The sequence below is a fragment of the Lysinibacillus sp. NPDC094177 genome, assembly GCF_050279145.1.
Classification (GTDB): Bacteria; Bacillota; Bacilli; order Bacillales_A; family Planococcaceae; genus Lysinibacillus.
The window spans coordinates 275,648-390,990 of record NZ_JBNNTW010000001.1; the positions used below are offsets into that span (position 1 = coordinate 275,648).

The window sequence follows — 115,343 nt, forward strand, 5'->3', positions numbered from 1 at the left end:
AACACAAATTTTGTAAATGTTCTCCCATTGCCTCGACATCTTCTTTGTATAAAGCAAGAAGAAATGCAGCTCCCGAACGCTCCCATTGAGGTTTCTTTGTGCCAATAAATTTTTCGGCAGCAGAGAGCGCTTTTTGCAACAGTAATTCATCTCTATACCACATCGCCCTCAAGAGATTGCTTATCACAATATAAAACGGGTAACCATTTTTAGTTAAACCTAGTTCGGACGGAAGAATGCGCTCCATTGTTTCGTTATCCCCACAAGCGAATGCCTCTAAAATATGTAAAGTGTTTTGACAATGGTCATATCCTCCATCGCATCCCGGAAGTAATTGATAACGCATTTGCTGGAAAATTAAATTATTCCACTTTTGCCAGTCTTGATGTAAAAAGCACTCTTCTAACCATATATCGTAGTTGGTTTTTAACAGTCCAAATGACATTGATTTTGTAATTTGCGTTAATAATTCATTATCTTGTGCAGGTCCCTCTTTCGTATTATTTACAATCTTCTCATAATTTAATTTGAATTGCTCTATGTATTGACTTTTATCCTTATCCATTATGATTCACAACCCCATCTTTTTGTTTTTCCATTTCAAGAATCACAAATTTTTCTCTATTTTTACCATTTCAGCTTATTATCTACTTAAGATTTACCACATGTCAACATCATAACTTTCTCACCCAATCAACTATTCCCTCTATTAGGTAGAGCGCCTCACCTCTAACCCCTTATGCATTGACGTCAACTTTATATCCGTGACAGATTCTTCATACACCCCGATCATTTTCTGCGCTACTCGAATTGGCGTACTTAGTCAACTTGCGATTTAAAACCGTTTTTAGCCACGTTTATTAATGCGAACAAAAGGTAAGTATCTCTTTTCAAGAACACATCATACAATTAACAGAAATGAAAGTGTATTGAAGGGAGTCATACCGTAATGTGGCGGATAAAATTTATGATTCAACAATTCTTCAAAGAGCCTTTGTGGTTTAAAATACTAATTTCTTCAACTTTACTTATTTCAATTATTTTTAGCAGTTCATTTATTTCAAATAATGTTTATTATCAAAGCTGTTCCAAATTAGCCGCGGCAATCTTTTTTTGTGCATATGCTATTAAATTTAGGCGAAGTCTTGTAACCTCAATCATCTTATTCGCCTCAACAGTTATATGTATTTTTCTATCCATCCTTGCAATATATAAGTGATTGACCTTTTGCACAGAATTATTAAAAATAACGGTCCTCACGCTGCATTATGAAATCCGTTATATGTTGTTAAAATCGAATACTTAATAGGAAATACGAGGTAAAATCATTTAGGAAATTTTGCAGAAATGTGCGATATAAGACATGTAGCACTCCGCGAATTAAATAACGGCAAGAGTAGAAATATCAATTTCGTACACATCGAGAGGATCTCAGAGACTTAGGGGATTGGTTATATTACAGAATTAATCGATTTTGTAGAAATAGACGAAGAAAAAGCACTCTAGTATCAAAGCTAGGGCGTTGTCTTTTTTAAGTACATAAGGTTTCATACTCAGAGTGAATATGATTTCGGCTGTTTACTCAAATAAAGAAGATATTACGAATTAATTTGTACTTCGCACATTAAAGCATGTGTATTTCCTTCAGTATCTTTAAAGAAAGCCATCCACGTTTCTATGTTTTCCATTTTCGCAACGACATGTGGCTGGTCGATAAAGGAAACTCCTTTTTCAAGCAATTTTTCGAAGGTTTTTTTTATGTCTTCGACCTGAAAATAAATAACTGAACTTGAATTTGCAAATTCATTTTTTTCAGGAAGTGAAAGAAGAAGTCGTTGCCCATTACATTCAAAAAATGCCATACTCTCTGTACTAAAAAGAAGGGGTAACCCTAATACTTCTTTATAAAATTCAATTGCATTTTCTACATTTTTTATTGGCACTCCGATTTGTCCAATTCTTTGAATTTCATTAGTTTCCATTATTATTCCTCCATTCATTTCATCTTACTTTTGAACACCTGATTTTTAAGTCTGATAGAAAGAACCACTATTCTATCTATTCTATTTACTCAGAACATTCCCCTTCTTCTTCAAATAACTCTCTCCATCCACTCATCCTATTGTTAAGTTTTCTCAACCACTCCTACAGTACCACGCATGGCTCTATAGCAACTATTAGAATACCTTTGTAAATGATTTCCCCTGCTCCACTATCAACGCTCACAGGCTCGTTAAATACTTCTATGTGCTTGCTATTGTTGTTGTAATCTAACTCAAACTTAAAATGGTTTAGACCTAATCGTCTCGTCCTACTGTAACGAGCAATCTTATTCACTTCCATTCACCATTCCTCTACCACGCAACAATTTAGAACGAAGTTAATATTCTGTTTTTTCGGTAAATATAATAAATTAATGTAATTAGAGAGGGTGACACTATGAGAAGTAAGATAATTATAGGCATCTCTTTGCTATTTTTAATCACAATTGTTGGTTGTAAAAATGTAAATACTGATAAAACCTTAGAAGCCAGTCCATTATTTGCATTGCCTGTTACCTTCGGCAATGGAGTAGAAGGTGACTATTTATTGATTGGGAAAGAAGGTAAAGTTGGCTTTTTAGTTGGTTCGGGTAAGAGAGGAGAAGCAACAACCATGCCCATCATAGCCAATCAAGTAAATAAGTATATGTGGCATTTTTGGGGAAAAGAGAATGATATTAGTGGCAATTTCAAAGTAGTTGGGATTAACGAAGACGGTGAAGAGCATCCGATATTAGTAGTCGCCAACAACAAAGTATGGGAATATCCTAAACTGAATATTAGTCCAATCAATGGTGCTGATTCACACACACCATCGCAAATGGTCTTCCCAAATATATTTTAACGAAGTATTTTTTGATGAAATAGTTGTAAACGTTATAAATAATTAGGTAAATAATTTCTAAATTTTCATGGATTCATTTCCAAAACAATAACTAATTCTCAAAATAGCCTTCAAGATATGACTTGCTTGTATGATTGATTTCCATCATATATGCAAGTCCTTTTGTTATGCATCCAAAATCACTCTTACAGCTTCACACAAAGCTATGTAGCACCAATCAGACAACCATTGTAAGTGATTTCCCTGCTCCACTATCAATACTCACAGGTTCGTTAAACGGCTCTAGTTCAGCATATCGACTTTCAACGCTTTCTGATGGCACTTAGAAGTCATAAATCAAGTGACTGTTTTCTATATAAGCCTGCTCTCTCCTAAGCTCGCAAGCCAACCAAATATAGACTCCAATTTAATGTCATCTACGTATTCAATTTTCATTGCATCTACTAAACGTTTAAAAGTATAAATATATTCGCTGATTGTTGCCTTGCGAACGCCCGACAGACGCATTTGCTCTTTCACAATTAACAAAGCACTATTAATTTCTACACCTTTCTTACCCTCATGTAATTCAGCAACATCGATCATTAGCTTTGATGGAGTAATCAGTATTGTATCTTCCTCTTTAAACGTACCCTCAAAACTTGGTAGCTGTATAGCTTCTGTCACATCTTCTAAATCAAAAATCCCTGTACGCTGACCTTTTCTAGCCAAATAAAAAACCTCCTAACAATTGAATGTTAGAAGGTAATTTTATTGCGATATTTGGAATGCATTCTATTCCCTATTCTATTCCCTAAATCCACAAATCAATTACTTGCTTGTCCCTAAAACATCATTCTCTTCAAGGAACTTCGTATTGAATTGCGCTGATTTGAAAACGTCATTGTTCATCAATGCTTGGTGGAATGGAATTGTTGTATTGATACCAGGACCAGATACTTCAAATTCGCTAAGAGCACGATTCATTTTCGCAATCGCTTCTTCACGTGTATTTGCATGAACAATTAGTTTCGCAACCATTGAATCATAATATGGTGGGATTGTATAGCCCGCATACACAGCAGAGTCAATACGTACACCGTAGCCACCTGGAGTTACGTAAGTATCTACAGTACCAGCTGATGGCATAAAGTTTTTATAAGCATTTTCTGCGTTGATACGGCATTCAATTGCCCAACCATTTAATTTAATATCATCTTGAGTGAAAGGAAGTTTTTCACCAGATGCAATTTTTAATTGTTGTTGTACAAGATCTACACCAGAAATCATTTCAGTTACTGGGTGTTCTACTTGGATACGAGTATTCATTTCCATGAAGTAGAATTTATCTTCTCGATAGTCATAAATAAACTCGATTGTTCCAGCACCTTCATAGTTACAAGCTTGTGCAGCTTTAACGGCAGCTGCACCCATTTCAGCACGGCGCTCAGAAGATAGCGCTGGAGACGGAGCTTCCTCTACTAATTTCTGCATACGACGTTGAACTGTACAGTCACGTTCACCTAAATGTACTACGTTACCATAGCCATCCGCTAATACTTGGATTTCACAGTGACGGAAGTACTCGATGAATTTTTCTAAATATACGCCAGGGTTGCCGAATGCTGCAGCAGCCTCTTTTTGCGTAATTTCAATGCCTTTTACAAGGTCTTCTTCTGTACGCGCTACACGGATACCTTTACCGCCACCACCAGCAGTTGCTTTGATGATCACTGGGTAACCAATTTTAGCAGCCCATTCTTTACCTGTTTCGATATCTGGAACGATACCAGTACCTGGAACAAGTGGAACATCTGCTGCTTCCATTGTTGTACGTGCAACGTCTTTAATACCCATAATTTTAATAGAATCAGATGAAGGTCCAATGAACTTAATGCCTGCGTTTTCACAAGCTTCAGCGAAGTCAGCGTTTTCAGATACAAAGCCGTAACCAGGGTGGATACCGTCTGCACCAGTTTTTTCTGCTACGCTAAGTAAAGCCGGGAAGCTAAGATATGAATCTTTTGATAGCTTTGGCCCGATGCAATATGCTTCGTCTGCTAATTTCACATGTAATGCGTCTGCGTCTGCTTCAGAGAATACGGCAACAGATTGAATGCCTAACTCTTTACAAGCACGAATAATACGCACAGCGATTTCGCCGCGGTTTGCAATTAATACTTTTTTCATTGTTGTGCACTCCTTACTCAGCTTTTACAAGGAATAATGGTTGACCGTATTCTACTAATTCACCGTCTTTAACAAGTACTTCAACGATTTCCCCTTGAACTTCTGCTTCAATTTCGTTGAATAGTTTCATAGCTTCTACGATACATACGATTGTTTCATTACCAACTTTGTCCCCCATTTTAACATAAGCTGGTGATTCCGGGTTTGGAGATTGATAAAAAGTACCAACCATCGGAGATACAATTTTATGTAACGATGGGTCGTTATTTGCTGGTGCTGCAGCTGGTGCTTCTTCAGCTTTTGCTGGTGCTGGAGCTGCTGGTGCTACTGGAGCTGCTGCTGGTGCAGATTGTTGTACAACAGGTGCCACTACTTCTTTTTTAGGTGCTACAGTTTCAGTAACAACACCATTCTTTTTTAACTTAACTTTTGCGCCATCTACTTCATAAACGAACTCGTCGATTGAAGAAGAATCTACTAATTTAATAATTTCACGAATTTCTTGAATTTTGAACATTCCTAACTCTCCTTATGAAATGAAATAAAATCTACTACAAGCACTATTCTATATTTTTTTCGAACAATTTGAAATACTTTAATGAAAATTAAGTAAAAGTGAACAAAATAAAAGGCTTTCTTTTAATAAACGAAAGCCTTTTCATTATACTGATATATAACAATGATAATCAACTAAACAGAAAATTCTCTTTTTTCTCTCTATTTTTAATAATTATTTGCACTGAATTTTACTTGGACGTCATTCGCGCCTTCCATCTCTGTTTTTACCAAATAAATAATTTCATTTGCTTGAGCTTTTGATAGCTCCTCCGCCATAACAGTTACAGATACTTTATCACCATCTGCTTTTACAAACGCATCAGAGTAACCTAAAGATTTAATAAGCATTTCTAACATTGCTTCTGCGGATTCTTGTTTTATAAGGTTATCCATGTCATTATACGCCTTATTTTTTTCTTCTGCTGTGTAATCTTTTGAACCGATCTTCTGCGTTAATTGTTGACGAAGCTGGCTTCTTTCATCACTAACTTGCATGCGCATTTCTTCAAATAAGTGACTTGGAGAAGATACTTCCTTCGTCGCTCCCTCTTTCGCTGCTTCTTGATCAGTCACACCCGTTACCGCAGTTTGCTGTAATGCGTCATCTGTGAAAATAGTTAGTCCATTAAATTGTTTTGCTGGATCAACCAAATAATACACTGAAATAACCGCTACTAGACTTAATAATGTCATAAACCAAACTGTTCTTCTACGTACGCGCATTTACTTTTCCTCCTTATTTTCCATTGGAACGATAATAATTCGATGAATCGGCAATTGCATTACTTGACTAACGACAGCACGAATTTCATTTTTTACAAAGATATCTGATGCTCCCTCTGAAACAATTAGCATCCCTGTTACTTCTTTCGTGCCTTGTTCAGTTCCTCGAAAATATTGACTGAATAGTTTAGTGTCATCCTTCTCTTCTGTCATATCTCCGTAGTAAAAATAGACTTTAACCTCCCCAACACCTTTCATAGCCTTCAGTGTCTGCTCAAGTTTTTCTTCATTGGTCACCGATGTTACTTGCCCATTTGTTGTATTCGTTTGATACATTGGTAATATGATGAAAATTCCCACGGAGGCAGCAATAAGCATTAATACTATAAATGACGTTGTTTTTTTTTGTTTCTTTTCCACATCACTTGTACATTGCCTCCTTTCATCTTCTCTTTTTCAAGTGTATGTACGCTTGTTTCCTCCTATGAATTGATAAATGGAATCTTTAATAGCAATTGCAAAAATACTAACGTAATAACAAGCTTTGTAAGTGAAATTATTTCTTTATCTTCTGTTAGAAACACAAATATCTGACAGATAAAGAGCAATGCCAATAAAAGAATCAATCTATCTCCCCCCAGCCATAACTTGCACAAAAACAATGAGGAATAAACAAGAAAACATAAATGAAAAAGCAATTAGAAACGATACTGCACATAATGTAAATAGGGATTTACTAATATGATCTAGTAGTCTACAAATATCATCAAAGGCAATTGGCTCTAAAATAGCAGCTAACAGTTTCAACGAATAAGCACTGACAACAAGCTGAACGGTCGGAATGAACGACACGGTAATAACCGCTATAAACGCAGAAATACTACTAATAGAAGAAGAAAATTGTGTCATATGCTGGAACATTGAAAAACTATCTACTATAAAGGAGCCAACAACCGGAATATTTTCCTCTATTAATTTCTTCACAGGCTCTGAAACAGCTGCGCTAACAGTAAACACAGCAACACCACTCGCCGACATTAAAATGATGTAACAAATAACAGATGCCGAGACGATACTCATAATGGTAAAACGAATCATTTCAGCAATTCTCGTAAACGAAATTTCTTTAACAATGACACTGCTGACATCAAAAACAATGGAAAAAAGTACTCCAGGGATAAGCCATTTACTACTAATAATCGTTAATACTTGTACAAAAAAAAGTAAAAAAGGTTGCCAAGAAGCAATTGCTGTTATACTGCTTGATAAAAGAAAGCTTGAAGTAAGAATAGGATAAAAAGCAGTAAATAAATGAGCTAGTCCCTGTGCTATTTCGTCTATTAATTTAAATGAATTCACAACGACAGGTCCTATTGTTGCAAGTACAATAAGAAAAAAAAGTATCCTTGTCCCTTTTTCAAATTCTGGTAATATCATATTGACAATCAAAATTATAATGACGTAGCCACACAAAATAAGCGTCATCTTGAGCAACAGAAAGAATGGATCAGTTAAAAACGAAAATATTTGCTCTAGCAATGTCTTCGCCCCTTAGTTTAGCCGTTGTAAAATGGCAGACACCTCCTGTAAAACAGCCAAAAATTCCTTAAACCAGTACAACAAAATAACAATCTTGATTCCATCATAAACAATATGCCCGAGTACTTTATAATTTTGTTCTACAAGTAAAATAGACACCCATTGACCTACATAAAAAAGACTAGCGCTTACCACAATGGCTTTCGCATAGGGCAAAAAAGCTAACGTCTCAAGCAATTGCTTAATGAATGGCAAGAGGAGTGTCGAGAACAACATACCGAACAGCAAAAACGAAAACATTACACTAATTAGCGCATGGAGTGGCTGTATGACTTCTTTTATAAGCAATAATAGTAGCAGCATGACAACAGCTACGATGACAATTTCCATTTACACTACCCGGATGAGGTCAGCCATTGAAAGAATGTAAGGATTTCATTGAAAAATAGACGTAGAAATCGCAGTAATTCCGCTGTCATATATAAGTAGGCAATGAAAAATAGGAAAAATGAAAATTCTTTCTTTCCTGTTTGATCAAAGAAGACATGAAGAAGCGCAACTACTAGTCCCACTCCAGCGACTCTTAATACGTCCTGTAATTCCATTTCATACGCCCCCTCGTGTACAGCAATATATGTTGCTAGCCAAAAAAAAAGACCTCTATACATACGTATAGAGATCTAAGTTATTTATGAATTAAAGTAACTATTGTGATTAACCATTTTTATCCACCCTGGTTAATTTGAAGGCTCTGATTTCCACTTCGGGCTACTAGCTTTCCCGCGGGAGTCGAGTAGCTCTACGCTACAATCAGTTAAAATGGGAATGTACTAGCAAAATAGCAAAAATAAATCTTTTTATCACTCAATAATAAACCTATTTTTTCCTAATCAACACGCCTATTAAAATAATTTTTCCACGATGCTTTTCACGGAGCCTGTTTGTTTCACTAAATGGCTATTTTCACCCATCCACATCGATAAATATTCGGCATTGCCTTGTTTTGCACTTTCTTTACGAATCATTGTAGTTAGATCATTTTGCAAGGGATATGGTGCCACAGTAGCATCCTTCATACGTTCCGTAAAACCATTCGCTAGACCTCTTGCTGGTTTACCAGAAAAGGCACGAGTAATCGTCGTCTGCTGTGCTTTCGATTGAAGTACGGCATTTTTATAGAGAGGTGAAATTTCACACTCATCTGCTACTAATAAAGCTGTACCAATTTGAACTGCTTGTGCACCCATTGCTAGTGCTTTGTTTACATCTTCCTTTGTCACAATACCTCCAGCAGCAATTATTGGTATAGAAATTTGTCCTACTACTTGCTGAAGTAAATCATGCAAATCTATTAATTGCATAGGTTCAGTGAAGGAACCACGATGACCTCCAGCTTCCCCACCCTGAAGGACAACAGCTTGCAGCCCTGCTTGTTCTACACACTTTGCTTCTTCTAATGTAGTAGCTGTACCAATAACATAAACATTGTTGTCCTTTAAACGTTGAATGACATCTGCTGAAGGAATGCCAAATGTAAAGGAACAAATGGCTACGTCTTCATCAAGAACAGCTTGTACTTGTCCTTCAAATACTTCCTTGGACATGACGCTTTGTACAGGTGAAAGTCCGAGTTCTTCATAAAACGGTTGTAAAGCCATTCGAGCTTTTTGAAGAACATCGATATCAATACGTGCCTCTTCCTGTACAAATAAGTTAACTGCAAACGGCTTATTCGTTAGCTGTTTAACTTCCTGAATAAAACTTTTCGTTTGTTCCCCATCTAAATAGCCCGCTCCAATCGAGCCCAAGATACCTGCCTCTGCACAGGCAGCCACAAATTTCGGCGTAGTTACACCAGCCATTGGTGCTTGAATAATTGAGGTTGATATTTCAAAAGTTGCTTGTAGCATAGCATTCACTCCTTACTTTAATTGTAAGCAACTCTTCCAAAAATGACCATACCTCAAATGATAGAAACCACTTTTTATACTAGTAAAAAAACTGCTATTCCTCTATCTATTGTCACAAAATTCGATTGCTTTATATGTAAAAAACCTACCCTTTTGTTAGAAAAGAGTAGGTTGGATGTTTTTATTCATTACGCACGAGAAACGTAAGAACTTTCTGTTGTATTGATAACTAACATGTCACCTTGGTTAACAAAGAATGGCACTTGTACAATAAGACCTGTTTCAAGTGTTGCAGGTTTTGTACCACCAGAAGCTGTATCACCTTTAATACCTGGCTCTGTTTCTGTTACTTCTAGTTCAACAGTGTTTGGTAATTCAACACCTAACATTTCACCTTGGTATGATTGGATATGCACTTCCATGTTTTCTTTTAGGAATTTTAATTCATATTCAATTGCAGCTGAAGAAAGTTCAGTTTGCTCATATGATTCTAAGTCCATGAAAACATGCTCATCACCTTGTGCATAAAGGTATTGCATTTTACGGTTATCAATTTGTGCTTTTTCAACTTTCTCACCAGCACGGAAAGTTTTTTCATTTACTGAACCGTTACGTAGGTTACGTAGTTTAGAGCGTACAAACGCAGCACCTTTACCTGGTTTAACGTGTTGGAAATCTAACACGCGATATAATTGGCCATCTACAATAATTGTTAGACCTGTACGGAAATCATTTACTGAAATCATTTGTGTTCCTCCATAGTTTATAAAATAATAAGTTCTTTCGACGAATGAGTTAGCAGTTCATTACCGTTTTCTGTGATTAAAATATCGTCCTCGATACGTACACCACCGATTCCTGGTAAATAAACTCCTGGTTCAATCGTTACGGTCATACCTGGCTCTAGCACCGTTTCTGAACGCATCGATAAGCCAGGGCTTTCATGTACTTCAAGACCAATTCCGTGTCCTAACGAATGACCAAATGCCTCGCCATAGCCTTTTTCTGTTAAGTAGTTACGTGCAATCGCATCTGCTTGGATTCCCGTTAAACCAGGGCCAACTTTTTCAAGTGCTAAAAGCTGAGAACCAAGTACTGCGTTGTACATATCCACTAGTTTTTCAGATGGCTCGCCAACTGCCACAGTACGTGTAATATCCGAGATATAGCCATTGTACAGTGCTCCGTAGTCTAATGTGACAAAGTCGCCTTTTTCAATCACTTTATTCGTTGCAACGCCATGTGGTAAAGCTGAGCGGAGACCAGACGCAACAATTATATCAAACGAAGACTGAGTCGCTCCTTGTTTACGCATGAAAAATTCTAATTCATTCGAAACCTCAAGCTCTGTTTTACCAGGCTTGATGAAGTTTAAGATATGTGTAAATGCGTGATCAGCAATTTCACACGCAACCTTAATAATATTAATCTCTTGTTGCGTCTTAATCAAGCGAATTTTTTCAATTAGCCCAGAAATCGGTACTAAATCAGCTTGAATTTTACTTTTATACAGCTCATATGTGCCAAAGTTAACAGTATCTTTCTCAAAGCCCAATAATTTGATGCCCATGTTGTTTACTTGCGTCGCAATTTCTTCGATGATTGTGGTCTCATGCTTTACAATTCGGAAGTTCTGCACTTGCGCAGCCGCTTGCTCTGTATAACGAAAATCTGTGATAAACACAGCATCATTTTGAGACACAATCGCTACGCCTGCTGTCCCTGTAAAACCAGTCATATAACGACGATTGTACTCGTTCGTAATTAAAATGCCATCGATATTTTGTTCTTGAAGTGCCTTACGTAGCTTTTGTAATTTCAACATAATCCATTCTCCCTCTCGATAAATGTGCGTAGTGCCAGTTCATAGCCTTTCGTACCTAGTCCACAGATTTGACCAAGGCATGCCGGAGCAAGATAGGAATGATGACGGAAAGCCTCACGTTTATGGATATTTGAAATATGTACTTCTATAACCGGCACAGAGATTCCTGCAATTGCGTCATGTAACGCTATGCTTGTATGGGTATATGCACCAGGATTAAAAATAATACCATCATATTTTTCGTCTTCTGCTTCATGCACCCAATCAACGAGTATCCCCTCATGATTTGATTGACGAAACTCGACAGTGGCACCTAAAGACGCCGCAAGATTCTGAACATTTTTTTTCACATCTTCTAATGTCTCATAACCATAAATATGTGGCTCTCGTTTACCTAGTCGATTTAAGTTAGGTCCATTCAAACATAATAACTTCACGCATATTCGCCTCTTTCTATGTACTTGAAATTATTTTATCACAGAAGGCGCAGACAGCAACTAATTTCCTTTTTGTGCTGTGTGCTCCTTCTGATGAAAATTCGCAGTTTCAAGTAAGAAACGTAAAAGACAAATAACAATGACTATGAAAGGTATCGATAGTTTTTTAAAAGAAGAAGATTGCAAAGGTAAATCAAGAACAATCCATTCTAATGTGATTGAAAAAATAAGGCCGAGCAAAAAAGAAGATAGAATTGCCGGGATAATATAGACATATCTCAACGTAATAAATAAAAAAAATCCAATTAGAAATAAGACTAGGATGAGAAAGCTCCATTGGAATAGTTTTGAGCTACCTTCAAATAAATCCCACTTCTTATAAAAACCTATTGGATTCCATTTAATGAGTTGAAAATATTGAAGTCCCTTTAAACACAAAGTTAAAACAAGTGCACTGACGAGCGATGTTATACTAGCGACTTTCAAAAAAATCCTCCTAACTTTGTACCACGAATTTACTTTTCTAACGTTAATCATTTCCTAAATTGTACGATTAGTGTAGCCATATAGAAATTTTACTATGCGTAACTCTAGAGGTTTTTCACTAAATTTAGTACAATGGTACAGTTGAAATATATAAAGAGAGTGGTGTTAGCCTTGAGCAATTCACCTGTTTACGGGGGACAGGCACAATTAGAGGGTGTAATGTTCGGAGGAAAGGAACATACGATTACTGCCATTCGCCGTAACGATGATTCCATTGATTATTATCATTATAAAAAAGTTCAAAATCCAATTTTAAAAAAGCTTAAAAAAATCCCATTAGTACGAGGCGTTGTAGCACTGATTGAATCAGCTGGTTTAGGCTCTCGTCATATGCAATTTTCAGGGGACCGTTACGACGTTACACCCGGCGAGGAAGAAGAACATAAAGAGGAAGGCTCTAAACTACAAATGATTTTAGGTGTTGCCGTTGTAGGTATTCTTTCCTTTTTATTTGGCAAATTCGCCTTTACATTAATTCCAGTATTTATTGCAGACTTTTTCTCTAAATGGATAGAGGGCAAAACCGGCCAAATTTTACTTGAAAGTGGCATTAAGCTATTTTTACTACTTACCTATTTATATTTTATATCTTTAACACCTATTATTAAACGAGTCTTCCAATATCATGGTGCAGAACATAAAGTTATTAATTGCTATGAATCTGGTATGGACATAACAGTGGAAAATGTGCAAGCACAATCACGCTTACACTATCGTTGCGGTAGTAGTTTTATGCTGTTCACTGTGTTTGTGGGTATGTTTTTATATTTCTTCGTACCAACTGATCCACTTTGGTTACGCCTCTTGGACCGTATCCTATTAATTCCAGTTGTTCTTGGGATATCATTTGAAGTACTTCAAGCTACAAATGCATGCCGTAATATCCCAGTGTTACGCTTCCTTGGCTATCCAGGCTTATGGCTTCAATTACTGACTACACGTGAGCCTAAAGATGATCAAGTAGAAGTAGCCATCGCATCCTTCAATATGCTGCTTCAAGTTGAACAACAACCAGAAATCGCCGCTACATTGAATCATGATTAAAAAATCAATTATGCCTCGGCATAATTGCGTCCGGAATCGGAAAGAAGTTAAAAGGCAAGCCCAACTGCATTTGGTTGGACTTGCCCTTTTTTATAGTTTTTAAAATGACTGTACAGAATTTAGTTGTTGCTTTGCTTCCTCGTACTCTGCTCCCAACGTTATGAGTATTTCACGAACGGACTCTCGTTCGACAATATTAGTAATGCCATGTCCGGCTGACCAAATATCTCGCCATGCCTTGACATTCACGAGATGTGTTAAATCAACATCCTCTCTTGGCTTCAATATCGCTGGATCAATGCCCTCCTTCAATAAGGATGGAATTAATACATTAACATGGACACCACTAAATGCATCGGTATATAAAATATCAGAGGTATCACTTTCAATCACCATATTTTTGTACTCCTCAGGTGCATTTCCTTCATCACAAGCTAAAAAACGAGTACCCATATATGCATAGTCTGCTCCCATTATTTGAGCAGCTAATACGTCTGCACCGCTAGAGATGGAGCCTGATAAAACGATTGTACCCGTATAGAATTTCTTTACCGCAGATATAAAGCCAAATGGATTCAGTTGCCCACCATGCCCACCAGCTCCTGCACAAACAAGGATTAGTCCGTCTACACCTGTGGCAGCAGACTTTTTAGCATGCTTGACGTTCGCAACATCTGCATAGACCTTCCCTCCATACCCGTGCACAATGTCTATAACTCTCTTTGGATTACCTAATGAAGTAATGACAATTGGTGGCTGGAATTGTTCAATTAACTGTAAATCTTCCTCAAAACGTGTATTCGCTACAGGGTGACATATAAAGTTGACTGCCCATTGCTCAGTAGGTAGCGCCTTTTTTATTTCTTCAAGCCACTCAGCACATACTGAAGCGGGTCTTGCATTTAATAACGGAAAAGAACCGATAGCCCCTGCTCTACTAGCTTCAATAACCATCTTAGGGTTAGAAACTAAAAACATCGGAGCTACTATAATTGGTAAACTAGTCATACACTCTCCCCCTTTATACTTAAATATTTCGAGAGATTTCCTGAAAATCCTACTAGTTAATTTCAAATTTTAGTTCTGTCCTCGCATCTTACGTTGAAATAATAGGGTAGCGATAATAAAAATAAAGACCGTATAACCTAAAACGATAGCGAGTGGATGGAAAACATCCGAATATGCTCCACTTACTACTGCACGTGCTGCATTAACAGCATGGACAAATGGCAAAAATTGAGTGATAGAATGAAATGTACCACCAATCATGTCAGGATCAAACCATGTACCACTAAACCATGTAGATAAATTGACAAATATTGCAAAGATACCTCCTACCTGCTTGTCGGTAAAAATTGTTCCAAGTAATAAACCAAACCCTATATACAATAACGAAATTACAATAAGTACGCCTACCATTAATAGGACAGATATAGTTAAGGACAAGCCTAATAATACAGCAATGAGTAAACAGAAAATAATTTGCAAAAATGCAATTGGTAGTAGAGGCAGTACATAGCCCAATATATAATCGCTTGCCGACATAAGAGAAGCAAATATCCGCATTAAAAAGGATGAGCTTTTATCCTTGCCGAGTAACATGCCAGAAAAAAGAGTAAGAAATGAGAAACTGAAAACAATAACACCTGGTGTGAGATTACTAATTTCATATAATGCAAACGGCATATTTTTTTGCATGACAGAAAATATCCACATTAGAAGCATTGGTAAGGCCATGCCAAAAATGAGTGTTAATGGATCACGTACTATTTCCTTATGATTTCTTGATGCAAATACACTTGCCTTCAAAGTGACTCCTCCTCTGTAAGCTCTAAAAATACATCTTCCAAAGAACTCTTTTTTGTTTCATTCATTAATTGCTGGATTGTACCGAGAGCACGTAATCTCCCTCGATGCATAATTCCTACACGATCAGCCAGCATCTCGACCTCTTCTAAATAGTGAGTCGTTAAAATAATTGTTACCTGCCCTTTTAACTGATTTAGTATTTTCCATAAATCGCGGCGTGCACGTACATCCATACCTAATGTCGGTTCATCTAAAAAAAGTATTTTCGGGTTAGACATCATAGCCATCGCAACACTTAGTCGACGCATATAGCCACCCGATAGCGTTTTGGCTTTACTAGACTGACGAGGTGTCAAGCCAAATACATTCATTTGTGCGCTCGCTCGTTTTTGCGCTTCTGTTTTTGAGCAACCATAAATTCGGCCCATTAATAGCAAATTTTCTAATACCGTCAAATTCGGTGCAACCGCTGTTTCCTGAGGAGAAATATTTAATTTCTTTTTAGCAGCGACTTGTTGATGAACAATACTTTCACCATCCAAAAGGGCATCTCCAGCTGTTGGTGATAAAAGTCCACAAAGCATTTTAATCGTTGTCGTCTTCCCGGCTGCATTTTGACCAAGAAGAGCAAAGAATTCTCCCATTTTTATATTTAAAGATAACCGATCCACTACTACATGTTCCTTATACTGCTTTGTTAAATCCTTAATTTCAATTGTCATGTACCTCACCTCTCTCTATTAGCATTTCATTGATTTTTTCTATATCACGCTTTGAAAGCTTATATTGAGTTAGCCATGTCACGACATAAGTTCCTAAGAAACTTGCTAATAAGGAACAAACATTGGCCACCGTTTTCGGCATCCATAAAATCATCACAATGGGTATCCAAATAATTGCCGTTACAGAAAAATGCACAATATACTGCTTCAGCATCCCCCATCTAGCAATTTCAAAAAATAGTGCAGCTAAAGCGAAAGTTATCCCGATTAAACCAGTCAATAAAACTTGAGTAATAATTGCGATTATTTCATTTGTAAATAACACTCGAAATTCAGGAACTACCCAAGCGTAATTTCCTTGCGCTATCCCCATTGATACAAAGAATTGCACTACTTGCCCTAGTACAACACCAATGATAAATCCACCTATAATACGATTTAGTAAGTCTTTTCGCACACTTTTCACCTCATACCCCTAATTGTTTCTTAATTTTTGTTACATAGCGCCTTGAAGCGTATGTTTTTATTCCACCTTTTAGCTCAACCCCGATTGTTCCTGTTTTGCTAATGTCCATATGTATAATCTTATTTCGATTGACAATTTCAGCATTTGAAATACGTACAAACATTTGTGTATTTAGCTTTTCTTCAAGCTCGTACAAGCGAAAGCGTACATTGTAAATACCAACCATCGTTTGAACGAAAACTTTCTTGCGCTCCGTATAAATGCGTACAATGTCCCCACAGTTAATAAACTCAACACCTCTATGTGATAAGACCGATAATGTATTCACTTCAGCAGAAGCGATACACTGCATAAGATTCTCTATTTCATCGGTTATTTTATCTGTGTGAATAGTAACTTTCGGCTCTTTGCATGTCGGGTCAATCGACACTTCTACCTTCATATCATCACAGTCCTTTCATTGTTTTCACTATAAAATTTTCATCTATTTATGTAAATGGATTTTCGACGACTGGTCGTTTATATGGGATAAGTGGTTTAGACATCCTCCCTAAAGATAGGAAACTTCCGTAGCTGGTGTTTATCTAAATGAAGAAAAAAAGTGCCTGTCCTTCTTGTTGACGAGATAGAGTTACTTTGAAATAAAGTTTGATCAAAAATACCCCACAACCAGTATTTTACGATAATAAAAAAATCCATTTTGAAAGATTACTCAAAATGGATTCTTATCCAGACGATTTAAATATCGGTTATATAAAAAAGTTTGATTACTTTCTACCCGTGCCCTTTACAAGATTCTTGGACATTATCTTTGAAGGGAACTGTCTTGAGCAACGAAAGATTGACCGAAGTTGCAAAAAATGTTAGAAATCCTCCAACAAGTTGTTATCATTTTTGTTACGGACCTTACTCGTAGCACAAAAGATCAATTTGAATTAGTAGATTACATTAAACCAAAGAAGAAAAACTTAAAGTCCTTGAAAAACACATGGTTAGAATTATCAGAAAATAATCCATATAGCCAATTTTTAATGACGGTCATAGGTGGAGTAAATCCGTTAGAGCGTGATCTAATGCAAATGCGTCAACATGAAGGAATTGGTTTAGCGAAAAAGGAAGTGAAATACCACGGAAGAATTAAAAAGTATCATAAGCATGCCGAGATTAACTATGCAGCGAGGCTGCTTAAATCAGGGTTTTCGATATGATTAGCGGAAGAGGGAAATCAAGAAAAAACCTGGATATTATTACCGAGTTCATTAATGTTGCACAAAAACAGACACGAATATATAATTATATCACAATCGCTATTTCCGGAACTTGCACAACTATCCCATCTTATAATTTAATGTTATCACGCCGGTAAGCTCTTGTCAAATATTTTTTCTCAATAGAATGGTTAGGAGAGATGTAAAATGAGTTCTTTGGTTCTTGGATTTCAGGAAATGGATAAAACACAGCTTTTGCTCGTTGGTGGAAAAGGATCAAATTTAGGAGAATTATCAAAAATTGAAGGAATACAAGTACCAGAAGGATTTTGTATTACAACAGTGGGTTATCAAAAAGCCATTGAACAAAACGAAACGTTTCAAATATTGTTGGATCAACTATCAATGTTAAAAGTAGAGGATCGAGATCAGATTGGTGAACTCAGCAGGAAGATTCGACAAATCTTTATGGATGTAGAAATTCCTTCCGATGTTGCAAAAGCAGTTGCCCATACACTCTCTCAGCTTGGTGATGACCATGCTTATGCAGTGCGTTCTAGTGCGACAGCTGAAGATTTACCACAAGCCTCTTTTGCTGGTCAACAAGACACCTACTTAAATATCATCGGCAAAGAATCCATCTTGCAGCATATTCGCAAATGCTGGGCTTCCCTTTTTACGGATCGGGCGGTAATCTACCGTATGCAAAATGGATTTGACCACAGTCAAGTGTATTTATCCGTCATCATACAACGGATGGTTTTCCCACAGACATCAGGGATATTATTTACCGCTGATCCGATTACTTCTAACCGAAAGCAGCTATCAATCAATGCCAGTTTTGGACTCGGAGAAGCACTGGTCTCTGGTTTGGTCTCGGCTGATTGTTATAAAGTACAGGAAGATAAAATCGTCGATAAGATGATAGCGACCAAGAAATTGGCTATCTATTGCCTAAAAGGAGGAGGAACTGAGACACAACAGATCGATGCGGATCAGCAAAAGACACAAACACTTACTGATCAACAGATTTTACAACTAGCACGTATCGGAAGACAGATCGAAGCTTATTTTGGTTGCCCACAAGATATCGAATGGTGTTTGGTTGATGATACATTTTATATTGTTCAGAGTCGCCCAATCACGACTCTTTTCCCCATCCCTAAAGCGACTGATCAAGAAAACCACGTCTATATATCTGTCGGTCATCAACAAATGATGACCGATCCTATGAAACCATTGGGATTGTCTTTTTTCTTGTTAACGACTTCTGCGCCCATGCGTAAAGCAGGTGGAAGATTGTTTGTTGATGTCACGCATCAACTGGCTTCACCGGTCAGTAGAAACAATTTATTAAATACTATGGGACAACACGATCCGCTTATGAAAGATGCACTTATGAACATCATTGAGCGTGGAGATTTTATAGAATCGTTACCAAATAATAATAAAGCACCGAGTCCCAACAGAGGCACTACTAATACGCTAGCACAAATCGAAAACAATCCAGCAATCGTTTCTGAATTGATAAAGCGTAATCAAACATCCATAGCAGAGTTAAAACAAACTATCCAAACGAAATCAGGAATAGATTTATTTGATTTTATTCTAGAAGATATTCAGGAATTAAAGAAGATTTTATTTGACCCACAAAGTTCAGCTGTATTTATGTCTGCTATAAATGCTTCAATATGGATCAATGAAAAAATGAACGAGTGGTTAGGTGAAAAAAACGTAGCAGACACGCTTTCTCAATCTGTACCAAACAATATTACTTCGGAAATGGGTCTAGCACTTTTGGATGTCGCAGATGTGTTCCGTCCTTATCCAGAAGTAATTGCATATTTACAACACGCAAAAGATGATAACTTTTTGGATGAACTAGTTAAGTTTGATGGTGGACAGGAAACTAGAGACGCTTTCTATGTTTTTCTCAACAAATACGGAATGCGATGTGCTGGAGAAATCGATATTACGAAAACTCGTTGGAGTGAAAAACCAATTACACTTGTCCCCATGATTCTTAACAATATTAAAAACTTGCAGCCTAATGCCAGCAATCGGAAATTTGAGCAAGGGCAACAGGAAGCTTTGAAAAAAGAACAAGAATTATTAGAGCGATTGAAGCAATTACCAGATGGTGAACAAAAAGCCAAAGAAGCAAAACGAATGATTGACCTAATCCGGAATTTTATCGGCTATCGTGAATATCCAAAATACGGCATGATTAATCGCTACTTCGTTTATAAACAGGCTTTATTGAAAGAAGCCGAACAACTCGTATTAGCCAACGTTATTCTTGAAAAAGAAGATATATACTATCTCACTTTTGAAGAACTTCGCGAAATCGTACACACAAATAAACTAGATTACCAGATCATCAGCGAACGAAAAGACGAGTACAAATTATATGAAAAACTTACTCCCCCACGCGTTATCACGTCTGATGGTGAAATCATTGTAGGAGAATACAAACGAGAAAATTTCCCAGCCGAAGCTATTGTAGGGCTACCTGTTTCTTCCGGAGTTATAGAGGGACGGGCTCGTGTCATCTTAAACATGGAAGATGCTGATTTAGAAGATGGAGATATATTAGTCACCTCCTTTACTGACCCTAGCTGGACACCATTGTTTGTATCAATAAAAGGTCTAGTCACCGAAGTTGGTGGGCTGATGACCCATGGAGCAGTTATCGCGCGTGAATATGGCTTACCAGCAGTTGTCGGGGTGGAAAATGCCATCAATCTGATAAAAGATGGGCAACAAATTCGCGTACATGGAACAGAAGGGTATATTGAAATATTGTAATAACTGAATACGTCAAATACGGATTAAATGCAATCTGTCTTGTATAAAAGGACGATTAACCTATTCGTCCTTTTATCTACCATCTTTGTAATTGGTACGAAATCCATTGCAATAATAGGATTCTATATTTCTGTAACTAAAAGTCGATTCTTCCTTACTTTGCGTAAGGATAATCGGTTTCACACTCCCAAAATATATATTAGCGTACATTTTTCGCGTTTTGACGTCGATATTCCTTATAGAAAAACCCCCACAAAGGTGGGCCTCTTGTGATTTCATATATCCTCTTTCACCTGGTAGTAGCACTTGTGAGAACCCAGAGGCTATTAATTAGGGGGAGATGGATAGACAAAATATCTGCTTTAGATAAAATCTCTTCTAATTCCATCTTCTCGACAATTTATAATTAATTGATTCAATATCATGATAATCTAAAATTTTGTCAATCTATTTTCAGCACTTTTCTCATTATCTTTATACATACAAACACTGCCTATTTTTTTACGGCTCAAATCCAGCCTGGCTCACATAAACGTGATTTTCCGGAAAGATTTCAATAAATCGGTTATATACTTTTTCAATTACATGTGGTCCACACCAATCTTCTAAACCTAGTAGGGCATACTTTTTCTCAATACCAAGTTTTCTTGTGCGTTTTCCACCACTGCCATCGCCCATGAAGTAGTCATCGATACATATCCGATCGACGAATGGCTTCAATTTCTCGGGAAAATATTCCCCACTCGGTAAGACGGGGGCTATAGCAACTTGGGTCGGTATTCCCGCAGCAGCTAATTTTTCCAATGCCTTAAAGCGCGCCTGGATTGGGGGTGCCTTTGGAGTAAAATGTTTACGTATCGTTTCCGAATCTGTTTCAATAGTCATACTTACCCGAACTTTATCTTTAAAATGTTGCAGCAAATCGATATCTCGACTTACTAGTGGGCTTCTAGTCTGTACTAATAGGAAGTCAGGGGGATCTTCTACCATAACTTCTAGTAAAGATCGTGTCACTTTTTCCTTATGCTCTATTGGTTGATATGGGTCTGTACTTGATGACATAAAAATGGTTACATTCCCTTTGGCTTTGGCGCGATGAAGCTCCTTTTTTAATAAATTTGCAGCTCCATTTTTAACATCGATCCAATTCCCCCATTCCCCTTCTCGAAAAAGAGATACAGGCATTTGACGTACATAACAATAGGAACACCCAAATGAACAGCCTGTATAAGGATTTAGTGAATGAGTATATCCAGAAAGAAAGCCAGTCCCTTTATTCAGAATGGTTTTCGGATTTTTATAGAATAATTCACTTTTCATGACGGATCCTCCATTCATTGTACGGCAACAGTTACTCATTGCTAGATGAAGCTCGCTGTTCCAGATTTAGGAGCAGTGTCTTCATTTCTAATCCACCCCGATAGCCAGTTAATGAGCCATTCTTTCCTATTACACGATGGCACGGCACAGTAATTAAAACCGGATTAGCCCCAATAGCCGCTCCTACAGCACGAACCGCTGCAGGGTTATTTATATCATTAGCGATGTCGGAATAAGATTTCATCTGTCCATAAGGAATTTCACAAAGTGCATTCCAGACTGCTAGCTGAAATTGCGTACCTACGTACTCAAATGGAACAGTAAAGGTTTTCCGCTCTCCTTCTAAATACTGAGTGATTTCAGCGACATAGAGTTCAAGCTTTTCATCATTTTCAACAAGAGGACTTCCTGGAAAGCGTTTCTTAGCCCATTCGAACAACTCCTCGAATGGTTTGTTCTGTGAACCTACAAACACAAGCCCCTTTGAAGTTGAAGCGATATAAAAATTCCAATCCTTAAACTTTAGTAAAGACCAATAAAGGGTTGGTTTATTCTTTATTTCCATTGTACTTTTCCTCCATTTTACTCATTTGACGAAATTGTGCTGGTGTCTGTCCAGTTTTCTTTTTAAATAAAGTAATAAAATAAGGCGCGTTAGCCATACCCACACATATGGCGATATCTCCAATCGCTTTATTTGTCTGAATCAAATACTTTTTAGCCGCGTGTACTCTCACTTGTTGTATATACTCAACCGGTGTGATGCCTTTAATCTTTTTAAATGTTCGATGCATATGATACGGACTCCCATGACAAATATTTGCTAACGATTCTAGCGTTAATTTTTCTGTGAAATTTTTATCAATGTATTCAGTAATTACATCAACCCACTCGCTATCAGGCAGATTTTCATTAGTGGGCTTGCAACGTTTACAAGGACGAAAATTTGCTCGGAGGGCTTGTTCTGCGTTTGAAAAAATGCATACATTTTCTTTTTTAGGAACGCGAGATTTACAGGATGGTTTACAGAATATCCCTGTCGAATTTACAGCGTAGAAAAAATGATTATTGTACGCTGCATCATTATTTATAATTGCTTGCCACTTATCATCTGTTATCATTTCTACATCATTCAAAATTCTATGATCATGGCTCTCTTTATGTCCGTTATTGATATTATCCGGCATTTATCTCACCTCTTCTTACAATATACTCCCTATAAATTCAGAATGGACAATTCTAGGAATAGAATAGCAAGATATTGAAGTTTAATTTTTATCCCGCATTAACGGGCTGTAAGACTCCAACTTCAAAAACATAGAGGAATCGGAGATGTTTAGGCGGGAGCTGCACAGCCCGTAAAAGCCCGATTGGTTTAACTAATGATCAGTGGAGGAATAAGAAAACCCCCACTGATCAAAAATTCACTTTATTTTGAATCATGAAAAATGATTCCAAGACCGTATCGTTCGCCAGAAGTAACCGTACTTACTCCGTGACGAACCTTATGTTTGTAATATCCTCTTTTACCTAGAACAGGTCTATGGTTTGTAGGAAAGATCAGCGCACTGCCTTGTTCTAAAGTAATTACATGCCCCCTACTCTGAGCACGTGGAATTTGTTCCACTAATAGAGATTCTCCACCGCAAAAGTCTTTATCTCGTTGATTTAATACAAATACTACTTGAAACGGGAAAACTATTTCGCCATATAAATCTTCATGCAAACAATTAAACCCGCCTGTTTCATACTTTAATATTAAAGGTGTCGGTCTAGTTTGTTCATATTGTTCACAGGTGTTCAAAAAATCTTGAAGATGATCTGGAAACTGTTGTGTTTTCTTTAAAAAACCCAACCATCGATTGGCTGTTTTGGCCAATTCTAGATAAAAGGACTCTCTTAAACTTTGGATGATTTCAGGTAATGGATAGGAAAAATATTTGTACTCCCCATTCCCAAAGCGATACCTCGTCATATTGATTGTCGTTCTGTATGACTCTTCCTCACGATACAATTCAATAAAGAATTCACACTCCTCTTTTGTTAAAATTGCTGGAAGCTTTGCAAATCCTTGCTCATCCAATCCATTTTGAATTGAATCCCAATTTAATTTTTCGATACGTGTTTTTATATCTTGAAGCATTTTTATTCACCCCTATTTAGCATTCTTGATAACTAACACTATAACCTCATAAATAGAAAAAAATAAGGTGTTTAGAATGTAATAGCAAGATAACAAAATTAGTAAAGATTATTATGTGATAAAGTAAAATTGCAATAGAAAATCGTATTAAGATGAGGAGAATGAAAAAGTGACATGGCATGAAGTCAATGATGTTATTGTAATTACATTACCTGAAAATTTCGATATGACTGCAAACCTAGGCTATCTAACAAGGGAAAAAAATGAATGCATGTATGAAATAGAGAACGATCTCATTACAAAAGTTATAGCCATTGGGGAAAATCGGGCCTTAGTACAGATAAGCGTAATTAATAATAAACAAATGGTAGTTCAATTCCTAAATGATTCTAGACCTATTGAAAAGTGGAAACGGGAAGAGATTGTAAAATATATTTATGAATGGTTTGATCTTGATAACGATTTGAAACCATTTTATGAAATGGCAAAAGCAGACCCATTACTTAAAATGCCTGCTAGAGAATTCTATGGATTGCGAGTTATCGGCATTCCCGATTTATTTGAAGCTTTATGTTGGGGAGTTTTAGGGCAACAAATTAACTTAGCCTTCGCGTACGCCTTAAAGAAGCAATTTGTAGAAGGATTTGGTGATTCCATCGAATGGAATAGCAAAAAGTATTGGGTGTTCCCATCGTACGAACGAATTGCTCAGTTAACACCTACCGACCTAGCAGATATTAAAATGACGGTAAAAAAAAGTGAATATATCATTGGGATTGCCAAGTTAATGGCAAGTGGAGAATTATCGAGGGAAAAATTAATGAAAATGGACTTTAAGGATGCTGAAAAAAACTTAATTAAAATACGAGGAATCGGACCTTGGACAGCCAATTATGTTCTAATGCGCTGTCTCAGGTTCCAGACAGCTTTCCCCATCGATGATGTGGGTCTTATTAATTCGATAAAAATATTACGTAATATGGATCGAAAGCCTACGAAAGATGAAATCTTAGAAATATCGTTGCCGTGGAAAAACTGGGAATCATACGCTACCTTTTATTTATGGCGTGTCCTATACTGAATAATTACAACTTAAATCGGTATGTACTCAATAAAAAGAGAATGAACTTTAAAACCAATCTTGTTGACCGACCAATTGAGGGAACATCTTGAAATTTAAGCCAAGGCTGATAATTTTGTCCGACTGCCAGTTCCTCGACCCTCTTTAATCAACTTATCGATTTTAGATGTTCTTTTTCTTTTCGATACAAAAACACCCCTTTAGATAGTCATATCCAAAGGGGCAAAGCTTTGCGACTTTATTTTAAACATCGCAATTTTGTTTTAAATTCACAATTAACACTTTTTCATTATTTTATAGGCCACATTTTAATTGTGCAGCACAGTTTGTACATGTATTACAGCCACCGATTTCCTCAACAGTTCCTTTACGGCATACTGGGCAAGTATTCCCTACATCTGAACCAATTACTGTTGTCGATTCTAATGCTTGAATTGTATCTACTAACACAACAGGACGTTTTGTTGGCTCTTCTACTAATTCCTCTTCAAATGATAGTTGATCCATATCATTTTCTTCAGCTTTTAGTGTCAGTACTTGAGAGTCACGGCTACCATCTACATAGACCGTACCACCTTTAGCGCCACCTTTATATAAGCGCTCATATACTTTTTCAACTTGTTGTACTGTATAACCTTTTGGTGCGTTTACAGTTTTTGAAATAGATGAATCAATCCATTTTTGGATGATACATTGTACATCAGCATGCGCCTCTGGTTTTAACTCCATCGCCGTTACGAACCATTCAGGAAGGTCATTCTCATTTACTTCTGGATGACGTTCTAAATACTCTTGTACGATCTCTGCTTTTACCTCGATGAATTTACCTAGACGACCCGAGCGGTAATATGTGAACGAGAAGTATGGCTCAAGACCAGTTGCTACGCCAACCATCGTACCAGTAGAACCAGTTGGAGCTACTGTCAGTAAATGCGAGTTGCGAATACCTGTTGCTAAAATTTGCTCTTTAATGTGAGCAGGCATTTTTTGCATAAAGCCTGTTTCAGTAAATGCTTTACGCAAACGTGCAGTCTCTTCCTCTGTTGCTCCTACAAGGAATGGGAAGCTACCACGCTCTTTTGCAAGCTCTGTTGAAGCCTCATACGCAGTTTCAGCAATCGTTTTAAAGATTTCATCGACTAGCTCATTACCAGCTTCTGAGCCATATTCTTTCTCACAATAAATTAGTAAGTCCGCTAAGCCCATTACGCCCAAGCCAACACGACGCTCTCCAAGAGCTTGTACACGGTTTTCTTCTAAGAAGTATGGTGTAGCATCAATTACATTATCCTGCATACGAACACCAACACGAACTGTTTCACGTAGTGCTTCGAAATCAATTGTTTGATCTTCTTTATTCGCAAACTGTGCTAAGTTCACAGCTGCTAAGTTACACACAGAATATGGTGCAAGTGGTTGTTCCCCACACGGATTTGTCGCTACAACGCTTTGACCATAAGCTTTTGCGTTTGTCATGTCATTGGCGTTGTCGATGAAGAAAATACCTGGCTCTGCAGAGTATGTTGCACAAACGTTGATTAAATTCCATAATTCCTTCGCTTTAATCGTACGGTATGTGCGTACTTTATAGCCCATTTTCTCCCATTCGCGCACATCTCCAACTTTATGCCATTCAGTGTTGTAAACGTTCATTTCTTCTTTTGTATATTCTTCAACTGCTGGGAAGCGAAGCTCGAATTCGGCGTCATTTTCCACAGCTTGCATAAATTCTTTTGTTAATGTTACAGAAATATTTGCACCAGTTAAAAACTCTGGATTGTGAACAGTATAAGTACCACCGTCACGTAGTTTGTTTTCCGCTTCACGAATAATAGCCGTATCAAAACCGCCTAAGCCTTCGATACCTTTATAGTTTACAATACCTTGATACATAGCTTCCTCTTGGAATGAAAGAGGCTTGAAGTTTAATTTTTCTTTTGCTAGACGAATGATCGTTTCATCCGTTGTATTTTCGATTAGGTAACGCAGAATACGTGGATTTTGCATTTTTGAAATAATAAATTCCACGATATCAGGATGCCAATCTGCCAGCATAATCATTTGTGCCGATTCTCTTACGCGGGTTCGCTACACCCACTCTCTATGTCACCATAGAAGTTGAGACCATATCTTACATCTATTAGATGTCCTCGCACTTCGGAGTGGCTTCACTCCTACTCTACTCACTTCCGCTAACTTAGCGTGCTTTCGATGGTCGTTGAACCTTCCTCTTTGAAAGAGGCTTGGCTGCTGATTGTCTTTATCCCACTACTATTTTCAAGCATTCACGCTTACCGTTTCCAGTTACGTTGTAGCTAGTAGTGCATTTATTATGCGCTTTTTAACATTTTCAAAATCATTTTTTATCTCATCTTCCCAGAAACGGAGTAAAGTGTAACCGTGAGCTGCTGCAATTTGATTTTTTTCAATATCCCTAGCTTTTATCCTCTTTTGGACTTTATAAAAAGAGGAATAAAATTTCGGATTCCCATGCCAAAAATCGCCATCACATTCAATTAGAATTTTTGTCCCTAATAGTAAAAAATCAAATTGTGCACCTTCAAATATGAAGGAATATTTGTAGGGGATTGAATGTTCAAGTAAGAAATGCTCTAAAGCTCTTTCAATACTAGTTTTTCTAAATGTTTCTCTCTCTAATTGTTTTAATGCAGCTTGTCGAATTTTTCCGATTGTTTCTTTACTATAAACTCCTGTCTTACCGCTATTCCATGAAGGAGTTCCATTTATTTTTCTAGTTTTAGCTGTTTTTGAAATGATATTTTCAAAATGAACCTTTTTTTGTTCATCTGGCATTTCATTATGCCACTTTCCTGTATTTTGTGATCGAAGCCTACTTGCACACTCTTTACTACAAGTTTTAGTCTGCCGATGTTTTTCATCGAATAGTTTTCCACAAATTACACAAGTTAAAGGCTCACCTTTTCCTCGACAGCTTCTACTACAAAATTGATTGGGAATACCACGCCTTAATTTAACTTTTTTATTACATAAAATATATTGACAGGTCACCATTTCTATTGGATAAAAATAAGATATTAAATAATTTTCTAATGTTAAGTTATGCTCATTTTTCAAATGAGACGTAAACCTTCCTTGTTTATTATGATTTATTGTAAAACCACATACTAAACAAGTTTGTGGCTGTTTCGCATCATAAACATCCATAATTCCCACCTCGATTAAAGTGACAATATTTCCGTTAAAGAGTTTCCAGCAATTCACGAGGTTTGTTTACGCAGAAGCACCTAGATTATGCTTACCTCTGCGGCTACCACCTTGTTCGACAAGATGAGTCAGTTTCGCAATATCATCTAACCATGACACAGATCCAGATGATTTACCATTTACACCACGTGCCAAAGTGTTTCGTGGACGCAATGTAGAACCATTTGTCCCTACACCACCACCGCGGCTCATAATTTCCATCACTTGCTTACGGTGATCACTTATTCCTTCACGTGAATCTGCTACAAATGGCATTACGTAACAGTTGAAGAAAGTTACATCTGTTTCAGATCCAGCTCCGTAAATAACTCGTCCAGCTGGAATGAATTTCAATGATACTAACTGCTCATAAAACTTCTCAAACCATTCTTGGCGTTTCTCTGGAGTTTTTTCAACAGCAGCAAGCCCTGTTGCATTTCGTTTTGCGATTTGTTCATAAAATATTTCAAGAGGCTTTTCTAGCACGTCAATTGAACGCGTGATGACACCTGTTTCTTGCTCTTTTGGATCATCTAAAGCACTACGGTAATCTTCCTCAATCATAATCTCTGCTGTTTTTGTAGACATATCAAGCTTTTGGATTGTCCCTAAGCCACGTGCAGGGAATTTTGGATCTGCCTTCACTGTTAATACGACGAAATCACCGGCTTTTAACGTTTTCTTCTCCGTATCCTTAAACGAGTAGCGATCGATCATCACAAGTCTTGATACACCTTTATGCGTAATGTGCATATCTGGTGTTACAGGATGAACCTGTGAAAATTGTTCAATATCTTTGTTTAACTGTTCAAATTTGTTTACTTCGGGTTGATGATTTGTGAGTACCATCGTTTTGCCTCCCTTTTTTCTGCCTTACATAATAAATACACAATATCATGTGTCGTTAAACACTACATATTGTGTATGTTTCTTTACAAAAGATACTATATATAGATTTTTAATGCAACTCTTGCAATTTCGAATAGATTCCGAACTGCTTGTTATCACTAGGGATAAACGATAAAAAAATATTTTTCTTATACCATTTTTTATTTTTTGAAGTTCCAATCATCACATGCATATTTTTTTTCTTCTAGTGCATGTACATACTCTAATTGCTCCTCAGAAAGTGTAAATGGTTTTAAATCAATTTGCAATGATTTTGCAAAACCATCACGGAAAGCTGTCACACATTGTTCAATAGTCACTGGTTCTTTAACAAGGTTATTGATAGCAACCGCTTTTTCTGGCATCTTTCTACGCATCCGGTCCTTAGCCTCTTCACTTGAAAAATTGAAGACAGACAATAATTTTTCTTGATCTAAATCAAGTAAAATAGCTCCGTGCTGTAAAATAACACCTTTTTGACGAGTTTGTGCACTACCAGCTACTTTTTTACCTTCTACAACAAGCTCATACCAGCTTGGCGCATCAAAGCAAACTGCGCTTTTTGGTTTCTTTAAGTCTGCTCTTTGTTCTTCTGTATCAGGTACACTAAAATAAGCATCCATACCTAGATTATGAAAACCTTGCAATATACCTTCACTTAATACTCTATATGCCTCTGTCACTGATTCAGGCATATCTGGATAGCTTTCAGAAACAATGACACTATATGTCAATTCATGTTCATGTAAAACAGCTCTACCACCTGTTGGACGACGAACAAAGCCAAGTCCTTGTTCTCGTACCGCTTCTAGATTGATATCTCTTTTAGCTTGCTGAAAATAGCCAATCGAAAGTGTTGCTGGCTCCCATTCATAAAAACGAATAACTGGTGGAATTAAACCTTCACTATGCCAATCAAGTAATGCTTCATCTAAAGCCATATTAAAAGAAGGGCTACATTTCCCTGAATTTATAAAATACCAAGTTGTCATATTTTCATCTCCTACGAATATTTAATTGAACATTAGCTAACGTGTACAAAAATAAGTCTCATCACCATAATGAGGGGTTGATTTCCGTTCCGGCTGGGCGCTGTTATCGCTGCCGCTTCGCTTTCGCGCAGAAAACATTTGTCGCTGCCGCTTCGCTTTCGCGCAGAAAACATTTGTTGCTGACGCTACGTTAGCACTACGCTTTCGCACAGAGCAAAGCTTCCGATAAGCCGCTTCACTTCGCTGCAGGGTCTCGGGCCAACACGATGTTGGTCAAGAAGGCGTTATCACAGGACGTGATGGTTTTAGCCTTTGTTCCTCTACCGCTGATCACCAAGGAGTCGCCCTGCCTTCACTCCAATCAACCTATATATGGCATGCATTTAAATAAATGTCATCCTATTCTAGGTAATGAGCAAAAACAATACTTCTCAAAATTTTGACACTCTGCGTTTAGTTCTATTCTTTTTTGAAGTAATCATCTGATTCTGTGACCTTTCACAAATAACATCCATAAATATAGATAGATTAATTCTAGCCACAATGTAATTAATTTTATCAAACTCATTGGACTATCGCTAGCGCTTCTTTTATAATAATAAAGAAGATAGAAAGGGGTAAGAAAATTTTGGACATACTTATCACAATCGGTGTTATTTTAGTAGTCGTAATTGTATATATCGGCATCAATGCCATGCGACTAAAAAAAGCCGTAACAAACCTAACACAAGAACAATTTATTGAAGGCTATCGTAAAGCACAACTTATCGACGTACGTGAGCAAAAAGAATTTGATGCTGGTCACATTCTTGGTGCACGTAATGTTCCTTCAACTACTCTACGTCAACGTTACAAAGAAATTCGCCCAGATTTACCAGTATATTTATACTGTCAAAATACAGGCCGTAGCTCACGAGCTGCGCTTTATCTTAAAAAACGTGGCTACAACCAAATTTACCAACTTCAAGGCGGCTTCCGTACTTGGACAGGTAAAATAAAGTCCAAAAAGTAATTATTGTAACAAAATCGATAAAGCACTAGTGACTGATGAAATAAATTCACACTTAGATACTAAGTGAATTTATATATATTTACCTATGTCGCTTTGTTTTATACAGAAAGAAACCATCTCAAATGACTATGAGATGGTTTCTTTTTTGCAAAAAATTCTGAGTTTCTACTATTATTATACTAATCGTTAAACGTCTAACAAGTTAGTTCATGATTGTGCATGTATAGAATAAGGTAAAGCAGTATGACAAATATACATACATACGTTTTAACAAATGTCATCCTCTACTTTTGCTGATGAGCCCACTCCATATCAGATATTAAATATCATCCACATTAACATATGTCTAAAAATACTATTTTTCGTAAAAAATTTACCTAGACGAACTCCAATCTTCTTTTTATCTGAAAAATGACTGAAATTTATCCTTGAATAATTATGTAAGCACTGATAGGATGTATAATATCTTAAAATAATGTCATGAAGACATACAATACAAGCTATGAATGCTATGGATAACACTATAGCAGGAGCAGTTCTGGAGAGAGCGCATTTTGCGTCGCCGAAGGGTTCACTATCTCAGGCAAAAGGACAGAAGAGTAATATCAACTTTCATCATGAAAGCTATACCACACGAATGTTTTCTTTTTTTACATACAACATCCAAGCGGTATTTGTTATTCTGTCGTTTACGAGACTAGTGTCACTACTAGTCTCTTTTTTTATTTTCCAGTCATAGTTTTTACATATCTTTGAGGGGGATTAACGTGGAACAACAACAATTAAAACGTGATTTAAAAAATCGCCATGTGCAGCTCATTGCGATTGGCGGAACAATAGGTACTGGTTTATTTTTAGGATCAGGTAAAGCCATTGCTTTAGCGGGGCCTTCTATCATCTTCGCCTATCTAATTGTCGGTACTGCCCTATTTTTTGTCATGCGGGCATTAGGTGAACTGTTATTATCAAATGCTGGCTATTCATCATTTACTGATTTTGCATCCGAATACATAGGACCTTGGGCAGGTTACATCACTGGCTGGACATACTGGTTCTGCTGGATTATGACCGCTATGGCAGATATTATTGCTGTCGGCGTTTATACAAAATATTGGTTTGATATACCTCAATGGGTGCCTGCAATTGGCTGTTTAGTACTGTTATTAATATTGAATTTATTGACTGTAAAACTATTTGGTGAACTAGAATTTTGGTTTGCCCTTATAAAAGTCATCACAATTGTTGCGTTGATTATTATTGGACTATTCATGTTATTTACAGGATTTCAAACAAGCTCTGGCACAGTTTCAGTTGAAAATCTATGGGCACATGGTGGGTTATTCCCGAACGGCCTATATGGGTTCCTAATGGCATTCCAAATGGTTGTTTTCGCTTTTGTTGGAGTCGAATTAGTAGGGGTTTCTGCTGCAGAAACGGCCAATCCTAAAAAAAATATTCCTTCTGCCATTAACAAAATTCCATTACGCATTTTATTATTCTACGTAGGGGCGTTATTTGTTATTTTATGCATTAATCCTTGGTATGAAATGTCTGCCTCAAGTAGTCCATTTGTACAAGTATTTACACTAGCTGGTATTCCAATTGCTGCAGGTATTATTAATTTTGTCGTTTTAACATCTGCTGCTTCGGCCGGTAATAGTGGTTTATTTTCTACAAGTCGCATGCTTTTTAATCTCGGAAACAACAAGCAAGCTTCGCCAGAGTTTGCAAAGCTCAATAAAAACAGTGTACCAAGTAACGCACTCGTTGTGTCTGCAGTTGTTGTATCTGCCGGTGCATTACTAAGTAAATTAATGCCTGAAAATGCCTTTAGTGTTGTTACAACGATTAGTGCTATTTGCTTTATCTGGGTGTGGAGTATTATATTAATCTCTCATATCATTTATAAACGAAAAAATCGTGCACTTCATGAAGCATCGATTTTCAAGGCACCTTTTACACCATTCGTGAACTATTTAGTGCTTGCCTTCTTTGCATTTCTATTAGTAGTCATGTTCATTTCAGAGGCAACACGTACAGCATTACTTTTAACACCAATTTGGTTTATCGTACTAATGATTATTTATAAAATGAAAAGAAAGAAACCAATTCGCTAAGGTAACGATATAATCAACTTATTGGTCGTAGAGTTCATTGCCACCCAAATGTTGAATCTGTAAAAATTGTCTCTAAAAAATGAATAAAATTACAAAAAAGATGGCTCCATTTACTGAAGTCATCTTTCTTTGATTGATTAAAAAATATTCATATTCCACTCGGTAGCAATATGCTTGAGTAAATTCACTCCGGCTACACTGTTCCCGATGTCATCAATTGCTGGTCCATATATACCAATACCGCAACCAGCAGGGAACGGTGAATCTAGACCTGCGTGACTTGGCACAGCTGCCAAAATTGCTCCAGAGACACCACTTTTAGCGGGTAACCCTATAAATGCAGCAAATTTACCAGAAGCATTATACATACCACATGTAACCATCAATGCCTTCGCTAATTTTGCTACTTGTTTAGGAAACAGCTGTTTATTTAAATGGGGATGATAGCCATCATTGGCGATGACTAAACCAATCATTGCTAAATCCGAAACAGTTACTTCAATAGCGCATTGTTTCAAATAAACCTCCAATGCCTCCTCTACAGGACAATCTAGAAAGCCAGAATCCATTAAATAATATGCTAATGAACGGTTTCGATTAGCAGTTTGCCACTCAGATTGATAAACCTCTTCATTAACCTTTAACTCCTTGCCAATGATTTGTTCTAAAAATTGAAGGATTTTTGAAACCTTCTCTTGCGGAGAATTTCCGTCAAGCATAGAGGATACTGTAATCGCTCCTGCATTAATCATTGGATTAAAAGGTTTTCCAGGCTGATGGCTTTCTAGACGAATAATGGAATTGAAGGTGTCACCTGTAGGTTCAACATCTACTCGTTCTAAAACATAAGGTAATCCCCGTTCCATACACGCTAAAATAAATGTAACAACTTTTGAAACACTTTGCAGGGTAAATAGTTCAGTTGTCTCTCCGGCTTTCATTTCGTCATTATTAGTCCCGATAATCGAAATCGCTAATTGATTTGGATCTTTTTCCGCTAAAGCAGGAATATAGCTTGCACATTTTCCCACTTTAGCATAAGGACGAAATTGTTTCACCCATTCTGCCGCAAGGTGATTATTTTGATTGTTATGTTCTGTCGGCATTTTGTGATCTCCTTTCAAATAACGGTATCTTACGCCATAACTACTCAATAAGTACACTTTACTAAAAAAATTGAATAATAGGCAAAAACAGAGCCTCCATAGTTTACCCTACGAAGACTCTATTTGGTATAGTTTTTTACGGATTTTATTGGGCCAACAACACCTATTTTATACATCTTTAGTACCTACCTTCTATGTCAAACTACTCTTGTTCTGACAAAAGATTCTCAATTGTTATACAAATTAACTGTAAATAGTATATCGAAGAAGTGATATCCTACACAAATGAAATGATAAATTTAACCAATAGGATTTTTCTACTGAAAAATAAAATGGAAAAGGAAATCTTTGTCGATGCTCTGACTCTTTATAGGGGATTCTCATTCGAGGCAATTCGCTTTCGAACAAAAACAATTTTGCTGAAGTATTGTTGACATCTTACTTTCATTGACACAATAGTTTTTCAAAAACATGAAACCCCGAATAAATTTCGTTATTCGGGGTTTGGGTTTTAAACAATTTTATAAATCGTTTGCGTACATTTTCTTATATAAAATTTCTAATTTTTTCGAGAGCTTACCATATGCAGTTTCCCAAGCTTTTCGAGCTGCTGCATTATCCACTGTTGAAGGTACATAAAGAGCATGAACATCAGCTACCTTTTTCAAATCACTCTCGGCCTGTGTTAACTTAGAGTAATTTTTCACGACGCTCTTTTCTGAAGCACTAAGACCATCATATGCTGTACGTATTTCTTTTACTTTAGTCTCCAAGTCATCAATATATTCACCATTTATAAGCAGTGAATTAATGGATTCAACTAATTTCAAAGCAATTTCATTAGACTGTTGTTGACCCTTATCCTTATCGATAATGGCTTGTCGTATTTCTGGACTGACTAAACTCATTTGTTTAGATGTAAGTTTAGCAAAAGCTTTGATGACAGTCGTTGGGCTACTTTTAAATGATTTTTCATAAGTCTTCATAAATGATTCTACTTTTTTCACATCGGAAACCGCTGTTGTTAAGATGGAAGCATTCGTAATACGTTTTTTATCACTTGAGCTCAGCTTATTATATTGAGTTGAAAGCTCCTTAATTTTTTCCATTGAAACTGTATACGTTTCATTTGAGACAATGGTTGCAATTTCATTATTTAATTTTGTGACATCGGGTGCATTACCGTCTACTAGACGATTGTTTAGCAAATCCTCATATTGCTGTTTTGCTAAATACTGTTGATTTGCAGGTAGCTTTGCATAAGCAGTTTGTACTGTTTGAATTTTTTTTGCTTGTTTTGTAGCATCTTTTTCTTCTCGTGCAGTTTGCACTTTTTTATGGAATGATTTAACACCTGATAGATCTTTACTAGCAGCTGTTAATAAATAATAGTTTGTTACATACTTTCGTCCAGCGGAAGATAGGTTTTTATATTTTGTTGTTGCTGCATTAACAGCACTTTCGAATTGTGCAAATGTATATTTCGTTACATCAGCAAGCTTCTCAACATCAGACTTCAAAGCCAATGCAGCAGCTTTATCAGCAGGTTCCTTACCATTTACATCAACTGTAATTTTCGGTGTATTTAATAAAAAATCGTTTGCATTATAAACAAGTGATTGTTGTAAACTAGTTAACTTGTTATAAGCTTTCAATACATTAGTATAGTTAGTATTTAATTTACTTTCAGCTACCCCTGGAGTTTCTGAAAGCTTTTTATAGGCGTCCATGTCCTTAATAATTTTATCAGCTGCTTTAAAATCCTTTTGCAAGGTTACAATACTTTCATATCCGACAATTTTAGCTGCTGAATTTTTCGTTAAGCCCTTATATTCATTAATAATACGGTTTACATTATTAACATGACCTTGCCAAGAATTTGCTGAAGGATCTATAGGGTAACTGTCATCCACATCGCCTACATAACTTTTAATCTCGATATTTAATCTGTCTATTTGACTGTTTTCTGCGTTTTCTGCTTGAAGTAATGTATTCATATATTTTGTCGGTACAAGCTGAAGTTGTTTATAAGTTAACTTTTCATAAGCTGTACGTATTGATTTTGCTGTAGTCACCTGTTTGCTAGGTGAATCATTTTGTGGCAGTTTATCGAAAAGTTTAATATATTGTTCGACCTTTTTAATATCTGACTTAGCATCACTTAGAATTGCTTGATTTTGAACAGTTGCGCGGTAATTTTGAGATAATTTTGCTATATCCTTTTCAATTGTTTCAACTGATGTTTTTAAAGATTCTATGCTAGTAGGTACATACTTAACAACGGAATTATCATATGCTAATAATGCAACAATTACCTGATTTAGTCTTCTAACTTCATTAAATTCATTAATATCTGTTGGGTCTTTCAAAATGTTCTTAATGCTATTGTATAAGGCATCATTTAAATCTAAGCTACGTTGTAATAAATCCAACTTATCATAAGCCTCATCGATTTCTTTTAAATATTTTGGCAGATCTTTTGCATTGACCTCTTTAACTTTATCTACTTTCTCGTTTAACTTGCTTATTAAATCTACATCCGCAGCTGCTCTCTTTAATACATTATAATTTGTTACATTTGCCTTTGCTGCAGTCGATAGTGCCTGATATTTACTTTCTAATGCAGTTACTTTTGCCTTAAAAGATTCTAGACTTGTTGCATCATATTTGTTGTCATTTATTAGTAAAGTTTTAATTTCATCAATCATTGAAATAGATGGTTCATTAGATACTGTTATTACATCAGAAGCAACAGATTCTACTAAAGAGGTTCCTACCTTTGCCTTTACTATAACCTTTATATCTTTCATGCCTTTTTCTAAAGCATTATTAGGAATTCTGTATGTGTCGTTAGTAGCTCCATCAATAATAGTAAAGGATTCACCAACTTTATAAAACCATTGATAGCTATATGTAATTTGACTACTTTGTAACTTTGCACCTGCATCATCGGTTACCATTGCACCTGCTACTTGTACCAATTCACCAGGTACTGCATAATTTGAACTACTATTAATTCTAGGTACAGTTATTGAAAGTTTTAGTTCATCGATAGAACGAGGTTCACTCTTATACTTTAAACCTTTCGTTGTTGTCACTTCTACGAAAACTGCTTTACCTGCCGCTTCTGCAGGAATTGTAAATGACGCTTTTGTTGCACCAGAGATCGGTTTATTCGTTGAATTGTTGGAACCATCTACATAGTACCATTGATAAGAATTGACAATTGATTCTACTGGTAAGTTTTCGATAGTAGCTTGTAAAGTTTCATTTACTCTATTTTGTCCTGTGACTGAAACTGTATTAGTTACCTCTGCTCCTGCAACTGTTGGCACAATAAGGGCTGCTGGAATAGCTGCTGCTGCTGTGAAAAGAAATTTTTTATTCAAATTTTCATACCTCCTGTATCTTCTATTGAATTATATCGGCTACATTTTTAATAATTCTCTTTATTTTATTGAATAATTCCAAAACATGTATTTTCTCCCTATTTAAATACCAAAAATAACAATATTTTGATTTTCTTTAGTTTTTATTCTACACAAAAAAGAAATCTAGCAGGCATTCTCTGCTAGATTTCTCATTTTTATTTATTTCTGTCTTCATATAATTGTTCTAATTTTTTTGTTAATTTATTGTATGCCTTTTGCCAAGCTTCAGTATCAGCCTTAAGCTCTTCTACAGCTTTTACTTTTTGTAAATCACTCTCAGCCTGTGTTAGTTTTGAATAATTTTTCACAAGATTCTTCTGTGCGGAAGTTAACTTATTGTAGTCTTCTATAATTTTTGTCACTTCAACCTCTAAATTTTCTACATAATAGCCATTCTTTTGGAGGTCATTTATTGATTCGATGATTTTCAATGCTATATCGTTGGCTGTCTGTCCACTTGTCTCTAATTCATTAATTTTCGTTAACGTATTACCATCTAATAAGCTCACCTGTAATGACGTTAGTTTTTGGAAATCCTTAACGATAGTTGAAGGATTTTTATCAATATTCGAATTGAATTTTTTAATAAACGACTCTATAGCTTTAACATCACTCGTTGCTTGTTTTATAACTTGACCATTTTCTATTAATTTTTTTTCAGCAGAAGATAGAGCATTGTAATCATTAATAGTTTTCTTTACTTCTTCCAGTGTTAATGAATATTTGTTGTCTTCTATATCCTTTTTTATATTAGCCAGTTGCTCATTTAAATCATTATTGCTACTAGTATACTGATTTATAGCATCATTTACTTTTGAATAAAAAGCAGCGGCTAATTTCTGCTGAATTGCATTTAATTTGTTATATGCTTTGACAGCATCTTGCATTTTTGAATACCCCTTGTTGATTAGGGCATCATTTACTTTCTTTTCGTAGGATCTAACTGCTTTTATATTCGTTTCTGCAGTTTTTAAATCTGAGTAATTGGTAACATATTTTCGTGCTTTAGGTGAAACATTTTTATATTCATTAGAAACTTCTTCAATTTTTGCTGCATACACAGCAAAATCATCCGTACTTGTATCAAGCGCAATCTTAATTTTTGCATTGAAAGCTTCCCCTGCAGTTGCATCATCTGAATCACTCGGTGATGTATTTCCATTATTCTCAGGAGCTTTTTTAAGAATATCCTGATTATATACGTATTTTTGCTGATTAATTGTTAATTTATTAAATGCTTTTAATGCTGAATTATAAGTTGATTGTAAAGTAGCGTTTTTTGTGTCTGGATTTAATGATTCATATTTTTTTATTTGAGTAATTACCTTTTCAGCAAGCTTTAAATCATTTTGTATTTGAATAAATTTATTCTTACTAGCAACATCCTGAAAAGATTTTAGACTTTTTTGTTTGGAAATAATTGAATTAACATCAGCAACATATTTATTCCATGATTCTGCATCTACTGGTTCTTTTAATTTGTTTATTAGATCCTCTATTTCTGCTATTGCACTACTTTCTGCATTTTCAGCATCTTCTAATTCATTTAACTTAGAGTCTACAAGCCCTTGTTGTCGTAAGCTTAACTTTAAATAAGCAGTACGAATATTTTTAGCTGTTGTTACCTTTTGTTGTGCCGTTTGTCCTTTAAGCTTATCAAAAAGCTTTTCAAACTTCTGGGCATTTTTCACATCAGCTTTAGCCATCGTTAAAATTTCTCGATTTTGCACAGCCGCTTTATAATCATTTGAAAGCGTGTTGATCTCTTTTTCTATATTTTGTATTAGAGCATCTAATTCAGTGGTAGTAGTTACTTTGTAGGTTGGTACTGAAATCAAATTACTATCTAACAAGTCGATAATCTTAGCATTTATTTCTCTCAATTTAGTAAGCTCTTTCATGCTATCAGGATTCTCAATAAGTTGTTTTAATAACTTTTCATAAGCATTTTCCTTATCCAAACTACGTTGAAGATAGTCTAATTGATCATATTCTGCTTTTAATGCTTGCAACTGCTGCTGACTACTGTTTTCATCTAAACTACTAATTTTCCCAGCAATTTTATCAACTTTTTCAATATCTGCAAGTGCACGTTGTAAAATGCTATAGTTTGTCACTTGTGATTTGGCTGCAGGAGTCAAGCTTTGATAGGTTTCTTGTAATGAGGATGCTTTTGTTCTTACTTCTTCTATATAAGTTACTTTTTTATCCTTTGTCGATAACAGATTATTAATTTCCTGAATAAGTGGTGTAATATGTTTATCAGAAACAATAATAGGTTTCGATTCAATCTTAGATACCGTTTCATTCCCTACTTTTGCAGTTACTTTCACTACAATTTGATTCATACTTGAATCCATTGCGTCTTTTGGAATAGTATATGAATCCGTTGTAGCATTTGGGATAACCGAGTAGTTATCGCCTGCCTTATATAACCATTGATACGAATATGTTATTTGATCTGGGTTTAGAGTGATTTCTTTAGGGTTTTCAGTAGAACCGACGTTTGTCTTCACTGTCGGCGCTTTAACTTTAAGAATATCTCCTGGTACCACTAAGTCGTCTTCGCCTTTAGAAAAACCTTCAATTACTAAATCAGCCATATTTAATTGTAAATTCTGAATTATTTTGTTTTCACTAACAAATACCAAGCCATCTTCCGTTTTCGCTTCTATAAATATATTTTTACCAGCAGCTGCAACTGGCACGATTATTTCGTTTTTCGTCGCGCCTTGAATAGACTTCACAGTGTTTCCATCAATCATGTACCATTGATAACTGCTAAAAGTATTTTTTTTATCTGGATTGTTTGGATCCTTTACACCGTCAATATTAGCTGTTAGTTTACCATTTACATAATTATCTCCATTTATAGGGAGATTTCCTTTTACTATGATTTTCTTACTTTCATAAACCTTCCCATTATTATCTGTGACCTGCACAATAATTGTTTTTCCTAGAGCTATTTCAGGGACTTGTAATTTTTGATTTGTTCCATTGTCAATCTTCGTTATTGTACTGCCATCAACATAGTACCACTGAAATGTATATTGAAGATTTTCCGGTAAAGAAGAAGTAACAGCCTCTAGTTCTGAATTAATTGCACCATTCCCTACAATAGTTACTTGTTCTGCAGCAGCATATGCATCAATAGGCACGATAAGTGCTGCTGGAGCTGCTGCCATTAAAAATAATTTTGCCTTCGTCATTTAAAGTTCGCTCCTCATAGTATGTATATACCATACATTATAGCAACATCTTCCACCTACTAGCAATGACACCCTAAACTATATAAAATATGGCATGATAATAATTAAACAATTACTAAAGTTTCATTATATTTTCACTAAAAAAGTAGTATCTTTTTTCAAAAACACTACTTTAGACGCAGGCAATATTTCTATTATTCATTGTGGAGTCACTATATTTCTTCATTACTATGTAACGGCCTTTTTATGGGATGCCGCTTTCTTTGTTTGTACACTTAAAATAATATTGATGTCCCCACCTAAACTTAATGCTTATGCAGTGTATGTGTTTTTTCAAAACAATCAACGTATTGCACACGCTCTATTTCGCCTGATAATGAATAAAAAAATATCACTCGTTCATAAATCATCTCAGTTAAAAAAGCTGTTTTCGTAGAGTCATGACAAAATGGTATAAGCTTAAATTTATATAACGCTCCATACATCTTAGGGACTGTTAGATAAGGTTCGTTATTTTTAATAGTAATGGTAAGCGCTTTGTCTTCATTTTCCATTACATATTTCCCCACGATAGATTCTTTCTTTGTATACGTTATCGGAACTGCAGGTGCTGGTGAAGATACATTTTTATCAAAAACGATTTTTGCTATCTCTCTACTTAAATGCATGACAGGTGTAACATTCATATTGCTTAAAAAGATAATCGTAACTTCATCATCAACAAATCTAAGGAATTCACTTGAAAAACCGCTAATATCTCCAAAATGATGCACACATTTTTTCCCCATTATTTCAGAGACCATCCAGCCACACGCATAAGATCCAAGATTTGGAGTCAACATTTTCTTAGTTAATTCCTTGTGAAGGATGTTGGAAGATTTTAATGCCTTATCCCAAATAAACAGGTCCTCTGTTGTAGAATACAAACCGTAGGAACCTAATGGAAATGACATATCCGCATACGCTGTATGAATGGGTTCTTCCCAAAATGAATAACCAGATGCTAAACCCGGAACCACTTTTATTCCATCATCACAACCTGTATGATACATACCTAATGGATGGCATATATGCTGCTGTATGTAATCGCCATAAGACATATCTGAAACTTTTTCAATAATTGCCGTTAACAACGCATACCCTGAATTCGAATAGTCAAATTTACTACCAGGTTCAAACTCTAATTCCCTTCCTTTAAAGGAATCAATTAGCTGATCTAATGTTGATGGCAGTCTCATTGTGCGAAACCAAAAATCAGGAAAATTTGTATAATTAGGTATTCCGGAACTATTGGTTAAGCAATGATAAATTGTTATTTCTTGACCATTCGGATAGTCATGTAGATATTTTCCTACGTAGTCGTCTATATTCAATTTCTGCTTTTCATGCAATTGAAATATAGCCATAGCTGTAAATGCTTTTGTGAGTGACCCTATACGAAATTTTGTTGTTGGAACATTTGGAACGCTATGCTCCCAATTCGCCATGCCAAATCCTCTGTTTAAAAGAATATTCTCATTAGATGCAATTAACATAGTACCATTCAAATAACCGTTTCGATTATAAGAATCTATCCAATTACTTAACCGTTCCTCTAATAGCATGTAAGTTTCTCCTTAAATTAATATTATTACAACTCAAAGTAAAATCTCCCAATCTATACTTGTACTGTGAATTTTGCACAATACAAAAAGATTAGGAGGTGTAAAAATGTTTCATATCTTTCTGTCTATTCATATATTATCCTCAACTATGAACTGGCCTATTATTATAGGTATCGAAACTATATAAATGAGTATGATTCTCTTCATTTACTTTAATCCGAATGGACATTCCTTCTCCGACATTGGTGTTAATAGAAAACTGCCCATTAAAGGCCAGTACCCTCTCTTGCATCCCCCTGATTCCCATTGAATCAGAAACAATAATTTCATCCATTTTACATCCTACACCATCGTCTGAATAATTGATTTCAAAACCATCTTCTGTTTCTAATAAATGAATTTCGACAGTATTGGCATATGAATGCTTCAAGGCATTGTTCAATAACTCTTGGAAAAGTCGATATATCATCAAGTTTAAACGCTCATCTTCTAAATATAGACGATCAATTGTGTAAATTAAAACAAAATCAGCACGCTTATGAACTTTTTGAATAAGCTTCTCAAGCGCAGCATTTAATCCTAATGTATCTAATAATGGTGGCTTCAAATTTTCACAGTAGCCTCTTAAATCGTTCAAAGATGCAATCATATGATCATGAATTTTAGATAGGTTCGCATGAATATCCGTTGTCTTCTTTGCATGAATAAAAACATTCATTTCTCTAGCAATATGGAGCTGCTCTTGTAAAATCGTATCGTGAAGTTCCTGAGCTAACTGATATTTCTCTTGTTCAAATCGTAACCAAAGAAGCTTATTTAGCCATGGTAGCTGACTTTTATCAGCCTCTTTCATATGCTTTAACTGTTCTAATAGACCTTCCACCATTTTTGTATTTTCAATAAAATTATTTAAATATAAAAGTAATAATTCAAGCCATAATAATTCCTCATCCTTTAGATAAATGGATTTATTATGGTCTACAACTAGAATTCTTTTATAGTTAATATCTTGATGGATAAAGGCAATATAAAAATGCTCCGTTTTCTTTATATCCCCTAGGCGGAGGTACTCAAGTAATATTTCGTTAATTTGATTTTGAGCATATTCTTTTGATGTGCTTGTGGAAGTTACTTGATGTGTTTGCAAATCATAGGTTAATACGTAAACATGTTTGATCTCAAGGTGTGAAGCAATTTCTTGAACAAATTTCTCTAGCAAGTCCTCAATCTTCACGACTCTTCCAATACTATCAACAGTCGTATACAATCGATGGATATAATCCCCTTTTGTTGAAAAAAGAATTTTTCGCTTACTATAGTCTATTTTCTCTTTAATGTAGAAAAGCGCTATTAATGAAAAGAAGGCAAAAAAGAATAATTCCGCCATTCTTGAAACAGACAAATCCGTAATCGCATACAGTCCTATTAATAGCCAAATCGTAAAAGCAAATGAAAAATTAAAGTAATAGCGTAAACGGGTAATAAAGTATTCCATATCAAATATACGTTCAGTGAGCTGTGTACATATAAAGCTGAAAGGTATTATTACTAAAAAAAGGGAACAAATATCTGCAGAGAGTAATTGTTTATGAAAGATCATTTCTGGTAACGCGTATAGAAAAAGAAAAGGTATAAACGGAATGATTATACTGCTCAATAATAATTTTAATTGTGGTACTTTATATTTAAAATACCCCGAAATCATAATCCCAAGAATTATAATAAGTAGTAAGAAAAATGCTCCTAAGATTATATTTGAAAGCACAACATGAATGGAGCTATTCCTTATACCATAAATGCTTAAAAATACTACCGAAAGAGGGAGTATATATAGTATCTTTATGTTTTTTATAAACAACCATTTTATATTTAAAAAATCAAAGTAAAGCCTCAAAAAATGTATTAAAAGTACAGGACATAGCAGCATACTACTACGATTTACAATAATCCCTACATAATTTAATATCCCAGACGCACCTATACTAACATATGCTAACGAAACTGTTAAGATAAATAAAATTAATAGATTTAATAGCGGTGTATTTTTCTGTTTAACATACAAATAAATAGAAAGTAATAATGATAGGAAATAATAAACAGTAGGTACAACGAATACATAATAAAATTGTTGAGGAATATCGAATGTTTTTATTTGTACATGTACTACATCGCCATTAGGTTTCTCTATAGTTAATTTATTTGCTGAGCGTATTACGAATTCATACTTTACATTGGAAATATTTTTTATATCTTTTCCATCTACTTTTAATATTATATCTCCAGGCACTATTTGATGCTTGTTAGCCCAATCCTTATAGTAAGGATTGGTTACTATCCAATTTCCGCCTTTTTCTTCTATCTCAATATTTAAAAAAGGCTTACTATAAGATGTAAACAATAAATAAATCCCCATTATTACATAAATACCCATAGCAAGCCAAAACCATCTAGAATTAGTTGACCTTAGTTCCACAAACGATTTTCTACACGCAGCTCTTCATCAAACGAGTCTAAAATTGCCTTCTCCTCAAGCTCAGTAATACCAACTAGAGAAGCCTTTTTTTCTTTTAACAAAGTTACAATCGACGGATTTTGCTCTAAATATTGAATCGTGTTAATCATAATATCTCCTCATTTCATTAGTTTTTTATAGTTACACTTTCTGGTGTACTCATCCTATTGAGTTTCAATACCTTTTTACCAATTATTTTACAAGGAATTAATAACCATAAATGTAACTACACCTACATTATACTATCACTTCACACTTATTCAACAACATTTTCTATTAATTGCTAAAAAATAATAGGTTATGTGGTATTTTTCACAAAATATACTAATTTTCGCAATACTTAGTCATATCGCTATATAAATTTCTACCGTTAATAAATTCAGAAGAAATATTTCAGTTTCTTGTTTTCTCATTCTACATAAAGAGATTAAGAAAGAAGAATTTATATTTATAGATCTCTTAATTCTCCTTATAAAATCCTTATAATTATAATTTAAAGTTTCATTAACAAGTTTTTTCATCAGTAGGCACCTGTTGAAAGAACAGAATAACAATGAAAAAGGATGATAATATGAAGCAAAAGCTTTCACCCATATCTGCAATAGAGCGGATTGAAACACTCGATGTATTAAGGGGGTTCGCATTATTAGGAATCATATTAGCAAATATTGTTTGGTTCCTTTACCCTATCTATATGCAGGAAGATATTAGTTTTAAAAATGAATGGACTTCTTTTTGGAATGACGCTGATTATACAGTTAAAACTATTCTTTCTATGTTTGTCGATGGAAAATTTGTCATGCTTTTTTCCATGCTGTTCGGTTTTGGAATGGTCATTATGCAAGAAAGGGCAGCCGCAAGGGAATTAAACTTTTGGGCAATTTATTCTAGACGACTTATTGCGTTATTTATTTTCGGTTGCATCCATGCTTATTTCATTTGGTTCGGAGATATTTTAACAGACTATGCAATCTTAGGATTACTACTCCTTTTCATGCATAAGTTAAAACCTAATTTGATGTTAATCATTTGCCTAACTTTATATAGCTTACTTTTGGGATCATTAACGTTTGGAGCTCTATCCGCCGATTCTACTCCGACAATGTCAATGTCAATGTCGGAGGAAAGTCGTCAGCTCATGCAAGTTACGATAGATGCCCATCAAAATGGAAGTATTCAAGAATTAATGAATGCTAATTTTATGGAAAGAACATTTTATACAATGCGTAATGGGTTATATGTTCTTTATTTAGGAAACCCAATATTTTATTTATTTTCAAATCTTCCGTTCTTACTAATGTTCTTATTCGGAGCAACTGTTGCGAAGAAAAAATGGCTTCATCGTTTTGAAGAATATCGAAAAGGCTTTTTCATTACGTGGTTACTAACATTGATTTTTGGTGGCACATTGGGCTGGATATTACCTTTCCTTTCAGAAAACTTTTCTGCAGTTCAATATATTAGCTCACCACTCCTAACCATCTTTTATGCTATTAGCTTGATCTTTATTTATCACACGGTGAAAGGGAAGAAAGTTTTACAGTGGTTAGCGTTCCCTGGAAGAATGGCATTCACAAACTACATCGGCCAATCTATCATTTGTACATTTTTATTTGGACCATTTGCATTTGGCGTATACGGAAAACTTCACTTATCAACAGCCATCATCATCGCCTTTGTCATTTTTGTTTTCCAAATGATTATGAGTAAGATATGGTTATCCAAATTCCGCTTCGGGCCATTAGAATATGTTTGGAGGTCATTCACTTATTTAGGTATTAACAAGGAATCCAAAAATGCATAGCTTAGGTGAGGATCAACTGCAATTAAGTGAGTTTTCGATAAACTCGCAAAATCAATCGATAAATTCAGGATTCTTCTCGATAAAATGGACTAAGGGGTTGTCAATTGACAGCCCCTTTCCCGTTTCGTTTCTGCAGATGTTCCTATATATCTAATCTTACTGACATTTTCATGCTTAGAAATTGAATTAGCTAGGTACTTCATCGTTTTTTACATCTCCCTCCACTGTTATATCTATTATTGCTTGGTGTCTGAACTGATGACGACATCATACCATTGCCGTTATCGTAATTCCACGTATACCATTCTTTTAGACCTCTGAATGAGATTCCCTTCATCATCATAAGAGCATGTGGCCTCTCTCGTTTCAAGTAATCTGCTTCCGGCACCGTAGACACGATCTGTCTTTTCTTTCGTTTCATACAAATTCCCGACATCATCGACACTGCGGTGTAAGAAGTCAAATTGACCGCCTTGATTGGACCACACGAGGTTACTGAATTCATCGTAACCATAGGTAACTTTTACACCTGTTAACTCGTTTACCATGCTTCGTAAGCGATGATTGACGTCCCAATTATACGCTCGTCTTCGTGTATCACCGTTTTGACTACTTATTCTATGATGTGTTGGTCTACCTGCTACATCATACTGCCACTTGCTAATGACATCTCCGGGTAAGATTCGTTCAATCTCTTGACCTAGCTCATTGTACTGCATTGATGCTGTCCAATGGGCTTGCTCTGAGCGAGAAATTTACGAGACATTCCCATTTAATCATCAGCATGAAAATAGTCCCGTTTCTAACGCAAGAAAAGAGCAGAAAAACCAGTTATCACCGATGGTTTTACTACTCTTTTGCAATGCTTACTAACTAAAAGTCGGTATCAAATAGTCCAATATAATGTAAGCCGTTATAAAGTTTGTTTACATCAGTAATCTCTATTTCCGGATCGAAATAATAGAACATTGTGTTAACTTTGTCTAATCCTTTTTGAATACAAATATTTCTTATTTCAACCATCGTCTCATCATCTACTGATAGTTCTTCAATAAATTCATCCACGTCTGTTAATTTATCTTCCCAGTAGACACCAATCCAATCCTCGTCATATACTTTTTCGTTAATATCCTTACAAAATTCACATACCTTATAATTTGGATCATCAATATCCCTGTCTGGATCACTATAATCTATTTTAAAGTATTCGTTAAAGGTATCGTTATCTACGCTGCTTATTCCCATCCAAACATGAACCTTACTCATTATCTCCATTATTATCTACAACTCACTTTCATATGTTTTCTATGATGTTTTGCAATTATTATTCTTGCTTCCCTTTTGGAATTCGCTTCACTTAAAGCCTGAGACAGTTGTCTATGAAAATTACTACTTGCTTTACTAGATTGGCCTGGAAGACCTTTTAAACCAGATGAATGTGGGCCAGAATGTATATTTCCCTTTCTGTCAACAACATCTACAAAGGTTATTTTATCCTTGTCTATAGCCATTTTTTTAAGTTCTTCCGCTGTAAAACCTAATTCTCTAGCTTTAGCAGCATCTGCAACAGGAAATAATTCATGTTTTCCACCACTATTTCTTAGTTGATCTTTAACAGCCTTTATGTTTGCATTTACATCGGCAGGAGTAGCCTTATTGAACCATGCATTAAATTGTCCATTTTTCCAAGGTGCAAGACCAAAAGGATCTACTTCAGCATTCAGATTACCAACATAACCATAAAGTGTAGGATTATTTCCTGCAAGCCCAATAGGATCTTGTTGTAAGTATTTTCCTTCACTTTGCAGTAGTATCGGAATCTGTTGTAATATAATCCGATTTCTACATCTTCATACTGACCCTGATACCTAAACGGTAAGAAATCCTGCTCACCAGTGAACACATTCACTCGGCCATAGATATCAAGGTCAGCTGACCAGACCTTTTTACCTTCTTCATCAAAGGCTTCAACAGGCGTCCCAAGATAGTCACTAATAATACTGTAAATACCTTCACTCGTAATTTTCACTGAAGGTACAAACCCATCATTAAATACCCATGTGACTAGATTATCTGGTATTTCAGACTTGTTCTGTGAAGAATATTCCTCTAGATCTTCAAATTTATCTGATTTATCCTTCGAGAAATACTCATGTAGGATCGTATTCCCATCCCAGACGAAATTCATAGTTTTAGCATCAGAACTCTTCTCAATTCGTCTACCTAAAGAGTCATACTTAAAAGTAACTTCTGTCTTGTCTGGTTTGATAACTTTAGACATCATGCCATTGCCGTTATATTCGTACTTCCACGTATCACCATTCTTCTCAACTTTCTGAATCAGATTACCTTCATCATCATAAGAGAATGTTGCCTCGCTCGTTTCAAGCAATCTGCTCCCGGCGCCATAGACACGATCTGTCTTTTCTTTTGTTTCATACAAATTCCCGACATCATCGACACTGCGGTGTAAGAAGTCAAATTGACCGCCTTGATTGGACCACACGAGGTTACTGAATTCATCGTAACCATAGGTAACTTTTACACCTGTTAACTCGTTTACCATGCTTCGTAAGCGATGATTGACGTCCCAATTATACGCTCGTCTTCTTGTATCACGGTTTTGACTACTTATTCGGTGGTGTGTTGGTCTACCAGCTACATCATACTGCCACTTGTTGATGACATCTCCTGGTAAGATTCTCTCAATCTCTTGGCCGAGTTCATTGTACTGCATGGATGCTGTCCAATTTTCTTGCTCTAAACGAGAAGCCGTGATTTGCGAAACATTTCCCATCTCATTACGGGCGACATCGATTTTTGCGCCTAAGCTACTCGTAATTTGTGAACGATTGCCTATTTCATCATAGCCACTTGCAATCCAATGGTCATTTTGCCATTCCTTGATCACTTGTCCAGATAGGTCTCGCTCAAACTTTACAGTCACATGTTCATTTTCAGTCTCAATTAACGAACCATTTTTGTCATAACCATACGTTTCCCAAGTGTCATCATAATAATCAGCCCGAATGACATTCCCTAGACCATCATGCTGGAACGCTGTCCAACGATCACCCGGACGTTGAATTCTCTGAACTAATCCAGCCAGACTTCGTTCATACGTTCTTTCCATCTCATCAAAGCCGACTTCCTTAATGATATTGCCTTTCGCATCACGTTCAAACTGAAACGCTTCCCCTTTTTCGTTGATGACAGAGGTTAACTGCTCTTCTGTATCATAGGTGAATTTAACTTTCTTCCCACCTTGTTCTCGAGACATTAAGCTGCCGAGAATGGTGTAATCAAAGGCTACCTGCGTATGGTTATCTCTCGCTAAAACAACATCATCATAGGCATTGTACTTTAATTGAACGTCGTTACTATCGGATAGATTTGCCCGTACAAGACGATTCAAGTTATCATACCGGAACTTCTCTGTAGCCCCTAGCGGATTTGTCGCTGTTGTACAATTTCCTCGACGGTCATACGCCCATGTCGAACTCGTCCCGTCTAGCAATGTTACTTGACTCAGATTCAAATCAGCATCATAAGCTAAGCTTTATTTACATATAAATCAACCATTTTTTAAGTTTAGGTCTTTATTATGAAAGATCAAAAGGGCAATAAAATCCTTTTAAATGGATTTATTACCCTTCCTAAATTTAACTTCAAATTCTTTTAATACACTAAAGATTTGTTGCAAGTATAGATACTCTCATTAATTTTTCTTTTATTCTACAAGAAAAGAAACCGAACTTTTTTATCTAATGGAAATTGATAGGGTGGAGCCTCTGTGTGTCTCGATAACTATCATGACTTACAATCGATTTTCCCAATGCAAATGCTCACCAATCATTATTTTTGATAAAATGGAACTATTATCATAGTAAATACTGTAATCCATTTGTTTATACCAACTTGTAGCAAACATTGATATTTTTTTAATTCTATTTTCTTGCAACTCATCGACTCTAACATACCAATTATTAGGTGGTGTAATTGAAACATAGTACACTAAACCATTTTCCTCATAAACATAGCAAAGAGATGATAATCTAGATCTAGTAGGATTGGACTCATAAATATGAGCATTAACTATTACTTTTTCCCCATTTATATAATCTACATATCTTATATTTTCTCCATATTTCATAACATCTTTATCATATTTTCTAATCATCAAGAGAATATTTTCATTATTATCGATACCATAGGTAACTAAATTTTTCGACTCAAAGTTGGACTTACTAGGTTTAGGAAGAGGCTTCCCTTTCTTGGTTGATATGACCGAAGGGATTAAGTTCTCATATGGAATTAAATCTTCAGTTACTCCTAAAGAATACGACCATTTAGTAATTCTGCTCTTCAATTTAAGATAATGTTGATGAATGTCATTTGAATAACTTGTAAAGTGTTTCGATAGCTCTGTTCTTTTCAATTCTATTTTTTTATCATTACATATATCCATTATTTCCCCCCACATGCTGTAAATGTTTTTTTCCATGATCCGGATTCCATTCTTCCAGTAATATCAGAAAGAACATTTTTAATATCTAACCCTCTCTTATCAGCATTCTTTAAAATTTTATAGATAAGTTTATCGTTTTTCTTTCCATGAATATGAGTCCCCCCATGATAATTACCCATTTCCCTAGCCTTTACTGCACCAGGATGACCCGGCTGAGATTTTTGGTTAGGATGTGTGCCCCAAAGTCTTGCACCATTTTCTGCTATATCTGGATTCAATCTATGTTTATCCAATATATCACGAGAACCTTGTGCATAAACGTTATTTGCATTCTCTTTAACAGCATGATGAGGTGTTTGCCCTGGTGCTAAAGGTCTACCAGCAGCAGCCATGTTTTGACCTAAAATCTTAGCAGTTAACCCTAAAGGATCAATCCAAGTAAGTGGATCATGTACATACCCATACAAAGTAGGATTGTTCCCCGCAAGTCCAATTGGGTCTATTTGAGTATAATTCCCTTGTTCTGGGTCGTAGTAACGGAATCTGTTGTAATATAATCCGATTTCCATGTCCTCATACTGCCCCTGATATCTAAACGGAATGAAATCCTGCTCACCAGTGAACTCCATCACTCGCCCATATATATCAAGTTCTGCTGACCAAACCATATTACCATCTTCATCAAAAGCTTCTACGGGAGTCCCAAGATAGTCACTAATAATGCTGTAATTACCTTCACTCGTAATTTTCGCTGAAGGTACAAACCCATCATTAAATACCCATGTGACTAGATTATCTGGTATTTCAGACTTGTTCTGTGAAGAATATTCCTCTAGATCTTCAAATTTATCTGATTTATCCTTCGAGAAATACTCATGTAGGATCGTATTCCCATCCCAGACGAAATTCATAGTTTTAGCATCAGAACTCTTCTCAATTCGTCTACCTAACGAGTCGTACTTGAAAGTAACTTGTGTGTTATCCGGTTTGATGACCTTCGACATCATGCCATTACCAAAGTACTCGTACTTCCACGTATCACCGTTCTTCTCAACCTTCTGAACCAGATTACCTTCATCATCATAAGAAAATGTAGCCTCACTCGTTTCAAGTAATCTACTTCCGGCACCATAGACACGATCTGTCTTTTCTTTCGTTTCATACAAATTCCCGACATCATCGACATTGCGGTGTAAGAAGTCAAATTGACCGCCTTGATTGGACCAGATGAGGTTACTGAATTCATCGTAGCCATAGGTAACTTTTACACCCGTTAACTCGTTTACCATACTTCGTAATCGATGATTGACGTCCCAATTATACGCTCGTCTTCTTGTATCACGGTTTTGACTACTTATTCGGTGGTGTGTTGGTCTACCTGCTACGTCATACTGCCATTTGCTAATGACATCCCCTGGTAAGATTCGCTCAATCTCTTGACCGAGTTCATTGTACTGCATGGATGCTGTCCAATGGGCTTGTTCTGAGCGAGAAGCAGTGATTTGCGACACATTCCCCATTTCATTACGAGCGACATCGATTTTTGCGCCTAAGCTACTCGTAATTTGTGAGCGGTTGCCTAATTCATCATAGCTACTCGCAATCCATTGGTCATTCTGCCACTCCTTTATCACTTGTCCAGATGAGTCTCGCTCCAGTTTTACTTTCACATGCTCATTTTCAGTCTCAATTAAGGTACCATTTTTGTCATAGCCATACGTTTCCCAGGTATCATCATAATAATCAGCTCGAATGACATTCCCTAAATTGTCATGTTGATATGCTGTCCAACGATCGCCTGGTCGTTGAATTCTCTGAACCACTCCTGCCAGACTTCGCTCATACGTTCTTTCCATCTCATCAAAGCCTATTTCTTTAATGATATTCCCTTTCGTATCGCGTTCAAACTGATACGCTTCGCCTTTTTCGTTGATGACAGAGGTTAACTGCTCTTCTGTATCATAGGTGAATTTAACTTTCTTTCCACCTTGTTCTCGAGAAATTAAGCTACCAAGAATGGTGTAATCAAACGCTACCTGTGTATGGTTATCTTTTGCAAAAACAACATCATCATAGGCATCATACTTTAATTGAACGTCGTTTCCATCGGATAGATTTGCCCGTACAAGACGATTCAAGTTATCGTAACGGAACTTCTCTGTAGCTCCTAGCGGATTGGTCGTTGATGTACAGTTACCACGACGGTCATATGTCCATGTGGAACTCGTTCCGCCTGGTAATGTCACTTGACTCAAATTCAGATCAGCATCATAAGATAAGCTTACCACATGGCCTTGCGCATTTGTCACCGTTTTAATTAAATATTGCTCATTATAGGAAAATTCTGTTTTTGTTCCATCTTCTAAAATATTTGCTTGCAATGTGCTATCTTCATTATAAATCCATTGACGACTTCCGCCCTCTGCGTTAACTGCCTGAACCAGCCTATCCTTCTCATCATACTGAGAAGATAAGGTGCTACCATCTGCAAGAGTAATTGTCACTGGATTTGCCCACTCATCATAGCTATATGCCGTGACACGACCATCTTCATCTACTTCTTGCAGTAATTCAAAGTCCTCATTATATTGATAGCTAACTTCACTACCATCTGGGTGAACAATTTTCGTACAGAGGTTATCTTCGTTGAAATAGTAATTACTCTTATGACCTAAACTATTCGTAATCTCATTATAGCCCTCGTGATAGGAAAGCTCCCCCGCAAGGACATTGTCATCTCCCCATGTTTTGATGACTCGAGCACCTGTTGTTGGACCATCATAGCGCCAGAAGAAGCTATTTTTATTGCGATCCGTTTTTTGCATCATTAAGTGATTAACATATTTTAAATGCGTACTTTGCCCTAACGCATCTTGGATTTCGACTAAATCTTTTCTATGCGTCGTCTTGAGTCTTACATCCGTCGCTTTGACTTCCTAACCGTCACTCTGCTGCTTCTACCCATTACTTCAGATTCTATTCTCATCTCTGCCTCATTGATCCGCCTCTTTTGAAGTTAAAATGCTTCTCAAAAAATAATAAAAAAACGTCCAACAAGTACTAAAATACTTATCGGACGCCTTATGAAAGTTAATTATGCTTTTTGATAGCGAAGCACAGGTGTACGAGCAGCGCGTGTTTCGTCTAAGCGAGATACGACTGTTGTATGTGGTGCTTCTTGAACGATTGATGGATTTTCTTCTGCTTCTTTTGCAATTTGAATCATCACATCGCAGAATGCATCTAATGTTTCTTTAGATTCTGTTTCTGTTGGCTCGATCATTAACGCCTCTTCCACATTTAATGGGAAGTAAGTTGTTGGTGGATGGTAACCAAAGTCTAACAGACGTTTTGCAATATCTAAAGTACGAACGCCAAGTTTCTTTTGACGACGACCCGATAACACAAATTCATGCTTACAATGACGGTTGTATGGTAGATCATAGAAAGGCTCTAAGCGACGCATCATATAGTTTGCGTTTAGTACTGCGTATTCTGTTACAGCTTTCAAACCATCTGGACCCATTGTACGAATATAAGTGTATGCACGTACGTTAATACCAAAGTTACCATAGTAAGGTTTAACACGTCCGATTGATTGTGGACGTTCGTAATCAAAGTGATATGTTCCCTCTTCTGTTCTTACTAAAACTGGTTTTGGAAGGAATGGAATTAAATCAGCTTTCACTCCTACTGGACCTGAACCTGGGCCACCGCCACCGTGAGGACCTGTAAATGTTTTGTGTAGATTTAAGTGTACGCAGTCAAAGCCCATATCACCAGGACGTGCTTTACTCATAACTGCGTTTAAGTTTGCACCGTCATAGTATACTTTACCGCCAACAGAGTGAATTAGCTCTGCCATTTCGATAATGTTTTCTTCAAATAGACCAAGTGTATTTGGATTTGTCAGCATTAATGCAGCTGTATCAGGACCAACTACTTTGCGTAAATCTTCAATATCTACTAAACCATCTTCATCCGATTTAACAGTGATAGTTTCAAAGCCTGCAACTGTTGCCGATGCTGGGTTTGTACCATGAGCAGAGTCAGGAACAATAACTTTATTACGGTGACCTTCACCATTTGCTTCATGGAATGCGCGGATCATCATTAATGCTGTCCATTCACCATGAGCACCTGCTGCAGGTTGTAATGTCACTTCATCCATACCTGTAATTTCAACTAATGAAGTTTGTAAATCGTAAAGAAGCTCCATCGCACCTTGAGTTGTTGATTCATCCTGTAATGGGTGAACATTAGCAAAGCCTGAAATTCGTGCAACAGCCTCGTTAATTTTCGGATTATATTTCATCGTACAAGAGCCAAGAGGATAGAAACCTGAGTCTACACCGTGGTTTCGACGAGAAAGTGCTGTATAGTGACGCATAATATCAAGCTCAGAAACCTCTGGTAATTCCGCCTCTTCAGCGCGTACTAAGTTCGCAGGAAGTAAATCTGCAAGATCAACCTCTGGTACATCAAGTGCTTCTAAGCTATACCCTACGCGACCTTCTTTTGAAATTTCAAAAATGAGTGATTGATTTTCGTTATGCATTAAGAGCCCCCATTTCTGCAACAAGTGCATCAATTTCTTCCTTCGTGCGTAATTCTGTTACAGCGATTAGCACGTGATTTTTAAGAGATTCATATGTTTGACCTAAAGGATAACCACCTATGATACCTTTTTCAATTAGGCCTTTATTGATTTCTTTCACACATTTATTTGTTTTCACAACGATTTCGTTAAAGTGTGCACCTTGGAATGCTACTGTAAAGCCTGCCGCTTCAAAAGCATTTTTAGCATAGCGCGTTTTCGCAATATTTTGCGTAGCCATTTCACGAACGCCTTGTTTACCTAAAGCAGTCATAGCTACAGAAGCTGCAAGTGCAAGAAGAGCTTGGTTAGAACAAATATTAGATGTTGCTTTATCGCGACGGATATGTTGTTCACGCGCTTGTAATGTTAAAACATAACCACGACGACCTTCACCGTCCACTGTTTCACCAACAAGACGACCTGGAACTTTACGCATTAGCTTTGTTGTTACTGCAAAGAAACCACAGTGCGGACCACCGAACGCTTCAGAAATACCGAATACTTGTGCGTCACCTACACAAATATCAGCACCTAGCTTACCAGGTGGTGTTAAAATCCCTAGTGAAAGTGGGTTTGAAGATACGACAAATAAACTTTTTGCATCATGTGCAATATCACTCATTACTTGTAAGTCCTCTATTTGGCCAAAGAAGTTAGGATATTGTGCAATAACAGCTGCCGTATTATCATCGATTAGTTCTTTTAATGCTTCTACATCTGTCACACCATCTTTATGTGGAACAGTAACAATTTCAATTGATTGTCCGTATGCATATGTAGCAACGACATCGCGATACTCAGGATGAACCGTTTCAGATACTAAAATTTTCTTACGGCGTGTATGACCAGCTGCCAGCATACCTGCTTCAGCTAATGCTGTTCCTCCATCATACATAGAAGAGTTTGCAAGATCCATACCTGTAAGTTCTGCAATCATCGTTTGGAATTCAAAAATTGCTTGTAATTCCCCTTGTGAAATTTCTGGTTGGTATGGAGTATACGCTGTGTAAAACTCTGAACGAGAAATAACGTGGTCCACGATAATTGGTTTATAGTGGTTGTATACGCCTGCACCTAAAAACGATACGTTAGCATTTGTATCTTTATTTTTTGCAGCAAGTGCTGATAATTCTTTCAATAAAGCTGATTCAGATTTTGCTTCTTTAATATCATATAGGCCTTTAAAACGTACTTTTTCTGGAATATCCCCAAATAGCTCATCAACTGAGGATACACCAATTACGTCTAACATTTCTTGTTTATCTTGCTCCGTCATAGGTAAATAACGATGTTTCATAAATGTAGGTCCCTCTTTTCAACTTTTATTTTGAACGCTTGTAAAACGGTGTTTCAACTGTTACTACCTTTAAGTGTTTTCCACGAATTTCGATTTCCAATTCAGTTCCGATAGTTGCGAATTGACTGTCAATTAATGCGTTACCAACATTACGTTTAGATGAAGGTAGCTGTGTACCTGTTGTCACTTCACCGATTTCCTTACCATCCTTAAACACTTTGTAGCCATGACGAGGAATTCCTTTATCAATCATTTCAATGCCCACAATTTTACGTGACAGTCCATTTTCTTTTTGTGCCACTAATGCATCATGACCATTAAAGTCTTCTTTATTTAATTTCACAGCAAAACCAATGCCAGCCTCAAGAGGTGAAATTGTCGCTGATAGCTCTTGCCCGTATAATGGAAGACCTGCTTCAAAACGAAGTGTATCACGGCATCCTAAACCTGCAGGAACAACGCCTTTGTCTTTTCCAGCCTCTAAAATTTTATCCCATAGAGCTTTAATATCTTCTGGAGAGCCATATAATTCAAAACCGTCTTCTCCTGTGTAACCACTACGAGATACTAATGCTTTATGACCAGCAACCTCAACATCTGCTTGGAAACGGAAGTATTTAATAGCACTTACATCAGTAGCTGTTAATGATTGTAGAACTTCTTCTGCTAACGGACCTTGGAGGGCAATCTGTGCATAAGCATCCGATTGATTGTCGATAGTCACATCATATTGATGTTGATTTTCCATCATCCAATCATAATCTTTTTCAATATTCGATGCATTGACACATAGTAAATAATGATTGTCTGCTAATTTATACGTTAATAAATCATCGACAACGCCCCCATCTTCGTAGCACATTGCATTATATTGCGCTTGGCCTACTGCAATTTTTGAAATATCATTTGTCAAAAGATTTTGTAAAAATTCTAGAGAATTAGGGCCCGTTACTAAAATTTCACCCATATGTGATACATCAAATAAACCTGCACGATTACGTACTGCATCATGCTCTTCTTTAATAGAAGAGAATTGTACTGGTAATTCCCAACCACCGAAGTCAATTGTTTTACCACCATACTTTGCGTATTCGTCAAATAGAGGTGTACGTTTTAATTCATTCGTCATTCTTTTTGCCCCCTTATTGTTAGTTACATTTTTACTGGTAGTAGTTCGTCTGCTCTTTTTATTAGTACAGTCAATGCTACCCTGTTTATTCATCCAAATAAGGAACTAACAAACTCCTTTCGGAAGCTTTCACTAGGCAAAACATTTCGACATAAAAAAAGACAGACGAACCCCTTTTCGGGATTCTCTGTCCTTGCACCTGAAAGTTACACCAGACTGGCTCGCATTACTACAATGCCAATCAGCCGGCTTTCCCCTTTGGTGGCTGTTGTACTACAGCTCTCTCCAGAGTTGCGTCTTGTACGAGTCCTTTTACCTGAGAGATTCATAACACTTTGCTACTTGCTCCTTCGGTGACGTCTACACGTGCTCTCCCCGCACAATCATCCGCCCAAGATTCATCTTGGTACTATTTAGTATTCAATGAACATTAAGTTACTTATTTGTCTATATCCTAACATTAATTGCATTGAAAAGGCAATCATTTTTTAATTTATAATAAAACACGAACATTAAAGATGTTTACATCTATCATAGTTCGCCTTTCAACCTTTTAACTTGGAATACTAAATACTCAAGAATTTGGCGGATTGTTCTGCTTTCTGTTAAAACTTGTATATGTCCAGCCTCACGATAGAACTTTCTTCTGTAATGATACAGCTTCTCTAGCTCCTCTTTCGTTGAACTCTGTACAATCGGTCTGTTTGGATCATGCTGTATTCGTTTGTAAATATCTTCGAATGTCGCATCTAAAAAAAACACGAGTCCACTGCGTCTCATTATTTTTCGATTTTCAGCATTGACTGCAACTCCACCACCTGTTGAAATAATACAAGCTTCGTCCCGGAAATTTTTCAAAAATTCTGTTTCTATTTCTCGAAAACGTGCTTCTCCGTATTTTTCAAATATCTGTGGAATTGTCATACCTTGCTGCCTAACAATCTCACGATCCATGTCATAATATGGCATCTTTAACAAATAGCTCAAACGTCTGCCTAACGCACTTTTCCCACAGCCCATAAAGCCAACTAAATATATTTTTCGCATTCGAATCACCTTCTTATAACTACGATTCTACACTGTCTGACAAAATTTGTCCTAATAAATTTATCGTAGCTCGAACATTCAGCTTTTCTAGACTATCATATGTTCGAAACTGAACCTCATAAGACGTAAAATACGTAAGAACAAAAGTAGTTACAAAAAATAATAATGCAATTGCGATTAAAAAAATAGCCCCTCTGTCATTTTTCAATAACTGGAACATAAAAAGTTCGCTCCTTTTTGATACCACTTGGTAATTCAACATCTACTGTTAACATACCTTTTTCATATTGGAACTGGCATTTATTAATACCAATTAACATTGGTACATGGCCACTATTGACTTGATCACGAATTATATTGCTGTAACAATCAATATTATGAATGGTATCTGCAGCTTGAAAGGTTATTCTCTTTTGATCTTGTCGAATCGTAAATGATGAAATATCATTTAAATACATATTCAAATCATAGACAAAAAGCTCCCACTTCGATTGTTCACCAGATAATACCGTTGTTTTCATTTCAGCAAACCAAAGCATAATGAAAACAACAAGATGTGCAATAAGAGCAAAAACAACTAATTGAAACAACGCTTCTAATAATGTATAGCCTCGCTCATTCATCGACTTCACCTGTCAGTTGTATACATTTTTTACGTAATTCTCGCGTATTTTGAAAACTTACACATATTCCTTGTCCATTCGTAGACCACTGATAATCTACATTTTCAATTGTTTTAGTACCTTCCGTTTGCTGTAAATAGTGAAATTGCTTTAAGCCTTCATAAGCCGTTTCCGCTGCTATAACTTCTAACTTCTTGTTATAAAGAGTCGTTTTCATAGTGTAGCTAATGGGTATTAATGTCGTGCATAATAACATAACAATAACTAGTGATAAAATCGTTTCTACAAATGAAAAACCAGATTCATTCAACTCTCGATCTCCCTCGTCCTAACGTAATCACAACTTTTTTAATACCTTGAGGCGTTTTAAAAGAAACAGTCCCTGGGGTCATGACGTTTCCATTATAATTATATATAATCGTGTAAATCGAACTCGAAGAAGGCATGAACTCAACCCCTTTCGGAAAAGGTCGTTCATATACTTCTGTAAAAAAGTCCTTTTTAATGATGTATCTCTTTGATGAGCTCTCAAACTTCATGGAAATATATTCCCTATGGTGCATACTATAAGTTTGTATATATTGGATATCTAATTGAATTTGTGTAAAAAATTGCTCAAGCTCCCTAGCTTCTTCTGCTTTTAACGAATACTTTACGACAATCGCTGACAAACACATAACGATAAACAATACAATTAGCATTTCAACAAACGTATAGCCACGCTCACTTTTTATAACATTCATCAGCTACCTGAACCAGAATCGGAAGAGGCTTTCGCCAATCTTACCTCCCCATCATTAGTTATCATAATCTCTGTTTTATTAGGACAGGTCGTTTCATTCTTCTTCAAATAGCCTTTTGCTACCAAGTCTTCAATTGTTGGATACGTCATAAAATCTACTCTATACGCCTCTACCTGCCCTTGCACCATGCTAATATACGCTTTACAGCCCTTCTCATCGACCGTGGCAAAATGTTTCGTAACATTTGGGATTGTAATTAAAATTAATATCGAAATAATCAAAAGGACAATTAGCATTTCGATCAATGTAAAACCAGCTTGCTGCTTTATACGTTTCATTAATATCCTCCTATACTAGTTCAATCATGTGATATATTGGTAATAATAAACTTACGTATGCGGCAACTATGCACATTGCGATAATGATAAAGAAGGTCGGCTGCACAAACGCTAGAAATTTATGCAAAAGTTGCTCTTGCCTTTCAGTTAATAATTCGCTATACAGTACCAGTTCTTTTCCTAAATAGCCACTATGCTCTCCATGTTCAACAAATGTCGAGAAATCCTTTTGCCAAACTGACATTAAATCAACAGCTTGTGTCAACGTATCACCAAAAATAACGCGTTCCTTTATACATCGGGCCAGATACTGGAGAAACGGTTGAAGTCGCTGCTCCTCTAAAATTTGGAGACTTGCCTGTAAAGAAAATCCACTTTGTAGTAGACTCCCTAAATAAGCTGCAAATTGTCTCGTCAAAGACAATCGTATATAAATCCGAATAAATGGGATTTTTAGGAAAATTTTTAGTTGGTGTTTTATCGGACGCCGTTTGAGATAAAGCTGAAAAATCAAAACACTACAAATAACTACTATTCCTACAATCATTAAAGCATCTGGAAAATACAATAATACTTTTGATAAAGCAATGCTTGTCTCCTCTGTGCCAATAGTTCGACTTGTCACCATTTTTTCTATATTAGGAAAAAATATAGTGCGAAACACTAAAAACAATAGTAACAAAAATAACATGAGTACTACCGGATATAAGAGTAGCTTCATTAATTTTTTCTTAGTCGATTCGCTTAAAGCCATTTGCTTTGCCACACCTTTTAACGTCTCAATCATATGCCCATTAATTTCTGCAACTGTTATGGCTACTAAATGCTGCTTTGGAATTTGCAGTGCTTCAAAAATCCCTGAAACACCAACTCCTTGCCTCAGCTTTTCATTGATTAGTTTTTGTATTTCTTCATGCGCTTCAATATGATGGGGTAATAGAATAGAAATAGCCTGCGGGAATAAATAACCTTCCTGCATTAACACACTTAATCGACTAAAAAAATGAGCTTGCTCCCTTACTCGCCATTTTGTTGCCTTTTTGTAATCCAATCGAATTCTTTCAATAAACTTTCGTATTCGCATAGTTCTGACTCTCAATCAATTCTTTTTGACCCTCAAGCGTTAAATCATGAGGTAGCTCATAGCTAGTTTTTTGCATAATTGCTTTGATAGCCATTTGAAGATGAACATCGCTTAAAACTTCAAACAATGCACGACGTTCATCTTGGATTATCGGAGATTGGAAAAGTGTTTGAGCAACAATACCTACTACAGTTTGACGAAGTTCTTCTACTGAAACACCTAAGTCAATAAATCGATAAAGGCAGTTAACCGAATCCTTAGCATGAATAGTCGAGACCACCAAATGACCTGTTAACGAAGCTTCGATTGCGATTTTGGCAGTCTCTTTATCGCGTATTTCACCAATCATAATAACGTCTGGTGAGTGGCGTAAAATAGCCTTTAAGCCTGTAGCATATGTAACGCCAGCTCGTTCGTTTACTTGAATCTGCAAAAGATTAGCCTGGTTGTTTTCTACAGGATCTTCTAATGAAATGACATGTCGATTTAGCTCTGTCGAACAGTAATGGATAAGGGAATACAAGGATGTTGATTTACCAGAGCCTGTTGCACCTGTAAAACATAAAAGTCCCTGTTGATGTTTGACTAGTTCCATTAACATGTCTGCTGCATATTTGGAATAAGATAGGGAAGTAAGTGGGAATGCATGATTTTGTAGAAGTAGTCGGATAATTAGGCTCTCTTTTAAAAATACTGAGGGAAGTGTAGAAACACGAAAGGCATATTGATCTTGTTCCATAGCTTTTTGGAAGGAGCCGCTTTGGGGTTTACGCCGCTCGCTAATATCTAATGCCGCTAAAAATTTGTAAAAGGAAATCATTCGTTCCGCAAGATCGGTTGGTAATTCACCTGCTTGGAGTAACTTATCATATTTTCGAAAATAAATACGATATCGTACACTTTCTGGAACTAATAATAAATCTGATGCACCAAAATGATAGGCCTTTAGTAAAAGTTGCTCACATTTTTGTTCGACAATCATTTCAAAATTCTGCATATTCGCACCCCTCTTCTAGTTCATTCGAATATGACCGCTCTATTCGTTATTCCCTAGTATAGATACGAATCTATCATGAGAAAAGCCCTTTTCTTAAAATAAAAATTTGCTATAAAATTTCCTATCAAACATGTTTTTTTCTATAAAATTGTGGATAACTTGCAAATTTCCACTAATTTTGAACATAATCTTATAGATCATCCCTTTTAAGGGGCTAATTATTTTTTCAGACTTTCAATCCAATGATTAGAGTTTTTTTACATAAAAATACAAGGACCTAATTTTAAGTACCTTGTATTTTTATATATGTTTTATAAATCCTCTGCTCTAAAAAACTACTCTATAAGGCTAATCACATAGGTTTAGATTGGAACCACCAATTACCCACTTCTTCAAAATAAGGTTCATAGATTTGCCTAAAAAAAGTAGCATTGACAGCTATATCTTGGTATCGATATTTGTATTGATATTGATTTATTGAACCGGGATATCCCGTATTGAATTTATCCTTTGTTCTATTTAAACCATTAGTTAAAGAACCCTTAAACCCCATATAAAAGTTAGATTTATCCCCAAATAATAAAGTAAATGGAACTTCAAAAAAAGTTATTGATTGTTGTTAATGTAAATCTTGAAGCTTCTGGAATATAATCATAGTTTTCATCTTTTTTTCATTTTTAATATCCATATCTCAACCCATCTCCGCCAATTTGAATATTTTACATATAACATGACATATTCGGTAAAAGTTTCTCACACTCTCTAACGTAAGTTTGAATATTCAGTAAATTGATCACCTTCTTCTGGTCCATTCGAATATGACCGCTCTATACGATATTTCCTAGTATAGATACGAACCTGTCACGAGAAAAGCCCTTTTCTTAAAATAAAAATTTGCTATAAAATTTCCTATGAAACATGTTTTTTGCTATAAAAATGTAGATATCATGCAAATTTTCACTAAATATGAACATAATCCTATGAAAAAGTTAATATTTATGCCTAAAGGAACTGTTTCTTTTTCAATAATGCAATATAATAGAATTAACATGATTTTTTTCCTACACTTGGAAGAAGAGTTAATATTCAAAAAAATACATAGAGGTGAAGTAAATGATCCATCCATTAAAAATTACTAGTACGTTGGCCGATGAAACTAGATACTCTATTTATGAGTACATCCTACAAGAGAAGAAAACAGTAACGGTCCAAAACATCGCTGATAAATTCGGCATCCATCCAAACGTTGCACGTCTACACTTAACAAAGCTATCAGAAATCAATATAATTACAGCTGATTTTGCCAAAACTGGGAAAGGTGGTAGACCTGGTCGTGTTTATAAAGCATCTGATAAAGGTGTATCATTAACGTTCCCAAGACGTGATGAGGATCGACTATTAAAATGGACAATCCAATTAATTCAAGAATTTGGACCATCTGCTTTAGAAAAATGTCAGGACATAAGCTACCAAGACGGTTACCAGCAAATGAAGAGTTATCTAAATGCTGAGTTACAATTAAATAATACCCTTTCCTTCGAACAAAAGCTTCAGCTATTAACTGACAATGCAGCATTAATTGGCTATATTCCGCAAGTACAACAAACAGAGCATGGTAAAAAAGTGACTTTCTCCATTTTTAATTGTCCATTCCAGGAGCAGCTTACTACTCATTCAGAAATTGTTTGTTCTTTACACGAATCCTATTTAAAGGGACAGGTCGATGCGTTATACTCGAGCAATGAGTTAATACAAATTGATAGCATGATACATAATTGCGATTTATGTAAATATGAAATAGACGTGACAGAAATCGAAAGCTAATTTATAAAAATCCAATTGTTTGTCACAAAGAAGAAGAAGTTCCAGTTTACAGATACCTTTCATATCATTTATAATGAGTAAGAGATTATTGTGTCGTGGGCAAAAGGAGGGGAAATCTTCATGGATAATATGTATAAAGTTATGGCATTCTGGACAGGTATTTTTGCAGTTATGTTCTACCTTGGTGGTATGAACGAAGTATCGCTATTATTCGTAGGTAATACAGGTTTATTCTTATTATTAGGCTTCTTAAACCTTTCAGAACGTATGTACATGTACATTTTCGGAGCATATTTAACTGTATTCTTTGCTGGCTTCACGTACTATACAACATTCATTCACGTACCTGGTGTCGGTCATTAATACAAAGAAAAACGCGTGTCTCATCAAATGTGAGACATGCTTTTTTTATGTAAATTTATTCATCAGATGCATGATCTATATCCAGACATAGTAAAATCCCCCTTTGCAATTATGGTTAGATTTTGGTTTTTTTTATCTATCCAACGAATTGTAAGGGGGATATTTGTATTTTATGAAGTTAATTTATGCTTTAAAATCACCCACAAAGATGAAATTGTCCAATAAAACGGGATGGTAGATGGCATGAAAATTGAAGAAAATACTATCATCACAGCTAATAACTAAAATCAGTAATCAGCGATAAATAGCAATAATAATTCTATTTACATCACCTATTTTTATTTTAGTTCGTCACTATAACGTAAGGTTGATTTCCGCTCCGATTGGGCGCTTTTATCGCTGCCGCGACGTTAGCACTGCGCTTTCGCACAGTGCAAAGCTTCCTGGGGGCGTCCGATGAGCCGCTTGGCCAAAAGGATGTTGGTCACGAAGGCATTATCACAGGTCGTGATGTTTTTAGCCTTCGTTCCTTTGCCTGCTCTCTCCAGGGTCTCGGTTCCCCTATCGCTGATCCTCAAAGAGTCGCCCAGTCTCCACTCCAATCAACTTAAATAAAAGATATACTTTTTAACAAATATCATACTAAATTTTCCGTTATTATCCTTTATTTCATCATAAAAGAATGTAATTTTCACAATAAATGTTATTTAACATTCGTCTCTATTTGTTAATCTAAAAACCATTCAAAAAAGGATTTGTCTCCATTTCTGCACCGACCGTTGTATAATTACCATGACCAGGGTAGATAATAGTATCCTCAGGTAGTGTCAAAAGCTTATCATGAATAGATGCAAGTAATATTTTTGTCGAGCCTCCAAGTAAATCTGTGCGGCCTACCCCTTGTTCAAATAGTGTATCTCCAACAATAGCGAAGCCATCATTTTCAAAAATATATGAAATACTACCTGGTGAATGTCCTGGCGTAAAAATAGCTTTAAAACAAAAATCGCTTATTTCAAATAGCTGTTCTGCTTTCAAAATATTTTCTTCTGCTGGGGCAGCGACAATATAATCTGGTAATGCTGCGTATTTACTAGAGCCATTTTTAGTTGGATCTCCTAACCAACTTACTTCTTTTTCATGAATCCATACCGGAACATTAAAAGCCTCGCGGACAGCATCCACTGCACCGATATGGTCGAAATGTGCATGTGTTAAGAAAATGGCTAATGGTTTTAGACTGTTACTACGTATAGCCTTGATGATTCGATCCGCTTCTTCTCCTGGATCAAATATTAAACATTCCTTATTTTTATTCGATACGATATAACAATTCGTTTGGACAGGTCCAAGTGAATAACTTCGTACGTTCATCATTGTTATCACCTCAATCTTAATTATACAACCTTTGCCACAATTTGACGATAAATGTTCATAGTTTAAACTATTTTAGTTCTCGACAAAAACAGGTAGAACGTTTACAATTAAGGAGGAATATTGTTTACGACATTCATTTTCTGATGTCGAAAGGAGTGTCAATTTTTAATGAACTTATTAATGGTTATTTTTGGTCTAGTAGCAATTTTAGCTGTAGTCGGTACATTCCAAGCAATTAAAGAAAAGAACCTTTTAAGCGTTGTTTTCAACTTACTAAGTGCTGCTGTATTCGGTTGGTTCGTAGTTATGACTGTCATTAATAGCGGATACCCACCAAAATTACACTAAAATTTAGACAGAAAAAAGAGCAGTCTCCATTCCGAGACTGCTCTTTTTCTATCCATTTTCTTGATTGAGACCCTAATTGTAATATCTAGTATCTGAGCAGTTCTCTCTTTTACCTAAGCAGTTTCCACACTTCCCCCTATTCATTCATCTATCTCTAAGCTATCTAACAGGCCTCCTAAGCGTTGAAAATTCTAGTTTAACGATATTATGTAAATATTTCCACGAAGCTATTTAAGAACAAAAGAGAGATCTCATTAAACATGAGATCTCTCTTTTTGTTATTTGACTGCCTCTTGCTTCAAATTACCTGTCTTTTGGTCATAGAAGCGGAGTAAATCACCGTTAATGATGGCATCAGAATTTTCTAGTTCTTTCGTAGCCCGATCTGCGTATGGCTGACATGGCTTACCATCAATTTCTTCACCAGTTGCTTTGTCATAGCAAGCTTCACCAGCATATACATATTTATCTGTTACAAAACGACCGTCGCGGAAAACAACGAAATCTTCATGCTCTGGTGAGAATAAATCTGCACCAAGTTGCATATCTTTTGAAGTTTCAACGCCAAGAAGGTGTAGAATTGTTGGACGTAAATCCATTTGTCCTGCAATCTCTGTCATTTCTTTCCCATCACCTGATCCAGGGATATGGATAAATAAAGGTACTTCTTGTAGTAATGCATTATCAAATGGTGTAATGCTATCTTTTCCTAAATATTGAGCCATCGCTTTGTTGTGGTTTTCAGAAATACCGTAATGGTCACCATACATTACAATAATAGAATTATCATATAAACCTTGATCTTTTAAACTTTGGAAGAAGTCTTTAAGTGCTTCATCCATATAGCGAACTGTTTGGAAATAACGATTTAATGTACCTGAGTTTGAAGTATATTCAGGAATCATTACATCTTCTGGATCCAATGTGAATGGATAGTGGTTCGTTAAAGTAATTAATCGAGAATAGAACGGCTGTGGCATATCTTTCATTAATGCTGCTGATTGCTCTAAGAATGGAATATCTTTCATACCCCAGTTAACAGCTTGCCCTTCGCCAATCTTATATGAATCTATGTCATAGAATTTATTAATGTGTAATGATTGATACATCATGTCACGATTCCAGAATGATTTATTATTCGGATGCATGACATTTGTATAGTAGCCATTATCTCCAAGGCGCTCAGCCATTGAGTTGTACGTATTTCCACCATGTGTGAAGAATACCGCACCACGACCTAAGCCGAACAATGAGTTTTCTGTAATAAACTCTGAGTCAGAAGTTTTCCCTAATCCAGTTTGGTGATAGAAGTTACTGAAATAATACGTATCTTTATCTTTTGTTAAAGAGTTTAAGAATGGTGTAATTTCATGACCGTCCATTTGGTTATTAATCACAAAGTTTTGTAAAGACTCCATTGAAACAACAATCAAATTTCGATCCTTGTATTTACCAAACATTTGAGGGTTGTTCGCTGCTTGATTAGAACGAATATAGTTGTTCACTTCTACTAATTGACTGCCATCCGCTAATGCACGTTGAGCAGAAGATTTTGATTGAATATAAATATCATACAAATGGTAGTTGTAAGTACCAATGTTTTTCACTAGTAATTCACGGTCAAAGCTACGAGTTAACAATTGTGGGCGCTCTGTTTCAGCTAATCCTAAGTTTAAGAACGAAACAGCAATCGCTAATACGAAATACGCGCGACGGAATTCCACGTTGACTTTTATTGCATCTTTCATTTTTGGCAAATATTTATTAGCTAAAATTAGAATAAGTACATCGATAAAATATAATAAATCCCAAGGGCTTACAATCGCTGCTACGGACGTTCCTAAATCACTAAAGTTACTTGTTTGGAATAGTACTGGTATCGTAATAAAATCGTTGTAGAAACGATAGAACGCCACATTTCCGTATAAGACAATCGATAAAATAACACTAATAGTAATTATATAACGATTTTTAACTTTTGGTGATTTAAAGAATAACGATATACCATAAGCAAATAGCAAGAAGCTTAATGGATTAATAAACAAAATAAATTGTTGCATCGCATTTTCGATTTTCATCTCAAAGCTCGTGTGATAAACAATGACCGTTTTAATCCAAGTTGCTACAATTGCTAGTATCATAAATGAATGTTTAGGCCACTTTATTGATTTCATTCCTAACATCCTCCCTACTTTCTTACAAAAAAATTAATAATTTTTAACAATTTGTTACTGAAACAAAATATATCTTAATCTTTTTTTTACAGATAATCAATAGATATATTTTAGGAAAACTGTTCTCCTTGTTCGTACATGCGCCAGATAGTAATATATACGTTTTCGTTTGTAAAAAGTTTCATAAATCATAAAAACAGTGGAAAACCACTGTTTTTTAAGAATATTACATACATGTTACATTATTATTACAATACCACAAATGGATAATAATTAAAACATTACTGATTATTCTCTTTCATGCGAAGCTTTGTTGTTTCTTGTCTAATTAGTAATAATGCCATTTGGTAATCTTTAATATCTAGTACATTCGCTTTATACAGCTCACGAACTTCATCCTCCATTAACATCAAATCACCAATGGGATCTCGTGTGTAAATATAAGTGCCATATGTTTTTAATAATTCATAAATATCTAACATTTTGTCCATTTTAGTTCGCTCCTCGTTGTGTTACACAGTCAATACGTTTTGTCGGTGTCACAATGATATCTACTGGGCAATCGTGCACTTCTTTAGGTACATGTTCATATAGCTGCTCATTAAATAACAGAGACATGAGCTTACCCTTTTTACAGTTTAATACATAGCGATCATAATAACCACCGCCGTAACCTATTCGATAGCCGAACTTATCAAAAACAACTCCCGGAACAAGGATGACATCCATTTCATTTGCGTCAACAAACTCACACTTCTCTGGAATTGGTTCACGCAAATGCATATAAACAGTTTCAAGCTGGGCAAACGATTTAATGGCGTAAAACGACATTTCTCTTGTTTTTGGATTGCATTTAGGCACAGCTACTATTTTACCAAGCTGCCACAGTTCTTCTATTAATTGAATTGTGTCGACTTCTGGCTTATTAGAAATGGTGATGCCGATTATATTTGCTTCTATTATATATGGTTCCTGCAGCACTTTTTTTACTACAGCAAATGATTGATCATAGTAAGCTACTTCGCTCATCTTGGCAAGAGCTTCCTTTACATCGTTCCGTAAAGTTGTTTTATCCATGCTAAGCTACCTCCTATTAAATTTCGTCTTGCGTAATTGCGGCTGTCGCTTCGCTTTCGCGCAGATAAATTGCCACAGGACGTCGCATTCTTAGAAACCTCATCCTCATTCATCTCTCAACCTTTAGAGGTGGCTGTCTTCTACTAAATGAAGATAAAAATGTAGAAAGCCAAAACCACTTGTGGTTTTGGCTTAATGAGCGATTACTTAGTTTCACGGTGAAGAGTGTATTTCTTCTCGCGAGAGCAATATTTTTTAAGTTCAAGACGCTCTGGATTGTTACGCTTGTTCTTTTTAGAAATGTAGTTACGTTCGCCGCAATCTGTGCAAGCTAAAGTAATGTTTACGCGCATTATTAACCCTCCCACTCTATATCAAGAATTTAAATTTTGAGCATGATTTATACGACTAACCTATTATAACATAAACTGAAAAAAAATCTACCTTCATTTCATATTAAGTTTGCATATGGTAAAATACCTTATAATTACATACTTAATGAGGTGAAACTATTGGATTTATCCATCATACTTATGATTGCAGGGATTCTCCTAATTATTGTGTCGTTCTTTTTCAAAAATAGCGCGAAAAAAGTCGAACAAGATGTTGAGGAGCTATCCATCTCTATTTTTCAAGAAACCAATAACTTAAAACGTCGTCTGAAAATTGTTGAGGAGGAGCTGTTATTAGAGCCAGAGTTTCAGGTTAAAACACCGCCAGTGCAAAATAACTCTATTCCAAATCCTAAGGTCCAACAGGTCATGCAAGCTGTTCAACAGGCTGCTCAGACATCGAAGACAGGACAAGCTGCTCCAAAATCAAAACCTATCCATCAAATTATTATAAGTCAGGTGCTTGAACTTAATAAGCAGGGGCTTTCTGTTGCCGACATAAGTATCCGTTCAAATTTAACAGAAGAGCAAGTCCGTCAAGTAATTGCAAATGGAGGTAGGTAGTTCATGAATAAGTCCGCTATCCGTGCATTTGGCATTGCACTTTTTCTTGTAGGAGCTTCGCTAGCTTTAGCAGCTCGTTTTGATCTCAATATCGGTCTTCCAACTAAAGCTTCCTCACATACAGAAAATGTAGAGAAGCTGCAGAAAAAGCTCGAACAGGCAAATAAAGAAATTGCATTGTTAAAGGGGCAAGTTAAGCAAGCTCCTAAGGAAACTACTCAGAAGACCGATGCAACTGAAACAAAAGCTAAAGACAACCATGAATCGGTAGATGCCCCAGCGGCCGATGTTGCCACTATGACACTTCAAATTTACAACGGTATCGCACCGTATTCTGTCGCAAAAAAGCTTGAAGATGGTGGCATCATCGAAAATAGTGTTGAAATGGAACTTTTACTTGCTAACCCTAAATACTCTCGAAGCTTACAAATTGGCTCTTACGAAATCAATTCTTCGATGTCATTGGAGGAAATTGCAAAATTGATTACAGGGAAAAAGCAATAATACTACCATTCAATTGGCTGTAAATATCTAGAATAACAATGGCTGTCATCAAAAATCGCACAACTGATTTTTGATGACAGCCTATTTTGTTTAGTTTATGAAACTAGTTCTAAAAAGGCTTGCATCATTATACTGCCCTCTTGAGTCCCAATGGATTCGGGGTGAAATTGCAACCCAAAAAGTGGGTACTCCTTATGTTGAATCGCCATAATTTCACCATCATCATTGGACTTTGCTAGAATATTGAAATCCTCATGTAACGTGCTTTGCTCAATCACGAGAGAATGATAGCGCATTACTTCGATGTTACCGTCTAACTGAGCAAATAAGCCTGTTTTTTCGAATTGAATCGTAGATAATTTTCCGTGCATAATATTTTTAGCCTGAACGATGCTACCTCCAAAAGCTTGCCCTATCGATTGGTGCCCAAGGCAAATGCCCAAAATCGGAAATTTCGTATAAAGCTCTTTGACAACATCCACTGTTATTCCTGCATCAGATGGCGTACCTGGGCCAGGTGATAAAATAATGGCTTCTGGTTGAATTTTCTTAATTTCTTCGATTGTCATTTCGTCATTACGTACTACTTTTACATCTTTCCCAAGCGTACTTATTTGCTGAAATAAATTATATGTGAATGAATCATAGTTATCGATTAGTAAAATCATTGTTTTACCTCCAATAGCGCACGAGCTTTATTTAGTGTTTCCTCGTATTCAGACAAGGGCACAGAATCGTGCACAATACCAGCCCCTGCCTGAACATGGGCACGATGATCCTTTATGATCATTGTCCGAATGGCTAGAGCTAAATCCATATCCCCTGTAGTGGAAATATAGCCTATTGCACCTGCATAGACACCACGCTTCACAGGCTCTAGTTCATTAATTAGCTGCATAGCACGAATTTTCGGCGCACCTGATACTGTACCGGCAGGCAAGCAAGCTCGGAGAACATCCAACACATGTACATCATCACGTAATTCGCCGATAACCTCTGATACAATATGCATAACATGTTTATAACGCTCAATATTCATATATTTCATAAGCTTCACTGAACTCACTTTGGCAATACGACCAAGATCATTACGACCTAAATCCACTAGCATACGATGTTCAGCGATTTCTTTTTCATCGTTTAGTAGCCCTTCAGCAATCAATTGGTCCTGCTCCACTGTTTTACCTCTAGGCTTCGTTCCTGCGATAGGGTTTGTCGTTACCTTTCGATCCTTTACCTTGACGAGACTTTCAGGAGATGTTCCTAAAATGGTATACGTACCAAAATCCATATAGAACATATATGGTGAAGGGTTAGATGTACGTAACTGACGATATAAAGCAAAAGTATTACCTGTATATGGTGATGTAAAACGTTGTGATAGGACTATTTGGAAAATGTCACCTTTACGAATATGCTGCTTAGCGCGTTCAACCATTGCTACAAAATTTTCTTTGGCAATCATGGGTCTGAAATCTAGTTCTCCAAACGTCATCGCATCAAACGTTATTCCAGCATTAAGCTGTTCCTCCATTTTAGAAATAGCCATCTCCATCGCTTCATGGGAACGCCCCTCATCAAATAAATCAATCGCTGCTAATGTAACCTCTTGCTTTAAATGATCAAAAACGATGAATGTGTCATAGAAAAAAACATGAACATCTGGCATTTCTAAATCATCCTGCAAGTATTCACCTATTTTCTCTGTATAAAATGCTGTTTCGTAACCAAAAAAACCAATAGCTCCTCCAAAAAATGCGAATGGGTATTGTGCCTTATGAAATGGCATAACTTGCTTTAATTTTACTAGTACATTGTCGCTCGATTTTTCTGTTTCTCCACCCTTGGTAAAAGAATAACCATTCCTATCTCCAATCAGTTCTGCAATTGGATTGATGGCAATAAACGAGTAACGTCCACTTTCTTCATGCTTGGCAGACGATTCGAAAAGCATCTTCTGCTTCCCTTCAAGTGATTGATAAACGGAAATTGGCGTCATCATATCACCCTGTAATACCTTCATGGCAAACTTTCTAAGCTCAACTTTCATACTCTTTCTCTCCTTTACTATGCTCTGCTCTTCTACACCAAAATGTATCAATTATGCATTGGCGTATTGACGCTGCCGCTTCGTTAGCACTTCGTCTATAAAAACATTGCGTCCGGATTACGAACTGTGTAAACACTGTTCATTCCTGCCAAAACATATAAAAAGGCCTTTCCATCACAAAAGGACGGAAAAGCCGTGGTGCCACCTTCATTGGTCTTATTATAAGACCCACTCTATGCCCTTTAACGTAGGCAAACGCTAATCCCTACTTTATTCAGGATTAGAGCTCCGAAGTCCATTCACCATTTATTTGTACTAGTTTCCACCAGCCACTAGCTCTCTATAACAAATAATAATAGCTACTATTCTTCATCATAGCTGATAACATGTATACATTGTAAAGCAAAAAAACTAACAATTCAAATTATTTTTTATTACGAAGCCATTCATCTTCAGCTGGAGTAGCTAGTATAATATTTAGTTCTTGAAAGATTTGACGAATAGCAAACAAAATATCCTGTCGCACATTTAGCATAATTGCCGTATCATTTGTTGCCACATAGAAACGCACAAGGATGCGATAAGAGGTTGGATAAAATTCATCTATAAATACATGAATCATTTCTTTTTCTGTATTAGCATGTAAATAAATTTCCTTTTGAATAGCACTTAAAGCATTACGTAATTTTTCTTCTTTATTGTCAGCAGCTACAAATAAAAATTGCTCACATTTTCGTTTTTCTCGTCTCGATAAATTATAGATTGGTCGATTTACCAAATAGGAGTTAGGTACATAAACAAGCCCTTTATCACCCGTTTGAATTAAGGTACTTCTTAGATTAATATCCTCAATGGTTCCTTCAATTTTTTGGTCCTCTGTTGCTATCCAATCGCCAATTTGAAACGGGTTATCAAGTGCAACTGACATTCCGCCAAAAACATGCGATAGTGTGTCTCGAATACCGAAGGCAATCGCTACACCCGTTAAGCCAATCCCTGTTAAAAAGCCATTCAAGTTAAAATTCCAGAAAGAAGCAATCGTAAACATCGCTAATATCATGATAAGCACTTTTCCTATACGTAGAAAAAAAGGTAACAGGACATTAGGTTCCTCATCGCTATTCAACGGTAGTGGCTGCTTTGTATAAAAATTTAATACATCGTATACGCCTTTAAAAGCGAAAAATACCATAATAGACAATACAAAATTTTTAGTTGCTACATGTGTAAATAAAAAGACTTCTAATAATATTGATAAGCTGAGTACAATTACTGCCGACATAAATGCATAGCGGATCGCTTTATTAAATTGTGCGAGTACAGTTGCCTGAAAGTTACGCTGACGATCTCTCAAAAATGTAACAGTACGATTAATAATTTTCTTTATAATAAAATGCTGAAAAAGCCAACCAATTACACAAAGTGCAACGGCAATAATAACTTCCATCCACGTTGGGGCTGAAATATTTGGTAATAACCATTTTAATGAATTCATATCATTCTCCTCAAATTACTATGTATATTCAAAAAAGGAGCCGATCTGCAAAGACGATCAGCTCCTTTTTTATTGTATAGCATCATCCGCAAAAAAAGCCTTATTAGCAAACCAAAATTGTTGCTCATTAAAATTATGTTCATGCATAGCGATAACCAAAAACTCAGCATGATACTTACGCTTCATTTCGTCAAGTACTGCCTTCGCTTGCTTTCCAACGAGATGTTGCCCATCGATAGGAGTACCTTCTGTAAATATAATTATATCCGCTTTTTTACAATGTTGATTTTCCTGGAGCAAACCCTTTACAAAATGGAGAACAGGTAGAACTGCAGCTTCTCCCTTTGTCTTATATTCAATAAAATCCTTAAAATCGGATAAATTTATACGGCCGTTTTCAAATCGATAATGTACATGAATTTGACAGTCATATGGAACGATATATAAGTCTCGATGCTCACTGTGCGCGTTCATAAATAATGGTAAAATCATGCTTTTACAAATATCAGTATATGCCGCCATACCATTTGTTTGTTCAAGACAAATAATAATTGGACCTGTTTCTTTTTTGTATTCATCAAACGGAATATATAGGATGTTTCCCTTTTTTATTGTTTGACGATTTAGCTTTTGACGTCTAGCTACCTGCTGCTTACTCTCATAATACAAGCGCTGCTCTTTTCCATTGGCCAATCGTTCGGCTTGCTCAATAGCTGGTATATTTTCACAAATTTCACGCATACTATCTGCCAATTCAAGTGCAAATGCTGCCATATTTCGTAATATTTCACTTTTGTAAAAATAATCAATAAAAAAATGTTGTTCCTTGTCACTTAATTCCTCAAGATGTAAGTTTTCATATAGAAAACGTAAAAAATCACGTTGTTCTGATGTGAATTCCAGATCAAATTCCTCTATGAGTGATTCTATAGCGTCTTTCACGAAGCAGCACCTCCTCAGCAAGTTTTTTTGGATAATGTCTATAGTATAACCAAAATAATTTTTTGACAATACAATAACTCTTGCTGTATTTTGACGCTATTTTTATTAACAATGTTGCTGTTATTTAAAAATGTCATGGAAAACTATATGCCTACAAAATTAAGTATTCTATTAAATAAAGTATGGTACTTTGGTAAAACGAGTGTTTGATTTCCGTTCCAGCTGGGCGCTTTCCTAGGGGCGTCCGATGAGCCGCTTGGGCCAACAGTTGTTTTTTGCGCGAAAGCGTAGTGTTAACGTAGCGACAGCACAGTGTTTTTGTCTGTGCGAAAGCGTAGTGCAACGTAGCGACAGCAACAGCAGGATGTTGGTCACGAAGGCGTTATCACAGGACGTGATGGTTTTAGCCTTCGTTCCTCTATTTGCTAATCCCTAAGGAGCCGCCCAGCCTCCACTCCAATCAAACACTCCGCGTAGCATGTATATTCTGTCATTTTATCCTAATTTATAGTGCTAAAACACAACTTCAGCAATGTTTTTATGTGCGAAAGCGGAGCGGTGGCAACAGAAGTGCTTTTGTACGAAAGTGGAACGATAGCAATAACGCAAGCGAAGGAAGCGGCTGGATACTCGCCATAGGAAAGCGAGTAGCATGGAACAATCCTCATTTAAAGCAACACCATATTTACAATAATCTTCTTAACCGTTTGTTTTTTAACACTATGAAAAAAGAGCATATTATTGGCTCTTCTCTGATTTGCAGACTAATGTTACCCCTAATTGAATTAAGCTGTATTATGATTTAATCGTGAGTCTTAAACAATCAGTATTTTGTAGGAGCGTTGAAATCGTCTCTCTTTTTTACGGTGAGACTTTCTTTATATAGAAGATAATGGAACACACTCCTTTATAACCAGATCTTTTTTGTTTGTTAATCATAGTCATAATAATATTTTGTTTCAGCTTATCCGCTCATACTAATGATGGGGAGCTGTTGATTTTTCACGGAAAGTGGCGACTCCTGTGGGATGAGCTTGCGCTAAAAGCCCCGCAGGAACGTAGTGACGAGGAGATTGATCAATTATGCCTCGGCATAATTGCGTCCGGAATCGGCTTTGTGCCTGCACAAAGAACTCCTTTCCGCGTGACATCCGCCGGAGGCTTTAATTACTTTCAGCGGGTGTCCAAACACCTGTACCTGTCGCTACGCTTTCGATACAGAAAAAAATTGCTGAAAGTAGTTGAAGCCAAGCCAGCGGAAAGCGCCAACTCGGAGTGAAAATTAACCTTTGTTGGATATACACTTTATTCTTATATCGACAAACAAAAAAGAGCCTATCATTGGCTCTTCTCTAACTAATTATTTAATTCATAATGTTTACCTTTGACTAAGTAAAATAAGTGTTCAGCAATATTTGTTGCATGGTCAGCTGAGCGCTCTAAATATCTGCAAACAAATGTTAAGTGTGTGATTTGAGAAATATGTGATGGATTTTCAGCTCCGGCACGTAGCAATAGCGTTATTGTCGCACCATATAAATCATCGACGTAATCATCTAGTTCAGCAATTTCCTTGGCATGAACAGTGTCTTCCTCTGTAAAGGCTTTAATTATACTCTCTAGCATTTCTATAGTCTTATTACACATTGTTTGCAGATTTGTTGTAGGGAAGACAAGCGGCTCTTTTCCAATACGAATCGTTTCTTTTGCAATATTAACAGCATAGTCCCCTACTCTTTCCATATCAGATGCTGCTTTGACAAGCACCATGAGACGACGCAAATCTGTAGCAACAGGCTGCTGCTTAGCAATCATTAAAATAACATGATCATTGATTTCTTCTTCAAGACGATTGATGATTAAATCGTCCTCAAGTATTTTTAACGATGTTTCTAAATCCTGATTTAATAATGCTTCGAATGCTAATTTAAGTGCGTTGATACTACTATTAGCAATCTCGATAAATTGTTCTTGGACTTCTTTTAATTCCTGTTCAAAACGTTCACGTAAGACCATCTAATGCTCCCCCTTAGCCGAAACGACCTGAAATATAATCTTCAGTACGTTGATCTGCTGGTGTTTGGAAGATAACGTCTGTTTTATCGTATTCAACGACCTCTCCATCTAGGAAAAATGCTGTACGATCAGAAATTCGCGCCGCTTGCTGCATATTATGTGTCACAATAATAATTGAATAATCTTTTTTCAGCTCTTGTACAAGTTCCTCGACTTTTAATGTAGAAATTGGGTCAAGTGCAGATGTTGGCTCATCCATTAAAATAACATCTGGTTCAATCGCTAAACAACGAGCTATACAGATTCGTTGTTGCTGACCGCCTGATAAACCATATGCATTTTGATTTAAGCGATCCTTTACTTCATCCCAAATTGCTGCACCACGTAAAGACTTTTCGACAATTTCATCAAGAATCTTCTTATTTTTCACACCGTGGATACGTGGGCCGTAAGCAATATTATCGTAGATAGACTTCGGGAATGGGTTTGGCTTCTGGAATACCATTCCAACACGAGTCCGCAATTCCTCAACAGTATAGCCTTTGTCTAAAATATTACGCTCACGATAAATAATTTCCCCTGATGTTCGAACAATCGGTACAAGCTCTACCATACGATTAAGAGTTTTTAAATAGGTAGATTTCCCACAGCCAGATGGGCCAATTATAGCTGTCACTTCATTTTCATATATGCTTAAATTGATATCTTTTAAACCATGATGATCGCCGTACCATAGATTTAAATTACGTGTATCGTACACTACTTTTTTAGCAACATCAGCTGCTGGCTTTGTAGCCATATGAATCGATTTGACAACTGATTTTTCCTCTTTAAAATCTAGTACCATAAGGTCACCTCATTAATAACGTTTTTGGAATTTATTTCGAATAAAGATGGCAATAGAATTCATCAGTAACAGTACTGTCATAAGTACTAAAATACCTGCTGCCGCTACATTTTGAAATGCCTCTTGCGGGCGTTTTGCCCAATCATATATTTGCATTGGTAAAGCAGTAAATTGACTCAATAAACCATTAGGTAAAAACTGCAAAATAACAGGAATTCCAATAACAACAAGTGGTGCCGTTTCACCAATCGCACGAGACAGCGCTAATATACTTCCCGTTAAAATACCAGGAATGGCAGCTGGTAACACAACATGCACAATCGTTTGCCATTTCGTCGCTCCCATACCATAAGAAGCTTCTCGTTGATCATTCGGTACTGCACGAATTGCTTCCTGTGCCGCAACAATAATAACTGGTAAAATTAATAAACTCATTGTTAAACCAGCTGCTAAAACACTTTTTCCTAATCCCATCATTCGAACGAAAATTGTTAACCCAAGTAAACCAAAAACGATGGAAGGCACACCTGCTAAGTTAGAAATATTCAAACGAATAAAGTCATTTAGTTTATTTTTCTTTGCATATTCCTCTAAATAAATCGCTGTCCCTACACCTAAAATAATGGACACTGGAGCAACAACTGCCATCAGCCAAAGTGAACCTACTAGAGCCGCCTTTATGCCCGCTTTATCTGCAAAACGCGAAGCAAAATTTGTTAAAAAGTCGATTGTTAAATAGTCGACACCCTGTGTCACAATACGGTAAAGCAAAATAGCTAGTGTCACTAATGCAAAGGTCGTTGCTAGTAAAAATAGAGCTTTCCAAACTTTATTGAATGTAATACGCTTTGTCATTCGTTTCATGACGACCGTGTCATCAATATAGCGCATGCTAGTAAACCTCCCTGAAGCGTTTCGAAATAAATTGAGCGAGTAAATTCATCACTAAAGTAAAGATAAATAATGTGAATCCAACTGAATAAATAGAATAATAAATTGTCGTACCATAACCAGCATCACCTGTTGCAACTTGGACAATATACGCAGTCATCGTTTGAATCGAGTCTGTCACATTTAAATCGAATTTAGGTGTAGCGCCCCCTGCCAGTGATACAATCATCGTTTCTCCAATTGCCCGGGAAATAGCGAGAACAACTGAAGCGATAATGCCTGATAATGCGGCTGGTAATACTACTTTAATAGATACTTCAAACTTCGTAGCCCCAAGAGCTAAAGCTCCTTCACGCATACTATTTGGAACAGATGACATAGCATCCTCTGAAAGTGACGTGATCATCGGTAAGATCATAATCCCAACAACAATACCTGGACTAAGTGCATTGAAGAGTTTCAATTCCGGAATAATTTGCTGTAACATTGGTGTTACAAATGTTAATGCAAAGAAACCATAAACGATTGTTGGCACACCTGCTAATATCTCTAAAACAGGCTTAACCGTACGTCTTACTTTTTCGCTTGCATACTCACTTAAATATATTGCTGAAGCAATCCCAAATGGTACTGCTACGACAACAGCAATAAGAGTGACTTTCAATGTTCCTGCGATTAATGGTAAAATCCCAAATAATGGTTCCTTCCCTGAAAAAGGTAGCCACTGTGTACCAAAGAGGAAATCCGTAATCGAAACACGTTTAAAAAATTCAAACGTTTCAAAAATAAGGGTGAAAACAATGCCAAATGTCGTCAATATAGAGATAAGAGCTGCAGAAAATAATAGAGCTGGCATTGCTTTTTCCACTATTTTCTTTGTTTTATGATTGCGCGAATTTGCAATTAATTGCTGCACAGATGTTGTCTTGTTTTCTTTTTGAGAAACCATTGGGTACTCCTTTCAAATAAGGGAGGGAAAGAGCATACATCTCTTTCCCTCTATGCATGTCTCTTATTTTAAGCCTTCTAAAGTTTTTAAAGCTTCAGCATATTTATCTTCTGTTAGAGGGACATAGCCAACTGCTTCTGACATATCTCCCGCGTGTTCAAGAGTAAATTTGATGAAATCATACGCAGCTGCGTTATCTTTCATCGCACTATTTTTTACATAAGTGAATAATGGGCGCGAAAGTGGCTTATAATCACCATCTTTGATTGTTTCATTTGTTGGCTCAACACCATTTACTTTCACAACACTTAATTTATCTTTATTTTCTAAGTAGTAAGCGTAGCCGAAGAAGCCGATTGCGTTTTTGTCACCTGCTACACCTTGAACTAGCATATTATCATCCTCTGATAATGTTGCTGATTTTGCTAGATCAGCACCGTCTAAAATCACTTCATCAAAGTAATCGTACGTACCTGAGTCAGTACCTGGTGAGTAATACACGATTTTTTCGTTTGGCCAAGATGGATCGATATCAGACCATTTTTTCTCTTTACCATCTTCTGCCCAAATTTTCTTTAATTGTTCGACTGTTAAATCCTTCGCCCAATCGTTTTCAGGATTCACGACTACTGATAAACCATCATATGCTATAGGAAGCTCTGTATAAGCAATTCCTGCTTTTTCAAGTTTTGCTTTCTCTTCATCTTTTACTGGACGAGATGCATTAGAAAAGTCTGTCTCACCTGCGATGAATTTTTCAAAACCACCACCAGTACCTGAAACACCTACCGATACTTTGACATCTGGTTGAGTCCCTGCATACTCTTCAACAACTGCTTCAATAATTGGTGCTACTGTTGATGAGCCATCTCCAGCTACAGCCCCTTGCAGTTTTTCGTCAGCAGCGCTTTGCCCTGAGCTCGCTGGTGCGCTTGTTTCTGCATTGTTACCTTTTTGTGCAGAGTCGTTACCACATGCACCAAGCATTAATGCTGAACCCATTACCGCTGTCATCGTTAAGTACTTCCACTTTTTCATCTCATTTGCCTCCGTTACTAACATTTTTATAGTTGTTTGTCTTACAATCTTTACTATAATGACTGAATGTTGAAGTCGTATAAACAGTTCGTAAAAGAGATGTAAAGGAATGTGATGTTTTGTAAACGATTGTAAAGATGAATTTACAATTGCTATCAATATCGCCTTGGCGTAATTACCGCTGTCGCACAGACAAATTGCCACAGGACGTGGTGTTCTTAGACTGAGTTCCTCTAGACACTCACTGAAATTGATCCGCATCCGCATCAATCTTCCCCTTCAGAGGTGGGAGTCTTCTTTTGAATGAAGATAAACTTGCTTCCTATTGGAAAGATGCTATAATAAGCAATTGTGTCAAGAAATAATCTATGAGGAGTTTGACTTTGTGATTAATCATGCAAAAGTACAAAATGCCAATTACTTTAAAACATATTTAACACTTGTTATGGAACATCGGGAATTTACTCTACAGGAAGCCGTTGATTTTATGGTAGAGTCTTATTTTTGTAATAATATAGAGCTTTATGGAATAAAGCCGAAACAACAATTCGAAATAGCTATTCAACAATTATCTGTATAAAAAGTCTTCTATATAAAAATAAATAAAACACGGTATGAAAATTGGAATCTTTCATACCGTGTTTTTGCGGGGTATTCAATAATACTCTGAAACTGTAAAAAAACCGCTAGGCATTGAAATGCACTAGCGGTTTCTCTTATTTTTGCTCTTCTTCACCAATTTTGTCTTTTGAAATAGCTGGTAAAATTGGTTGTTTTACATCACTATCAGTTACTTTTTCGGCTTTATATTTTTCTTTTAACTCAAAATATTTATCGACAGCTTCTCGAGCAATGACATTATTATTTGATAAATGCACACTTGTGTTAGTCGTTGCCCATGGAATAACAACTGCGTAGGCGATTTCAGGATTATCATACGGTGCAAAGCCAACATGAGTTAAGTTAATGGTATTTGTACCAAAATATTGTTTTAACGGCCCATAGTAAACTACTTCTGCTGTACCTGTTTTCCCTGCCGCTGTATACGGTGCATTTCCAAATTGTCTTTTTGCTGTACCTTTTGCGCCCGTATAAACACGACGTAATCCTTTTTTCACATAATTAATTTCATCTGAAGAATTATCAATTTGATTTAAAATTGTTGGTCCTATTTCTGTTACTAATTGACCTAGCGACTCCCCATCTTTTGATGGCTCACGTACCTCTTTCACAACATGTGGTTGAATACGATAGCCGCCATTTGCGATTGTCGAGATATATTGTACCAATTGTAACGGTGTATACGTATCATACTGCCCAATCGCTAAGTCAAGTGCTTTCCCCCCGTAGGCTGGACCAGTTGGACCTTGTACTCCACTAAATTCATTTGGTAAATCAATCCCTGTATTTACACCTAACCCGAATTGCGCATAAGAATTACGCATTTTGGGGAATGTATCATCATTTAAACGAAGTGGCATCCCACGGCTATATGGTGTTCCATTAATAAGCAAAGCTGTTTTAAACATATAAACGTTAGAAGATTGCTCCAAGGCATTTAAACCATCCATTGCAATATAGCCACCATGGTTAAAAATGGATTTTTTCGCATCAGTACCCTTTAACCAAATTGGTTCATCTCCTAATACAGTTGTTGGAGTAATGGCTCCTAATTTATACCCAGTTAGTAATGTCGCTGCCTTAACTGCAGAGCCAGACTCATAAGCTGTTGTAAAGGTACCATACGAATAATCGACGACTTCATTTTTCCCTGTTTCAGGATTTTTCTCAATTTTTTTACCAACATTCGCTAAAATGTCGCCTGTATTTGGGTCCATCATGACTAAAAAGGCACGATCAAGTAAATAAGAACCCCCTTGTGATTTTAGCTTAAGTAATTCTCGCTCGACAATTTTTTCCGTTTCTAATTGTAGCTCACTATCAATTGTAAGTTTTAAATCTTTCCCAGGCTCACCCTCATAGGTCGTAATAGTATCGACTACCTGTCCTTTTTTATTCGTAATATTTTTAACAACTGATTTTTGTCCTTGCAGTAAATCTTCATATTGCGCTTCAATATAACTTTCACCAACACGGTCATTCCGTGAATAATCACGAGCTAAATAATAATTCAGCTTTTCTTTTGGAATGCCTTTTGCTGGTACTGTTGTGCGTCCTAAAATAGCGAGTGATGATAATTTCAGACGCTTCCAGTCAGTTGTTGTGTTAACGCCTGGTAGTTGAGTTAAACGCTCAGAGACACGTGCAAATTCATCGGCTGATACATTTTCACTCTTAATAATTTGCGGTGATAAATTGTAGCCTGATGCCATCTCTCGATAGATTGCTAATACCTCTAAGTCCTTTTCTGTCAATTGCAATAATTCTTCGTTTGTAATTCGTTCACGAACAAGCTTATCTATCTGTGCATTGATTTGACTTTCTGGTACATTTTCTTGTGCTCTAATTTTCTTTTTTTCTTTCTCTGTTACCTTTGCATAGGCAGCGTCATGATTTTTTATGATCCAAAAATCCTGTTTATCACGTAAAGTGACACGGTTTGTTGGCTGCTCAATCAATTGTGCCAGCTTTTCGGCTATGCCTAGCATCTCCTTTGTTGTTGTCGTCGACATTTTTGTATACGTAATGGCATTTTCTGGTTGGTTATCCACTAAAATACGCCCGTATCGATCATACATACGTCCCCTTGGCACGCTTGTATTGACAGCTACCTCCTCTTTGCGCTCTAAATCGCGTACATAATCTTCCCCTTTTACGATTTGCATATAGCCAAGTCTAAAAATTAGCATCGAAAATACGATAAATATAGCAAAGAAAAGGACATTCATACGAAATGTTAAATTAGAATGATGTTTTGCTTTAACACTCGTCGCGCGATTTTTTCCCGGTGCTTTGCGCATATGTATTCCCCTCCTCATCTAATTACAATTTAAATACACACGATATTTAGTATACCATTCGAAGGTACGACAGGAAAGCATGCACTTGCGAATTTATCATTGAAAACATCATTTATTTGACGGCACTTTAAGATGAAAAGTTTCTGTTTTTTACCGATTGCTTGAAAAATAGTTTTTACATTAAATATTGGAGGGTGAGGTACAATGTGAAGCTCCACCCAAATGTTCCGGCTACCGCCCCTCCCTTTTCAGCTGACTAACCGCCAATTTTTTCAGCAGGGTGTTGGGACATTCATCTCCATCTTAAACTATATTGGATACTCCAAAGAATATAGAACCTAAAAAAAGACAGCAAAAAAGGCTATGCCTCGGTAACTCATCACCTTTGACATAGCCTTCTATTAGACAAAAATTATTTTGCAGCTTGGAATTTAGCTTCCACTACATCCCAGTTTACTACGTTCCAGAATGCACCGATGTAATCTGGACGACGGTTTTGGTAGTTTAAGTAGTAAGCATGCTCCCAAACGTCTAAACCTAGGATTGGAGTTTTACCTTCCATAACTGGAGAGTCTTGGTTTGGTGTAGATGTAACATCAACTGAGTCACCATCAACGATTAACCAAGCCCAACCTGAACCGAAGCGAGTTGTAGCAGCTTTTGCAAATTCTTCTTTGAATGCATCGAAAGAGCCGAATTTAGCATCGATTGCTTTTGCAACTTCGCCAACTGGAGTTTTTGAACCGCCTGGAGCGATTACTTCCCAGAATAATGTATGGTTAGCATGTCCGCCACCGTTGTTACGTACAGCAGTTTGTTTGTCAGCTGGAAGAGCATCGATGTTTGCAATAAGATCGTTAATGTCTTTTTCAGCAAATTCTGTGCCTTCTACTGCTGCGTTTAAGTTTGTTACATAAGTATTGTGGTGTTTCGAATGGTGAATTTCCATTGTTTTTGCATCGATATGTGGTTCTAATGCGTCATAAGCGTAAGTTAATTGTGGTAATTCGTAAGCCATTGTTAAGTTCCTCCCTAAAGTAAAGAAATAATTAGTACATTCATAGATTATCAAAATTGGTCAAACCATTCAACGAAAAATACTTCAAATTGAAGATTTCAGCCTTTTGACTGAAAAACCAATACGATTACTATCTTACCCTGTTGTTTTATCAATTATGCCTCGGCATAATTGATAAACTTCATACAAAAAAAATCATATCGCTATAAAGAACAAAACGATCATGACGATTTGAATTACTGCTTTTGAAAGTGTTGATGCTAAGAAGCCAACGAGAGACCCAACACCGCTTTTCACAGCCTCCCCAAACGTACGACGCTCTACGATTAACTCTGCAATTACCGCTCCTAAAAATGGGCCAATTAATATACCTGCAACCGGAATGACGAACGGACCTATTAATAAACCTATGGTACTGCCCCACATACCAGCATTTGAACCACCAAATTTTTTAATACCAAAGGCATTTGCTACAGAATCAGCAACAAATATTATGACAACAAATATAATTTCACTCGCCCAGAACCACCAGCTTAACTCTGCAAATGAAAAAAATAATCCATATACTAAAAAACCACCGAGTAAAAAAAGCACACCTGGAATTATCGGGTATACCAATCCAACGAATGAAATGATAAAACAGGCAATCACTAAGATCCAGCCAACTACTTCCATAAAAAAATCTCTCCTTTGTCTCACCAGGTTAGTTAATTAGAAAACGCTGATCTTCGCTTTAAGCGAGAGCTGAGCCACTTCCACCGCTACAATCAACTAAAAATAGGCTTACATAGCTCAATCTCAAAAAGAAATCCTTTTACCAGTCAATAATCCTAATTAACCCGCTTAATAGTGCAGTGCCTTTCATACGGATTTACAAAGCTAAAGGTTTCATTTATCTTCATTCAGCGGTTGTTTTCTGTAGCGAAAGCGCAGCTATAGCAACAATTACGCCCTAATGTCTAATTCCTAAAATAGAGTCAGCTATATTTACAGCATGATCTCCTATACGCTCTAAATTACTAACGATATCCGTATAGACGATTCCCGCCGCTCCATTACATTCATTTGTATTTAAGCGTGCAATATGCTTTTGTCTTAGCTTATCTTCCATATCATCTATCAAACTTTCGAGTTCAGTTACTTCCTGTGCCAAACTCAAACTAGCTGTATCCAGAGCGGCTATACTTTTTCGTACAGCTTCAATAGCTAAGCTAAACATGCCTATTAAATCTTGTCGAGCTGACTTACTTAAATTTACCTCGTGATGATCTTTATATTGTAAAAGCTCTAAAATATTTTCAAAATGATCACCAATACGTTCAATGTCTCGTACATTTGTTAGAAGTGTATGGTGTCTTACTGAGTCTGCACGAGAAAGTGGCTGCTTAGACACCATCACTAAATAATTCGTGATTTCCTTATCTAAATGATTTAGAGCCATCTCTAGTTGTAAAACTGTAGGAATATGAGCAGCCTCACCTGTTTTCATATATAAAAATGTTTCTTCTAAACCATGAAGTGCATGCTCTCCCATACGTAACACCTCCTCCTTCGCTTGCCCAAGTGCAATCGCTGGAGAAGAATCAATAAATGATGGATCTAAATGCTTCGTTGTCACATCAATATTTCCATCATGGCCAGGAACTAGCTTCGTGACAAGCGCAGCCAATCCTCCGATAAATGGTAGTTGAATCATCATATTAATCACGTTAAATAAGCCATGCGCTATCGCTATTTGCATTTTCGCTTCTAAATGAAATAGCCCGCTAATCCACTGAACGTAATGCATAAATGGTGTAAAGAACACCATGAAAATGAAAGTACCTATTATATTAAATAGCACATGCGCCGCTGCCGCACGTTTAGCATATATAGAAGCACCAAGTGAAGCTAATACTGCTGTAATGGTCGTACCTATATTTTCACCAAATAAAATAGGTAAAGCACTATCTAAGCCAATTAAATGCTCAGCATATAAGCCCTGTAGCACACCAACAGTCGCTGTTGAGCTTTGAACAAGCAATGTAAAAACTGTTCCTAAAAAAATTCCTATAATTGGCTGATCGCTTAGATGTATCGTTAATGATGCAAAGTCCGCTAATTGATGAAGTGTCTGCATGCTTGCACTCATTAACTCTAATCCTAAAAATAATCCCCCGAAGCCAAATAATATTTGCCCGATATACTGATATGTTGATTTCTTAAAGAAAAATAACAACCCAGCACCAATTGCCAATAACGGATAAAAATAAACCCCAATATTAATACCGATAATAAATGCGGTTATTGTCGTGCCAATATTTGCTCCCATGATAATACCGATTGCTTGACGCAATGTTAAAAACCCTGCACTAACTAGGCCAACTGTAATCACTGTCGTTGCAGAGCTCGACTGGATACAAACCGTCACAACAATGCCCACTAACACTCCCATTAAAGGATTTGTTGTAAAACGATTCAGCCATTCACGCAGTCGATCATCTGCCGATTTTTGGAGCCCATCCCCCATGAATTTAATGGAAAATAAAAAGACTCCTAAACCACCTAAAAATTGAAACAGTATGCTTTGCCAATCTATTGTCAATTGTATTCGCTCCAATTCCTACGTCTCTACTACTCTATTCCTAATCTTTAAATGATAGTATAGAAAAAGTAAAGAAAACCTTTAACTTCTTTACACAATATTAACATTTAATTATCGTATTCTCAGTTATTATTACTTATTTCATATCTTGTCAAAGTTGAACATGGTAAAATAGCGATTGGAGGAGATATGTTATGAAACACTCACAACTATTTATCGATAGCTTAATACATCCAAAAAAACTTGCTGCTTATCGTATATTACCTATCGGAAAAGTCATTCAATATACCTTTCTTCTAATAACTGTTGTTACAGTTTTCTCTTTTGGTCGTTTTACGGCTGGTATGTCTGTTGATACATTTGATATGAATAGTTTAAATGGTATAACTGAATACATAGAAGGCGTTAAATGGTTATTATACCCCGTGACATTCATCATGCTTTTTGTTTTTACAACGATGCTTATTTTTGCACAAATTGCCCTTTATGCCCTGGCAGGACTATTTATCTTAAAAGTTATGAAGCGTCGCGGAGAATACCGTCATATTTGGCGTACGACAACATTTGCCATGACTTGGGCAGTTCTTATAAGTATGCTATCAGATTATCTACCGATTAACAGTACAATTATCTCTGTTTTTTCTCTACTTTTAACCGTGACTCTATTAATCGTAGCCATCACAAAATACCCAAAACAACCAATTGCAAAAAAATAATGTGCATGATTCCCCTCTCTTCTAAATATAGTGTTAGAAAAGGAGGGGATTTTTTGCGTGCTTTAGTGTTAACAGCTATCATCATTATTTTTGCTTTTGTCGTGAAAGTAGATTTAACAGAAGGATCATTACATTTTGCTACCTTGTATCCGAAAAATACAGAAAACGCCCTTTGTGAAAAGCAGCGAGAGCCAAATTATATCACTATACAGACTATACAAGGCGATACCATTCACAGTTTATTTGCACTTCATCCTGCAAAAGTACCCATGACCTTTCCTGAACGTTTACAGCTATTTTATGAATTAAACCCGCACTTACAATTACAGGCACTTATTCCTGGTGAAAATATTAAGCTTCCTCTATCATTTGAATTTGAAAATAAATGCGGAAAATGAAAAGTTAGCGTTTCTTCCTTGTCCTTATTTTCTTACACTGCTAAAATAAATGTCAGTGACGGTCGAAAGTATGGCCCGAAAAGGAGAGAAAGTTAATGAGTGAAATTTGTCACCGTACAAATACACGTCCCGTGCGTGTCGGTAACTTAACAATAGGTGGTAGTAATGAATTATTCATTCAAAGTATGTGTACAACAAAAACACATGATGTCGAAGCAACAGTAGCAGAAATTCTTCGTCTCGAGGAAGCAGGCTGTCAAATTGTTCGCGTAGCAGTACCAGATGAGCGTGCAGCTGATGCGATTGCAGAAATTAAAAAACGTATCCATATTCCATTAGTAGCTGATATTCACTTTGACTATAAATTAGCATTAAAAGCAATTGAAAATGGTATCGATAAAGTTCGTATTAACCCAGGTAATATTGGACGTAAAGAAAAAGTAGAGGCTGTTGTTAATGCAGCTAAGGCTAAAGGTATTCCAATCCGCATCGGGGTAAACGCTGGTTCATTAGAGCGTCACATTTTAGAAAAATATGGTTACCCTACTGCAGATGGTATGGTAGAATCTGCACTTCATCATATTAAAATTTTGGAAGACTTGGACTTCCACGATATTATCGTATCAATGAAAGCATCAGACGTAAATTTAGCAATTGAAGCTTATGAGAAAGCGGCTAAAGCATTTAATTATCCTCTACATTTAGGAATTACTGAATCAGGTACATTATTTGCTGGTACTGTAAAATCAGCGGCTGGCCTTGGTGCAATCCTTTCAAAAGGTATTGGTAATACGTTACGTATTTCACTATCTGCAGACCCTGTTGAAGAGGTAAAAGTAGCACGTGAGCTATTAAAATCATTCGGTCTTGCTTCTAATATGGCAACCCTTATTTCTTGCCCAACATGTGGTCGTATCGAAATTGATTTAATTTCAATTGCCAATGAAGTTGAGGAATATATTTCTAAACTTAATGTACCGTTAAAAGTCGCTGTTCTTGGTTGTGCGGTAAATGGTCCTGGTGAAGCACGCGAAGCCGACATCGGTATTGCTGGTGCTCGTGGTGAAGGTTTACTATTTATGAAGGGCAAAACAGTTCGTAAAGTGCCTGAAGAAACAATGGTTGAAGAGTTGAAAAAGGAAATCGATAAATTAGCAGCTGAAATGGCAGAAAAACGCGCAGCTGAAGAAGCAGAAAAAGCAAACGCCTAAGGAGGTGCTAGCATGAAAAAGCCCCGCTTTGGTATTGATATCGATGGAACTGTGACATGTCCTAGTACACTCATTCCACATATAAATAAACAATACAATGTAAATATTACGCTTGACGATGTGTGCGAATATGATTTTTTATCAGCATTCCCCCACCCCGTTGATCGTGTAGCATTTAATACATGGTTTAAAGAAAATGAGCCGTTTATGTACGAAGTATCTGAAGCGGCTAAAGATGCACAAGATATTTTAAATACGTGGAAAGAAAACTACGAACTTTATTACATCTCTGCTCGTGGTGAAAATGTATCAGAGGTTACGGTAAATTGGTTTAAATCACAATCTATTCCGTACGATCATATCGAGCTCATCGGTAGTCATGATAAGGTTTCTGTAGCAAAAAAGCATGGTGTTGAGGCATTTTTTGAAGATAAACATGATAATGCGGTCATGCTTGCGGAGGAATTAAAAATACCGGTCGTATTATTTGACACTCCATATAACCGTCTTGCTGTTCCGGACAATGTCGTACGAGTTTATAACTGGCAAGAAGCCAACCAATTTATCACTAACTATTTTAAATAAATCAAAGACTTTTGCTGAAATAGGTTAAAAGAGTCGTGTTCATGGACACGACTCTTCTTCTTTTATACCACAAGTATCCCTCGTAACCAACGCTCAACAAAATTTTCAAAGGTAATACCATAGTTTTCATAAACAGCATGGTACACGAAATAAGTTCCTAATCGCTCCAGTAATTCATCATTAATCTTCATCACAAACCGCTCCCTTTCTTTTATCAATTTCGCCTTGGTGTAATTGTAGCTTTCACTATAGAAAATATTGTTGAACGTAGATGAATTAACTAAATTTTCAGATACTAAAACTTCCAATTTCTTGACCATTCGAGCGAAGGTCGTATCGTTGCAAAACCGTCACAATCTACCGTCCTCATGCCCTTTCTTCACCGTTTTCTTTTCGTTAATATAGTAATAACAACTTGCAATATTGGAGGGACTACTTGTGAGATGGATGACAAAAGTAGCTTGTATAACATGTCTTTGTGCGTTGCTAGCTGGCTGTGATAATTCGCTCTCTGAAATTAAAGAAGCGGTTTCAGGCATAAATTCAGCAGCAGAAACTGCAGCTAGTGCAGTTGGTCGTGATGTACATGCTATACGAGCAATTGACATTAACTATAAAGATACATCTTTTACGGTTAATGACCTATTTAAAACTATTTTACGTGACGTACGCTGGGATTATGACGCTGAAAAAAATGAGCTTCATGTGAGAGGTACATGGCAAGCACCTCTATTTTCTGAACAACAGTGGGATGATTCGATGAAAAAACAACTAGCAGAAACAGGAGTAGTAAGGGTTACGTGCACTATTAAGAACAATAAAATTGATAGCACTCTCACAAATGTAACACTTATTTTTAATGACAAAACTATTCTAGAAATGACTGGCGAAGATGCGCTTCATCACCTATATGATACATATTTACAAAAATAAACTCCGTGGTTTTTAAACAAAGCTGTTCAAAGATTGTTACTATTTAAAAAAGGCAGATTTAATCTACAAAACGTGTAGATTAAATTCTGTCTTTTTGTTTTGATACTTCGTGAACCGCGAGAAGAATGTGATGCTAGGTGAGGATATGTATTTTTTCTAAATAATACTTCACGATAGCTAAATATTCTCTGGAGTAATACTTAATACGATATTCTGATGGTGTTGCAGCTGGTAAGCCGGTAACGTTAAGTCCTAAATCTTTAGCAATGGATTCAGCTCGATATAGATGGAATCGGTTTGTCACAACTACAACTGTGGAATCTTTGGCTATGTAATCCAATGAATACTGAAAGTTTTCAAGAGTGCGAGTAGATTTTGATTCGGTGATAATTCGTTTTTCATCAATACCTAATTGCATTAATGATTCTTTAATTACAGAAGCTTCAGACACAATTTCGTCCTGCCCCTGGCCACCAGAAGCAATTGCAATTGTATTTGGATTTTCTTTTAAGTATGTAGCTGCGGTCTTGATGCGCTCGAACAGCAGACTAGACGGTTGATCCCCCGATAAACGTGTACCTAAAATAATGAGGTAATCTGCATTTTCTTTCGCAGTATCTTTGCCTTGAGACACGATAAGTAAGTGTAGGCAAAGAAAAAAAACAAACACTGCCGCGAGCAATATAGTGATAAGCTTATATACCTTCTTCATAATAACCTCCCTTATACACTGTAACGATTGACATGATATACATTATCTGTAGCAAATTTCAATATATGAGATTGTTTTTTAAGCTGTTTTCTAAAAGATTGTTGCTATTACTACTCTTTATATCTTTTATTAAATAGTCTGTGGAATAAATATAAAAAGACAGTTACTGAGCTCAGAATAGAAAATTGTATTGTTGATGTCCAAAATATAATTATAACATCTGCGCCTAAAACAATCTCGCCCGGTGGCAGTTCTTTTGTAAATAAGCCCACCCCCCTTCAAGAAATCTTACAATTTAGAAATATCGGGCTCTTCTATTTGAAACTAACTAAACCAGCAAGTTATAATCAAAGTATCACGTGATGGTTTGGAGGTGTTTGCATTGGGACAGAGAAATTAAAAATTGGCGAGCTTGCAGAAAAAACAGGCATTACAAAAAGAACAATCGATTATTATACAAACATTGGCTTATTAGAAGCAGAACGTTCTGCATCCAATTATCGCTACTATACCCCTTCAATGATTGAACGACTTCATTTTATAGAGCAACGCAAACAACAAGGTCGTTCACTCATAGAAATACAACATGAACTAAACATCACACCGTATGAAGAAATCAATGTACAAATGCTACGTGTAAAAATGCAAGATTTAGAGCAGGATGTAACTTCTCTACTTGAACAAATAAACAAACAAGATAATAAAGATATTGAAAAAATAAAAAAAAATGTTTCACCCGAAAGTATTGCACTCATGCAATCTTTACTTTTACTTATTCATAATTAGGAGGTGACGTTCTGTCCATACAGAACGACTATTTGGAGACCATACTCAACTTATCGATTTTCACCATTTTATTAACTTTAACTGGATTTTTTGTGGCAACAGAATTTGCCATTGTAAAAGTGCGTTCCTCAAGGCTTGACCAATTGATTGCGGAAGGCAATAAAAGAGCCATTTCTGCAAAGTATGTTGTTAATCATTTAGACGAGTACTTATCTGCCTGTCAGCTTGGTATAACTGTAACAGCACTTGGTATCGGGATGGTCGGTGAAAAAACCTTTGAATTTATGTTACACCCTCTTTTTGATTTGATCGGCATTTCAGATAAATATATGACGGTTTTTACAATTGGTAGTGCGTTTGCCATTGCAACATTTTTACACGTTGTTGTCGGGGAGTTGGCACCAAAAACTGCTGCGATTCAAAAAGCTGAAACGATTACACTTCATTTTGCCAAGCCTATTATGTTGTTCTATAAAGTGATGTATCCATTTATCTGGTTCTTGAATGGCTCAGCTCGAGTATTAGTTGGCATATTTGGTATGAAGCCTGCTTCTGAGCACGAGTTATCACATACAGAGGAAGAAATACGATTACTGCTATCTGAAAGCTTTAAAAATGGTGAAATCAATAAAACAGAGCTAAAGTTTGTAAATAATGTCTTTGAATTTGATGAACGTATTGCTCGTGAAATTATGGTTCCTCGAACAGAGATTGTTGGAATTGAAAAAAATGAAACTTTTACAAATATGATTCATTTTATCGCCGCTGAAAAATATACTCGTTATCCTATTTACGATGGTGATCGTGATAATATTTTAGGCTTCATCAATGCCAAGGAATTGTTTACTCATGGTTTGCTTGAGCAACTTACAGATGATTCATTAGTCCTTGAAGATTTCATTAATCCTGTCATACGAGTAATTGAAACTATTCCAATTCAAGACTTACTTGTGCGTATGCAAAAAGAGCGAATTCATTTAGCCATTTTAATGGATGAATACGGTGGGACATCAGGACTTGTAACAGTCGAGGATATTTTAGAAGAAATTGTCGGTGAGATTCGTGATGAATTCGATGATGATGAAATTGCAGAAATCCGAAAAGTAAGTGACAATCACTATATTTTAAATGCAAAAATGCTCATTGAAGATGTTGAAAAACTATTAAATGTGACACTTGAAGCAGAAGAAGTCGAAACATTGGGCGGTTGGTTTTTAACAGTGAATAATGGCATTAAAGCAACTAAAAATATTGAGCTAGCCCCATATCTATTTAGTATTTATGAGCAGCAAGGCCATCGAATTCATTACATCGAGGTTCGTCCCCTTCGCAATATTATACCTACTGTATTAGAAGCATAATACGATACAATTTTTCGCTAGTTTTTAACAAATTTAGCATTACAATTATCATTCAAATAGGGCTATTCTAGTTTTTCCAAATACTTTTGTCTTATTCCATTATTAGGCATATCCATATATAATAATTATATGGATATGATTCTATTTTCAGGGGGTATTACATATGAAATTGTTTAAGCTATATCATTCGGACGGTATTCACATCATTACCGACGTCAAAAAACACAAAACTAACATTGAATTAAAAACAATTACAGGTGAAGTATTATATATTATCGTAGTAACAGATGAAAACTATACGGTGTACGATGATCGCTTTGCTGGTGCTTCAAAGCAATTAAATTCTGTAGAGGCATTTGATATTGACGGAAACTTCCGTAGTTTAGATTTCGATAATATGCGTTTACTCTTCAAAGAGGCATTTACGATGCTATTACAAGAAATTGCAGAATGTGTCAATGATAACGATGAGCTAGTAGATATTGATACACTACGTCATAAAGTAAGCGCTCAAATTAAAGGTATTCATTTCCGCGTTATTTCTGACACGAAAAAATACGAGATTTAAACATCCAACAGATTGTCCCAATGAATAGATTGAGGGACAGTCTTTTTTTACGTTACAATTATTAATTTCTCTACTCGCAATTTAACCTCAGTTACTCTCGAAACAGAAACCACCTCTTCACACTTTCATGTATAATAGTATTTAACTATCTGAAAGAAAGGGTGTTTGGATGGATCGTGAACAATTAATCACACTTATTTCAGAAAAACTGAAATTAATCCGTACCGAAAAAGATTTAACACAGGATCAAATGAGTGATTTACTAGGCCTCTCTAAAAAAACACTTGTTCAAATTGAAAAAGGTCGTATTCATACTGGTTGGACTACAACGGTTGCGGTTTGCGCATTATGCCGAGAAAGCTCAATTTTACAGCATGAGCTTGGCGGCGATCCACTTGAGGTTGTCGACTTAATCGCTAATAATGGAACACTACAACCTAAGGAAAAAACGATGGGTGGATACATATGGTGGAAAAATCTTAGCGAGTACAATGGTTATCGCCTACAGCAAAATGTCATTAGTCAGCATTTTCGAATTTTAGATACAGAAAACTATCGACTAGTATCAACATTTGACGAGTCAATAGCCAAGCAAGCATGGGAAAAGCTTCAAGAATAATTAAATACTCTGCATAACGTATAAGCATTACATACAAATACTTCTACGTTATGCCCGAGTAGTATTAGCATTGCAAAAAACTTTGTAATGCTACACTTGTGCCACTATCTTCTCCATTCGCTCTTTTTCTTTATTTATGGCTTCCTCTCCCCCTACTATCCCTTTTCACAATGCCTTTATACCTTGTGTCTTTAAATTACCTTCATCTCCGGCATTTAGAGAGAGGCTATCTTTTTCTTTCGCTACAAAAATATCACTGGATGAAGATAAATCTATTTAAAATGGCATCACTATTTTCTTCATATTTTGCTGAGATGGCTGTAGCATCTAATTCTCCCCCTTCACTATTCAAACCCTAAAGACAATTGAATAAAGAAATGGAATCACTTTGTCATATGCTAAAGTGTAACTAGAAACCGATAGTATGGAGTGAGAAACTTACCTTCAACCTTTTGTTAAAGTTACATTAGTCGAAATTTGTAAAACTATTCTCTATACTTAATAACAGCTTCTCTAATACTGGAAAGGATGCTCTTTTATGGATCGAATACTAGCAATTAGTGATATACATGGGGAATTAGAACTTTTTGAAGAATTATTATTAAAAGCTAATTATGATACTATGCAGGATCAGTTATTTTTACTTGGCGATTATATTGATCGAGGACCTGCATCATGTGGCGTTTTAAACTTAGTGGGTGAATTGCAAGCAAAAGGTGCACGTGTTCTACTAGGAAATCATGAAGCCATAATGCTAAAAGCTTGTCGCTCTGGCCATCCTAAACCCTGGAATCATTGGGTGGGACTTTGCGGTGGCAATGCCACACTTGCAAGCTATGGATATCAATTAGAAGATTTTAAGGAAGCCATTGAAAACGATACGTTATCTAGCTTTATTCAGACCTTACCAAAGCTCGAAGAACATTTACAACTTATCGAAACTTTTGATACTTACATCGAATTAGAGGATGCCATTTTTGTACATGGCGGTGTTGTGCCTGGAGTAGCTTTGGCAGAGACAGATCCTATACAATTTCTATGGATTCGTGAAGAATTTCATGTAGGTTATCAAGGTGAGAAAACTGTAATCTTTGGCCATACACCTACCTATCGACTTCACCAAAATCCAACAGATTACAGTGTCTATTTTGGTGAAAATAATATTATCGGTATTGATGGTGGAGCTGTTTTTGGAGGTAAGTTACACGCATTGGATTGGCCAAGTCGTCAAATAACATCAGTGGAAAAGGTAAAGCCAACAAGTGTAGAATAACCTGTTGGCTTTTCGTGCTAGATATAGGTTTAATACAATTTAAAAATAACACCTACTAAAGAGTATACAATAACCGTTGTAAATAAAATTGTCATATGGATAAGTGAGAAAACAAACATTTTTGTCGCCCACTTTATTTGATCTTTATTACTGTGATAACCGTAAATACTCATAATAAGCCATGCAATGCTTAACAATAGTGCAACAAGCATAATGCCTACACTTAAAGTACCAAATAATAAGCTTGATAATATTAATAAGATTAAATAAAAGTTCGATTGATAATAAGTGCGTCGCATCCCTTTAACAACCGGAAGCATTGGAACACTGGCCGCTTCGTAATCGGCATGCTTACGAATGGCGATGGCATAGAAATGAGGCATCTGCCAAATAACCATAACGAAAAATAGGCCAAGTATCGCAGGATGTGTAATATCAGAAGAAACAGCGGCCCAACCAATATAAGCTGGAATCGCCCCACCTATACTCCCTATTTCCGTATTATAAATCGTATGTCGTTTTGTCCACATTGTATAAGGTACTACATATAAAAATACCCCTAAGAGACCAAATCCTGCAGCTAATGGAGAAGCAAGTGCCAACACAGCTGCCCCAATAATGAGCATGGCAAATGCTAAAATCAACGCTGATTTAGCTGACATTTCACCAGTTACGGTTGGTCGACTTTGCGTACGTGGCATTATAGCGTCGATGTCGCGGTCATACACATTATTAAATGCCCCAGCAGCACCAATAACAAGTGCTGAGCCAATCGTTGCGAAAATAATTTCAGGTATATTCTCTACAAAAGTCATTTTATTTTTGTACATACCTAGCGTTAAACCAGCCCACATAGGGATTAGATTGGATTTAATGATTCCTGTTTTTACTGTTTGCGCTAAAATAGAAGAGCGTGAGGACTTCTCCAATGACTTCTTGGAAGATTGTAGTTTTTGCTCCGTTTTTAGATTTTGTTCCATTCATCTTAATTCCTTTTCTCTCTTAATTTCTAAACGCTTTGCCATTAGAAAGCGACAAATTTTGCATTACATATCAAATTATTATTCTACCTCTTTTAGATAGAGTCTGTCTCAATGTTCACATAAAGTACATGATTTCTTTACCCTTTATATTCTACCTAATGAACATAGAGATACACGTTCATTCACAACATCTTCTATGATACCACCGACTGACATGAATTTGAACCTAATTGACTTGATTCTTTGCATATTACTATTCAAGTAAAACAATCTACTCTATACTAAGGTGTATGTTTTAACTATGTGAAGGAGTGTCTAACACGTGAAATACGGATTTATCGGCCTTGGAAATATGACTACAGCCATTATTAAAGGAATGTGTAAAAGCGGAGATTTTAATTCTACTTTAATTTACGGCTATAATCGTACCAAAGCAAAAACAACTAAATTAGCAACCTCTTACGGTATTCAAGCCGCAAGCTCTATTGAAGATATTATGTCAAATTGTGACGTTATTATCCTCGGTGTCAAACCCCAAATGTTACCAGATGTTTTACCAGAGGTGAAAAAGCATTTACAAGACAACCATGTCATTGTTTCAATTGCTGCTGGTAAAAATATAACATATTTACAAGGTTACCTATCTGAAGTTACCCCTATTATTCGTGTAATGCCAAATATTAATGCGCTTATCGGTGCCTCGACAAGTTGCTATACAGTGAGTGAACAAGTATCAGATGTTCAGCTTCAGCGTGTCATTTCACTATTTGAAACAGTTGGTACAATTATCGAAGTGCCTGAACACTTATTTTCCATATTTACAACGATTGGTGGTGCATCACCAGCATTCACCTATATGTATATTGACGCTTTAGCACGTGCTGCTGTACGTGAAGGGATGCCAAAAAACATGGCGCTTGATATTGCGGCAAATGCAGTACTCGGCAGTGCAAAAATGATTTTACAATCACAGGAACATCCTTGGGCACTTGTAGATCAGGTATGCTCGCCGGGAGGGACAACTATTCAAGGTGTATCCTCTTTACAAAGCAATCATTTTGAAACAACGATTCACGATGCAGTAGCTGCTGTGACTGACAAAGATCGAAGCTTATCAAAATAGCGCTTGATTAATCTACTAAAGAAAAAAATGAAAGAGGCTGGGACAAAAGTGTTTCAGCCAACAAAAATACCGAACTATCCAATGAAACGCTCATGAAGTGTTTCGGAATAGTTCGGTTTTTCTATTTATCGTGTTTTGTTAATTTAGAGATTATTCGGCTTTATAAAGGAACCATTTAGTTATGTCCCAGCCTCCTTTTCATGTTGTTGAAAACAAAATAGTCAAGAGAATTTTGTGAATGCTGCGTGTTTTAAATAAAGGTGTTTTTCTTTTCAGATCTAGGATTTATTTGAGCGCCGCTTCTTTATCAATGAGAGGAGATGGCTTATCTGATCACTTCTTCTCCAAAGCGGAGCAGTTTTCCTGTGGGTAAGCTTTAGCCTTTCATTGTAATTGTCGCTACGTTGCACTGCGCTTTTGCATAGATTACATTGTTGCAGCCGCATAAGACTTGTTACTGAAGTTTAGTTTTATCATTATTAATTAGAGTTATATGCCAGAAAATGCACGCTGAGTGAAGTGGTTGATTGGAGTGGAGGCTGGGCGACTCCTTGGGGATCACAGCGTCACAGATGAGACCCTGCAGCGAAGCGAAGCGGCTCATCGGACGCCCCCAGGAAAGCGCCCAGCCGGAACGGAAATCAACCCCTCGCTTTGGCTAAGAACCATACTTTATTTATTATAATAGTTTTCAAAAACATGGAAGCCGAGACATCATTCGTGTCTCGGCTTTTCATTTCATTGAATATTACCTTGTAATTCCTGTGCTAAAAATGCAGTTAGATCACGCAGATTTTCCGGTGTAACACCATGACCATCTGGATACTGTTTAAATGTCACAGTAGCACCAAATTGCTCAAATTTTTCTTTACTTTCAGCGCCCCATTGCGACGGGATGACATAATCATAATCACCATGAGAAATAAATGCATGTAAATGATTGACTGGGCGAATTGCATATTCCTCTGTCACGAATTTTGGCGTGTAGCCACTTAATGCTACTATTCCCGTAATTAAATTCCCCATTGCAAAAGCAAGTGACTGTGCCAAAACTGCCCCTTGACTGAATCCAAGCAAGTACACTTTATGTGGATCAATTTGATATTCATCAATAGCCTCTAGTATAAATCGTTGTAGAGCAACTAACACTTTATCGAAAATTTCACGGTCTGGTTTACCGACCTCTTGAATCGTGAAAAAAGCATAGCCCGGCTTATGTGTAATAGGTCCACGTAAGCTAAAAACATGGCATTGCTCTTTAAAGTCCTGCACTAATTGCGGTAAATCGTCTTCATTGCTTCCCATTCCATGCAATAAAAAAATCGCTGGATATTTTTTATTTGGGTCCATATTCGTTGGTTGTGTATGTTTAAATGTAAATGGTGTATTCATGATTTAAATTCCTTTCAGGTGAAACTTAGTACCACCTTATTATACTACATATAATACCTGGTCAAAAACAGGATGCTTCATTATTCGCCATCCCACAAAGGCTCTTCGCTATTAAAGTTTCACTTTATTAATAATCCCGTCAGTGTGATAAGCAATATAGCCGTTAATTATGCGAATCGTTTCTTGTGGATCTGCGTTAAATAGCACTTTTGATTGTTCTGGTGTTGAGACAAGTACTGTTAATAAATCTACGCGCATTGAATGTCCAGCAGAGCTATAAGCATAATCATAAACAATATCTTCCTCTGTAACATTTTCTGTCTCATACTGCTTATGGAACAATTCTTTAGCAACATCCATTTGCTCCGCGACATGCTGACGAATACGCATTTGATGCATTAATAGTTCTTCCTCAAGTACAGTGGCCCTTAACCACTCTTTCTTTTCGAGCATCTTCAAAAATTCTTTTTCCCAAACTTGCTCAATTTCAGTAAAATACAGCATATTTATCATTAAATTATCCCAAAAATCAATTTGAGATTGCGCTGATTTACGTTGTATCTCTATTGTCTCTTTAAAGTGTTCTTCAACCTTCGTAATATTCATATTGCGTACTAAATGATTACATACATTTTCAATAAATTTATTTGCCACTTCTTGTGCCATCAAAAAACCCGTCCTTTATATCTACAAATCTTTTCCCCATTATCATACCATGATTGTAGAACATAAAGAAACGGGTAACGTTTAGCTCTGCAATGTAGATTATAATAGATTTTCGTAGCTCAAAAAAACATCCTTGTAATAAGATGAAACAAGGATGTTTTGAAAATAACACTATATTATTCAGATACAGTAATTGAATTTAAAATATACTTTGCATCATTGTGAAGTGTTTCGTAGTTCTCCTGTAATATATTTGGAGGTATTGGTTTACTAAATAAGAAGCCCTGTACAGTATCACATTTGCTTTCTACTAGATACGATAGCTGTTCTATCTCTTCTATTCCTTCTGCAACTACCTTTAACTGTAGATGCTTTGCCATAGAAAGAATCATATCTACTAATGCCTTATCTGTGGAATTCGATTGTATTTTCTGAACAAAGGACCGATCAATTTTTAAGCAATCGATAGGGAAATCCTTTAAATAAGACAATGACGAATAGCCCGTCCCAAAATCATCTACTGCGATTGTAACCCCAAGTGCCTTCAATTTGTGTAAGATTGTCGTCATATGATCGATGTTGATGGTCATACTTTCGGTTATCTCTAGCTGTAAATATCGTGGTTCTAATTGTGTTTTCTCAAGAACATTATGAATCATTTCAACTAAATTTTGCTGAAAAAGTTGACCTAATGACAGATTGACTGCTACTTTAATTGGCGGTAGCCCAGCTGTTTCCCACTTCTTCACTTGTCTACAGGCTGTTTCTAGCACCCATTGCCCAATAGGAATAATTAATCCCGATTCCTCAGCGATTGGAATAAAGACTCCTGGTGAAATCCAACCCTTTTTGGGATGCTGCCATCTGACTAAAGCCTCTACTGACTTAATTTGGCCTGTATGTAAATCTAGTTGTGGCTGATACTCTAAAAAAAGCTCTTGATTAGCTAATGCATCGTGTAAATCATTTTCTAATAAAAGTCGTTCTGTCATTCCGCTAGACATTGAGGACTCATAAAACCGTATTCGTGTAGGCGTTTTATGTGCTTCATTCATAGCATACATTGCAAATCTTACGAGTTCCTCTTCCTTGTAAGAATCTGTAGGAAATAACGCAATGCCAATATTTAATTGACTATTTAGAGAAAAATGTTGTATTTGGAATGATTCTTCCATGACAAACTGAAGTTGTTGACTTAACTGAGTTAGTTGATGGGTATTATTCACCTCATCAATATAAATAACAAAATAATCTCCTCTCAGCATGCATAGAGGATACTCCTCTGGTAAAACATTTTTCAGCCTTTGCGCTATTAGACTGATCATTTGATCCGCATATGTACTGCCTAAAGATGCTTTAATAGCAGAAATTCTTTCTATCCCGATAGCAAGAATAGCCTTTTGAGATTTAGATATGTATAAATTTCTTTTTAATAATTCCATCAAAAAACGTTCATTTGGTAAATTCGTAACTTCATTATGATAAGCCATATAACGCATCTTTTCGCGAGACTTTTCCAAATGCCCTTGTGTATCAATTAATTGTTGAAAAGGTTTTTCAATAGATGAAAAATAAACAGCTCTAAATAAAAGATAAAATGCACTTAACTCAAAAATATGTCCTATGAAATTTTTAATATCATAAACATCTTGATAAATTGTAAATAGATAATCGCTCATTATTAAATAAATTGAACTACCTAATAATAAAAATACAATTTTCGGTGCTTTATTGAAATTTTTCAACAATAGGACCATAATCACCAACAAGAACGCAATAGCTATATATTGCAAAGTATTTTTTAAAACAGTAGGACCTTCACCTTCTATTATAAGAGGTGGCAATATTGGCGTTGGTGCATAAATGATAACAACACAAAAAGCGATTATTACAAACGGCAAACTATAAATAAACCAACGATAAATTAATTTGATTTTCTTCTCCTTAACAAAATAAATAGTAAGAAATCCAATCGATAATAATAATCGACCGAGCATATAAAACCAAGTTGCAGCATAAGGTGCGCTTTCCGTAATGAAATACGGCATTCCTTTATAAGTTAGCGCATGCGCCATTTCTATTAAGCTAAATGTTAAAAACAATGCCCCAACATAAAGAACCCTATTAGATAAAATATACGGTGAAATTAACCACGTCTGAATCGAAATAGCCATCGTCACCACAATGATGAAAATCTCCATCATTAAATGAATCGTGACATAGTTATTCTCACCAAATATGCCATAAAATTTTTCACCACCTAATCCAATGACGATTAAGAAAATCATTGATAATAGGATGAATTGAATGCCATGCCTCAAAGATGAAAAATTCTCATTAAATTCCCACATTTAACACCCTCCTATGATCCCAAACATTTTCACAGATGTGTTGATTAACTATATTTACCGTCAAATCGAAAGTTGAATTCACCTAGCTAGTAGTTCTAGAAAAATAACGAGTTTCACCTTAAATAAATCCATGATATCTAATTCGCATAGAAATTTTGGGATAATTATACTTTAAGATTACCATGAAATATCGACTTTTCAATCAAAACTCAAAACCGAAAAGAAATAGGGATAAAATATGGAAAAATAGGCTCATTATCATAAAATATTGTATAATTCTGTTTGACTGAGAGCCTTCATATGCAGGCCCAATGAGCCACTCGAAGCGCAGCGTCAGCAACAGATGTTTTTTTGTGCGAAAGCGTAGCGTCAGCAACAGATGTTTTTTGTGCGAAAGCGTAGCGTCAGCAACGGATCTTCTGGCGCCATATCCAAGAAATATTTGAATGACATATCATACTTTGAGCGTTCTACTAGGTCGACGTCTGATACATCATAAATCTCTTTTAATAATAAGTACTTAAACATACGAATTTTGGGAATGGCATGACGCCCATTGTCTAAACAATATTTTGTTTTTAACTCTTCTAAAATGAATGAAAAATCAACAAGTTCATTGATTTGGCGAAGTTTATTATCTTTTGGCACAACAATATCGTAGATCTCCATATATGGACTTAAATTAAGGGTTTCTTGATTTGGAATCATCAGGGGTACCACCTGCACATTAATTCTTTTATTATAAAGGAAAGCGTAACTAAAATAATAGTGTGATACATTGCGTTGTTTGGAGAAGCATCGCTCGACTCCTGCGGGAAAGCGAGTCAGACGAGACCCCGCACGAAGCGAAGTGTAGGAGAAGGCTCGGCGCTCGCCCGCGGAAAGCGAGCGGAATGCTTCGGAAAACAACAGTAGAGTCACAATGCCAAATGAAAAAAGCGAGGTATTCAACGATTAAATCGTTGAATACCTCGCAATGTGAGAAGATATAGACTTTTTCAGTGCCCTCCAACTTATTGAGGCATCTATTGAATGTTATGAAAATACATAGCTATCCATATTATCTATTGTATTTTGGACAGCATCTTTTAATGAACACTGATGCTCGCCACAATCAGCAATTGCCTCTTCTAATATAATCGCAGCATTTGCCATAAACGGTGCCATCTGCAAATCCTTCGCTAATTGAATAAGGACAAGTGCTTTATTCCATTTCCAACGCGCATTTTTTGGATCTAAATTAATAGCTTGCTCTAAATAGCCAAGTGCATCAAATGGCATCCATCCAAAGCGATGCATCGTTTGACCTGTTATGCCCCAATATAACGCCTTGTTAGGGTTTTCTTTTACTGCTTGTCTAAAACAATGGACACTCTCATTGTAATGATGTGCAAACAAAAACAGTTCACCCTGTATAAAAAATGAATGTGCCTTTTCATTTGGAGTACCTATGGTCGCTACATCCTCTAGTTCTTTAATACGCTTAGAAAATGCTTCTTCATCTTTTATCGCACGAATTTCGACGACGGTATCTGATTCAGGATAGCTTTCATCCGCTCGTTCTGCATGCTGAGTTTCAACACCCAGTGTAGGCTTTGGATAACTATCAAAATCATACTCTTCCAATAATTTAATATATTTATATGCTAACGCTTTCTCGTTTTCATTTGTAACTTGCTTAGCCTCCTCATAGCACTTCATTAGCTCACCATTATAAAAATAATCATCCATTGTCATTCAATATTCCTCCAATGTACAACTCTTCAGTATATTTAGTATACAACAAAAATAAAAAAGACTGATCAAAAATAACTTTTGATACAGTCTCAGCTTTACTTATTTTTTTAAAACTTCTTTATTTAAAAATGTACGTAACTCTTCTTCTGGTAATGCACCTTCAAAACGTTGAACCTCTTTGCCACCCTCAAAGCGAATGAATGTTGGTGTCGCAGTTATATTATATTTATCAGCTAAACCATCGAACTCATAAATATTTAATTGGGCAATATCAACACCAAGCTCCTTTGCAATCGGCATTAACTCAGGTGTAAAAGCTTTACAGTGCATACATGTTGGACTGAAGAAATAAGCATTTACATCTTCTCCAGCTTTTAATTTTTTTTCAAGCTCGTCAGGTAACATAATATTTTGGTAATTTTCATCATCCAATTGATCAATTGTTTCTTGTTTTAGTTCTTTGTCGCCATAAAGGTTCTTTGCGTTTGCTAACTTGTTGTTGTTCGAGACATTTGTTAGCACAATAATTGCTATAAATAACAAAACAATAACTGAGCCAATAATTAGTAATTTTTTCACTAGAATATGTTCCTCCTTTTCACACCAAAAAAACCCTAGTTTTAGTGTATTCGCGATTGATTATAAAGTGTTTTTAAAACCTAGTAAACTAATTAGTCTTTAAAATTAAGTTTTTCCATAATTCAAACATAATTTGGCCCAAATTTGGGAACATACATATATAATGCTCAATACGAATATGGAGTGGTAAAATGAAACACACTATCCGAAATATTTTTCAAATTTATAAAAGTGATATCCATAATATCTTAACAAACTGGGTAGTTGCTGTCATTATTGGTGGCCTTATTTTTTTACCTTCTCTTTATGCGTGGCTCAATATCTATGCCTCTATGGATCCCTATGCGCATACAGCCAACATGAAAATTGCAATTGTTAATGAAGACACAGGGACAAATGTTAGAGGAGAGGATATTAATGTTGGTAATGAAGTGGTAGACAATTTAAGTACAAATCAAAACTTTACTTGGGAATTTACAACTCATGAACAAGCCATTGATAATCTAAAAAACGGTAACTATTTTGCGGTTATTGTTGTCCCGAGTGATTTTTCTCAAAAGCTAACCTCCATACTGTCAAATGTACCTACTAAAGCGCATATCGATTATTATGTAAATGAAAAAATAAATCCAATCGCACCCAAAATTACAAGTAAAGGTGCAAGCGGTCTGACGCAACAAGTATCTAGTGAGTTTATCTCTACTGTCAATGGAACACTTTTTTCTATTTTTAATACGATTGGTGTCGAGATGGAAAAGGAAATTCCAGATTTTAAGAAATTCGAAAATTATATTTTTACAATCGAACATCATCTTCCTGATATTGAAACATTTATAGCGAAGTCTGCAAAAGGCGGAAAAGAAGCTGAGACATTACTGAATCATACGATTACCCAAGTTCCTGAGGTTGAAAAATTAACAAATGATGGTCTAACAACTATTAACTCAGGTTTAAAATTGATTAATGAAGCTGATACATTGTTCAACCAGTTGTCCCCTATCATAAAAAAAGATCTAAAAACTGCGCAAGATATTGCTCAACGATTTACAGATATAATAGGGAAGCTACAAAATGCTAATGTAGATTCAGCTACGATTGCACAAATAAAGGATACGATTAATAACCAGTTAGATGCATCTCGAAAGAAAGTAAATACTAGCATCCAAACGCTTGAAGCACTTCAAAAGTTAACACAAGCTGATGCTTCGACTCGTAAACAGCTTGAAAACAAGGTGCAAAACATCCAAACGGCGCTACAGCAAAGCAATTCTGAAGATGTTAAGACGTTGCTAGCTAATAATAAAATTATTGAACAACTTGAAGCTATTCGTGGAGATTTAAAGGCGAATCCTAGTTTAACCGATTATTCTTTAAGCTCTTTAACCGCACTAAATCAGCTAAACACATTACTAACAGACGTTTCAACTAAAGTACAGCAGTTGAATAATATTGATGTCGAAACGATCAGAAAAGATCTCGCTGATGTTCAAAGTGTTGCGCAAAATACTTCTAACAATCTTCATCAATTCCTTACGCATTATAACGATAGTCTAGAGCCACAAATTCATACGACCTTATCTTCTGCTAAAAATACATTAACAAATGCATCAACCATGCTAACGAATGTAAAAGGTTTTCTGCCTCAAGCAACAGATCGTTTAACAAATGCTAAAAATATGTTAGCAACAGCTAATAAGACAATTGGTACAGTACAATCAGATTTCCCTGCTTTAAGTACAAAAATAAAGGCTCTTGCAGACAAGCTGAGAAAATTAGAAAGTGAAGCTGATATTTCTGAAATCGTTCAGTTATTGAAAAACGACGTCAATGCTGAGCGAGATTTCTTTGAAGAGCCTATTAAGCTTCAGGAACATAGAATGTTTCCAATTGCTAATTATGGAACAGCTATGACACCGTTTTACACTGTGCTTTCCATCTGGGTTGGTTGTTTATTATTAATTTCTCTTTTATCTGTTGATATTCACGACAATAATCAATACAGTATTCGCCAAATATACTTTGGACGTTTATTAACATTTGCAACTTTTTCATTTATTCAAACACTCATTATTACAATAGGAGATATTATTTTTTTAGATGGATCAATTAGTGCACCTTACTTCTTTATTCCATTTGGACTATTTATTAGTTTAGTGTTCATTACGGTTGTCTATACGCTAGTATCCGTATTCGGAAATGTTGGAAAGGCGTTAGCCATTGTCATGTTAGTGTTACAAATTGCAGGTTCTGGCGGCACATATCCCGTAGAATTACTACCTAAGTTTTTCCAAATGATAAATCCATTTCTGCCTTTCACTTATGCAATTGGGATGATGCGAGAGGCCGTTGGTGGTATTATTTGGTCAAAGGTATGGGCTGATCTTGCCTTTTTATCTTCCTTCTGGATCATTTTTATTCTATTTGGTTTCTTCTTGAAAAAATTACTGAGTGAGAAAATGGAACTTTTAATGAACAAAACACGTGGATTAGATATATTTCATTGATTTTCACTTGCGCTTCCTATAAATGTTTATGCGAACGATGTTATAATGGCAATATTGTAAACATTAGGAGGCGCTTTTGTTGAAAAAATTTCTATCTATTTTTGTTTTGTCGTTATTAGTGTTAAGTGCTTGTAGTGAAGATAAAAAGGTTGTTGAAAAAAATCAAAATGAAGCGCAAAAAGAAGCTTCACATGAAGAACATGGACATGCTTCCGGAGATATTCAGGAGGAAACAGCATCTGCGGATGTTTTACCTTCGTTTTTAGATAATAAATCAGAAGATATTCGATTAGTGTATCAAATTGCTGGACAGTCTACAGAAATTCTAGAATGGATGCCATGCTATTGTGGATGTGGCGAATCAGCTGGACATAAAAGCAATTTAAACTGCTTTATTCAGGAAAAGCGTGAGGATGGCACAATTGTTTGGGATGACCACGGTACTCGTTGTCTCGTCTGCCTAGAAATTGCTGTACAGTCTGCAAAAATGCATAAAGATGGTATGAGCCTGAAAGAAATTCGTCAAACAATTGATAACTCATATAAAGAAGGCTATGCAAAACCAACACCTACTGATATGCCTGCTTAATAACAAAAAAACTCATCGTGATGATGAGTTTTTTTGTTATTTAACCAGTTGTAGCACCGTTTTAAAATGTGGATGATCTGCACGATTTAGTAACTCGTATAAAATCATTTCCACACTCGTTGGTAAAATTCCAAGTGCCTTCATCTTCTCTAGCCCTATCTCTTTATTGGCCTTAGTACGAGACGAGACTGCATCTGCAACCACTTCAACTTCAAACCCTTGTTCTTTTAGCTGTCGGGCTGTTTGATAGACACAAATATGAGTTTCGATACCTGTCACGATAAATTGAGAACGCCCACTTGCCTTCAATGCATCAACAAATTCTTGTTCCTGGCACGCACTAAAAGCCATTTTAGCAATAGGTAGTTGACTTTGAATATGCTGAGCAATATTTAACGCAGTCCCACCTAAACGACTAGGATTTTGCTCGAGCCATAAAATAGGTACCTCCAATGCTTGCATAGCTTGTACCAGCTTGGCCACATTATCAATCATCGCTTCACTTTCATCAACAATTGTCGCTAACTTCCCTTGTACATCAACGACAACTAAACATGCTTCTTCTATTGTAAACATTTAAAACACCCCTCATATCTATATTCACAATTCATTATACCGAAAGTTACTTGGTTTATGTTGAAGGTTAGAAATTTTCCGTCCATCTTAAAATTCGTTCAAAGTTTTTTTCGTTTAGAAACATATAACTTATAATTTTTAATGATATATAGATAGAATTACATAAATAAATAGAACATTTATTGCTAGTGTAAAAACTTAATGAAAGGTAGGCAATGTTGGCTGCTTTTTTATATTCCTTTCTCTCTGTAACTATTCCTTTTCAATGTATTAATCCATACCTTATAAGAGCTTGGACTACCCCCGATGAAGCGTCCTTCTGGAGTGGAATGTGCAAGCGAGCACATAGTTGATAGGATAAATTCCATTCGAACAAACACGAACATTTTATAATTTCACTGTTTAAGCAACATGTAAATCACGAAATATTAACTCATATATGTCCATCTATATTTCCGTTTGTTCGTATTTAAACCAAAAAGGCTAATATGAATTTTAACTCAATTGTGTACATTTTGTTGCGAGCCTGTCATTATTCTGCTTGAATAGTGAGAATTTTATTTTTTCTCTTGAAAATTGAGTTATAATCCAGTAAAGTGCTTTTATCGGTTAGTATTCCGCTTAATCTATTATCTATAAATGAAAAAAATTAGCTAGATGACTATGAACTGATTGTAAAAGCCTGATAGATCATTAGTAGGGGCTAAAAACCCTATAATTAAGGTTTAACCTTATAAAACAAACAAGGAGTGTACCACTTTGACACAACGAGCATACAATTTTAACGCAGGCCCTTCTGCCCTACCACTAGAAGTATTAGAAAAAGCCCAACAACAATTAGTAAACTTCCGTGACTCAGGCATGTCAATTATGGAAATGAGCCACCGCAGTGCCATTTTCGACGAAGTACATAATGAAGCAATTGCTTTATTGAAAAAGCTTTATGCTATCCCAGAAAACTACGAAGTTCTTTTCCTACAAGGTGGAGCTAGTCTTCAATTTACTATGATACCGATGAACTTCCTACAAGCAGATCAAAAAGCAAGCTACGTATTATCAGGATCATGGTCTGAAAAAGCATTCAAAGAGGCTAAATTATTTGGTACGCCCGTAGAAGCTGCTAGTACAAAAGAAAATCAATATCGCAATATCCCAGCTTTAGCAGACATTCAATTCAATGAAGAGGATGCATATGTGCATATCACTTCAAACAATACGATTTACGGTACACAATGGAAAGAATTCCCTGAAACAGGTAATGTACCATTAGTTGCGGATATGTCTAGTGATATTCTTTCTAAACCAGTCGATGTAAGTAAATTTGGTCTTATTTATGCAGGTGCTCAAAAAAATCTTGGTCCTTCTGGTGTAACAGTAGTCATTATTCGCAAAGATTTGTTAGAGAAAGAGAATAAAAATATTCCTACAATGCTTAAATATTCAACGCATGCTGACAGCAACTCTTTATACAATACACCACCAACTTTTGGTATCTATATGTTAGGTGAGGTATTAAAATGGGTAGAATCAAAAGGCGGCGTTGCTGAAATTGCAAAGCATAACGAGTTAAAAGCAAAAGTAATTTATGATGCTATTGACAATAGCAACGGTTTCTATACAGGTCATGCAACACCTGAAAGCCGTTCTTTAATGAACATCACTTTCCGTGTTGCTGATGAAGAGCTTGAAAAACAATTTCTTGTTGAAGCAAAAGCAGCAGGATTTGTTGGACTTAATGGACACCGTTCTGTAGGAGGCTGCCGTGCTTCTACTTATAACGCTGTACCGTTAGAGGCTTGTGAAGCATTACGTGACTTTATGGTAGAATTCCAACAAAAACATCAATAATAAAAAAATCGACGAATGATTTACTCACGTAATCATTCGTCTTTTTAATATTTGCGGAAAGAAGACAAATACCTTCTATTCAATTTTTAAGGAATACATCTTTTTAAATGCCTAGCGGACATATTACCAATCTCATTTCACTCAAAAATCATAGGTTATTAGAGTATTGCGCAATAATAGTCGGGGAAGCTACCCTTATAACAGCATAGCTACTATAAAAAAGGGGTAGTTCCAAGTGAAACTTCACTAGGAACTACCCCTTTCTTCAAATATTGTCATTTCAGATTTTACAAAGTTTCATGCTTACACTCTGGACATCTTCCATAGATCTCAAATTTATGATTTTCAATTTCATAGTCTGGCAGCTTTTCTCCAAGCATTTCCATAGGGCAGAGGTTCAGCTCCTTAACATTTCCACAATCCATACAAATGAAATGATGGTGATGATGTTCAGACTCACAATGCATACGGAAATTTCGCTCTCCAGATAACTCAGTTTCCTCCAGTATTCCTAGCTTCACAAACGTTGCAAGGTTGCGATAAATAGTATCGAAACTCATACCAGGAAAATCTTTTTTCAAAACATCTAATAAATCTCGAGCAGTTAAATATTTATCTGTTGCTGCAAACATATCTAATATTAACTCCCGCTTATCTGTTTTTTTAAAGCCGTTTTCTTTTAAAATTTCCCACGCTCTAGAAACATTCACTGCGCTACCTCCTCCCGTTTTGCCGCTATTTTAAATACTATTTTCTTCACTAGTATAACAAGTAACAAAATTAAGATAGAAGTAACGACAATTGTACCACCAGGTGCTAAATCTAAATAAAAAGCACTGACTAAACCGATTAACACAGCCGTTTCGCCAAAGACAATTGCATAGATGATTGTTTGCTTAAAGCCCTTTGCAAGTCGCATTGCAGCAGCAACTGGTAACGTCATAAGTGATGATACAAGTAAAATACCAACGATGCGCATACTTGCAGCAATAACAAGCGCTGTAACGATCATAAATAAGAGATGAATCCAACGTGCAGGCAGACCGCTAGCTTTTGCATATTCCTCGTCAAAAGATAAAACAAAAAGTTCCTTAAAAAATATAAATAAAAAGATAATGACAACAACAGCAATTCCTACTACTACCCATAAATCCTGACGTGATACAGCTGACACTGAACCAAATAAATAGCTCATTAAATCCGTGCTAAAGCCACTTGCAAGCGAGATAAATATAGCACTAATACCAATCCCACCTGACATAATAATTGGAATGGCAAGCTCTTCATAGTGCTTATATAAACGTCTAAGACGCTCAATTAAAATTGAACCGCTGACAGAGGCCAGTATGCCTAAGTAAATTGGATTTAGCATTGCCAAAGCTGTAACTGATTGACTGATATATAAGCTCCCCGCTATACCTGCCAGTGTTACATGTGACAAGGCATCAGCAATAAGCGAAAGCCTGCGAACGACAATAAATACACCTAGTAGTGGTGCAATTATGCCAATTAATAGCCCAGAGAAAAAGGCGTTTTGTAAAAATTCATAGTTAAAAATTGCTTCAATCATTATGCCTTCTCCTTCTAGTGAATCTTTCTCACAGAATGGCCATACCAAGCATCAAGCGCATCGTGAGAAATTGTATCAAATTCATTTTTATAACCGTGGAAGTGTATAGTTTGATTTAAACATGCCACATGACTGATGCGGTTCGATACTGTATCAACATCGTGTGTAACAAGAATCATTGTAATTCCCTGTTCCCGATTCAATTTTGCCAGCATATCATAAAATGACTGCACATTCTCATGATCAATGCCGACAGTTGGTTCATCTAATATTAATAGCCTCGGTTCACTAACTAACGCTCTTGCAATAAAGACACGTTGTTGTTGCCCACCAGATAACTCACCAATATTACGATTCATAAATGCGTCCATTCCAACAGCTTTTAATGCTTCTAACACTTTTTCCTTTGCATCTCGTCCAGGTCTTTTAAATAACCCTAATTTTTTGGATAATCCACTTTTCACTACTTCTTGGACGGTTGCTGGAAACCCGGAATTGAAGGCATTAGATTTTTGCGACACATACCCTATCCATTCACGATGCTTAAAAGTCGTACTCGGTTCACCAAATAACTTTATTTCTCCAGACATTGGCTTTAGTAACCCTAAAATAATTTTTAATAATGTAGATTTCCCTGAACCGTTTGGACCAAGAAGTGCTAAAAAGTCTCCCTCTTCTACACGGAAAGAGATATTTTTTAGTACTTGCGTATAGTCATATTGAAATGACACATTTTCAATGTCAATTAATGATTTTTTCATGTATATTCTCTTCTTTCTAATTCAAAATCATTACGATTTACAAATTGTAAGTATAAATGAAAGTACAGTTTTTGTAAAGAAAATAAGATTGCTATTCTACTATTTTATTTTTCAAGTTGTTATAGACATTAATTCCGGCACACTAATGTAAAGGATTTCCAAAGCCATTACGACGTTCACAAGAATGATTTTGTCTCAAGAACTAAACAATTTTAAAAGGAGGATTAGCTTTGAGTATTCAATTTTTACAGCAATTAACACAAAGTAGTGATAAGGAAGTTGTTGCGATTGCACGTGCTGAAGGATTTGAAATTACTAGTTCTGAAGTAAGAAAACTCCGGCCTTATTTGGAGCAATTCTCATTTACGTGGCTCTTTTTAGGTATTCCAAAAGATATTCTTGTAGAGGTTGAAGCTGTTTTAGGTAGAAAGCGTTCCAGACAACTAATTGCATTGTTTACGAAATAAAAGAAAGGCCCGAAAATCAGTCTTATGCTAGCTGATTTCGGGCTATTTATTCTATCCTCTTAAAGCATCGATTAACTCTGGTTTAAATTCTCCATTACGAAGCATTTCAATTTCATGTTTATAAGGAGCCGATTTTGATTTGGCATCACTATTTAATGCGACAAATGGTGTTTCTAGGATTTTAGGAATCTCCATTAATTGTGGATGATGCACAATATATTTTAATGCATCAAAGCCAATA

Annotated in this window: 110 protein-coding genes, 4 pseudogenes, 2 riboswitches and 1 other annotated feature (2 of these 117 running past the window's edge); of the genes and pseudogenes, 30 read left to right on the forward strand and 84 right to left on the reverse strand. The window is 36.2% G+C overall.

Going from position 1 to position 115,343, the window contains the following annotated elements; all coding sequences use genetic code 11:
* On the reverse strand, positions 1-565 hold the 5' portion of the coding sequence (locus ACQKNC_RS01300) for a hypothetical protein (RefSeq protein WP_427423090.1). Its footprint begins 371 nt before the window's first position; only the first 565 of its 936 coding nucleotides appear in the window; the start codon lies at positions 563-565; its stop codon lies beyond the left edge, outside the window.
* Positions 566-1,598: 1,033 nt separating this feature from the next.
* Entirely contained in the window at positions 1,599-1,982 is a 384-nt protein-coding gene (locus ACQKNC_RS01305; RefSeq protein WP_427423091.1) for a VOC family protein, read from the reverse strand.
* 457 nt (positions 1,983-2,439) lie between these two features.
* On the opposite strand from ACQKNC_RS01305, the gene ACQKNC_RS01310 reads away from it, so the two are divergent.
* Entirely contained in the window at positions 2,440-2,886 is a 447-nt protein-coding gene (locus ACQKNC_RS01310) for a hypothetical protein (protein ID WP_427423092.1), read from the forward strand.
* A gap of 351 nt (positions 2,887-3,237) precedes the next feature.
* On the opposite strand, the gene ACQKNC_RS01315 is transcribed toward ACQKNC_RS01310, so the two are convergent.
* From ACQKNC_RS01315 to ACQKNC_RS01380, 14 genes are all read right to left on the reverse strand, one after another.
* Positions 3,238-3,597 (reverse strand): hypothetical protein, encoded by a 360-nt coding sequence (locus ACQKNC_RS01315; protein WP_427423093.1) that lies wholly within the window; start codon positions 3,595-3,597, stop codon positions 3,238-3,240.
* Between the two features lie 99 nt (positions 3,598-3,696).
* A complete protein-coding gene (gene accC / locus ACQKNC_RS01320) occupies positions 3,697-5,055 on the reverse strand; it encodes an acetyl-CoA carboxylase biotin carboxylase subunit (protein ID WP_427423094.1) in 1,359 nt (452 codons plus the stop codon).
* A gap of 13 nt (positions 5,056-5,068) precedes the next feature.
* Positions 5,069-5,572: an acetyl-CoA carboxylase biotin carboxyl carrier protein gene (accB, locus tag ACQKNC_RS01325; RefSeq protein ID WP_427423095.1), complete on the reverse strand. Its 504-nt coding sequence runs from the start codon at positions 5,570-5,572 to the stop codon at positions 5,069-5,071.
* A gap of 206 nt (positions 5,573-5,778) precedes the next feature.
* Positions 5,779-6,336 carry a SpoIIIAH-like family protein gene (locus tag ACQKNC_RS01330; RefSeq protein WP_427423096.1) on the reverse strand — a complete coding sequence of 186 codons (558 nt, stop codon included), beginning with the start codon at positions 6,334-6,336 and terminating at the stop codon, positions 5,779-5,781.
* Positions 6,337-6,756 (reverse strand): hypothetical protein, encoded by a 420-nt coding sequence (locus tag ACQKNC_RS01335; protein WP_427423097.1) that lies wholly within the window; start codon positions 6,754-6,756, stop codon positions 6,337-6,339. It abuts the gene before it with no gap.
* 62 nt (positions 6,757-6,818) lie between these two features.
* Positions 6,819-6,962, reverse strand: coding sequence for a hypothetical protein (locus ACQKNC_RS01340; protein ID WP_427423098.1), 144 nt, complete (start codon positions 6,960-6,962; stop codon positions 6,819-6,821).
* A 1-nt stretch (position 6,963) separates the two neighbouring features.
* Entirely contained in the window at positions 6,964-7,875 is a 912-nt protein-coding gene (locus ACQKNC_RS01345; RefSeq protein WP_427423099.1) for a stage III sporulation protein AE, read from the reverse strand.
* Positions 7,876-7,887: 12 nt separating this feature from the next.
* Positions 7,888-8,265 (reverse strand): hypothetical protein, encoded by a 378-nt coding sequence (locus ACQKNC_RS01350; RefSeq protein ID WP_427423100.1) that lies wholly within the window; start codon positions 8,263-8,265, stop codon positions 7,888-7,890.
* A gap of 5 nt (positions 8,266-8,270) precedes the next feature.
* Positions 8,271-8,480 (reverse strand): hypothetical protein, encoded by a 210-nt coding sequence (locus tag ACQKNC_RS01355; RefSeq protein ID WP_012295089.1) that lies wholly within the window; start codon positions 8,478-8,480, stop codon positions 8,271-8,273.
* Between the two features lie 297 nt (positions 8,481-8,777).
* Positions 8,778-9,785 (reverse strand): NAD(P)H-dependent flavin oxidoreductase, encoded by a 1,008-nt coding sequence (locus tag ACQKNC_RS01360; RefSeq protein ID WP_427423101.1) that lies wholly within the window; start codon positions 9,783-9,785, stop codon positions 8,778-8,780.
* Between the two features lie 188 nt (positions 9,786-9,973).
* Positions 9,974-10,531 carry an elongation factor P gene (gene efp, locus ACQKNC_RS01365; protein ID WP_427423102.1) on the reverse strand — a complete coding sequence of 186 codons (558 nt, stop codon included), beginning with the start codon at positions 10,529-10,531 and terminating at the stop codon, positions 9,974-9,976.
* A 17-nt stretch (positions 10,532-10,548) separates the two neighbouring features.
* Positions 10,549-11,610, reverse strand: a complete 1,062-nt coding sequence (locus ACQKNC_RS01370) for a M24 family metallopeptidase (protein ID WP_427423103.1) — start codon at positions 11,608-11,610, stop codon at positions 10,549-10,551.
* Positions 11,604-12,047 carry a type II 3-dehydroquinate dehydratase gene (gene aroQ, locus ACQKNC_RS01375; RefSeq protein ID WP_427423104.1) on the reverse strand — a complete coding sequence of 148 codons (444 nt, stop codon included), beginning with the start codon at positions 12,045-12,047 and terminating at the stop codon, positions 11,604-11,606. Before aroQ ends, ACQKNC_RS01370 begins: the two co-directional genes overlap by 7 nt.
* Positions 12,048-12,107: 60 nt before the next feature.
* Positions 12,108-12,533, reverse strand: coding sequence for a hypothetical protein (locus ACQKNC_RS01380; RefSeq protein WP_427423105.1), 426 nt, complete (start codon positions 12,531-12,533; stop codon positions 12,108-12,110).
* A 132-nt stretch (positions 12,534-12,665) separates the two neighbouring features.
* Between ACQKNC_RS01380 and ACQKNC_RS01385 the strand changes: the two genes are divergently transcribed.
* Complete coding sequence (locus ACQKNC_RS01385; RefSeq protein ID WP_427423106.1) at positions 12,666-13,637, forward strand: DUF1385 domain-containing protein; 972 nt, start codon at positions 12,666-12,668, stop codon at positions 13,635-13,637.
* 99 nt (positions 13,638-13,736) lie between these two features.
* Here ACQKNC_RS01385 and ACQKNC_RS01390 read toward each other — a convergent pair whose 3' ends face one another.
* The 5 genes from ACQKNC_RS01390 to ACQKNC_RS01410 form a co-directional block, all read right to left on the reverse strand.
* Positions 13,737-14,645, reverse strand: a complete 909-nt coding sequence (locus ACQKNC_RS01390) for an NAD(P)H-dependent flavin oxidoreductase (protein ID WP_427423107.1) — start codon at positions 14,643-14,645, stop codon at positions 13,737-13,739.
* A 69-nt stretch (positions 14,646-14,714) separates the two neighbouring features.
* A complete protein-coding gene (locus ACQKNC_RS01395) occupies positions 14,715-15,446 on the reverse strand; it encodes an ABC transporter permease (RefSeq protein ID WP_427423108.1) in 732 nt (243 codons plus the stop codon).
* Complete coding sequence (locus ACQKNC_RS01400; RefSeq protein WP_427423109.1) at positions 15,443-16,168, reverse strand: ABC transporter ATP-binding protein; 726 nt, start codon at positions 16,166-16,168, stop codon at positions 15,443-15,445. Before ACQKNC_RS01400 ends, ACQKNC_RS01395 begins: the two co-directional genes overlap by 4 nt.
* Positions 16,158-16,625 (reverse strand): DUF3021 domain-containing protein, encoded by a 468-nt coding sequence (locus tag ACQKNC_RS01405; RefSeq protein WP_427423110.1) that lies wholly within the window; start codon positions 16,623-16,625, stop codon positions 16,158-16,160. Before ACQKNC_RS01405 ends, ACQKNC_RS01400 begins: the two co-directional genes overlap by 11 nt.
* A 10-nt stretch (positions 16,626-16,635) precedes the next feature.
* Positions 16,636-17,076 carry a LytTR family DNA-binding domain-containing protein gene (locus ACQKNC_RS01410; protein ID WP_427423111.1) on the reverse strand — a complete coding sequence of 147 codons (441 nt, stop codon included), beginning with the start codon at positions 17,074-17,076 and terminating at the stop codon, positions 16,636-16,638.
* A gap of 406 nt (positions 17,077-17,482) precedes the next feature.
* Between ACQKNC_RS01410 and ACQKNC_RS01415 the strand changes: the two are divergent.
* Positions 17,483-17,842: pseudogene (locus tag ACQKNC_RS01415) on the forward strand (recombinase family protein); the annotation flags it as partial.
* A 207-nt stretch (positions 17,843-18,049) separates the two neighbouring features.
* Positions 18,050-20,650 carry a phosphoenolpyruvate synthase gene (gene ppsA / locus ACQKNC_RS01420; protein WP_427423112.1) on the forward strand — a complete coding sequence of 867 codons (2,601 nt, stop codon included), beginning with the start codon at positions 18,050-18,052 and terminating at the stop codon, positions 20,648-20,650.
* Between the two features lie 501 nt (positions 20,651-21,151).
* Here ppsA and ACQKNC_RS01425 read toward each other — a convergent pair.
* The 4 genes from ACQKNC_RS01425 to ACQKNC_RS01440 all read right to left on the reverse strand — a co-directional run bounded on the left by ACQKNC_RS01425 (position 21,152) and on the right by ACQKNC_RS01440 (position 24,113).
* A complete protein-coding gene (locus ACQKNC_RS01425) occupies positions 21,152-21,970 on the reverse strand; it encodes a radical SAM protein (RefSeq protein ID WP_427423113.1) in 819 nt (272 codons plus the stop codon).
* 31 nt (positions 21,971-22,001) lie between these two features.
* Positions 22,002-22,535 (reverse strand): methylated-DNA--[protein]-cysteine S-methyltransferase, encoded by a 534-nt coding sequence (gene adaB / locus ACQKNC_RS01430; RefSeq protein ID WP_427423114.1) that lies wholly within the window; start codon positions 22,533-22,535, stop codon positions 22,002-22,004.
* Entirely contained in the window at positions 22,519-23,157 is a 639-nt protein-coding gene (locus ACQKNC_RS01435) for a bifunctional transcriptional activator/DNA repair enzyme AdaA (RefSeq protein WP_427423115.1), read from the reverse strand. The genes adaB and ACQKNC_RS01435 overlap by 17 nt, the downstream gene beginning before the upstream one ends.
* 242 nt (positions 23,158-23,399) lie before the next feature.
* Positions 23,400-24,113 (reverse strand): 2OG-Fe(II) oxygenase, encoded by a 714-nt coding sequence (locus tag ACQKNC_RS01440; RefSeq protein ID WP_427423116.1) that lies wholly within the window; start codon positions 24,111-24,113, stop codon positions 23,400-23,402.
* Between the two features lie 169 nt (positions 24,114-24,282).
* Between ACQKNC_RS01440 and ACQKNC_RS01445 the strand changes: the two genes are divergently transcribed.
* Positions 24,283-25,194 (forward strand): DNA glycosylase, encoded by a 912-nt coding sequence (locus ACQKNC_RS01445; protein WP_427423117.1) that lies wholly within the window; start codon positions 24,283-24,285, stop codon positions 25,192-25,194.
* A gap of 294 nt (positions 25,195-25,488) precedes the next feature.
* Here ACQKNC_RS01445 and ACQKNC_RS01450 read toward each other — a convergent pair.
* From ACQKNC_RS01450 to ACQKNC_RS01465, 4 genes and pseudogenes are all read right to left on the reverse strand, one after another.
* A pseudogene (locus ACQKNC_RS01450) lies at positions 25,489-27,270 on the reverse strand (vitamin B12-dependent ribonucleotide reductase); the annotation flags it as partial.
* A gap of 228 nt (positions 27,271-27,498) precedes the next feature.
* Positions 27,499-28,380 carry an endonuclease domain-containing protein gene (locus ACQKNC_RS01455; RefSeq protein WP_427423118.1) on the reverse strand — a complete coding sequence of 294 codons (882 nt, stop codon included), beginning with the start codon at positions 28,378-28,380 and terminating at the stop codon, positions 27,499-27,501.
* Between the two features lie 93 nt (positions 28,381-28,473).
* Positions 28,474-29,268: pseudogene (locus ACQKNC_RS01460) on the reverse strand (ribonucleotide reductase N-terminal alpha domain-containing protein); the annotation flags it as partial.
* Between the two features lie 200 nt (positions 29,269-29,468).
* Complete coding sequence (locus ACQKNC_RS01465; protein WP_427423119.1) at positions 29,469-30,299, reverse strand: lipoate--protein ligase family protein; 831 nt, start codon at positions 30,297-30,299, stop codon at positions 29,469-29,471.
* A 628-nt stretch (positions 30,300-30,927) separates the two neighbouring features.
* Between ACQKNC_RS01465 and ACQKNC_RS01470 the strand changes: the two genes are divergently transcribed.
* Together ACQKNC_RS01470 and ACQKNC_RS01475 are read left to right on the forward strand one after the other, a co-directional pair.
* Entirely contained in the window at positions 30,928-31,311 is a 384-nt protein-coding gene (locus ACQKNC_RS01470) for a rhodanese-like domain-containing protein (RefSeq protein WP_427423120.1), read from the forward strand.
* Between the two features lie 528 nt (positions 31,312-31,839).
* Positions 31,840-31,916, forward strand: a riboswitch (glycine riboswitch).
* A 162-nt stretch (positions 31,917-32,078) separates the two neighbouring features.
* On the forward strand, positions 32,079-33,428 hold the full coding sequence (locus ACQKNC_RS01475) for an amino acid permease (RefSeq protein WP_427423121.1): 1,350 nt from the start codon (positions 32,079-32,081) through the stop codon (positions 33,426-33,428).
* Positions 33,429-33,565: 137 nt separating this feature from the next.
* Here ACQKNC_RS01475 and ACQKNC_RS01480 read toward each other — a convergent pair whose 3' ends face one another.
* The 6 genes from ACQKNC_RS01480 to comX all read right to left on the reverse strand — a co-directional run bounded on the left by ACQKNC_RS01480 (position 33,566) and on the right by comX (position 45,400).
* Positions 33,566-34,534 carry a glutaminase gene (locus ACQKNC_RS01480; RefSeq protein ID WP_427423122.1) on the reverse strand — a complete coding sequence of 323 codons (969 nt, stop codon included), beginning with the start codon at positions 34,532-34,534 and terminating at the stop codon, positions 33,566-33,568.
* 521 nt (positions 34,535-35,055) lie between these two features.
* A complete protein-coding gene (locus tag ACQKNC_RS01485) occupies positions 35,056-37,923 on the reverse strand; it encodes a hypothetical protein (RefSeq protein WP_427423123.1) in 2,868 nt (955 codons plus the stop codon).
* A 197-nt stretch (positions 37,924-38,120) separates the two neighbouring features.
* Entirely contained in the window at positions 38,121-41,174 is a 3,054-nt protein-coding gene (locus ACQKNC_RS01490) for a hypothetical protein (RefSeq protein WP_427423124.1), read from the reverse strand.
* Between the two features lie 305 nt (positions 41,175-41,479).
* Positions 41,480-42,778: a serine hydrolase domain-containing protein gene (locus ACQKNC_RS01495; RefSeq protein WP_427423125.1), complete on the reverse strand. Its 1,299-nt coding sequence runs from the start codon at positions 42,776-42,778 to the stop codon at positions 41,480-41,482.
* Positions 42,779-42,920: 142 nt separating this feature from the next.
* Entirely contained in the window at positions 42,921-45,176 is a 2,256-nt protein-coding gene (locus ACQKNC_RS01500; RefSeq protein WP_427423126.1) for an ATP-binding protein, read from the reverse strand.
* Between the two features lie 65 nt (positions 45,177-45,241).
* Positions 45,242-45,400 carry a competence pheromone ComX gene (gene comX, locus ACQKNC_RS01505; protein WP_427423127.1) on the reverse strand — a complete coding sequence of 53 codons (159 nt, stop codon included), beginning with the start codon at positions 45,398-45,400 and terminating at the stop codon, positions 45,242-45,244.
* Between the two features lie 461 nt (positions 45,401-45,861).
* On the opposite strand from comX, the gene ACQKNC_RS01510 reads away from it, so the two are divergent.
* Complete coding sequence (locus tag ACQKNC_RS01510) at positions 45,862-47,094, forward strand: DUF418 domain-containing protein (RefSeq protein WP_427423128.1); 1,233 nt, start codon at positions 45,862-45,864, stop codon at positions 47,092-47,094.
* Positions 47,095-47,375: 281 nt separating this feature from the next.
* On the opposite strand, the gene ACQKNC_RS01515 is transcribed toward ACQKNC_RS01510, so the two are convergent.
* From ACQKNC_RS01515 to comGA, 17 genes are all read right to left on the reverse strand, one after another.
* Entirely contained in the window at positions 47,376-47,813 is a 438-nt protein-coding gene (locus tag ACQKNC_RS01515) for a hypothetical protein (RefSeq protein ID WP_427423129.1), read from the reverse strand.
* A 154-nt stretch (positions 47,814-47,967) separates the two neighbouring features.
* Positions 47,968-48,360 carry an immunity 22 family protein gene (locus tag ACQKNC_RS01520; protein WP_427423130.1) on the reverse strand — a complete coding sequence of 131 codons (393 nt, stop codon included), beginning with the start codon at positions 48,358-48,360 and terminating at the stop codon, positions 47,968-47,970.
* A gap of 11 nt (positions 48,361-48,371) precedes the next feature.
* Positions 48,372-48,605: a hypothetical protein gene (locus ACQKNC_RS01525; RefSeq protein WP_427423131.1), complete on the reverse strand. Its 234-nt coding sequence runs from the start codon at positions 48,603-48,605 to the stop codon at positions 48,372-48,374.
* A gap of 209 nt (positions 48,606-48,814) precedes the next feature.
* Positions 48,815-50,632, reverse strand: a complete 1,818-nt coding sequence (locus tag ACQKNC_RS01530; RefSeq protein ID WP_427423132.1) for a hypothetical protein — start codon at positions 50,630-50,632, stop codon at positions 48,815-48,817.
* A 279-nt stretch (positions 50,633-50,911) separates the two neighbouring features.
* Positions 50,912-51,562 carry a hypothetical protein gene (locus tag ACQKNC_RS01535; protein ID WP_427423133.1) on the reverse strand — a complete coding sequence of 217 codons (651 nt, stop codon included), beginning with the start codon at positions 51,560-51,562 and terminating at the stop codon, positions 50,912-50,914.
* Positions 51,562-54,390, reverse strand: coding sequence for an RHS repeat-associated core domain-containing protein (locus ACQKNC_RS01540; protein ID WP_427423134.1), 2,829 nt, complete (start codon positions 54,388-54,390; stop codon positions 51,562-51,564). The genes ACQKNC_RS01535 and ACQKNC_RS01540 overlap by 1 nt, the downstream gene beginning before the upstream one ends.
* Before the next feature lie 266 nt (positions 54,391-54,656).
* A complete protein-coding gene (gene gcvPB / locus ACQKNC_RS01545; RefSeq protein ID WP_427423135.1) occupies positions 54,657-56,120 on the reverse strand; it encodes an aminomethyl-transferring glycine dehydrogenase subunit GcvPB in 1,464 nt (487 codons plus the stop codon).
* Entirely contained in the window at positions 56,113-57,459 is a 1,347-nt protein-coding gene (gene gcvPA, locus ACQKNC_RS01550; RefSeq protein ID WP_427423136.1) for an aminomethyl-transferring glycine dehydrogenase subunit GcvPA, read from the reverse strand. The genes gcvPB and gcvPA overlap by 8 nt, the downstream gene beginning before the upstream one ends.
* 25 nt (positions 57,460-57,484) lie before the next feature.
* Positions 57,485-58,588 carry a glycine cleavage system aminomethyltransferase GcvT gene (gene gcvT, locus ACQKNC_RS01555; protein ID WP_427423137.1) on the reverse strand — a complete coding sequence of 368 codons (1,104 nt, stop codon included), beginning with the start codon at positions 58,586-58,588 and terminating at the stop codon, positions 57,485-57,487.
* Between the two features lie 294 nt (positions 58,589-58,882).
* Positions 58,883-58,975: riboswitch (glycine riboswitch) on the reverse strand.
* A gap of 144 nt (positions 58,976-59,119) precedes the next feature.
* Positions 59,120-59,635, reverse strand: a complete 516-nt coding sequence (locus ACQKNC_RS01560) for a shikimate kinase (protein WP_427423138.1) — start codon at positions 59,633-59,635, stop codon at positions 59,120-59,122.
* A gap of 19 nt (positions 59,636-59,654) precedes the next feature.
* Positions 59,655-59,855 (reverse strand): hypothetical protein, encoded by a 201-nt coding sequence (locus ACQKNC_RS01565; RefSeq protein WP_427423139.1) that lies wholly within the window; start codon positions 59,853-59,855, stop codon positions 59,655-59,657.
* On the reverse strand, positions 59,833-60,258 hold the full coding sequence (comGF, locus tag ACQKNC_RS01570) for a competence type IV pilus minor pilin ComGF (protein ID WP_427423140.1): 426 nt from the start codon (positions 60,256-60,258) through the stop codon (positions 59,833-59,835). Before comGF ends, ACQKNC_RS01565 begins: the two co-directional genes overlap by 23 nt.
* Positions 60,251-60,568, reverse strand: coding sequence for a hypothetical protein (locus ACQKNC_RS01575; RefSeq protein WP_427423141.1), 318 nt, complete (start codon positions 60,566-60,568; stop codon positions 60,251-60,253). Before ACQKNC_RS01575 ends, comGF begins: the two co-directional genes overlap by 8 nt.
* Positions 60,561-61,001, reverse strand: coding sequence for a competence type IV pilus minor pilin ComGD (comGD, locus tag ACQKNC_RS01580; RefSeq protein ID WP_427423142.1), 441 nt, complete (start codon positions 60,999-61,001; stop codon positions 60,561-60,563). Before comGD ends, ACQKNC_RS01575 begins: the two co-directional genes overlap by 8 nt.
* Positions 61,001-61,339, reverse strand: coding sequence for a competence type IV pilus major pilin ComGC (gene comGC / locus ACQKNC_RS01585; RefSeq protein ID WP_427423143.1), 339 nt, complete (start codon positions 61,337-61,339; stop codon positions 61,001-61,003). Before comGC ends, comGD begins: the two co-directional genes overlap by 1 nt.
* A 10-nt stretch (positions 61,340-61,349) precedes the next feature.
* A complete protein-coding gene (gene comGB / locus ACQKNC_RS01590; protein WP_427423144.1) occupies positions 61,350-62,423 on the reverse strand; it encodes a competence type IV pilus assembly protein ComGB in 1,074 nt (357 codons plus the stop codon).
* Entirely contained in the window at positions 62,401-63,420 is a 1,020-nt protein-coding gene (gene comGA, locus ACQKNC_RS01595; protein ID WP_427423145.1) for a competence type IV pilus ATPase ComGA, read from the reverse strand. Before comGA ends, comGB begins: the two co-directional genes overlap by 23 nt.
* A 1,113-nt stretch (positions 63,421-64,533) precedes the next feature.
* On the opposite strand from comGA, the gene ACQKNC_RS01600 reads away from it, so the two are divergent.
* Both ACQKNC_RS01600 and ACQKNC_RS01605 read left to right on the forward strand, forming a co-directional pair.
* A complete protein-coding gene (locus tag ACQKNC_RS01600) occupies positions 64,534-65,244 on the forward strand; it encodes a helix-turn-helix transcriptional regulator (protein WP_427423146.1) in 711 nt (236 codons plus the stop codon).
* A 120-nt stretch (positions 65,245-65,364) separates the two neighbouring features.
* Positions 65,365-65,607, forward strand: a complete 243-nt coding sequence (locus tag ACQKNC_RS01605; RefSeq protein WP_376074512.1) for a DUF2626 family protein — start codon at positions 65,365-65,367, stop codon at positions 65,605-65,607.
* Between the two features lie 732 nt (positions 65,608-66,339).
* On the opposite strand, the gene ACQKNC_RS01610 is transcribed toward ACQKNC_RS01605, so the two are convergent.
* The gene (locus tag ACQKNC_RS01610; protein WP_427423147.1) at positions 66,340-66,984 is read right to left on the reverse strand and encodes an MBL fold metallo-hydrolase; all 645 of its coding nucleotides are present in this window, start codon (positions 66,982-66,984) and stop codon (positions 66,340-66,342) included.
* Between the two features lie 168 nt (positions 66,985-67,152).
* Here ACQKNC_RS01610 and ACQKNC_RS01615 point away from each other — a divergent pair, with 168 nt between their 5' ends.
* On the forward strand, positions 67,153-67,332 hold the full coding sequence (locus ACQKNC_RS01615) for a DUF2759 domain-containing protein (protein WP_427423148.1): 180 nt from the start codon (positions 67,153-67,155) through the stop codon (positions 67,330-67,332).
* Between the two features lie 278 nt (positions 67,333-67,610).
* Here the strand turns inward: ACQKNC_RS01615 and ACQKNC_RS01620 are convergent, their stop codons facing one another.
* The 4 genes from ACQKNC_RS01620 to rpmG form a co-directional block, all read right to left on the reverse strand.
* Positions 67,611-69,506 carry an LTA synthase family protein gene (locus ACQKNC_RS01620; RefSeq protein WP_427423149.1) on the reverse strand — a complete coding sequence of 632 codons (1,896 nt, stop codon included), beginning with the start codon at positions 69,504-69,506 and terminating at the stop codon, positions 67,611-67,613.
* A gap of 281 nt (positions 69,507-69,787) precedes the next feature.
* Positions 69,788-69,997 (reverse strand): YqgQ family protein, encoded by a 210-nt coding sequence (locus tag ACQKNC_RS01625; RefSeq protein ID WP_427423150.1) that lies wholly within the window; start codon positions 69,995-69,997, stop codon positions 69,788-69,790.
* Between the two features lies 1 nt (position 69,998).
* Entirely contained in the window at positions 69,999-70,583 is a 585-nt protein-coding gene (locus ACQKNC_RS01630; RefSeq protein WP_427423151.1) for a 5-formyltetrahydrofolate cyclo-ligase, read from the reverse strand.
* Between the two features lie 203 nt (positions 70,584-70,786).
* Positions 70,787-70,936, reverse strand: a complete 150-nt coding sequence (gene rpmG / locus ACQKNC_RS01635) for a 50S ribosomal protein L33 (RefSeq protein ID WP_008408521.1) — start codon at positions 70,934-70,936, stop codon at positions 70,787-70,789.
* Between the two features lie 150 nt (positions 70,937-71,086).
* Between rpmG and ACQKNC_RS01640 the strand changes: the two genes are divergently transcribed.
* Positions 71,087-71,539, forward strand: coding sequence for a hypothetical protein (locus ACQKNC_RS01640; protein ID WP_427423152.1), 453 nt, complete (start codon positions 71,087-71,089; stop codon positions 71,537-71,539).
* Between the two features lie 3 nt (positions 71,540-71,542).
* Positions 71,543-72,043 (forward strand): hypothetical protein, encoded by a 501-nt coding sequence (locus ACQKNC_RS01645; protein WP_427423153.1) that lies wholly within the window; start codon positions 71,543-71,545, stop codon positions 72,041-72,043.
* 95 nt (positions 72,044-72,138) lie between these two features.
* On the opposite strand, the gene ACQKNC_RS01650 is transcribed toward ACQKNC_RS01645, so the two are convergent.
* The 4 genes from ACQKNC_RS01650 to ACQKNC_RS01665 form a co-directional block, all read right to left on the reverse strand.
* Positions 72,139-72,711 (reverse strand): anthranilate synthase component II, encoded by a 573-nt coding sequence (locus ACQKNC_RS01650; protein WP_427423154.1) that lies wholly within the window; start codon positions 72,709-72,711, stop codon positions 72,139-72,141.
* Positions 72,708-74,093, reverse strand: coding sequence for an anthranilate synthase component I (trpE, locus tag ACQKNC_RS01655; protein ID WP_427423155.1), 1,386 nt, complete (start codon positions 74,091-74,093; stop codon positions 72,708-72,710). Before trpE ends, ACQKNC_RS01650 begins: the two co-directional genes overlap by 4 nt.
* A gap of 177 nt (positions 74,094-74,270) precedes the next feature.
* Positions 74,271-74,478 (reverse strand) — a binding site (T-box leader).
* Positions 74,479-74,517: 39 nt separating this feature from the next.
* The gene (locus ACQKNC_RS01660) at positions 74,518-75,588 is read right to left on the reverse strand and encodes a mechanosensitive ion channel family protein (RefSeq protein WP_427423156.1); all 1,071 of its coding nucleotides are present in this window, start codon (positions 75,586-75,588) and stop codon (positions 74,518-74,520) included.
* A gap of 69 nt (positions 75,589-75,657) precedes the next feature.
* Entirely contained in the window at positions 75,658-76,530 is an 873-nt protein-coding gene (locus ACQKNC_RS01665; protein ID WP_427423157.1) for a hypothetical protein, read from the reverse strand.
* 994 nt (positions 76,531-77,524) lie between these two features.
* Between ACQKNC_RS01665 and ACQKNC_RS01670 the strand changes: the two genes are divergently transcribed.
* Entirely contained in the window at positions 77,525-77,809 is a 285-nt protein-coding gene (locus ACQKNC_RS01670) for a hypothetical protein (RefSeq protein WP_427423158.1), read from the forward strand.
* Between the two features lie 77 nt (positions 77,810-77,886).
* Here the strand turns inward: ACQKNC_RS01670 and phoU are convergent, their stop codons facing one another.
* The 5 genes from phoU to ACQKNC_RS01695 form a co-directional block, all read right to left on the reverse strand.
* Positions 77,887-78,546 (reverse strand): phosphate signaling complex protein PhoU, encoded by a 660-nt coding sequence (phoU, locus tag ACQKNC_RS01675; protein ID WP_427423159.1) that lies wholly within the window; start codon positions 78,544-78,546, stop codon positions 77,887-77,889.
* Positions 78,547-78,559: 13 nt separating this feature from the next.
* Entirely contained in the window at positions 78,560-79,345 is a 786-nt protein-coding gene (gene pstB / locus ACQKNC_RS01680) for a phosphate ABC transporter ATP-binding protein PstB (RefSeq protein ID WP_427423500.1), read from the reverse strand.
* Between the two features lie 60 nt (positions 79,346-79,405).
* Positions 79,406-80,284: a phosphate ABC transporter permease PstA gene (gene pstA, locus ACQKNC_RS01685; protein WP_427423160.1), complete on the reverse strand. Its 879-nt coding sequence runs from the start codon at positions 80,282-80,284 to the stop codon at positions 79,406-79,408.
* A 1-nt stretch (position 80,285) separates the two neighbouring features.
* On the reverse strand, positions 80,286-81,233 hold the full coding sequence (gene pstC / locus ACQKNC_RS01690; protein WP_427423161.1) for a phosphate ABC transporter permease subunit PstC: 948 nt from the start codon (positions 81,231-81,233) through the stop codon (positions 80,286-80,288).
* 63 nt (positions 81,234-81,296) lie between these two features.
* Entirely contained in the window at positions 81,297-82,271 is a 975-nt protein-coding gene (locus tag ACQKNC_RS01695; protein ID WP_427423162.1) for a PstS family phosphate ABC transporter substrate-binding protein, read from the reverse strand.
* A gap of 385 nt (positions 82,272-82,656) precedes the next feature.
* Between ACQKNC_RS01695 and ACQKNC_RS01700 the strand changes: the two genes are divergently transcribed.
* Positions 82,657-82,851, forward strand: a complete 195-nt coding sequence (locus tag ACQKNC_RS01700) for a hypothetical protein (RefSeq protein WP_427423163.1) — start codon at positions 82,657-82,659, stop codon at positions 82,849-82,851.
* 136 nt (positions 82,852-82,987) lie between these two features.
* Here the strand turns inward: ACQKNC_RS01700 and ACQKNC_RS01705 are convergent, their stop codons facing one another.
* The 4 genes from ACQKNC_RS01705 to ACQKNC_RS01720 all read right to left on the reverse strand — a co-directional run bounded on the left by ACQKNC_RS01705 (position 82,988) and on the right by ACQKNC_RS01720 (position 88,794).
* Positions 82,988-85,192 (reverse strand): peptidoglycan D,D-transpeptidase FtsI family protein, encoded by a 2,205-nt coding sequence (locus ACQKNC_RS01705; RefSeq protein ID WP_427423164.1) that lies wholly within the window; start codon positions 85,190-85,192, stop codon positions 82,988-82,990.
* Positions 85,193-85,604: 412 nt separating this feature from the next.
* Complete coding sequence (locus tag ACQKNC_RS01710; protein WP_427423165.1) at positions 85,605-86,210, reverse strand: superoxide dismutase; 606 nt, start codon at positions 86,208-86,210, stop codon at positions 85,605-85,607.
* 195 nt (positions 86,211-86,405) lie between these two features.
* A complete protein-coding gene (locus ACQKNC_RS01715; RefSeq protein ID WP_427423166.1) occupies positions 86,406-86,885 on the reverse strand; it encodes a DUF456 domain-containing protein in 480 nt (159 codons plus the stop codon).
* 277 nt (positions 86,886-87,162) lie between these two features.
* Positions 87,163-88,794 (reverse strand): Na/Pi cotransporter family protein, encoded by a 1,632-nt coding sequence (locus ACQKNC_RS01720; protein ID WP_427423167.1) that lies wholly within the window; start codon positions 88,792-88,794, stop codon positions 87,163-87,165.
* A gap of 194 nt (positions 88,795-88,988) precedes the next feature.
* On the opposite strand from ACQKNC_RS01720, the gene ACQKNC_RS01725 reads away from it, so the two are divergent.
* The 4 genes from ACQKNC_RS01725 to ACQKNC_RS01740 all read left to right on the forward strand — a co-directional run bounded on the left by ACQKNC_RS01725 (position 88,989) and on the right by ACQKNC_RS01740 (position 91,704).
* Entirely contained in the window at positions 88,989-89,510 is a 522-nt protein-coding gene (locus ACQKNC_RS01725) for a DUF1189 family protein (protein ID WP_427423168.1), read from the forward strand.
* Positions 89,511-89,563: 53 nt separating this feature from the next.
* Entirely contained in the window at positions 89,564-89,908 is a 345-nt protein-coding gene (locus tag ACQKNC_RS01730; protein WP_427423169.1) for a hypothetical protein, read from the forward strand.
* Positions 89,909-90,003: 95 nt separating this feature from the next.
* Positions 90,004-91,119 carry a flavodoxin-dependent (E)-4-hydroxy-3-methylbut-2-enyl-diphosphate synthase gene (gene ispG, locus ACQKNC_RS01735; protein WP_427423170.1) on the forward strand — a complete coding sequence of 372 codons (1,116 nt, stop codon included), beginning with the start codon at positions 90,004-90,006 and terminating at the stop codon, positions 91,117-91,119.
* Between the two features lie 12 nt (positions 91,120-91,131).
* Positions 91,132-91,704: a 5' nucleotidase, NT5C type gene (locus ACQKNC_RS01740; RefSeq protein ID WP_427423171.1), complete on the forward strand. Its 573-nt coding sequence runs from the start codon at positions 91,132-91,134 to the stop codon at positions 91,702-91,704.
* 62 nt (positions 91,705-91,766) lie between these two features.
* Here ACQKNC_RS01740 and ACQKNC_RS01745 read toward each other — a convergent pair whose 3' ends face one another.
* A complete protein-coding gene (locus ACQKNC_RS01745) occupies positions 91,767-91,895 on the reverse strand; it encodes a hypothetical protein (RefSeq protein WP_427423172.1) in 129 nt (42 codons plus the stop codon).
* A 256-nt stretch (positions 91,896-92,151) separates the two neighbouring features.
* Between ACQKNC_RS01745 and ACQKNC_RS01750 the strand changes: the two genes are divergently transcribed.
* Positions 92,152-92,637 carry a hypothetical protein gene (locus ACQKNC_RS01750; RefSeq protein WP_427423501.1) on the forward strand — a complete coding sequence of 162 codons (486 nt, stop codon included), beginning with the start codon at positions 92,152-92,154 and terminating at the stop codon, positions 92,635-92,637.
* Positions 92,638-92,770: 133 nt separating this feature from the next.
* On the opposite strand, the gene ACQKNC_RS01755 is transcribed toward ACQKNC_RS01750, so the two are convergent.
* Positions 92,771-93,349, reverse strand: coding sequence for a YdcF family protein (locus tag ACQKNC_RS01755; RefSeq protein ID WP_427423173.1), 579 nt, complete (start codon positions 93,347-93,349; stop codon positions 92,771-92,773).
* A gap of 402 nt (positions 93,350-93,751) precedes the next feature.
* On the opposite strand from ACQKNC_RS01755, the gene ACQKNC_RS01760 reads away from it, so the two are divergent.
* From ACQKNC_RS01760 to ACQKNC_RS01780, 5 genes are all read left to right on the forward strand, one after another.
* Entirely contained in the window at positions 93,752-94,135 is a 384-nt protein-coding gene (locus tag ACQKNC_RS01760; RefSeq protein WP_427423502.1) for a MerR family transcriptional regulator, read from the forward strand.
* A gap of 32 nt (positions 94,136-94,167) precedes the next feature.
* A complete protein-coding gene (locus ACQKNC_RS01765) occupies positions 94,168-95,496 on the forward strand; it encodes a hemolysin family protein (protein ID WP_427423174.1) in 1,329 nt (442 codons plus the stop codon).
* Positions 95,497-95,659: 163 nt separating this feature from the next.
* Positions 95,660-96,064: a hypothetical protein gene (locus tag ACQKNC_RS01770; RefSeq protein WP_427423175.1), complete on the forward strand. Its 405-nt coding sequence runs from the start codon at positions 95,660-95,662 to the stop codon at positions 96,062-96,064.
* 169 nt (positions 96,065-96,233) lie between these two features.
* Positions 96,234-96,683, forward strand: coding sequence for a helix-turn-helix transcriptional regulator (locus tag ACQKNC_RS01775; RefSeq protein ID WP_427423176.1), 450 nt, complete (start codon positions 96,234-96,236; stop codon positions 96,681-96,683).
* A gap of 538 nt (positions 96,684-97,221) precedes the next feature.
* Positions 97,222-97,956: a metallophosphoesterase gene (locus ACQKNC_RS01780; RefSeq protein ID WP_427423177.1), complete on the forward strand. Its 735-nt coding sequence runs from the start codon at positions 97,222-97,224 to the stop codon at positions 97,954-97,956.
* A 29-nt stretch (positions 97,957-97,985) separates the two neighbouring features.
* On the opposite strand, the gene cyoE is transcribed toward ACQKNC_RS01780, so the two are convergent.
* The gene (cyoE, locus tag ACQKNC_RS01785; RefSeq protein WP_427423178.1) at positions 97,986-98,936 is read right to left on the reverse strand and encodes a heme o synthase; all 951 of its coding nucleotides are present in this window, start codon (positions 98,934-98,936) and stop codon (positions 97,986-97,988) included.
* A gap of 325 nt (positions 98,937-99,261) precedes the next feature.
* On the opposite strand from cyoE, the gene proC reads away from it, so the two are divergent.
* The gene (gene proC, locus ACQKNC_RS01790; RefSeq protein ID WP_427423179.1) at positions 99,262-100,062 is read left to right on the forward strand and encodes a pyrroline-5-carboxylate reductase; all 801 of its coding nucleotides are present in this window, start codon (positions 99,262-99,264) and stop codon (positions 100,060-100,062) included.
* A gap of 738 nt (positions 100,063-100,800) precedes the next feature.
* Here proC and ACQKNC_RS01795 read toward each other — a convergent pair.
* The 6 genes and pseudogenes from ACQKNC_RS01795 to ACQKNC_RS01820 form a co-directional block, all read right to left on the reverse strand.
* A complete protein-coding gene (locus ACQKNC_RS01795; RefSeq protein WP_427423180.1) occupies positions 100,801-101,454 on the reverse strand; it encodes an alpha/beta hydrolase in 654 nt (217 codons plus the stop codon).
* A gap of 111 nt (positions 101,455-101,565) precedes the next feature.
* Positions 101,566-102,120 carry a hypothetical protein gene (locus ACQKNC_RS01800; protein ID WP_427423181.1) on the reverse strand — a complete coding sequence of 185 codons (555 nt, stop codon included), beginning with the start codon at positions 102,118-102,120 and terminating at the stop codon, positions 101,566-101,568.
* Between the two features lie 176 nt (positions 102,121-102,296).
* The gene (locus ACQKNC_RS01805; RefSeq protein ID WP_427423182.1) at positions 102,297-104,471 is read right to left on the reverse strand and encodes a bifunctional diguanylate cyclase/phosphodiesterase; all 2,175 of its coding nucleotides are present in this window, start codon (positions 104,469-104,471) and stop codon (positions 102,297-102,299) included.
* A 384-nt stretch (positions 104,472-104,855) separates the two neighbouring features.
* Positions 104,856-105,179: pseudogene (locus ACQKNC_RS01810) on the reverse strand (transposase); the annotation flags it as partial.
* A gap of 327 nt (positions 105,180-105,506) precedes the next feature.
* Complete coding sequence (locus ACQKNC_RS01815; RefSeq protein WP_427423183.1) at positions 105,507-106,208, reverse strand: tetratricopeptide repeat protein; 702 nt, start codon at positions 106,206-106,208, stop codon at positions 105,507-105,509.
* Between the two features lie 99 nt (positions 106,209-106,307).
* The gene (locus ACQKNC_RS01820) at positions 106,308-106,787 is read right to left on the reverse strand and encodes a thioredoxin family protein (protein WP_427423184.1); all 480 of its coding nucleotides are present in this window, start codon (positions 106,785-106,787) and stop codon (positions 106,308-106,310) included.
* A gap of 191 nt (positions 106,788-106,978) precedes the next feature.
* On the opposite strand from ACQKNC_RS01820, the gene ACQKNC_RS01825 reads away from it, so the two are divergent.
* On the forward strand, positions 106,979-109,291 hold the full coding sequence (locus ACQKNC_RS01825) for a YhgE/Pip family protein (protein ID WP_427423185.1): 2,313 nt from the start codon (positions 106,979-106,981) through the stop codon (positions 109,289-109,291).
* Positions 109,292-109,370: 79 nt separating this feature from the next.
* A complete protein-coding gene (locus ACQKNC_RS01830; protein WP_427423186.1) occupies positions 109,371-109,880 on the forward strand; it encodes a PCYCGC motif-containing (lipo)protein in 510 nt (169 codons plus the stop codon).
* A 36-nt stretch (positions 109,881-109,916) separates the two neighbouring features.
* On the opposite strand, the gene ACQKNC_RS01835 is transcribed toward ACQKNC_RS01830, so the two are convergent.
* Positions 109,917-110,456 carry a hydrolase gene (locus ACQKNC_RS01835; protein ID WP_427423187.1) on the reverse strand — a complete coding sequence of 180 codons (540 nt, stop codon included), beginning with the start codon at positions 110,454-110,456 and terminating at the stop codon, positions 109,917-109,919.
* A gap of 759 nt (positions 110,457-111,215) precedes the next feature.
* Between ACQKNC_RS01835 and serC the strand changes: the two genes are divergently transcribed.
* A complete protein-coding gene (gene serC, locus ACQKNC_RS01840) occupies positions 111,216-112,304 on the forward strand; it encodes a 3-phosphoserine/phosphohydroxythreonine transaminase (protein ID WP_427423188.1) in 1,089 nt (362 codons plus the stop codon).
* Positions 112,305-112,591: 287 nt separating this feature from the next.
* Here serC and ACQKNC_RS01845 read toward each other — a convergent pair whose 3' ends face one another.
* From ACQKNC_RS01845 to ACQKNC_RS01855, 3 genes are read right to left on the reverse strand one after another with little or no spacing between them, the layout of a single operon-like run.
* Complete coding sequence (locus ACQKNC_RS01845; protein WP_427423189.1) at positions 112,592-113,014, reverse strand: Fur family transcriptional regulator; 423 nt, start codon at positions 113,012-113,014, stop codon at positions 112,592-112,594.
* The gene (locus tag ACQKNC_RS01850; RefSeq protein WP_427423190.1) at positions 113,011-113,874 is read right to left on the reverse strand and encodes a metal ABC transporter permease; all 864 of its coding nucleotides are present in this window, start codon (positions 113,872-113,874) and stop codon (positions 113,011-113,013) included. Before ACQKNC_RS01850 ends, ACQKNC_RS01845 begins: the two co-directional genes overlap by 4 nt.
* Positions 113,875-113,888: 14 nt before the next feature.
* A complete protein-coding gene (locus tag ACQKNC_RS01855; protein ID WP_427423191.1) occupies positions 113,889-114,635 on the reverse strand; it encodes a metal ABC transporter ATP-binding protein in 747 nt (248 codons plus the stop codon).
* Between the two features lie 230 nt (positions 114,636-114,865).
* On the opposite strand from ACQKNC_RS01855, the gene ACQKNC_RS01860 reads away from it, so the two are divergent.
* Positions 114,866-115,102: a Nif11-like leader peptide family natural product precursor gene (locus ACQKNC_RS01860; protein ID WP_427423192.1), complete on the forward strand. Its 237-nt coding sequence runs from the start codon at positions 114,866-114,868 to the stop codon at positions 115,100-115,102.
* 51 nt (positions 115,103-115,153) lie between these two features.
* Here the strand turns inward: ACQKNC_RS01860 and ACQKNC_RS01865 are convergent, their stop codons facing one another.
* On the reverse strand, positions 115,154-115,343 hold the 3' end of the coding sequence (locus ACQKNC_RS01865) for a deoxyribonuclease IV (RefSeq protein WP_427423193.1). The gene runs 704 nt beyond the window's last position; 190 of the gene's 894 nt are visible here — the last part of the coding sequence; its start codon lies off the right edge, out of view; the stop codon is at positions 115,154-115,156.

Excerpts from the sequence above, each read along its gene's own strand:
- ACQKNC_RS01305 (WP_427423091.1), bottom strand. The coding sequence starts at position 1,982 with ATGGAAACTAATGAAATTCAAAGAATTGGACAAATCGGAGTGCCAATA.
- ACQKNC_RS01310 (WP_427423092.1), top strand. The coding sequence starts at position 2,440 with ATGAGAAGTAAGATAATTATAGGCATCTCTTTGCTATTTTTAATCACA.
- accC (WP_427423094.1), bottom strand. The coding sequence starts at position 5,055 with ATGAAAAAAGTATTAATTGCAAACCGCGGCGAAATCGCTGTGCGTATT.
- accB (WP_427423095.1), bottom strand. The coding sequence starts at position 5,572 with ATGTTCAAAATTCAAGAAATTCGTGAAATTATTAAATTAGTAGATTCT.
- ACQKNC_RS01330 (WP_427423096.1), bottom strand. The coding sequence starts at position 6,336 with ATGCGCGTACGTAGAAGAACAGTTTGGTTTATGACATTATTAAGTCTA.
- ACQKNC_RS01350 (WP_427423100.1), bottom strand. The coding sequence starts at position 8,265 with ATGGAAATTGTCATCGTAGCTGTTGTCATGCTGCTACTATTATTGCTT.
- ACQKNC_RS01355 (WP_012295089.1), bottom strand. The coding sequence starts at position 8,480 with ATGGAATTACAGGACGTATTAAGAGTCGCTGGAGTGGGACTAGTAGTT.
- ACQKNC_RS01360 (WP_427423101.1), bottom strand. The coding sequence starts at position 9,785 with ATGCTACAAGCAACTTTTGAAATATCAACCTCAATTATTCAAGCACCA.
- efp (WP_427423102.1), bottom strand. The coding sequence starts at position 10,531 with ATGATTTCAGTAAATGATTTCCGTACAGGTCTAACAATTATTGTAGAT.
- ACQKNC_RS01370 (WP_427423103.1), bottom strand. The coding sequence starts at position 11,610 with ATGTTGAAATTACAAAAGCTACGTAAGGCACTTCAAGAACAAAATATC.
- ACQKNC_RS01385 (WP_427423106.1), top strand. The coding sequence starts at position 12,666 with ATGGTACAGTTGAAATATATAAAGAGAGTGGTGTTAGCCTTGAGCAAT.
- ACQKNC_RS01390 (WP_427423107.1), bottom strand. The coding sequence starts at position 14,645 with ATGACTAGTTTACCAATTATAGTAGCTCCGATGTTTTTAGTTTCTAAC.
- ACQKNC_RS01400 (WP_427423109.1), bottom strand. The coding sequence starts at position 16,168 with ATGACAATTGAAATTAAGGATTTAACAAAGCAGTATAAGGAACATGTA.
- ACQKNC_RS01410 (WP_427423111.1), bottom strand. The coding sequence starts at position 17,076 with ATGAAGGTAGAAGTGTCGATTGACCCGACATGCAAAGAGCCGAAAGTT.
- ppsA (WP_427423112.1), top strand. The coding sequence starts at position 18,050 with ATGAGTTCTTTGGTTCTTGGATTTCAGGAAATGGATAAAACACAGCTT.
- ACQKNC_RS01425 (WP_427423113.1), bottom strand. The coding sequence starts at position 21,970 with ATGAAAAGTGAATTATTCTATAAAAATCCGAAAACCATTCTGAATAAA.
- adaB (WP_427423114.1), bottom strand. The coding sequence starts at position 22,535 with ATGGAAATAAAGAATAAACCAACCCTTTATTGGTCTTTACTAAAGTTT.
- ACQKNC_RS01435 (WP_427423115.1), bottom strand. The coding sequence starts at position 23,157 with ATGCCGGATAATATCAATAACGGACATAAAGAGAGCCATGATCATAGA.
- ACQKNC_RS01440 (WP_427423116.1), bottom strand. The coding sequence starts at position 24,113 with ATGCTTCAAGATATAAAAACACGTATCGAAAAATTAAATTGGGATTCA.
- ACQKNC_RS01455 (WP_427423118.1), bottom strand. The coding sequence starts at position 28,380 with ATGGATGTTTATGATGCGAAACAGCCACAAACTTGTTTAGTATGTGGT.
- ACQKNC_RS01465 (WP_427423119.1), bottom strand. The coding sequence starts at position 30,299 with ATGACAACTTGGTATTTTATAAATTCAGGGAAATGTAGCCCTTCTTTT.
- ACQKNC_RS01480 (WP_427423122.1), bottom strand. The coding sequence starts at position 34,534 with ATGCCGACAGAACATAACAATCAAAATAATCACCTTGCGGCAGAATGG.
- ACQKNC_RS01490 (WP_427423124.1), bottom strand. The coding sequence starts at position 41,174 with ATGACGAAGGCAAAATTATTTTTAATGGCAGCAGCTCCAGCAGCACTT.
- ACQKNC_RS01495 (WP_427423125.1), bottom strand. The coding sequence starts at position 42,778 with ATGCTATTAGAGGAACGGTTAAGTAATTGGATAGATTCTTATAATCGA.
- comX (WP_427423127.1), bottom strand. The coding sequence starts at position 45,400 with ATGATTAACACGATTCAATATTTAGAGCAAAATCCGTCGATTGTAACT.
- ACQKNC_RS01510 (WP_427423128.1), top strand. The coding sequence starts at position 45,862 with ATGAAGCAAAAGCTTTCACCCATATCTGCAATAGAGCGGATTGAAACA.
- ACQKNC_RS01515 (WP_427423129.1), bottom strand. The coding sequence starts at position 47,813 with ATGCAGTACAATGAGCTAGGTCAAGAGATTGAACGAATCTTACCCGGA.
- ACQKNC_RS01520 (WP_427423130.1), bottom strand. The coding sequence starts at position 48,360 with ATGAGTAAGGTTCATGTTTGGATGGGAATAAGCAGCGTAGATAACGAT.
- ACQKNC_RS01525 (WP_427423131.1), bottom strand. The coding sequence starts at position 48,605 with ATGGCTATAGACAAGGATAAAATAACCTTTGTAGATGTTGTTGACAGA.
- ACQKNC_RS01535 (WP_427423133.1), bottom strand. The coding sequence starts at position 51,562 with ATGGATATATGTAATGATAAAAAAATAGAATTGAAAAGAACAGAGCTA.
- ACQKNC_RS01540 (WP_427423134.1), bottom strand. The coding sequence starts at position 54,390 with ATGATGCAAAAAACGGATCGCAATAAAAATAGCTTCTTCTGGCGCTAT.
- gcvPB (WP_427423135.1), bottom strand. The coding sequence starts at position 56,120 with ATGCATAACGAAAATCAATCACTCATTTTTGAAATTTCAAAAGAAGGT.
- gcvPA (WP_427423136.1), bottom strand. The coding sequence starts at position 57,459 with ATGAAACATCGTTATTTACCTATGACGGAGCAAGATAAACAAGAAATG.
- gcvT (WP_427423137.1), bottom strand. The coding sequence starts at position 58,588 with ATGACGAATGAATTAAAACGTACACCTCTATTTGACGAATACGCAAAG.
- ACQKNC_RS01560 (WP_427423138.1), bottom strand. The coding sequence starts at position 59,635 with ATGCGAAAAATATATTTAGTTGGCTTTATGGGCTGTGGGAAAAGTGCG.
- ACQKNC_RS01565 (WP_427423139.1), bottom strand. The coding sequence starts at position 59,855 with ATGTTCCAGTTATTGAAAAATGACAGAGGGGCTATTTTTTTAATCGCA.
- comGF (WP_427423140.1), bottom strand. The coding sequence starts at position 60,258 with ATGAATGAGCGAGGCTATACATTATTAGAAGCGTTGTTTCAATTAGTT.
- comGD (WP_427423142.1), bottom strand. The coding sequence starts at position 61,001 with ATGAATGTTATAAAAAGTGAGCGTGGCTATACGTTTGTTGAAATGCTA.
- comGC (WP_427423143.1), bottom strand. The coding sequence starts at position 61,339 with ATGAAACGTATAAAGCAGCAAGCTGGTTTTACATTGATCGAAATGCTA.
- comGB (WP_427423144.1), bottom strand. The coding sequence starts at position 62,423 with ATGCGAATACGAAAGTTTATTGAAAGAATTCGATTGGATTACAAAAAG.
- comGA (WP_427423145.1), bottom strand. The coding sequence starts at position 63,420 with ATGCAGAATTTTGAAATGATTGTCGAACAAAAATGTGAGCAACTTTTA.
- ACQKNC_RS01600 (WP_427423146.1), top strand. The coding sequence starts at position 64,534 with ATGATCCATCCATTAAAAATTACTAGTACGTTGGCCGATGAAACTAGA.
- ACQKNC_RS01605 (WP_376074512.1), top strand. The coding sequence starts at position 65,365 with ATGGATAATATGTATAAAGTTATGGCATTCTGGACAGGTATTTTTGCA.
- ACQKNC_RS01610 (WP_427423147.1), bottom strand. The coding sequence starts at position 66,984 with ATGATGAACGTACGAAGTTATTCACTTGGACCTGTCCAAACGAATTGT.
- ACQKNC_RS01615 (WP_427423148.1), top strand. The coding sequence starts at position 67,153 with ATGAACTTATTAATGGTTATTTTTGGTCTAGTAGCAATTTTAGCTGTA.
- ACQKNC_RS01620 (WP_427423149.1), bottom strand. The coding sequence starts at position 69,506 with ATGAAATCAATAAAGTGGCCTAAACATTCATTTATGATACTAGCAATT.
- ACQKNC_RS01625 (WP_427423150.1), bottom strand. The coding sequence starts at position 69,997 with ATGGACAAAATGTTAGATATTTATGAATTATTAAAAACATATGGCACT.
- ACQKNC_RS01630 (WP_427423151.1), bottom strand. The coding sequence starts at position 70,583 with ATGGATAAAACAACTTTACGGAACGATGTAAAGGAAGCTCTTGCCAAG.
- rpmG (WP_008408521.1), bottom strand. The coding sequence starts at position 70,936 with ATGCGCGTAAACATTACTTTAGCTTGCACAGATTGCGGCGAACGTAAC.
- ACQKNC_RS01645 (WP_427423153.1), top strand. The coding sequence starts at position 71,543 with ATGAATAAGTCCGCTATCCGTGCATTTGGCATTGCACTTTTTCTTGTA.
- ACQKNC_RS01650 (WP_427423154.1), bottom strand. The coding sequence starts at position 72,711 with ATGATTTTACTAATCGATAACTATGATTCATTCACATATAATTTATTT.
- trpE (WP_427423155.1), bottom strand. The coding sequence starts at position 74,093 with ATGAAAGTTGAGCTTAGAAAGTTTGCCATGAAGGTATTACAGGGTGAT.
- ACQKNC_RS01660 (WP_427423156.1), bottom strand. The coding sequence starts at position 75,588 with ATGAATTCATTAAAATGGTTATTACCAAATATTTCAGCCCCAACGTGG.
- phoU (WP_427423159.1), bottom strand. The coding sequence starts at position 78,546 with ATGGTCTTACGTGAACGTTTTGAACAGGAATTAAAAGAAGTCCAAGAA.
- pstB (WP_427423500.1), bottom strand. The coding sequence starts at position 79,345 with ATGGCTACAAAGCCAGCAGCTGATGTTGCTAAAAAAGTAGTGTACGAT.
- pstA (WP_427423160.1), bottom strand. The coding sequence starts at position 80,284 with ATGCGCTATATTGATGACACGGTCGTCATGAAACGAATGACAAAGCGT.
- pstC (WP_427423161.1), bottom strand. The coding sequence starts at position 81,233 with ATGGTTTCTCAAAAAGAAAACAAGACAACATCTGTGCAGCAATTAATT.
- ACQKNC_RS01695 (WP_427423162.1), bottom strand. The coding sequence starts at position 82,271 with ATGAAAAAGTGGAAGTACTTAACGATGACAGCGGTAATGGGTTCAGCA.
- ACQKNC_RS01705 (WP_427423164.1), bottom strand. The coding sequence starts at position 85,192 with ATGCGCAAAGCACCGGGAAAAAATCGCGCGACGAGTGTTAAAGCAAAA.
- ACQKNC_RS01710 (WP_427423165.1), bottom strand. The coding sequence starts at position 86,210 with ATGGCTTACGAATTACCACAATTAACTTACGCTTATGACGCATTAGAA.
- ACQKNC_RS01715 (WP_427423166.1), bottom strand. The coding sequence starts at position 86,885 with ATGGAAGTAGTTGGCTGGATCTTAGTGATTGCCTGTTTTATCATTTCA.
- ACQKNC_RS01725 (WP_427423168.1), top strand. The coding sequence starts at position 88,989 with ATGAAACACTCACAACTATTTATCGATAGCTTAATACATCCAAAAAAA.
- ispG (WP_427423170.1), top strand. The coding sequence starts at position 90,004 with ATGAGTGAAATTTGTCACCGTACAAATACACGTCCCGTGCGTGTCGGT.
- ACQKNC_RS01740 (WP_427423171.1), top strand. The coding sequence starts at position 91,132 with ATGAAAAAGCCCCGCTTTGGTATTGATATCGATGGAACTGTGACATGT.
- ACQKNC_RS01745 (WP_427423172.1), bottom strand. The coding sequence starts at position 91,895 with ATGAAGATTAATGATGAATTACTGGAGCGATTAGGAACTTATTTCGTG.
- ACQKNC_RS01750 (WP_427423501.1), top strand. The coding sequence starts at position 92,152 with ATGACAAAAGTAGCTTGTATAACATGTCTTTGTGCGTTGCTAGCTGGC.
- ACQKNC_RS01755 (WP_427423173.1), bottom strand. The coding sequence starts at position 93,349 with ATGAAGAAGGTATATAAGCTTATCACTATATTGCTCGCGGCAGTGTTT.
- ACQKNC_RS01770 (WP_427423175.1), top strand. The coding sequence starts at position 95,660 with ATGAAATTGTTTAAGCTATATCATTCGGACGGTATTCACATCATTACC.
- ACQKNC_RS01775 (WP_427423176.1), top strand. The coding sequence starts at position 96,234 with ATGGATCGTGAACAATTAATCACACTTATTTCAGAAAAACTGAAATTA.
- ACQKNC_RS01780 (WP_427423177.1), top strand. The coding sequence starts at position 97,222 with ATGGATCGAATACTAGCAATTAGTGATATACATGGGGAATTAGAACTT.
- cyoE (WP_427423178.1), bottom strand. The coding sequence starts at position 98,936 with ATGGAACAAAATCTAAAAACGGAGCAAAAACTACAATCTTCCAAGAAG.
- ACQKNC_RS01795 (WP_427423180.1), bottom strand. The coding sequence starts at position 101,454 with ATGAATACACCATTTACATTTAAACATACACAACCAACGAATATGGAC.
- ACQKNC_RS01800 (WP_427423181.1), bottom strand. The coding sequence starts at position 102,120 with ATGGCACAAGAAGTGGCAAATAAATTTATTGAAAATGTATGTAATCAT.
- ACQKNC_RS01805 (WP_427423182.1), bottom strand. The coding sequence starts at position 104,471 with ATGTGGGAATTTAATGAGAATTTTTCATCTTTGAGGCATGGCATTCAA.
- ACQKNC_RS01815 (WP_427423183.1), bottom strand. The coding sequence starts at position 106,208 with ATGACAATGGATGATTATTTTTATAATGGTGAGCTAATGAAGTGCTAT.
- ACQKNC_RS01825 (WP_427423185.1), top strand. The coding sequence starts at position 106,979 with ATGAAACACACTATCCGAAATATTTTTCAAATTTATAAAAGTGATATC.
- ACQKNC_RS01835 (WP_427423187.1), bottom strand. The coding sequence starts at position 110,456 with ATGTTTACAATAGAAGAAGCATGTTTAGTTGTCGTTGATGTACAAGGG.
- ACQKNC_RS01850 (WP_427423190.1), bottom strand. The coding sequence starts at position 113,874 with ATGATTGAAGCAATTTTTAACTATGAATTTTTACAAAACGCCTTTTTC.
- ACQKNC_RS01855 (WP_427423191.1), bottom strand. The coding sequence starts at position 114,635 with ATGAAAAAATCATTAATTGACATTGAAAATGTGTCATTTCAATATGAC.